The sequence below is a fragment of the Actinomyces sp. HMT897 genome, from assembly GCF_016626125.1.
GTDB lineage: Bacteria > Actinomycetota > Actinomycetes > Actinomycetales > Actinomycetaceae > Actinomyces.
Genome location: NZ_CP067336.1, coordinates 2,474,249 through 2,589,591 on the forward strand (window position 1 = coordinate 2,474,249; position 115,343 = coordinate 2,589,591).

Consider the following 115,343-nt stretch of genomic DNA (forward strand, 5'->3'; position numbering starts at 1 on the left):
CAACGTGGGCGCCGTTGCACATTCATCCTGGTTCCCGGTCCCAGGCCGATGGGTGGATCCGCATGATCCCGCCGTTTACTGATCGCCGATTGTAAAAAAAATGTGCAACTCCGCCAGCCGGGCCAGCTGACAGCCTGCCCGTAACCGCCAGCAGGTCCGGCTGGCGCTAGCGCCCGTGACCGCCAGCCGGCCCGACGGAGGCTGCTGGCCACCGCATCCTAGACATGCGGCGCAGACGGAATAAGCACGCAACTAGATCCTGTCTTGCTCGTGCTATGGAGGTAGCCGGGCTAATTCCAAGTCCTGTCGCCGTTCAGGCGTCCTTACGGTATTGCCTGCACCTCTTACGGGGATAGGTCTTGAGGGTCACGACCACCGTCTGGGCAGCACTAGTTCTTGCATGTTGCGTTATTTCTTGCAGAGGAGGACCGGAAGGCTTCGGAACCATGCGGGTATCTCGGTGTTCGGAAGAATGGCGGTACAAGGATTAATGAGGTATGTAAGAACCAGTGCAGCTTGGAGTCCTGTGATGCGTGACTGGCCCTATGCAATGCCCTGGGAACGGGAATCATCCCCACTCGCGCGGGGTTTACTTTACCGGGGCGTGGTAGAACTCCGACCCCGTCGGATCATCCCCGCGCGTGCGGGGTTTACACCGCCGGTCAGGGTAAGCTCACGACCGAGAACGGATCATCCCCGCACACGCAGGGTTTACCCTGCTCAAGGGTGACGAGCATGGCGTTTTTCCGGATCATCCCCGCACACGCGGGGTTTACATCCGTGGCCTGCTCGACGGCATCAAGTCCATGGGATCATCCCCGCACACGCGGGGTTTACGCCGTCCACGACGGGCGCGGCCACTGGCTGGTCGGATCATCCCCGCATGCGCGGGGTTTACGGTGACGCTCTTGGCCATCAGCCCCGCACCTCCGGATCATCCCCGCGTGCGCGGGGTTTACCTCGCCAAAATGTCCGTGCTGCCGGGGTGCTTCGGATCATCCCCGCATGCGCGGGGTTTACGCCTGGCCCGACGAGCCCGAGGAGACCTGACCCGGATCATCCCCGCATGCGCGGGGTTTACGCCTCCCGCTACGACTCCGACGGGAAGCGGAGGGGATCATCCCCGCATGCGCGGGGTTTACCTGCGCCGCCCCGACGTGGTGGCCCCGGAGGACGGATCATCCCCGCATGCGCGGGGTTTACTGGGCGAAGCAGCGGGTCACCCCCTCGGTGACGGGATCATCCCCGCATGCGCGGGGTTTACGTTGACGTGATGACGATATCGGCGCACCGGGCCGGATCATCCCCGCATGCGCGGGGTTTACTCCGTAGGCGCAGAGACTCTCCTTCCTGGGGCGGGATCATCCCCGCATGCGCGGGGTTTACTGCTAGGGTGATCGCGACGGCGGGATTCCGGGGGGATCATCCCCGCATGCGCGGGGTTTACGGAGCGCGGGCACGCGGGAATCGCCGCCACGAAGGATCATCCCCGCATGCGCGGGGTTTACCTGATGGCGGGCATGGGGTCGGGCAGGCTGACCGGATCATCCCCGCATGCGCGGGGTTTACTCCCGGACGTAGTCGGTGTTGTAGCCGTTGGGGGGATCATCCCCGCATGCGCGGGGTTTACGGTTTACCTAAGTTTGGTGGGGGTGTGTTGGGGGGATCATCCCCGCATGCGCGGGGTTTACCTGCGCCCGGCCTGGGGGGCCCAGGACTCCGCGGGATCATCCCCGCATGCGCGGGGTTTACTCGGCGACAAGGGTCTTGTCCGCCCAGGTGGCCGGATCATCCCCGCATGCGCGGGGTTTACGTTCCCCGCTACGGGGATCATCCCCGCACGCGCGGGGTTTACCATTTCTTCTCGCCCTTCTGGCGCATGACGGCGGGATCATCCCCGCACGCGCGGGGTTTACGCAGAATCCTTATTAACAGTTACGTTAAAAGACGGATCATCCCCGCACGCGCGGGGTTTACGGTGATGATGACGTCCGGCGGGGGCATGAGTCCGGATCATCCCCGCACGCGCGGGGTTTACTAGGCGAGCTTTGGTGTCGAAGCCCAAGCGCAGGGATCATCCCCGCACGCGCGGGGTTTACACCACTTGACAAACCTCGTCGAGGCTAGTAACGGGATCATCCCCGCACGCGCGGGGTTTACCTGAAGCCCGGGAAGGGCCGTCACCACCGGCGCGGATCATCCCCGCACGCGCGGGGTTTACCGGCGTTTGGCGTGGGCTGCGAGGCGCAGCCACGGATCATCCCCGCACACGCGGGGTTTACGCCCTGTGAATATGTATGACAATCCCACGGCTTGGATCATCCCCGCACGCGCGGGGTTTACACGTTCAGGCCCTTGCGCACGTTGCCGCGCCGGTGGATCATCCCCGCACACGCGGGGTTTACGGCGTCCGTGTCGTCGTCCCCTGCCTTGTCGGGGGATCATCCCCGCACACGCGGGGTTTACGGCCAGTAGCGTCCCGCCGGGAGGCTCGTGGCCGGATCATCCCCGCACACGCGGGGTTTACGCGAACAGGTCCGGGTCGGTCCAGGTCGCGGGCGGATCATCCCCGCACACGCGGGGTTTACACCTCGCCGCGTCCGGCGAGCATGCGGCAGAACGGATCATCCCCGCACACGCGGGGTTTACGGCCCGAGCCGCTGACGGTCATCCCGCAGATGGGGATCATCCCCGCACACGCGGGGTTTACTTGAGCTCCTCGGCGGTGATGAGGGTGCCGTCCGGATCATCCCCGCACACGCGGGGTTTACTCCCGCGGGTACGCCGTGGAGGTCATGGATGTCGGATCATCCCCGCACACGCGGGGTTTACCGGGCACGCGCACCACCCACCAATCATGTATGAGGATCATCCCCGCACACGCGGGGTTTACCACCTCTGGCCCCGCGGGGGCTTTGTCAGCGGCGGATCATCCCCGCACACGCGGGGTTTACTTGACGCCGTCCCGGACGGTGTCCTTCAGGGCGGGATCATCCCCGCACACGCGGGGTTTACGGACGGGGGTCGGGGCGTCGGCTGTCCGCGGCCGGATCATCCCCGCACACGCGGGGTTTACTCACGCTCGATCCGCTCCTGGGCGTCCAGGAGAGGATCATCCCCGCACACGCGGGGTTTACGACGGCCAGGCCCCGGGCGCCGGCCCAGGAGTAGGGATCATCCCCGCACACGCGGGGTTTACACGTCGTCCTCCTCCACCTGGGCCGCCGCCCTCGGATCATCCCCGCACACGCGGGGTTTACATGAAGAATGCCCTGGTAACCCTGACGCCACAGGGATCATCCCCGCACACGCGGGGTTTACTGACGCTGTTGTGAACTGGCTCACTAACCCTAAGGATCATCCCCGCACACGCGGGGTTTACCTGAGGTCCGCCGTTGGCTGTACAGTATCGGCGGGATCATCCCCGCACACGCGGGGTTTACAGTTGACTACGTTCGTAACGAGATCTATACGCCGGATCATCCCCGCACACGCGGGGTTTACTCTGACACCCTGCACGAGGCGGTGAACTCCGCGGGATCATCCCCGCACACGCGGGGTTTACCCGGCACTCTCGCTTCTTACAGTTGACCCCGCGGGATCATCCCCGCACACGCGGGGTTTACCGCCGCTGCCCGCCAGGGTCTGTGGCGGACCCGGGATCATCCCCGCACACGCGGGGTTTACACTACCGGGCGTTTCCTATGCTCTCAGTACTTCGGATCATCCCCGCACACGCGGGGTTTACGAGACCCCGCTGGGGGAGTACATCCACACCAGCGGATCATCCCCGCACACGCGGGGTTTACAGGCGCTGGTACGCCGCATTAGTGCGGCGCAGGGGATCATCCCCGCACACGCGGGGTTTACGCGGTCGCGTCCACGCCGGCGCGGCGGAGGGCGGGATCATCCCCGCACACGCGGGGTTTACTCCGGGGCCGAGCAGCCCACGCGCCAGCTCGTGGGATCATCCCCGCACACGCGGGGTTTACCCGATGGTCGCCTCGCGCAGGCCGTCGGTCGTGGGATCATCCCCGCACACGCGGGGTTTACTAGTCGTGCACTACGTCACGCAGCACGTCTGAGGGATCATCCCCGCACACGCGGGGTTTACCCCCTGCCAGCCCCCGTCCATGTCGCGCCACCCGGATCATCCCCGCACACGCGGGGTTTACCTGACTACGGCAGTCAGCAGATCCAGCACCTTGGGATCATCCCCGCACACGCGGGGTTTACCAGACGCACCTCATGTGAGTAGGCTCACCCTTCTGGATCATCCCCGCACACGCGGGGTTTACGTGACCGCGTGACTGGCGTCACGTGGCCACTGGGGATCATCCCCGCACACGCGGGGTTTACGTGACCGCGTGACTGGCGTCACGTGGCCACTGAGGATCATCCCCGCACACGCGGGGTTTGCACGCGCACGGACTCAGCCCGCATGCGCCGCATGGGATCATCCCCGCACACGCGGGGTTTACGGGTGATGTGAATGACTCTCTCTCATGCGGTGGGGATCATCCCCGCACACGCGGGGTTTACGGGTGATGTGAATGACTCTCTCTCATGCGGTGGGGATCATCCCCGCACACGCGGGGTTTACCGCAGGTATACTGTACGTCAGGGATCGGCGCAAGGATCATCCCCGCACACGCGGGGTTTACCCGTCCGGCTCGGTCGGGGCCGGCCAGGCGGCCGGATCATCCCCGCACACGCGGGGTTTACACGCGCACGGACTCAGCCCGCATGCGCCGCATGGGATCATCCCCGCACACGCGGGGTTTACGGTTTACCTAAGTTTGGTGGGGGTGTGTTGGGGGGATCATCCCCGCACACGCGGGGTTTACGCCGTCGTGTGTGGCCCTGTGGGGGTTAGGTGGGGATCATCCCCGCACACGCGGGGTTTACCGCGAGGCCTCATCAGAGGTCATAAAAAACGGGGGATCATCCCCGCACACGCGGGGTTTACTCGTCGCCGGTCTCCCGGACGATCTTGAGGACGGGATCATCCCCGCACACGCGGGGTTTACAGGAGGTGGTCCAGGCGGAGGCGCTCGGTCGCCGGATCATCCCCGCACACGCGGGGTTTACCGCTCAGGGGCGCTGTGAGCGTCTCTGAGCGGCGGATCATCCCCGCACACGCGGGGTTTACTTACCCGCAGCGTTCACCCCAGTTGACAGGGTAGGATCATCCCCGCACACGCGGGGTTTACCCACCGACGGACCTCAGGATTTCCGATCATACAGGATCATCCCCGCACACGCGGGGTTTACTCACTACTAGACGCCTCACTGCTACCGCCCACAGGATCATCCCCGCACACGCGGGGTTTACACTCGCACGCTCGGTAATGGGCACTTTCGCTTAGGATCATCCCCGCACACGCGGGGTTTACCACGAATCTTAAGGTTGTCGAATTGTGCTACCCGGATCATCCCCGCACACGCGGGGTTTACGTTAACAGCCAAAACTACTCCTTGTCGGGCACGGGATCATCCCCGCGCGTGCGGGGTTTACGGCGTCATCACCGACGCCGACGGCAAGGTTGTCGGATCATCCCCGCGCGTGCGGGGTTTACGTGAGCGGGGATGCCCTTTCGGGCTGGGGGCCGGGATCATCCCCGCGCGTGCGGGGTTTACGCGTGGCGCGGTCGTATGGTCGTCGTGGGCGGGGATCATCCCCGCGCGTGCGGGGTTTACGTCCGTCCATCCGTAGAAGCGCGTGGTTATCCAGGATCATCCCCGCGCGTGCGGGGTTTACGGTGATGATGACGTCCGGCGGCGGGAGAAGTCCGGATCATCCCCGCGCGTGCGGGGTTTACAAGGGTTATGGGTGGGTTAGGTTTACCTAAGTTGGATCATCCCCGCGCGTGCGGGGTTTACCCGTGGCGACGAAGGGGAACATTAGCCAGACTCGGATCATCCCCGCGCGTGCGGGGTTTACCCGTACGCACCTCGTCGATCCTGCCCTGCCAGAGGATCATCCCCGCGCGTGCGGGGTTTACCGCGTTTTTCGGGGTGTGCTGTGGTGGGGGGTGGGATCATCCCCGCGCGTGCGGGGTTTACATGCGTCCTCGTCTCATGAAAGAAAGTCCTCGAGGATCATCCCCGCGCGTGCGGGGTTTACACCCTGAGGAGAAACATGTACACGAAGGCAACGGGATCATCCCCGCGCGTGCGGGGTTTACCCTTCGGCCAGGTCCTCCTCGACCTGGAGGGCCGGATCATCCCCGCGCGTGCGGGGTTTACGGTGGGGCGGCCCCACGGTTTCCCGTGGGGCCGCCTTGGCCTCACGGATCATCCCCGCGCGTGCGGGGTTTACGGGGCTTCTTGTTGGGGGTGGTCATCGTGTTCCGGATCATCCCCGCGCGTGCGGGGTTTACTGTGGTGAGGTGCTCCTGTAGGGCGGTGATGACGGATCATCCCCGCGCGTGCGGGGTTTACGTTCGGCTGGCAGGTGACGGCGAAACTGAAGGTGGATCATCCCCGCGCGTGCGGGGTTTACGTGCTGGAAACTGTGTCTTCCGCCTTAGGGGAAGGATCATCCCCGCGCGTGCGGGGTTTACTCAGTAACCGGACGAATACGCTGTCAACTGGCGGGATCATCCCCGCGCGTGCGGGGTTTACTGCCTCATGAGTGGCCTGAGCCCCTTACGTTCGGGATCATCCCCGCGCGTGCGGGGTTTACCCATTCTTAACGCTATTCGCAATTCTGCGTCGCGGATCATCCCCGCGCGTGCGGGGTTTACGTTGCTGATCGCCGTCTGACCATGTGCCGCAGCGGGATCATCCCCGCGCGTGCGGGGTTTACAGTACAAGAGGGTGACCTCCTAGTAGGCCGTTAGGATCATCCCCGCGCGTGCGGGGTTTACGGGGCCTGGCTGGGGGCGGATCCGGACGCTGACGGATCATCCCCGCGCGTGCGGGGTTTACGGGGCCTGGCTGGGGGCGGATCCGGACGCTGACGGATCATCCCCGCGCGTGCGGGGTTTACGGCCCGGCCTGGTTGGTGTACACCGTGGCCTCAGGATCATCCCCGCGCGTGCGGGGTTTACCCAGCAATATCGTCAAGAGTTTTAACGTGACCGGGATCATCCCCGCGCGTGCGGGGTTTACTCAGTCTCCAGGAACCGGATATTGAAGGGGAAGGGATCATCCCCGCGCGTGCGGGGTTTACGCTGCGGACACGTATGCGTGAGATCATGCCGTAGGATCATCCCCGCGCGTGCGGGGTTTACTGGGAGGGCGTCATCAAGCCGATCTGGGATGCCGGATCATCCCCGCGCGTGCGGGGTTTACCCGCGTGAGTGCCAGTGGGGCCGCTGGCGGCCCGGATCATCCCCGCGCGTGCGGGGTTTACGCCGGCGCCCCGGATTGTGTTCTACCCCCTCAAGGATCATCCCCGCGCGTGCGGGGTTTACCTGAGCGGCTTTCCGTTGTCGTGTTGCTCCCTCGGATCATCCCCGCGCGTGCGGGGTTTACTCGTGGGTCGCGAAGCACACTGGCCTGCCCAGCGGATCATCCCCGCGCGTGCGGGGTTTACGCGTGGGACGCGAAGGTGCCCGGGGACATCCTGGGATCATCCCCGCGCGTGCGGGGTTTACCCCTGAGACGTTCCGGCAGACGATTCGCGGTATCGGATCATCCCCGCGCGTGCGGGGTTTACATGGTTTCTTTTTCCATGCGGATGATGATGGTAGGATCATCCCCGCGCGTGCGGGGTTTACCGGCAGCGGCAAATGCCAGTAATGCACTTTCAAGGATCATCCCCGCGCGTGCGGGGTTTACCTGCTACGATCATGTCCGGAAGGCCCATCGCCGGGATCATCCCCGCGCGTGCGGGGTTTACCTCGCCGTTACCGGCCCTGACGGTGAGGACGCAGGGATCATCCCCGCGCGTGCGGGGTTTACTCGGTGACGGTGGCAGGACCCATGTAAGCGTCCGGATCATCCCCGCGCGTGCGGGGTTTACACATCATTTTGGACTGGAAGGATTGTGATGAGGGGATCATCCCCGCGCGTGCGGGGTTTACCAACTCACAGGTCGCCGGGACACGATTCGGGGGGGATCATCCCCGCGCGTGCGGGGTTTACGCGTAGAAGAATTCCCGGCGGGAGTTGACCCGGGGATCATCCCCGCGCGTGCGGGGTTTACGTGCGACCAGCTCGTGGCCCGGTTCACAGCCCGGGATCATCCCCGCGCGTGCGGGGTTTACGGCGACCAATCGTGCGGCCGGGGCCGGGACCCCGGATCATCCCCGCGCGTGCGGGGTTTACTTTACGAATCTGAAGGACGGCGTCCAGAGTATCGGATCATCCCCGCGCGTGCGGGGTTTACCCTGGAGGCCCCGCCAGGCGAGCCTGTCGTCTGAGGATCATCCCCGCGCGTGCGGGGTTTACGGATAGTCACCGGCGCGAAGCTCGCCTTCGCGGGGATCATCCCCGCGCGTGCGGGGTTTACGAGGCAGGCAACACCAAGGGCGCGACCTTCAGCGGATCATCCCCGCGCGTGCGGGGTTTACTTATGAGCTTCCATAAGGTGCAAGAGTTTAGCAGGATCATCCCCGCGCGTGCGGGGTTTACTGACAGCTTCAATTTTCAGGAGTATGTTTTCAGGGATCATCCCCGCGCGTGCGGGGTTTACAAACCCACGTGACGGATCACCTGAGTCATGACAGGATCATCCCCGCGCGTGCGGGGTTTACTCTGAGTTCAACTCGCAGGTTGCCGGTACGCGCGGATCATCCCCGCGCGTGCGGGGTTTACTCTGAGTTCAACTCGCAGGTTGCCGGTACGCGCGGATCATCCCCGCGCGTGCGGGGTTTACCGGCCCCGTGGTTTCCCGCGGGGCCGTGCCGGGGGATCATCCCCGCGCGTGCGGGGTTTACCGCCTGGCCCTATGCCCAGGGGTACGCCCGGCAGGATCATCCCCGCGCGTGCGGGGTTTACTTGTCGTTCTCCTCGCGGATATCGTTAAGCGCCGGATCATCCCCGCGCGTGCGGGGTTTACTCAGTCTCGAGGAAATTGATATCGAAGGGAAAAGGATCATCCCCGCGCGTGCGGGGTTTACCTCTGGCAGGAGCTGACCCAGGCGCTCAATGACGGATCATCCCCGCGCGTGCGGGGTTTACCCGCGACGGCGGGATTCCGGGGCTTGCCATGTGGGATCATCCCCGCGCGTGCGGGGTTTACGCTCGCGGTTTCGTGGAGCGGTCGAAGATGCTGGGATCATCCCCGCGCGTGCGGGGTTTACGGGTGTGCCGGTGTGGGCCGGGGTGGATGGGGTGGATCATCCCCGCGCGTGCGGGGTTTACCCGTCCAGTTGACCCCGCGTGAGCGGGGGTGCCGGATCATCCCCGCGCGTGCGGGGTTTACTTGGTGGTCTTAAGGGGGGTGGCCCCGCGGTTTGGATCATCCCCGCGCGTGCGGGGTTTACCTGCGTTGGCGGGATTCCGGGGTTTGCTATGTGGGATCATCCCCGCGCGTGCGGGGTTTACCCCTGAGAGCTCCTGTAAGGGGTCTAGGAGCGAGGGATCATCCCCGCGCGTGCGGGGTTTACAGGATTGGCTCCTGCGTGTTCTTTGTAGCAGTGGGATCATCCCCGCGCGTGCGGGGTTTACAAGAAGCCCCGGGAGTACCTGAGCCTGGCTGGCGGATCATCCCCGCGCGTGCGGGGTTTACTCACGCGGGGTCAACGAGAGCGAGAACCGCGCTGGATCATCCCCGCGCGTGCGGGGTTTACTCTGCCGCGTGACTGGCGTCACGCGGCCGGGACGGATCATCCCCGCGCGTGCGGGGTTTACCATGGCATGATATGTGCGTGCTGCGACCGTCTGGGATCATCCCCGCGCGTGCGGGGTTTACGTCCCCGATCTGATCCGCCATGTCGCCGATCTGGGATCATCCCCGCGCGTGCGGGGTTTACACCCCGGCGCCCCGGGCGCGTGGTACCGCCAGGGGATCATCCCCGCGCGTGCGGGGTTTACGTCAGGGTCACGTCCCTCAGCGCGCGCCCCTGAGGATCATCCCCGCGCGTGCGGGGTTTACTTGGGCTGGAAGGCCGTTCAGAGAAGCTGTGAGCGGATCATCCCCGCGCGTGCGGGGTTTACCGATCGGAGAACTGATCGGCCTAGCAAGCGCGGGGATCATCCCCGCGCGTGCGGGGTTTACTGGCTTAAGACCTACATATCCCAGGGCAACATGGGATCATCCCCGCGCGTGCGGGGTTTACAAGATGTCGACGTTGCGGCCGATCCCGCTGCTCGGATCATCCCCGCGCGTGCGGGGTTTACCTCGTCTCGCGGCCGCCGACGGTAGGGGCCCGAGGATCATCCCCGCGCGTGCGGGGTTTACAGATGGATATCTTCTTCATGGTCCTCGGAACGGGGATCATCCCCGCGCGTGCGGGGTTTACGCTGCCCTCCCGATGACTCCAGTGTACATCTGCGGATCATCCCCGCGCGTGCGGGGTTTACGCTTGCTGCGGCCGAGTTCCAGACAGTGGACGTGGATCATCCCCGCGCGTGCGGGGTTTACATCGTGCGAGTCCCGGTGATCTTGCGATGGACGGGATCATCCCCGCGCGTGCGGGGTTTACTTCGAGGGCGTGGTTGAGCATGGTGGCTCTGGCGGATCATCCCCGCGCGTGCGGGGTTTACCATGCTGGGTGTGTGGCGGCGCGGATGGCGTCCGGATCATCCCCGCGCGTGCGGGGTTTACGCCATAGCGGTCTTCGTGACCGCGCCCCACGCGGGATCATCCCCGCGCGTGCGGGGTTTACGTTCATGAGTGCTTTGGCATCCGCTCGGCCGACGGATCATCCCCGCGCGTGCGGGGTTTACTCTGAGCGGCTTTCCGTCGTCATGTGTCCCCCTGGATCATCCCCGCGCGTGCGGGGTTTACAAGGGCTGGCGTTTCTCGCTTTCTAGGGCGTAGGGATCATCCCCGCGCGTGCGGGGTTTACGCCAGGGTCGCGGCCTGCTGGGCCTGGGCGTCCGGATCATCCCCGCGCGTGCGGGGTTTACGACAGAAGCCCTCTTCCAGAAGCGCCTACAGCGGGATCATCCCCGCGCGTGCGGGGTTTACCCGATACCGATTCTCTGGAGCCTCACAGCTGCCGGATCATCCCCGCGCGTGCGGGGTTTACGACTACGGTCAGCCCGCGCTCAGCGACGACGCCGGATCATCCCCGCGCGTGCGGGGTTTACGGCGACGCCCCCCAGGACCCGACGGTGGAGGCGGGATCATCCCCGCGCGTGCGGGGTTTACTAGGAGAATCCCGAAAAATCAACCTAAAACCGCGGATCATCCCCGCGCGTGCGGGGTTTACTGCTCAGGGGTACGCCCAGCATTACGCCGGAGAAGGATCATCCCCGCGCGTGCGGGGTTTACTGGGTTAGGTGTTTTTGGGGTGTCTGAGGTCGGGGATCATCCCCGCGCGTGCGGGGTTTACTCTGAAGAGCTTTTTTGCGTCTTGTGGATTGGAGGATCATCCCCGCGCGTGCGGGGTTTACATAGGTGGTGGATCTCCATGGCAGGCAGGGGCGGGATCATCCCCGCGCGTGCGGGGTTTACCCACGGGAAACCGTGGGGCCGCCTTGGCCTCACGGATCATCCCCGCGCGTGCGGGGTTTACGCCCAAGCGCAGTTCCCGCCACTGCTCGTCCGGGGATCATCCCCGCGCGTGCGGGGTTTACGCGGGGTCAACCCGTCGTCGTCTCTGAGGAGACGGATCATCCCCGCGCGTGCGGGGTTTACGGTGGCGTTTCCGACGGCCTTGGGTCAGTGCGAGGATCATCCCCGCGCGTGCGGGGTTTACGGATGACCCCCGGCCTGACCACCGGCACTCTCGCGGATCATCCCCGCGCGTGCGGGGTTTACAAGATGTCGACGTTGCGGCCGATCCCGCTGCTCGGATCATCCCCGCGCGTGCGGGGTTTACTCCACGATCACCAGGGAGCGCTTGACGAGGGGGGGATCATCCCCGCGCGTGCGGGGTTTACTCGGTCCGCTTATTTTTGCTCGTGTGGATTGGAGGATCATCCCCGCGCGTGCGGGGTTTACGACGATGTGCTGCGGGCCACAGTGGTCAACAACGGATCATCCCCGCGCGTGCGGGGTTTACTGGGTGGATACGGGGCGTGGTAGGGAGGACCGGGGATCATCCCCGCGCGTGCGGGGTTTACTGGGTGGATACGGGGCGTGGTAGGGAGGACCGGGGATCATCCCCGCGCGTGCGGGGTTTACCCTGTCATCTTGGTGATCTCGGGGATCATACGGGGATCATCCCCGCGCGTGCGGGGTTTACCGGGCACCGTGACCAGCGTCACGGCGACCCGACGGATCATCCCCGCGCGTGCGGGGTTTACCTGCGTGCGTGATCGGCGTCACACGTCCACAACGGATCATCCCCGCGCGTGCGGGGTTTACCGCTGGCGGGGCCGCTGGTGGCCTTTCCCGGGCGGATCATCCCCGCGCGTGCGGGGTTTACCCCGGTCGAAGGGGAAGGCGCTGAGCGGCCCCCGGATCATCCCCGCGCGTGCGGGGTTTACTTCCTGCCGGATCTTGATGATGGTTAGAATGGCGGATCATCCCCGCGCGTGCGGGGTTTACGCACGGTACGCGCGCGGCGTGCACCGTGAGGGGGGGGGATCATCCCCGCGCGTGCGGGGTTTACAAGCCGTGTGGTTCCCCATGGTGACGGCGGGGGGGATCATCCCCGCGCGTGCGGGGTTTACACTGAGACCGAGATCACTGAGGCCAGCGAGGCGGGATCATCCCCGCGCGTGCGGGGTTTACCTGCGTGTGTGATCGGCGTCACGGCGACCCGACGGATCATCCCCGCGCGTGCGGGGTTTACTCGTCCCGCAGGATCCGCCACGCGCGCCCAACCGGATCATCCCCGCGCGTGCGGGGTTTACCGGCTGGGACACCGTCACCGGCGCGTTCAGCAGGGATCATCCCCGCGCGTGCGGGGTTTACGCCATGCAGAAGGGTGAGATCACCGCCGCCGAAGGATCATCCCCGCGCGTGCGGGGTTTACCATGTCCCATAGGGATGAGTCGAGACCCAATCGGGATCATCCCCGCGCGTGCGGGGTTTACTCCTCGCCACTGAGGATGAAACTCACGCCCAAGGGATCATCCCCGCGCGTGCGGGGTTTACTCCTCGCCACTGAGGATGAAACTCACGCCCAAGGGATCATCCCCGCGCGTGCGGGGTTTACGCGATGTCAGTGGCAGTTGTTAGGGTGGCTACGGGATCATCCCCGCGCGTGCGGGGTTTACTCGCGGGCCGCCCGGTCCGCGACGACGGCCCGCGGATCATCCCCGCGCGTGCGGGGTTTACGTGAGCGCGTTATTCGCATTAGCGGATGCTGCGGGATCATCCCCGCGCGTGCGGGGTTTACTCATTAACGAGAAATTCGGGCTTGACGTCTCAGGGATCATCCCCGCGCGTGCGGGGTTTACTCTGGCCGACACTCTATGCCGATACCGGCCGGAGGATCATCCCCGCGCGTGCGGGGTTTACTAAGCCGCCGTCTGACCTTATGTGTATGACTAAGGATCATCCCCGCGCGTGCGGGGTTTACCTGTTAATCGCCGCGAGTTCTATCCCGTGACGGGGATCATCCCCGCGCGTGCGGGGTTTACCTGTTAATCGCCGCGAGTTCTATCCCGTGACGGGGATCATCCCCGCGCGTGCGGGGTTTACGTCAGTGCCGACGTCGCCTCACGCGACGCTGACGGATCATCCCCGCGCGTGCGGGGTTTACGTGGAAGTGATAACGATATCGGCGCACCTGGACGGATCATCCCCGCGCGTGCGGGGTTTACCTTTTGACATTTTTGTCGACAAGGTCAACGCTAGGATCATCCCCGCGCGTGCGGGGTTTACTCAGTAATCGCACAAATGTCTTGTCCACAGGTGGGATCATCCCCGCGCGTGCGGGGTTTACAAGAAAGTCCAAGAATGGGCTTCAACGCCACGGGGATCATCCCCGCGCGTGCGGGGTTTACGGTCTTGGCGGTGCTGCTGAGGGATTCTACCTGGGATCATCCCCGCGCGTGCGGGGTTTACAAGGCCCTATTGTTTAGACACTTCTGAAGCTCCGGATCATCCCCGCGCGTGCGGGGTTTACTTGACCAGGAGATCTCCAAGGGGATCCCCGGCCGGATCATCCCCGCGCGTGCGGGGTTTACGGTTTACCTAAGTTTGGTGGGGGTGTGTTGGGGGGATCATCCCCGCGCGTGCGGGGTTTACTTGACCAGGAGATCTCCAAGGGGATCCCCGGCCGGATCATCCCCGCGCGTGCGGGGTTTACGGTTTACCTAAGTTTGGTGGGGGTGTGTTGGGGGGATCATCCCCGCGCGTGCGGGGTTTACCGGGAGAGCGCCTTCCACTTCTCCGCCTCCGCCGGATCATCCCCGCGCGTGCGGGGTTTACGCGATGGTGGGATCAAAGTTTTTTCAGAAATACGGATCATCCCCGCGCGTGCGGGGTTTACGTGGTGACATCCTGTGGGTGTCAGGTCGAGGACGGATCATCCCCGCGCGTGCGGGGTTTACCTCCCGCCCATTCTTCTGCTCCTTCGTAGCGTTGGATCATCCCCGCGCGTGCGGGGTTTACCAGGTCACCAAAAACCTGAAGTATCGGATATGGGGATCATCCCCGCGCGTGCGGGGTTTACCAGGTCACCAAAAACCTGAAGTATCGGATATGGGGATCATCCCCGCGCGTGCGGGGTTTACTCTAGGGTGTGTTTTGGGGGCCCTTATTTTGGCGGATCATCCCCGCGCGTGCGGGGTTTACATCACTATCCGATTCTGTGAGAACTACGTCACGGGATCATCCCCGCGCGTGCGGGGTTTACTGAGGAATACGCCGACTACGCTATCGCGAATACGGATCATCCCCGCGCGTGCGGGGTTTACTAATCCAAGTTGACGAACACGTTTCGTTTGTGGGGATCATCCCCGCGCGTGCGGGGTTTACTCTAGGGTGTGTTTTGGGGGCCCTTATTTTGGCGGATCATCCCCGCGCGTGCGGGGTTTACATCACTATCCGATTCTGTGAGAACTACATCACGGGATCATCCCCGCGCGTGCGGGGTTTACCTGAGACAGACGCCTGTATGGAGCTGATAGTCGGGATCATCCCCGCGCGTGCGGGGTTTACGATATGGCCTTTACTGACTACGCATTCCGGGCGGGATCATCCCCGCGCGTGCGGGGTTTACTCTCCCCGTTATCAACAGTGAAAAAGTAAACAGGGATCATCCCCGCGCGTGCGGGGTTTACGCTGGGAAAAGTGGGCATAAAAGTGCCTCCCCGGGATCATCCCCGCGCGTGCGGGGTTTACGCAGTAGGGCGGTGTACTTGGCGCGGGCTTTCAGGATCATCCCCGCGCGTGCGGGGTTTACACTTGGCGATCCTTGGAATCCCAACGGTCCTGGAGTCTACCACCCCCCGGTTTCCTTCACTGCTGACCTAGTGCCCGCTCGGCAGAGTTGCGGTAGCGCCGCCGTCGAGCCGCGATGGACCACGACTCCCTGGGCGGCTTGACCGAGCCCGGGACCGCCCGTGCCCCCTCGATCTGCTGGTAGGGCGTCCTCATCACCAGGCACCCCTCAATGTCAACCGGCTCACGATCGTAGCCTAGCGACGAGACTGCGAAGTGCTGTTCGGAACGCACCGTCCAGATCAGTAGCGCGCGCCCCTCGCCAATGTAGGCGTGAACCAGCTCCCACAACTGCTCACGCACACGAGCCGAAAGACGGCCAACAAACACTCCGGATGACACTTCTAGGAGCCACCGGGTAACAGTCCCGCGTAGTGACGCTGGTGCTGCCGAGAGAATGAGAACTACCATCCTCCTGCATCCTCCTCGGCGTAGTTCGCGCCGCCGGCAACAGACTGCCGCTGGTAGTCCCACAGTGAGACCACGTTGACGCCCAGGTCCTCAGTCTCCTCGACCTCAAGAAGCCGGTAGATGTCCCGGACCGTCCGCTCAATAACCTTGAGCTCGAAGATCCTGTCCCTCACGCGCCGCCGAGTCGTCCCGGTGAGATCCTCCATCCCCTCGGCGACGACGTCGAAGGCGATCGGGATCGTCGTCTCGGCCTTGTACAGGTCCGCGACGTCGTACACGAAGGACCGTTCGTGCCCCGTGTGGACGAAGCCGAGCCCCGGCGAGCACCCCAAGGAGACAATGACTCCGTGGACGACGCCGTACAGGGCCGCGTGCGCGGCCGACAGGGCCTGGTTGATCGGGTCCGAGGCCTCGAAGTCGTCAGGACGGTAGTCGCGTCGTGTCCACGCCACCCCCGTCCTGCGCGAGTTCCTCCGGTACACCTCCCGGACCCGGGCGCCCTCCCGGCCCCTGAGCTGCTGCATGGTCAGCCCGTCCACGTCCTCCCCGGCGAAGCGCATGCAGTACATCTCACGTGCCACACGCAGCCGCTTCTGAGGTGAGGAGACCCGGGACGCCTGCGCCACGAGCAGACGTGTGGAGGTGGCCAGGGACCGGCCGTGCGCGTAGTAGCGCACACCGCGCTCACCCACCCAGACCGCCGTCGTCCCGCACTCGCCGAGCAGGCTCATGGCCTGGTGGCTCACAGACGTCCCCGGTCCGAGGAGGACGGCGACCAGAGATGCTGCCGGGACGTGGACGGTGCCCTGCTCGTTGCGGGCGGTCAGGGCACCATCCTCCCGGTGGACGACGCAGTGCTCCAGGTAGAGGAAGGACATTCGGTCCTGTACCCGGGGCAGCGCCGTCACGGGGACCGGCAGCATCCTGGCCATCCTCAGCCCCGCCTCACCCGGGCGAGCGTCATGAGTCCGCAGCCGTAGGCTTTGGACCGGCCGATCCCGGTCACGAGGACGCGGCGCAGCACCTCCGCGTCAGTGACGTGCAGCACTCCCTCGTAGACGGTCCTGTTAATGGTGACCCGGTCGTGCCCTCCCTCATTGGGGCGGTTCCGGTTGAAGACCGGACGCTCCCGGCGTACCACCACCACCACGGAGTCGGCGCGGTCCGGGTCCGTATCAGCAACGGGCACGAGCTCGAACCCGTAACCCGCGGTGCGGGAGACGAGCCACTGCCGCTGCTGCTCGACGGTGACGTGCCCGTACCTCTTGCCGCGGACCCCCGGTCCCCGTGGGGACGAGTAGGAGGGGTTCGCCGTCAGGCGGAAGGCCCAGAGCTGTCCGGGTGCCAGCCGGTCCAGGAGCGGTGAGTAGTCCAGGGTCCGTGCCTGCGTGCCGGCCGCGCCCGCCTCGGTCACGAGCTGGGTGCAGTCGGGCTCCGAGGGGGAGAGCAGGTACAGCGACGTCGTCACGCCCTGGTCAACCCGCCACAGGACACGGCCGGGCCCCTCGCCCTGGCCGCCCTTGGTGGCCTTCATGACGACGGCGTGCATGACCTGTGGTGAGCCCAGGTACCTGCGGGTCGCCCGGCGGGTCGGGTCCAGGTCGATCTTTGTCAGAAACACCAGCCCATCCCCTCCAGTCCGGTTGGCCCGGCCAGCTCAGCCATGGGGTCGTGGGCGTCGACGGACGTGGACCTGTACGCCTCCGCCCCTGAGTCCCCTACCTGTACCATGATCCGCTCGACCTCCCGGAATCCGTAGTCGCGGCGCCGAGGATCAAAGGACACCGGGACGTCCTGACTGCCCCGGACCCCGCCGGAACGCTGCTCAGCTGGTACGACCTCCTGGTCAATGAGGATCTCCGTGCTGAGACCATCGTCATGACGGCGGCGGAACCAGTCCGAGGCCTGCCACGGCTCAGCCCGCAGCGCCTTCAGCAGCGCCGCCTCCCGCAGCCCCAGGGACACCGGGAGGGCGGGCGGGCAGGAGCGGCGACCCAGGTACAGCGGGAAGGCCGGGTGCCGCAGGGCCTCGTCAATGCCCTCCAGGAGCGCCTTGTCGCCCTCAATTCCGGCGAGGAAGACGGCGTCGGCCAGGTAGTAGCGGTTCGACAGGGGCATGGAGCTCCTGCCGTCCAGGGTGTGTGCGGTGTGGAAGTCCCGGATGACGGTGCCGGGCTGGTCCTTGCGCACCCCGAAACGCAGCTTGATAAGGTCCTCGATCGGGTCCGTTCTGCGTCGTCCGACGGCGGCCGCCAGCATGCCGATCACCCCGCTCTTGGTCGGTGCGAGCTCGGTGGAGCGCACCGTGAACCGGGACCTCACCCCCCACGCCTGCATGGGGCCCGCGAGTCGTAGGAGGAGGACGGCCATTAGGCCTGCTCCTGACCGGGCAGGCGCGGGGACACGGCCTCGCGGACCTGCGCCGGCAGGTCGGTGAAGGACACGCGCTCCCCGAGCGAGGTCACGGCGTCACTGTCCGTGAGCGCGACCACGAAGCTGCGCAGCGGCTCCAGGCCGTAGTTGTCCTCGATCGTCGCCGCGTGCCGGGCCAGCGCCTCCACGGAGCGGGCCACGTAGCCGTGGGCGCCCTGTGCCGGAACCGCCTCCTCGAAGGCCCCCACCAGGGAGACGGGCTGGTCCTCGCGCACGGTCACGACGACGGTCTCAGGCACGGTCCGGTTGGCGAAGGTGTTCTGCTTACCGGTGGGCATGGACAGGCAGAAGCCCCGGACAAAGACCTCCAGCGCCCGCAGCGTGGCCTCACTGTCCCCGAGGTTGTGCCGCAGCAGGTCCACGTTGACGGTGGCGTAGCGGTACATGGTGGCCGAGGAGAACTCGACCGTGCCCATCATGCCGGCGCCGGCGTCCTCCTCCTCGGAGCGGTTCTTCTCGTCGTCCACGGCGGTGAAGAAGTCGTACTCGTTCTCCGCGGCGTGCGTGGAGATGGCGTGGGCCACCTGGCAGGCGGCGTCGACATTGAGGTCGGTGTCGTCGGCGACCATACGGCCGAACAGGGCGATATCGACGGCGTGCGCCTCCTTGAAGACCTTCTTGACCGCCTTGGCGTCCAGCGCCTCGCCGCTGTGGGCCGAGGCGATCGCGAGCTCGGCCAGTCGCTCTACCTGGCTGGTGGACAGGAACAGCAGGTAGCCGGACTCCGGAGGGGCGTCCTTCTTGTTGCGTGGGGGCGAGAGCTTGATCCTGGCCGTCTTGAACACCTCCTCGGCCAGCTTGGTGGCGTTCCCCGCGAGGTCAGGGGCGTCCTCGGTGATCCGGGCGGCCAGCAGCTCGGCGACCCGCTTGGTGCGCACGCCGACGTCCTTGGCGTCCAGGAGGTCGTTGAAGTACAGGCGGGTGGCCCGCTTCCAGGACTGGCTGGAGACCCGTAGACGGCGTACGCCCCCGTAGACGGCGGACTTGGGGGAGCCTGAGTCGTCACGGTTGACGCAGGAGGGAGGCAGGTTCTGGATGACGTGGATATCGACGTAGGTGCTCATAGTCAGTTCTCCGATTCTGGTGTGGTAGTGCGGTCGGTGCGGGACGCTGAGTCAGCGCCGTCTGCCGTGGACATAAAGTGGTACTGGCGGGCCCAGACCAGGCGGACCTCCTTGGCCCCGCCCGGACGCTGGAAGCGGACGATGTCGTCGGCGAGCATGGCGTGGTCCAGGGTGATTCCCCGGGCCCGCAGCAGGGAGACGAGGTCTCGTAGGTGGTGGCGCAGCTCGGTAATGGTGGTGGAGGTGACCAGGGCGTTAAAACGCTTACGGGCCGAGGGGTTCTCCTGGTCGGGAGGACCGATCAGCTCTCGGGAGGCGTGCCCCAGCCCCTTACCGGGGTGGAACATGGGGTCGGTGCGGGACTGCTGGTGCACGGCGTAGAGGGTCATGGCGGTGTGGACGGCGACCTCCTCCGGGGTGGGAGCGTCACCCGCGTCGTCGGGGACCCTTACCTGGGTGAGTGCCCAGGTGGCGGGGACCTCCCCGGGCTCCCGGGTCACGGCGCCGCGCAGTGCCGCCATCTGCTCACGGGCCTGAGCCTCGTTATGCAGGTAACGACTCTGCAACCCGTTCTTACCGCTCACACGCTGGTTCACGAGCCTGCCAGTAGCCCCCAGGGAGGGACGTCGTCGGGATCGGGTGGTGCCTCCCGAATCAGGAGGTGTCCTGGTATCCGCTGCGGTCATGCTGATGTCCTTTCTCCGTCCTCGACGGGTGCGTCCTGCGACTTGGCTGGTGGTATCGCCTTCTTGAGCGCGATACGGAAGTAGGTCAGGGCGCGGCCCACGTCCATGCGCCCCTTGCCCTCACCGCGCCCGGCAAAGGCGGTGTCGGGCACGGCCGAGGTGAGTGCCTTCTGCTGCCTCCAGGCCTCGGAGCGCAGCAGGGCACGCCACTCATCGCGGGCCTCGGCGGGGTCGGCCTCGTCCAGGGAGGCCAACCAGCGGGGGAAGTGCTCGTCAATCACCTGGTAGAAGGCGGCCCCGGCACAGCCCCGTGCGGCCGTGGCCGTGTCCGGGCTCCCTCCGCACGCCCTGTCCAGGTTCGCGGCCAGGTTCCGCAGCGCGGAGGCAGCTCCTTCCGTCTCCTCCATGGCGTCGTGGACGACCCCCACCAGGCGCGTGCTGCTCGGATCCAGCAGACCGGCTGGCAGGGACAAGGCGTCGTCGACCAGCTCGGAGACAACCGCCTCCTGGGCCCCGTACTCCATGCCGACGGCGTGCACGGGAATAAGACCGCTCAGTGGCACAATGCCCTGGAGCATGAGCTCCTGGTAGAAGGAGATGACACCGGGGGAGCGGTACCGGGGTACCTCACCGGCACCCTTGACCGTGACCCGGGGGCTCAGCTGGGCGACGAGCGTGGACAGCCCTCGCCAGAAGGCCCGGTCCGTGGGCAGCTTACGGGGCATGTAGACGGTGGCCTTGAGCTTCTTGGTCTGCGGCTCGGAGTAGCGCCATGCGGTCATGGGCTCGACCAGGTAGCGGTTCTGGGGGGTCGCCTTGTCCCCGTTGCCCAGGAACAGGCTGGTGACGCGGGTATCGCCGTGGAGGAGGACGCGGCGTGTCTGCCACGTGTAGCAGGACACCGGGCCGGTGGGCTCCAGGGTGAGCGAGCCCGCGGGGGTGTCCGGCTCGCACTCCCACGGGGGCAAGTCCGTGGCCGGGTCCACGTCGAGGCCGTCGGCCACCTCGCAGACGACGGTATTGAGCAGCAGGGTGCGCTCCAGGTCCTGCCCGGTCACGGACACGACACCGATCTGCCCCGTCCAGCCGGGACCAATGGGGTACCCCTTGCCTCCCTTGACCTTAGGGTCGCCGGCAGCGCCTGTGCGTATGCCGGAGGGGTCGAAGGCGTGGACGTGCACCAGCCACCGGGCCGCCTCCGACCAGCTGACGGACTCCAGGCCCTGGGCGATCCGGGTGGTGAAGAAGGGATCCCCGTTGGGGACGTCCGCAATGAGGGACTCCAGGCTTGAGGTCTTCCCGGAGGCGGCGTGGATCCCTGCCACCTGGAAGAAGGGGTGCTCCGGGTGGCGCAGGTCAAAGCGGTCCCGGTAGTCCTCCAGGTAGGCGACGGCGGCCCGTCCCAGGGTCCCGGGGGCGTCCCAGTACTCCTCCCAGGTCTCCAGGTCCTCCGGTCCGTCCATGACGCGGTGGCAGACTGCCAGCAGCAGGCGCAGTATGGCCACGTCCTGGCTGGCGATCTCGCCGTGGATGCCGGCAATGTCCGCCGCCTCGCGGAAGACGGTCAGCAGTGAGACCTCGTCAGGGGTGCCGTTGAGCCGGGTCACCCGTATCCAGGGCTCGTCAAGAAGGTTAAAGCTGGGTGTTTCCATTGTCATTGAGGGCTGATCTCCTTCAGTCCGGTGGTGGGGGAGTACTCGAGTGTCTTGCCGCCCAGGTGGGCCCGGCCGTCCTCCAGGACCAGGAAGAGCTGGCCGCGCAGCTGCGGCTCGTCCTGCCAGGCAGGAACGACCCACCGCTCCAGCTCGTCAATGACCTGGTCGATGACGCGCGCGTTGGACAGGCTCGCGGGCAGCCTCACCGCGGACAGGGCCATGGCGCGCACGACCTTCGGGTCAGGGACGCGGTCGGTCGGGATAATGTGCACCGTGCCGCCAGGCCGGCACGGCAGGGTACGTGGCTCCTCCTGGCCACCGTCCCGGTGCAGATCCAGGAGGATGACCTCCAGGGAGTCCTCGCCGTCGCGCACCTGGGCCCGACCCTTCTCCTCGTTGTCCGAGGCGGTCGTGTGCAGCCAGCCCACCAGTGAGGTGCTCCTCCCCGACTTCTTCGGCTCATCGAGAAGGAATCCCTGCGCCGATTTGAACTTGTCGGATCGCTCCTTCTCATACGCCTCCCTGGCCTGGGACACAGTCTCCCGCCACTTGGGTGGTACCGGGGCGTCGGCTCCGTAGACGGCCTCAATGAGGTCGTGGACGTCGTCGGGCACGGTGACCACCCCGAGGCCGTCGAGCACCCGGTCCAGGGCGGCCGCGCTCATGAGCATGTCCTGCTCCCCGTAGATCGCCTTGGCGCCAGGCTCCACGGCCGGGTCGTCAGAGGTGGTGGAGGGCAGGTAGTCGATGTAGCAGGTAGGGGTGGCAAGCCGGGGCGGGCGAGGCCGGTTGTGGCGGTGGAGCCGGCCCATGCGCTGAAGGACCAGGTCAATGGGGGCCAGGTCGCTCACCAGCAGGTCGAAGTCCACGTCCAGGGACTGCTCCACCACCTGCGTGGCCACGACGACCGCCCGGTGCGGCCGATCGGGGCGGCTGCGCGGCGGCCCGAAGCGGCGCAGCAGGTCGGCGTCCTTGGCCAGGCGGTCCCCAATGGTGAAGCGGGCGTGGTTGAGGCCCACGTCCTCACCGAAGGTCTCACGCAGCAGCTCGTAGGTCTCCTGGGCGCGCCGCACCGTGTTGCGCACCACCAGGGCGCAGCCGCCGTCGGCCAGCGCCTCTGTCAGGAGCGGGACCAGGGCGTCCTTGGTCAGGCGCCTGAGGTGCACCGTGCTGCGCCGCCCCGAGGCCGACGTCGCGGTGACCTCGGTGCGCTCGCGCCCCGCGGTGACCAGGCAGGGGAAGGGCGTGCGCAGGGCCTGGGGGGTGGGGGTCCTGGGGACCTGCTCTCCCGCGGCCAGGCGCAGGCCGCGCCGGTAGGCGTCGACCAGGGCGGTGCAGCGCGCCTCGGACAGGGTGGCTGACAGGAGCACCACCGGCACGCCGTAGGAGGCGAGCCAGGTCAGGGCACGGTCCAGGTAGACGTTCATGTAGGTGGAGTAGGAGTGCACCTCGTCCACGACGACCACCTTGCGGCTCAGCCCCAGGTGCCGCATGGCCAGGTGAGGGGCGCGCATGGCCTCAAAGAGCAGGTGGTCCACGGTGGTGACCACGAAGTCGGCGAGCATGGTCTTCTTGCGCCCGTTGAACCAGGCCAGGATGGCCAGGTCGGCCCGACGGCGCCTCTTAGTGCTGGCGGTCCGGCTGGTACGGGCCTCCTCCTCGTCCCAGCCGATCCCGGCGGGGCGCGGGACGGAGTCGGCCTGTCCGCCGAGCGCCCCCAGGAGCCGGTCGCGGATCTCGTAGCCGCGCCTGCGCAGCACCCGGGCCTCCTCATTGAGCCGGGCGCGACCGTGCACGAGCTGGACGGCAAAGTCCGACGGCGCGCCCCCGGCGGCGTAGGCCTCCTCGATCCGCTCCAGCCAGGACAGCTCACGGGAGAACATGGCGTCCGTGGTCGCCTGGGTGGGCAGGGCGAAGAGCACCCCGGCCCGGCCGGTCCGGGCGGCGAGCACCTCGGCGGCCATGAGGGCGGCCTCGGTCTTGCCGCCTCCTGTGGACTCCTCGACAATGAGCATCCCCGGCAGCTCCATGGTGCGGGCCGCCTCCAGGGTGCGTGCCTGCACGTCGGTGGCCCGGGCTCCCCCGGGTAGCTCAAAGCGCTGGGTGAGCAGCACGTCGGGGTCGGCGCCCTCGTCACGGGGGTGCCACGGAGCGGGAATCTCCAGGCGGGACCGGCCGGTGGCTACCCGTTCGGCGTGGGCGTCGGGGGAGAGGTGGTCCAGTCCGTCGTCGTCCAGGGGAAGAAGAGGGAAGTACGCCTCCGTGGAGGCGAGCCAGTCCGCCACAATGACCAGGCCCGAGAGCTCCACCAGGAAGGGCTGGGACCAGCGGTGCCGCCCCCAGCCGGGCAGCAGGGGCCCCGCACCGGTGCGGGCTGTCACGAGCTCAAGGAGCTCACGCTGGGTGGTGGCCCACGCCTCGTCACCCAGGAGGTGCTCGTGCCCGCTGAGATCGTTGGTCAGGGCCGCCCTCGTGGGCGGGATGCCGTGGTGGGCGCCGACCACGGAGGCCAGGGCCTGGGCCGCCCCAGGCGCCCAGCCGTGCTCGCCCGTGAGCCAGGACCTCAGGATCAGGTGGCCTGCCAGGGCGTGGGGGAGCTTACGACGCTCCTTGATATCGACGTGCTCGTGCCTCAGGCCCACCTCCGCCATGCGGTCGTCCAGGCTCGTGACCTGGCAGGAGAAGGCCGGGGTGCACTTGCCGACGTCGTGGACGCCGGTGGTCCAGGAGGCCAGGAGGCAGAACTCGTCCACCGGGGCCAGCCCTGAGGCTGAGTCGGCGAACTCGCGCTCAATGAGGTCCTGGACGGTGGGCGCCAGCCAGTGCTCGGCGAGGTGCCCGGCGAGAGTGGCGGAGTCGAGCAGGTGCAGCCAGAGCGGGAGCCAGCGCCTGCTCTCGGGGTCGTAGCCGGACTTGGCCCACACGCGCTGGGCGCGAGCTGACAGTTCCATAGGGACGGGGGTTCCTTCCGTGGGGGCTGGCCCAGGCTATCGCGCCAGTCACAGCAACACGCCCTGAGGTGCCCGTTGAGATCAAACTGTTATCAACAGTGTTCCGTGCTGACGAGATAGCCATGGTTCGTGGTGGAGGCTCATGGTGCGGCTTCGGCTCCTGGACGCGGCGTCATGACTTGGGGGTGGGCCGGAAAGCGGCTAGCCTGGGTGTTGGTGCAGTGGCAGCTGCACCAACACCCAGACAGCGACGGTCTTCTCGAACTAGAAGAAAGCGGAGATAATGATAGCTACGCTCTTCAAGCAGCTTGCAAGAAGACGAAGCACTTCGAGGAGCTGTGAATCATGGTTCTTGTTCTTCTTGGTGGGTGCCACCTTTGATGTCACCCGGGTCACCTCCTTCTTCTGATCGAGTCGGGTACTGTCGGGGCTGAATGTGTGTGGGTTAGCCGTGGCATGAGCTATGCTAGCACGCATGGAGCCGTGGCGGTACGGACTCTGCGTGAGCAGAGATGACCCCGTGTGGTGGTTAGCCGTCGCGTTGGCCCCGCGTGAGCGGGGAGCTAGTGGGTGCCCGGGCGTACCAGCCGGGGGTGTCCACGCAGGTCAGGGGGCCTCCGTCGCCGGGTGGTGACGGAGGCCCCCTGGACGAGGAGGACATGAGCCCCCTCTGTACGGACGTCAAAGACTATGGTCTTCATCTCAGTAAGTTGAGGATCCCTGGTCCGGCCTCACCGCCTGGCTGAGTACCCCCGGCGGGCGGTGTCCAGGGCCGCGGGCAGGACGTCGAGCAGCCGCTCGACGTCGTCGGCGGTGGTGGACCAGCCCATGGAGCAGCGCAGCGTCGAGCGTGCCGGGCCCTCGCCCAGGCCCATGGCCTCCAGCACGTGGCTGGGCCGGATGACGCCCGCGTGGCAGGCGGAACCGGCTGAGACGTCCACGCCGCCCATGTCCAGGGCCATGAGCAGGGCCTCGGTGTCCACCTCCTCGAACCACAGGTGCGCCGTGGTGGGCAGGTGGGGGGCGTCGGCCGGGAGCGTGGCGTGTACCCCCTCCAGGGCGCAGGCCCCCTGCAGGAGCCTGCTGCGCAGCACCTCCAGCCTGCGTGACTCCTCAACCTGCTCGGCCACCGCCAGCTCCACGGCCAGCGCCAGGGCCCGTGCCCCGACGACGTCCTGCGTGCCCGAGCGGATCCCCCGCTCCTGGCGGCCCCCGCCCGTGGCCGTCACCAGTGTCAGGTTACGCCGGGCCACCAGCGCCCCGGTTCCCACGGGCGCCCCGATCTTGTGGCCGGTGACGCTCATGGCGTCCAGACCCCAGGCGCCAAAGCGCACCGGCACCTTGCCCAGGGCGGCGACGGCGTCACAGTGCACGGGGACGTAGCCGGGGTCCGTGGGGCGACGCGCCCCGGTGGCCTCCCGGACGACCCGGACGAGTCCGCCGACGTCCTGCAGGACGCCGGTCTCGTTATTGGCCGCCATGACCGACACCAGGGCCGCAGACGGACGGTTCCCACCAGGGGACACCGCCTCGGCCAGGGAGCCGGGCAGCACCCGGCCAGCGGCGTCGACCGCCAGCAGGTCCAGCTCCGCCCCCAGGTGGGCGACGGCGGTGCGGGCGGAGTCCAGGACGGCCGGGTGCTCGGTAGGGGAGACGACGAGCCGGGGGGTGCAGTCCCCGGCACCGCTGCCCGTGGGCACCCGCCTCTTCCCCGTACCCGGCGCGTGGTGGTCCTCGTGACGGGTTCCAGGCGCTCGGCTGCCGGCTGCCGTGTGCGTGACGGTCCTGCGCGTCCCCTGGGCCCGCGCCGCCAGGACCCGCCCGGAGACGACCAGCGCGTCGGCCTCGGTGCCGCCGCTGGTCAGCAGCACCTCGTGGGGGTCCACCTCCAGGGCGGTGGCCAGGCGCGCCCGGGCCCGGGCCAGCGCCGCCCCTACGCGCCGCCCCGAGGCGTGCGTGGCCGCCGGGTTGGCCCAGCCGCCCAGGTTGTCGGCGAGGTCGGCCGCCACCTGCTGGGCGACCTCCGGCCGGAGCGGGGACGTGGCTGCGTGGTCCAGGTAGGTGCGCACAGGGCGGATCGTAGCCGCGGTGGCAGGATGGGTGTATGCCCTACCTCGCGCTCTCCCGCTCCGCCACCGACCGCGACGCCGGTCGGCGCGGTGAGCCGTACCTCCTGGACCACCTGGCCGCGGACCCGGCCACCCGGGTGGTCCTCGTCGATGCGCGCGGGCGCGTGGCCGTCCAGGCGGGACCGGTGCCCCTGGGTGCCGACCTGCCCCAGGACGGGCTCACGCCCCCGGACGCCCTGCTCCCGGCCCCCGCGACGTCGGAGCGTGTACGCCTGGCGCCCCTGGTCGCCGCCGACCTGGGCGACCTCCTGAAGGCGGAGGACCTGACCGCGCTCTACCTGGGGCGTGAGCCCGACGACGGCGCCCCACCGGCGCCCCAGGTCCCCGGGCCCGCCCCGCGGGGTGCCAGCCAGCCGAGGCAGGACTCGGGGGCCGCCCTGAGGCAGCGCGTCTCGGACCAGCCGGTCCCGGACCCACAGGGTGCCAGCCAGCTGGCCCCGGAGCAACCCGCACCCGGGCCGGGGAGGACGTCCTGGGTGGGCGTCGTCCTGCCCGGGGGCGCGGACCGGCAGGACCGGCAGGACGAGGGGGGACGCGCCGACCTGGACGGGCTCCTGTCCCGCTACCCCCTGGCGGCCCTGCGCGCGGTGGGCGCGGACATGGACGCCCACGACGCGGGCCTGGCCACCACGGCGGTGGCCCTGGCCGCCTGGCACCACCGCTCCCGCTACTGCCCGGCCTGCGGGACCCCCACCCGGGTCGTCCAGGCCGGGTGGGCGCGGCGCTGCCCGGGCTGCGCCGCCACGCACTTCCCCCGCACCGACCCGGCCGTCATTATGGCCGTCACCGACGACGCCGACCGCCTCCTGCTGGTTCACGGGGCCACCTGGGAGGCGCGCAGGTACTCCGTGGTCGCCGGGTTTGTCGAGGCGGGGGAGGACGCCGAGGCGGCCGTGGCCCGGGAGGTCTGGGAGGAGACGGGGCTGCGGGTAGGGCGTGTGGAGCAGGTGGCCACCCAGCCCTGGCCCTTCCCCCGCTCCCTCATGCTGGGCTACCGGGCCCGCCTGGTCCCCGGTCAGGGCCTGCCCCGGCCCGACGGCGTCGAGGTCACCGGCGCCCGCCTGCTCACCCGGGCCCAGCTCGCCGAGGCGGTGGCCCGCAGGGAGGTGGTCCTGCCGGGACGCACCTCGATCGCCCGCGTCCTCATTGACGACTGGTACGACCAGCCCGAACGCCCCTGACGCCAGAGGTGCCGGGTCAGGCCGCCCCGCCGACCTCGGGCCTGCGCGCGCGTCCCTGACGCCAGAGGCGCCGGAGTACCAGGGGGCGGGGTGCCGGGGACCGGCCGAGAAGGGCGTCAGGGTCCTGCAGGGGGCGGGAGGGCGGGCAGGCGTGGCACCCTTGGACCTAATGAGCCAGCCTCCGACATCCTCACCGCCGCCACCCGCCCCAGCACCGCGGTCCGCCCCGCCGTCACCCGCGCCGTCCGCCCCGCCGTCACCCGCGCCGCCGTCTTTTGCCACGCCGGCTGCCAGATGGGACGCCCAGGCGCTCCTGGAGGCCCTCGACTCCGACCAGCGGCAGGTCGCCGAGCACCTGGAGGGCCCCCTGTGCGTCCTGGCCGGTGCCGGGACCGGTAAGACCCGGGCCATCACCTACCGGATCGCCTACGGGGTGGCCGTGGGCGCCTACCAGCCCACCCAGGTCCTGGCCGTGACCTTCACCGCCCGGGCCGCCGGTGAGATGCGCTCGCGCCTGGCCGACCTGGGCGTCCCCGGGGTGCAGGCCCGCACCTTCCACTCCGCCGCCCTGCGCCAGCTCACCTACTTCTGGCCCACCGCCATCGGGGGTCGCCGTCCCGAGATCCAGTCCCACAAGGCCCCCCTCGTGGGCGCGGCCGCCCGCCGCCTGGGCGTGTCCACCGACCGGGCCCTCATTCGCGACCTGGCCGCCGAGGTCGAGTGGGCCAAGGTCACCATGACCCTGCCCGAGGACTACGTCCAGGTGTCCGCAGCCGCGGGCCGCACCGGGGTGGCCGGGATGGAGCCCGCCGCCGTGGCCCAGGTCCTGGTCGCCTACGAGGAGGCCAAGAGCGAGCGCGGCGTCATTGACTTCGAGGACGTCCTGCTCCTGACGGTCGGTATCCTGTTGGACCGCGAGGACGTCGCCGCCCAGGTGCGTGGCCAGTACAAGCACTTCGTGGTCGACGAGTACCAGGACGTCTCCCCCCTCCAGCAGCGGCTGCTGGACCTGTGGCTGGGACGGCGGCGCCAGCTGTGCGTGGTGGGGGACGTCTCCCAGACCATCTACTCCTTCACCGGGGCCACCCCCGACTTCCTCACCGGCTTCGCCTCCCGCTACGCCGGCGCCCGCACGGTACGCCTGAGCCGCGACTACCGCTCCACCCCCCAGGTGGTCTCCCTGGCCAACCAGGTCCTGGCGCGCTCACGCCGGGGCGGGGTGCTGCGTCTGCCCGCCGGCGCCGTCGAGCTCGTGGCCCAGCGTCCCGCCGGGCCCGCCGTGCGCTACCAGGCCTATGACGACGACGTCGCCGAGGCCCAGGGCGTGGTGGCCCAGGTGCGGCGACTGCGCTCCAGCGGCGTGCCACTGAGCGAGATCGCCGTCCTGTACCGCACCAACTCCCAGTCCGAGGCCATTGAGCAGGCCCTGTCCCGTGCCGGGATCGGCTACCTGGTACGCGGGGGCGAGCGCTTCTTTGAGCGCGAGGAGGTCAAGCGCGCCATGGTGGTGCTCCGGGCCGCGGCCCGCACCGAGCGGGCCACCCTGACCGGGGACCTGGGGGACGACGTGCGCACCTTCCTGGCCCGGGAGGGCTGGCACGCCGAGCCGCCCGCCGCCCAGGGGGCCGTGCGTGAGCGCTGGGAGTCCCTGGCCGCCATTGTCGAGCTCGCTGACCAGATGGCCGAGCGCCGGGGCTCCGACCTGGACGCCCTGGTGACTGAGCTCACTGAGCGGGCCTCCGCTCAGAACGCCCCCACGGTGGCGGGTGTCACCCTGGCCTCCCTGCACGCCTCCAAGGGCCTGGAGTGGGACGCCGTCCTGCTGGTAGGGGCCTGCGAGGGGCTGCTGCCCATATCCCTGGCCGAGGGGGCCGACGCCGTCGAGGAGGAGCGCCGCCTGCTCTACGTGGGCGTCACCCGCGCCCGCCAGCACCTGGTCATCTCCTACGCCCGGGCCCGCACCCCGGGGGGGCGGGCCTCCCGCCAGCCCTCCCGCTTCCTGGACGGCATCTGGCCCGCGCCCGCCAGCAGGGCCCGTGGTCGTGGCACCGCCGGGGCGGGCTCCAGGGGCCGTGCCAGGCAGGCCGCCGTGGACTTCGAGGCCGAGAACGACCCGGCCACCGTGGCCTTGTTCGAGGAGCTGCGGGCCTGGCGGGCGGGCGTGGCCAAGGAGCGGTCCAGGCCCGCCTTCACCGTCTTCTCCGACTCCACCCTGCGCCTGATCGCGATTATGCGGCCCACGACGCTGCCCCACCTGGCCGCGGTCAAGGGCGTCGGCGCGGTCAAGCTCCAGGAGTACGGCCCGGCTGTGCTGAAGGTGCTCCGGGAGCATCCGGCCCAGGACTGAGAGCTGGCCCCGTCGGGGGCACCGCGTCGGGGGCATCGGATACCGTGCCGGGTGTGCCGGGGGTGCCGGGGGCGTCGGGCGGTGCGCTGGCGGTGCCGGGCGCCGTGCCTGGGGCCTCGGCCTGGCCCCCCGGCCGCGCGGGCGCCGGGTCGGGGGCCTCGGAGGGCGGGGCCTCGGTGACCTGGCTGCACACGCACTCGGGGTGCGGGTCCCACAGGCGCTCCAGCCCCACCGGGTCCAGGGCGCTGAGCTCCACGCTGCGCCCCAGCCAGATAGGTCCCCGGCCGGTCAGGACGTCAGTGGCCGCCCGCACCGCCAGCGCCGCCGCCTGCTGGCTCAGGAGGGACTCCATGACGGGGGCGGGCAGCGTCCGCAGCTGGGTGGCCAGGTTAGGCCAGTCGGGATCGGCCTCGCGCTCCCACAGACCCAGGCAGGTCACGCACAGGCTGGCCTGCGGCCCCAGGAGCGGCCCCACCCGCACGGCGGTCTCGCCGCAGGTCACGGGCAGGTGCGCCAGCTGGCTGAGCCGACGGGCCCGCAACGGGTCAATGACCTGCCCCTCCACGGTCAGGACCAGGTCGGGCAGGCGCCGCGGCGTCGTCGTCCTGACCCCCAGGTCCTCCAGCTCCTTGACCAGGTCCTGGGCGGTAGGGTCCCTCAGGAGGACGGTGCCCACCGCGCAGCGGGCCAGGAGGCGGGCAATGGGCCCGGTCAGGCCGCCGTTGCCCACCAGGGCCACGACGCCGCGGCGCAGCGCCCGGGTCCGCTCCTGGGGCAGGTCCGCGACGCGCTCCCAGTAGACCTCGTCCTGGGCGGTGGGCAGGTGGCCGGGGACCAGCGCCCCGACCTGTCGCAGGCGCCCCAGGACGCTGCGGGCCTGGGCGGTGGTCAGCCCCGCGGCCCGGGCGTCGGCGCGCACGCTCTCGGGGCTGATGAACTCCGGCAGGGAGCTGAGGAAACGCTGCTCCCGGGCACTCAGGCCGCAGACCACGGTGCCTCGTGAGGAGCCGACCTGGATGGTGTCCGGACTACGCCACAACACGGGCGCACCACCACGATAGTGCATTGTCTACACCCTCTCGATCATGCTTGACAATTTTACCTTGTATCAAGGGTGTCACACATGAGGAGATTCTGCTGGGTTTTCAGCCGTGTCGGCAGGATGTCTGAAGGTCGGCTCGCAGACGTGTCATGCCCTGCTCTACTGGCCTGTGCCGTGTCCAGCCTACTGGGACTCGCAGGTAGGCAGGTCGCTCGTGCTACCGCTGGCAATACCCTTCAGAGCGGTGACCGCCTCGTGGAGGGTGGACACCGAGACCACCTCCAGGCCCGCGGGGACGTGCCCGACCACCTCCGGGCAGTTGGCGGCCGGGGCCAGGAAGTAGCGCGAGCCCGCCCGCCGGGCGCCAGCCATTTTCTGGGCGATCCCGCCGATCGGCCCCACCGTGCCGTCGATCGCGATGGTGCCGGTGCCCGCCACGTCCTGCCCCCCGGTCAGGGAGCCGGGGGTGACCTCGTCCACGATCCCCAGGGCGAACATCATGCCGGCGCTCGGGCCGCCCACGTCTGCCAGCCCGAAGCTGACCTCCACCCCGGAGTCCGCCCTGGCGGACAGGTAGACGCCCAGGAGCGAGCCCTGGCGGTCCGAGCCCTGCGGCGGCGCCAGGGTGGTCACGGTGGCGGTGGTCTCGGCCCCGTCCCGGCGCAGCCCCAGGGTGACCTCCGTGCCCGGGGCCAGGGAGGACATGAGCGTACGCAGGTCGGTGTAGGTGGTGATGGTGGTGGTCGCCGCGCCCGACGGCGTGACCGAGACCAGCACGTCACCGGCCTTGAGCCCGCTGTCGGCCTGCTCCTGGGCCACCCCCGAGATCGTCAGCGTCATGGTCGTGGCCAGGCCCGTCTCCATGAGGGCGGCGACCACCGCGGCGTCCTGGGAGCCGGTCATCTGGGCCTGGTTGGCCTGGTCCACCTGCTCCTGGCTGAGGTTGGAGGGGCAGACCGACTCCCGGTCCAGGATCTCCTCCTCGTCGTCGAGCCACGCGCCCACCAGGTCCACGAGGTGGACGGGGTAGCCGGGGCAGCCGCTGACCGAGACCGTGGTCATGCGCAGGGCGCCGTCGGCCTGGTAGGTCGGTGCGCCGGAGACGGTCAGGACGTCGGCGGAGCCCTCACCGCCGGCGGCCAGGACGTTCCAGGTCGGGCCGGGGGCCTCAATGACCACGTTGACCGGGATGGTGACGCTGGCTACCACCAGGAGGGTCACCGCAATGAGTGCGACCGCAATGACCGGCCCCCGACGCCGTCGGCTCCGGGGGGCGGTCCCGTCTTGACCCGTCTCCTGCGCCGGCAGGGGCGAGGGGGGCTGCGGGCCGGGGGGAGGGCAGGTGTCGGCTGGGTGCTCCGTGGTGCTCACCGTCCCATCATGCGGCACCCACCTGGGAGGACACGAGGAGGGGGAGCACCGAGGCACCGGCCCGCCCGGTGTTCGCCGTCGGCATCCTGACAGCGTACCCCCAGCAAACCGTGTCACGATGAGGTCTTACCGCGCAGCAGGCAGGTCCCGGCCCTGCGCCACACCTGAGAGGAAGCCCATGAGCGAGGACCCCTTCGACCAGCTGGAGGAGCTGCTGGCCTCCCTGTTCGGCCCGCAGACCGCAGGTGACGCCGTCGACGCCCTGCGCGCCTCCGGCGTAGACCCCCAGACCCTCGCCCAGGTCAGCGGCATCAGCGACCTGACCAGCCTCAGCCCGGGCCAGATCATGGCGGTGCGTTCCCAGCTCACCCAGATGTTCGCCTCCTCCGCCGGGGAGCCGGTCAACTGGTCCATGGGAGGGGACCTGGCCCTGACCGAGGCCCGCTCCAAGGGCGACCCCACCGTCACCGCGGCCCAGGCCGAGGCCACCACCCGCGCCCTGCAGGTGGCTGACCTCTGGCTCGACACGGCCACCGACCTCATGCCGGCCCCCGGCAGGCGCGAGGCCTGGAGCCGCGGGGACTGGGTGGAGCGCACCCTGCCGGTGTGGAAGGACGTGTGCGCCCCCGTGGCCGCCGCCGCCACCGCCGCCCTGGCCGGGGCCCTGGAGCACCAGATGCGTGACCTGCCCGCCGACATGGGCGCCGAGGCCAAGCAGCTCGGGGCGCTGGGCTCCATTATGCGCTCCATGGCGGGCACGGCCTTCGGCCTCCAGCTCGGCCACGCCATTGGCGAGCTGGCCGGGGAGGCCCTGGCCTCCACGGACGTGGGGCTGCCGCTGACCCGTGAGCCCGGGACCGCCCTGGTGCCCGCCAACGTCAGCGCCTTCGCCCAGGGGCTGGAGGCCGACGAGGAGGAGGTGCGCGTCTTCCTGGCGGTGCGCGAGGCGGCGGCGGCCCGCCTCTACTCCCAGGTCCCCTGGCTGCGTGGCCAGCTCCTGGGCGCGGTGGAGGCCTACGCCCGCGAGATCACCATTGACAACGCCGCCGTGGAGTCCGCCGTCGCCCAGGTCGACCCCTCCGACCCCGAGGCCCTGCGGGAGGCGCTGGCCGGGGGCATGTTCGCCCCCCAGGAGACCGACGCCCAGAAGGAGGCCCTGGAGCGTCTGGAGACCCTGCTGGCCCTGGTGGAGGGGTGGGTCGAGGTGGTCACGGCACGGGCCACCGCCCCGCACCTGCCCCACGCGGTGGCCCTGGCGGAGATGGTCCGACGCCGTCGGGCCCAGGGAGGCCCGGCCGAGCAGGTCTTCTCCCGGCTCATTGGCCTGACCTTCCGGCCGCGCCTGGCACGTGAGGCTGCGGTCCTGTGGCACCACCTGGGGCAGGAGGTGGGTGACGCCGAGCGTGACGCCTTCTGGCAGCACCCTGACGTCATGCCCACGGCCGCGGAGCTGGCCGACCCCACGAGCTTTATCACCATGCGCCGGGCCGCCCAGGACCTGGACTCCGAGGTGGACGCGGACCTGGCCTCCCTCCTGGACGGGACGCTGGGCTACGCCGAGGGCGCCAAGGACGCCGACGAGAACCGGCCCGAGGGCCTGGGGGACTAAGGGACACGGGCCCCGGGGAGGCTCGCCACTGCCGCCCGCAGGCACCCCTGGCGGGCTCCACCAGCCGCTGGCCAGCCGCCTCAGACCAGGGTCGCGGCCAGGGCCGTGGACAGCCCCGGTACCAGCCGGGGCCCCTGGGCGACGGCGTCGGGGGAGTCGTGGGAGCGGGTCCGCAGTGCGCACCACGTCTCCCCGCCCCGCAGCACGCCGACGACAATGCGGACGTCGTCCTTGTCGGCGCGGTCCGCCAGGTAGGCCGCGCGCTCGGCCTCGTCGGTGATCGCGGCGGCGTCCTGGGAGGCCCGGGGCGGGAGCATGACCCGCTCCACCGCCACGGCCACCCCGTCCACGCCCTCGGGCCAGGCGAGCTGGGACAGCAGGTCCTCCAGGCCCGCCGCCGCGGGCAGGCCCTCCTGCTCGATCGCGGTCAGCGCCTCGGGGTCGGTGCGGGCCTGCTCCAGGGCCTCGGGGTCCAGGAGGGTGGCGAGCTCAGGGTCGACCTCCAGGGCGTCGGCCGTGCGGACCAGGGCGAAGACCGCCACCGGCGCGTCCCACCCCCGGTGGGACTGGTGCTCCTCCAGCTCCTGGACGGTACGGGCCAGCGCGACGGTACGGGTGGAGCGTACGTGGGGGATACCGGAGGGGCAGGTCTCAGACATGCACGACATTGTGCCTGAGACCTGCCTGCGGGCAGTCCCGGCACGCCTGGGGGGTGTCGTGCGACGCGGGCGTGCGGCACGGACGGGAGCCAGGGTCTGGCCCCCGTCCGCGACGGCGTGGGAAGCGCGCCAAGCCCTGGACGGATCAGACCTTGACGGTGGCGAGGGCCGCGCTCAGCTCCTTGATCTCGTCAGGGGTGATCTCCACGACGAGCCGGCCACCTCCCTCAAGCGGGACCCGCATAATAATGGAGCGTCCTTCCTTGACGACCTCAAGAGGCCCGTCACCTGTCCTGGGCTTCATGGCGGCCATGTGCTCCCCTTTCCTAGCATGGGCGCGGATCCTCACCGCGTGACCGCAGATATTCTACGCCATACGGTGTGTTTTCACAGGGAGACAGTGGTACATTCCACGCTCTTAAGGGGTGGTTCGCGGCCGTGCCGCTCCCGGCCCCGGTTCTCCCCGCGCTCACCCCCTTCCGGTCATGGAGGCGTGTACGTGCTGGGCCCCGGTCACCACGGCCCGGACGGCCTCCTGCGCGTCGTCCACGACCTGCAGCAGGTCGACGTCCTGGGCGCTAATGGTGCCCGCCTCCACCAGGTGGGTACGCAGCCAGTCCACCAGCCCCGACCAGAACCGGCGGTCCACGAGGACCACCGGGAAGGAGGAGACCTTGCGGGTCTGGACCAGGGTGACCGCCTCGAAGAGCTCGTCCAGGGTGCCGAACCCGCCGGGCATGACCACGAACCCGTCGGAGTACTTGATGAACATGGTCTTACGGGCGAAGAAGTAGCGGAAGCTCACGCCCAGGTCCACGTAGTCGTTCATGCCCTGCTCCTGGGGGAGCTCGATCCCCAGGCCCACGGCCACGCCCCCGGCTTGGTGGGCGCCCTTGTTGGCGGCCTCCATCATCCCCGGGCCGCCCCCGGTCATGACCGCGTACCCCGCGCGGGCCAGGCCGGCCCCGATCTGCTCGGCCAGGGCGTAGGCGGGCTCCTGGGGCTGGGTGCGGGCCGATCCGAAGACGCTGATGGTGGGCCCCAGCTCGGCCAGGGCGTCAAAGCCCGCGACGAACTCGGCCTGGATACGCATGACGCGCCACGGGTCCGCGTGGAGCCAGTCGGTGCCGTCGTGAGGGGACAGGAGGCCCTCGTCGGTGGTCTGGGAGGGGATCTGGGTGCCGCGCAGCAGCACGGGGCCCTTGCGGTAGGACTTCCGTCGGTTCATGGTCTCAATCATGGCCGCGGCCGGGTACGGGCGCTCGCGCAGCGGGCATGAGGCCACAGGGTGAGGGCGTGCCACATAAGGTGGCACGCCCTCACGGCGGGGTCCTTCCTAGCCCATGCGGCTCTGGGCGTCAACGGCCCGGTTAATGGCGTCGGTGAGACGCTTCTGGGCGTTGCCGTAGGCCGCCCAGTCACCGGCCTTCATGGCCGTGTCGGCGTCGGTCATGGCGGACTTGGCGTCAGCCAGGGCGGTGTTCAGATCCGTCTGGGGGTCGCCGGTGCCCGACGTCGGGCTGGTCGAGGCGCTGGGCTGGGACGTCGGGGCGGCGGTGGCCCCCGGCGTCGGGCTGGCCGGGGTGGCCCCGGGGTCCTGGGGGGTGGTGGAGGTGCCGTTGGCGGCGCCCGCGTCGCCGTCGACCACCTGCTCGCCGGTGGTGGCCCCCGAGTCGCCCCCGAAGACCTGGTCCAGGGCCTCGCGCAGGGTGTCGGCGAAGCCCACCTTGTCACCGAAGGAGACCAGGACCTTGCGCAGCAGCGGGTACTGCGTGCCCGTGGAGGACTGGACGTACACCGGCTGGACGTAGAGCAGCCCCCCGCCCACCGGCAGGGTCAGCAGGTTGCCCTTGATCACCTGTGAGCCCTGCTGGCTCAGCAGGTTGAGGGTCTGGGAGGCCGTGGGGTCGGAGTTGAAGGTGTTCTGCACCTGTCCCGGGCCCGCGATGGACAGGGAGCGTGGCAGCTCCAGGAGGCGCAGCCGGCCGTAGTCGGGGTTGCGCTGCCCGGGTACGCCGGTGCCCGGGGAGGTCTCGGAGTCCACCGCCAGGAAGCCGGTGAGGACGTTGCGGTCGGTGTTGCCGCCGATAATGTAGACGCTGGACAGGGAGAAGGCGGCTACCTGCTGGTCGGGCATCTTCAGGGTCAGGTAGTAGGGGGCCTGCGGGCTGTTGCCGTCCTTGGCGGGGTCGTCGGGGACCTTCCAGAAGTCGCTCTCGGAGTAGAACTCCGCCGGGTCGGTGACGTGGTACTTGGCCAGGACGGTGCGCTGGACCTTGAACAGGTCCTCGGGGTAGCGCATGTGCGCCATGAGGTCGGCGCTCATCTGGCTCATGGGGGTGACCGCCCCCGGGAAGACCGACTCCCAGGCCTTGAGGACCGGGTCCTGGTCGTCCCACTGGTAGAGGGTCACCGAGCCGTCGTAGGCGTCCACCACCGCCTTGACCGAGTTGCGCACGTAGTTGGACTTCTTGGGGGCGCCCAGGAGGCCCGCGGCGTGGGTGGCGTCGGAGGCGGAGTCCTCCAGGGACTGGTGCTGGGAGTAGGGGTAGCTGTTGGAGGTGGTGTAGCCGTCCAGGATCCACTTCACCCGCTTGGGGGTGGCGGGGTCGTCGTCGTCGTCCACGACGGCGGGGTAGGGGTTGCCGTCCAGGGTCAGCCAGGGGGCCACCTTGGCCACACGGTGGGCGGGGTCGCGGTCGTAGAGGATCTGGGAGCCGTCACGGACCTCCTGGGAGAACAGGATGTTCATCTCCCGGAACTTCACGGCGTACAGGAGGCGGTTGAAGGGGTTGCCCACGTCGGGGCCGCCGTTGCCGGTGAAGGTGGTGTTGACCTGGTCGGAGTCCGCCGAGTCGTCGGGGTAGTCCAGCTCGCGGGGGGTGCCGCCGTCGTCCCCGCCCACGATGGAGTAGCTGGGGGAGGACTTACCGAAGTAGATGCGGGGCTCGTAGGAGCCCAGGTCGCCGGTGGAGGGGATGCCGCCCTCCCAGAAGGAGGGGTAGCCCCCGGAGGCCACCGTGTTGCCGTAGGCGGTCACGACGCCGTAGCCGTGGGTGTACACGGTGTGCTCGTTGACCCAGCTCCGGTTGTCGCCGATGCCGTCCAGGTTGAGCTCGCGCACCGCGATAACGGTGTCACGGCCCTTGCCGTCCACCTGGTAGCGGTCCACGTTCAGGGTGGGGGCGAAGGAGTAGTACTGCTTGTTCTGCTGGAGCTGCCGGAAGGTGGGGGAGACCAGGTTGGGGTCCAGCAGGCGGATGGAGGTGGTGGACTCGGCGTCCGCCTTGAGCTGGCCCGCCTGGGCGGTGGTGGTGGCCGAGTAGCTGGTCTCCTGGATGTCGTCGAGCCCGTAGGCGGTGCGGGTGGCCCTGATATTGCGGTCGATGTAGGCGGCCTCCTCGCGCTGGGCGTTGGGCTCCACCACGAACTTCTGGACGACGACCGGGTAGGCGGCCCCCACCAGGAGGGTGGAGACCACCATGACCACCACGCCGGTCACCGGCAGGCGCCAGGAGCTGGTGCGCAGGGCCGCCAGGAACATGACGGCAATGGCCACGGAGATGGCCGCCAGGATCGCGTAGGCGGGGATGGAGGCGTTGACGTCGGTGTAGGAGGCGCCGTCGAACTTGCTGCTGTCCGAGGCGTACAGCGACTCGTAGCGCTGCAGCCAGTAGCGCAGGGCCGTGAGCAGGCAGAACAGGGCCAGGACAATGGTGAGGTGACGGCGCGCGGCCCGGGTGAAGTGCGGGTTGCGGGTCACCGAGATGCCGCCGTAGAGATAGTGCACCACCACCGAGGCCACCCCGGCGAAGATCACCACGCGCATGAGGAAGCCGTTCAGCAGGCTCAGGGCCGGCAGGATGAAGACGTAGAAGGAGACGTCCAGCCCGAACTGGGGGTCCGCGGTCCCGAAGCTCTGGGCGTTGAGCGCCAGGAGGACCTCCCGCCAGTGCGGGGTCAGGTCCCCGGCGCCCCCGATCAGGCCCAGGGCAATGGGGATGCCCCAGGTCAGGAGCCTGCGTGCGGGCTCGATGGTGGCGCGGTAGGACTCCAGGTTGCGTGAGGCCTCGTCGGTGGGGGCGAAGACCTCCCGGGTGGTGTAGGCGCGCACCATGCCGACCATGACCGACGCCGACATAATCAGGAACCCGCCCAGGAACAGCGCGATACAGGTACCCCACCGGGTCCACACGGTGCGGGCGAAGCCCAGCTGGCTGAACCACAGGACCTCGGTCCAGGTCTGGGAGAGCACCCCGATGAGGAGGGCCACCCCCAGCAGGATGGACAGGGTCATGACCAGGGGACCGGGACGGCGGGAGCGGTCCCGGGCCGTTCCCGCCCCCTGCCCGCCGCCGCGCCCCTGGCCCGGTGCGGGCCTGCCCGGGGTGCTGGTGCGCCCACGCACGGGGCGGGCGCGGCCCGCCCCGCCCGGGCCGGGGCGTCGGTGCGGGTCCTGCCCGCCGTCCCGCCCCGACGGGCTCCCCGGGGCGTCCCCGGAGGCGTCCCGGTCACCAGGGGTGCGGGAGGAGCCGCCCTGGCCCACGTAGCCGGAGCGGACGCGGTTCTCCCGGCTGTCGGACTGGGAGGGGGTGGAGGAACCGCGGTCGGGGGCGCCGTCGGTGGGGGCGACGTCGTCGGGCTCGTCGGGGGTGCTGTCGTCGTTCGTGCTCACGATTGCTGCTCCGTCCTCAGGTGTGCGCGGGCGCGCAGGGCTCCGACGCCGAGGCGTCGGTCACCCCATCGTGTCACAGCCTCAGGCGGCCCCCAAACCCGCTCGCGTCAGGTCCCTCACCGGGGCGTGTCCCCCGGGGCGTGTCCCGCCGCCTTCCGGGGCTCAGGACAGCCAGCTGCGCAGGATCTCGGCCACGTCCTGGATCTGGTGCACCGGGCAGTGCTCGTCGTCGGTGTGGCAGAGCATGGGGTCGCCCGGGCCCAGGTTGAGGGCGGGGACGCCGATGGCGGAGAAGCGGGCCACGTCGGTCCACCCGTACTTGGGGCCGACGGTGCCGCCGCGGTCGCGCACCAGGCCCACCAGCTCCCTGGCCGACGGGCAGGACAGGCCCGGCCGGGCGCCCTCGCACAGGTCGTCCAGGGCCACCTCCACCGGGGCGGCGCCTACCACCAGGGGCGGGGCGGCGTCCAGGACGGCGCGGGCCGCGGGGCTGGAGACCTCCACCGTGCCCGGCATCGTGCCCGTCCGCCCCGGGAGCGCCTGGGCCGCGGGCGCCGTCGGGCGTCCGCCCGGCAGGCGGCCGGGCCGGGGCCCGGGGTCGTGCCCGGCCAGGACCAGTAGCGCCCGCTCCAGCGCCTCCAGGGCCGTCAGGTCCGGGGCGAAGCGGTAGTTCACCGTCAGGCGGCAGGCGTCGGGCACGGAGTTCGCGGCGGTACCGCCCTGGATGCCGACCACGGAGAAGGACTCCCGGAAGACCAGCCCCTCCACCTCCACCTCGTGGACCGGGGCGGTGGCGACGCGCTGGATGAGGGGGGCCGCCGCGTGGACGGCGTTGACCCCCCGCCAGGCCCGGGCCGAGTGCGCCGTCACCCCGCGCACGTCCAGGACCAGGCGCAGGGTCCCGTTGCAGCCGCCCTCGATCCGGGACGCCGTGGGCTCCCCCAGCACCGCCAGGTCCCCCGCCAGCCAGTCGGGGTGGGTCGCCAGGACCCGTCCCAGGCCGTTGAGGTGGGCGGCGACCTCCTCGTTGTCGTACAGGACCCAGGTGACGTCCTTGCCCGGGTGGGTCAGAGTGGCCGCCAGGTGGAGGGCCACGGCCACCCCGCCCTTCATGTCCACGCTGCCGCGCCCCCAGACAACCTCCTGGCCGTCACGCTCCTCGCGCCGCCCGGGCACGTTGCGGCTCCGCAGCGAGACGGGCACGGTGTCCAGGTGCCCGGCCACCACCACGCGCTGAGGGCGTCCCAGGTGGGTGCGGGCCACCACCGTGTTGCCGTGACGCAGCACCTCCAGGTGGTCCAGGTCCCTCAGGGCGGCCTCGACGGCGTCCGCCAGCGGCCCCTCCGAGCCCGAGACGCTGGGGACGTCCACCAGCGCCTGGGCGATGTCGGCCGGGGGGCTGGCCAGGTCCGGCAGGCGGACGGGTGCGGCGGTGTCGGTGGCGCTCATGCGGTCAGGGTAACGGTCCGAGGGCGGGGACGGGTCCTGCCCCTAACCGGTGAGGGCCCGCCCGGGAGCGGGGACGGACCAGCACCTGCGCACCATGACAAAGGGTCTAAGGTCCTAGGTGCCTGAGAGGGCTGTTTCAGGCACCTGCGCGAACCCGGGACACCCCGGTACACCTGTGTCCTGAACCACCCATGATGGCCGTCACGACACCTGAATACCGGGTTTGGGGCCGGGTACCGTGCCCGTATGACCCCAGCCCTCGTCCTGACGGCTCAGGCCGCCGAGCTCTCCCGTGCCGCGCGCGCATGGATGGTCCAGGATCCCGACCAGGTCACCTGTGCCGAGCTCGCCGGTCTCCTGACCCGCCACGAGGCCGGGGAGCCCCAGGCCACGGCCGCCCTGGAGGAGGCCTTCAGCGGCTCCCTGCGCTTTGGCACCGCCGGGCTGCGCGGGCGCCTCGGAGCCGGGCCGCACCGCATGAACCGGGTCACCGTCATCCGGGCGGCCGCCGGGTTGTGCGCCTACCTCCGCCAGACCCTGGGGGAGGGCTTCACGGTGGTCGTCGGCTACGACGCGCGGCACAACTCGGCCCAGTTCGCCCGTGACACCGCCGCGGTGGTCACCGGCGCGGGCGGGCGGGCCCTCCTCTTCGACGGGCACTGTCCCACCCCGGTGCTCGCCTTCGCGGTACGCCGTCTCAAGGCCGACGCCGGGGTCATGGTCACCGCCTCCCACAACCCGCCCCAGGACAACGGCTACAAGGTCTACCTGGGCGGGCGCGTGGTCAGCGGCCCCGGCCAGGGCGCCCAGGTCGTGCCGCCCTACGACGAGTGGATCTCCCAGCGGATCAACGCCGTCGGGGACGTGAGCACCGTCCCCATGCCGCGAGGGGGCTGGCAGAGCGTGCCCGGGCGGATCCGCCAGGAGTACGTGGAGCGCGCCTCGCGCGCCGGGCGCATGGGGGCGTGCGCCCCCCTCACCATCGTCCTGACCTCTATGCACGGCGTGGGCGGCCAGGTGTGCCGCCAGGCCCTGGCCCGGGCCGGGTTCACCGACGTCGTCCCGGTGGCCGAGCAGGAGCTGCCCGACCCCGACTTCCCGACCCTGGCCTTCCCCAACCCCGAGGAGCCCGGGGCCATGGACCTGGCCCTGGACCTGGCCCGCACGGTGGGGGCGGACCTGGTCATTGCCAACGACCCCGACGCCGACCGCTGTGCGGCCGCCGTGCCGGACAGGCACGTCACCGGGGGGTGGCGCCAGCTCACCGGTGACGAGGTCGGGGCCCTGCTGGGGGAGCAGGCCGCGGAGCTGGCCGCCTTCACCGGGTCGGGGGTGCTGGCGTCCTCGGTGGTCTCCTCCCGCCTCCTGCGGCGTATCGCCCAGGCCCACGGCCTGGACTACCGTCAGACCCTCACCGGCTTCAAGTGGATCTCGCGGGTTCCGGGCCTCGTCTTCGGCTACGAGGAGGCCCTGGGCTACTGCGTGGACCCCCACGCTGTGCGGGACAAGGACGGGATCTCCGCGGCCGTGCGGCTGGCGGTGCTGGCCAGCGTCCTCAAGCAGCAGGGCCGCAGCGTGACCGACCTGCTGGACAAGCTGGCCCGTATGCACGGGCTGCACGCCACCGCCCCCCTGGCCGTACGGGTCGAGGACCCTGACCAGATCCGGGCCATGATGGACCGGCTGCGCGGCGGCGGGTCCCCGGCCGCCCTGGCAGGCTCCCCGGTGGTGTCCTGCCTGGACCTGCTCGACGGGGCCTGTGACTCCAACGGCGGCACCCTGCCCCCTACTGACGCCCTGGAGTGGCTCACCGCGGCCGACGACCGCGTCATCGTCCGTCCCTCGGGCACCGAGCCCAAGCTCAAGTGCTACTGCGAGGTCATTGTCCCGGTGGCGGTGGACGAGCCGGTGGAGGTCGCCCGGCGCACGGCCTGTGAGCGCCTGGCCGCCATCCGCTCCGACCTGCGCGGGGTGCTGGGGATCTGAGCCCCGGAGGGCCGGCAGGCCACGGGGCCAGGCCACAGGGGCAAGGCGTGCCGCGGCGCGGTGGCGCCACAGCACGCCTGCCTAGTGACGTGCGGATCGGCGGACGCACCAGCGCGCGCCCGCGGACAGCAGGTAGACCACCCCGGCGGCGGTGGCGATGACCCCGCCCACGGACAGGCTCAGGTGGACCCCCAGCCACAGCCCGGCCAGCGCCGTCGCCGCCCCCAGGAGCGGGGCACCGAGCATCAGGTGGCGGATCGAGCGCGTGCTGGGAGCCAGTGAGGCCGCGGGGGCCGCTATGAGCGCGATCGGCAGGATCGTGCCCACTGCCGGGATGAGGACCACGATCGTGGCGCACACCAGTCCCAGGATGAGCGTCTCGGCCCAGGTGGCGGACAGGCCGCTGGCCCGGTAGCCCAGGGCGTCGAAGCTGTAGAAGGTCAGGCGCCGGCCTCCCACCACCAGGACCGCCACCGCCACGACCAGCACCACCGCCACCGCGGCCACGTCCACCAGCCCGACGTTGAGGACCGACCCGGTCAGGAAGGAGTCCACCTTCAGTGGCAGCGGCTTGAACCAGGAGTTCAGGAAGTACCCCAGGGCGAACCCCAGGGTCAGCACGATCCCGGCCGCGGACTGCGAGGACAGGCCCGGGACCTGGCTGAGCCAGCGCATGAGCCAGGTCATGGGCAGGCACATGAGCGCCGCCCCGACCAGGACCATGACGCTGAGCAGCTCGAAGTCCGCCCGCTGCCCCAGGACCGCCCGGGAGAACCAGGAGGCGACCACCACGCCCAGGATCGCCCCCGGGAAGGTGGCGTGGGTGAGGGACTCGGTGAAGAAGATACGCCGGTGGACCAGTGCCACCGCCCCCACGAGCCCGGCCAGCAGACCCATGAGCACGACCTCGACCAGCGGCAGCATGAGCAGGGACAGGCTCGGGCTGGACCTCATGACGCTACTCCCGCGCTCACGGGGTCAGTCCCCAGGCGCTCGCCCCGGCTCTCCGCCGCGGCCCGGCTGGCGGCCTGGGTGGCGGTTTGGGTGGTGTCCTGGGTGGCGGCCCCGTGCCTCCCGGCTGCTGCCACCTGGGTCCGGCGCCTGCCCACCCAGCGGGTCCGTAGCCGACTGGATGCGACCGCCACCAGGAGGACGGCGCACATGCACAGGGTCACACTGGCCTGGGGGGAGACGGGGCGCGGGGAGGGGGCCAGCATGAGGGCCATCCCCAGGTAGCCGCCGCCCACGCCCACGACCACCGCCGTCAGCACCATGGTGCGCACCCGTCGGGCCAGGACCCGCCCGGTGGCCCCCGGGACCACGAGGTAGCCGATCACCATGAGGGTCCCCACCGCCGTCGAGGCCGAGACCACCACCGCGGCCACCGCCATATTGAGCACCAGGTCCAGGCCCAGCAGGTGCAGCCCGCTGGCCCGCGCCCCGGTCCGGTCAAAGGCGTAGGCCACCTGCCCCCTCCAGGTCAGGGCCACCAGCGCCAGGGCCACCAGGCACACCAGGAGGGCCTGTGCCAGGCGCTCGTCGGTGACCTCCAGCAGCCGTCCGAACATGAGCGCCTCCAGCTGCCCGGACATGTCGCCCTTGGCCAGGGACAGGATAATGCCCAGGGAGAAGAAGCTGGTCAGGACCACGGCGGTGCCCGCCTCGGAGGCGGAGCGGCGGGCGGCGCGCCGGGAGACCAGGGTCAGTACCAGGGCGGCGACGACGGCTACCGCGCTGGCGGTGGGGATAATGTACCTGATGCCGCCGTACACCGCCCCCGCCACGATCCCGGGGAAGACGGCGTGGACCAGCGCCTCGGCGCTGAACTCGGCGCAGCGCAGGTTGACCAGGACCCCCACGACGCCGGCCACGACCCCCAGCAGGACCACCATGAGCAGGGGCCGGAACAGGTAGGGGGCGGCCGCGAAGGCGCTCAGCCCCGGGACGTGCAGGCAGGCCAGGCGCAGCTGCTCCACCAGGGCGCTGACGCTCCCGACCAGGCTCATGCGCCCTCGCCCCCGCCCAGGCTCAGCCTCACGAGGCTGTCGTCGCCCCAGCCCCCGTAGGCCTGGGAGACGAGCTCGGGGACGAGGACCTCCTCGCGCGGCCCGAAGGCGATCTGCCGTCCGGCCAGGAGCGCCACCTGCTCGCAGGCCACCTTGGCCAGGACCAGGTCGTGGGTGGAGACCACAATGGCGGTCCCCTGGGACTTGAGGGTGGCGACAATGTCCAGCAGGGCGTCGCGGTTGGGCTGGTCCAGGCCGTTGAAGGGCTCGTCGAGCAGGATGAGGCGGGGGCGGGCGGCCACGCAGCGGGCCACCAGGACGCGCTGCTGCTGGCCCCCGGAGAGGTCGCCGAAGCGGTCCAGGGCCCGGTCCGCCAGGCCCACGGCCTCCAGGGCGCTCTGGGCACGTGCGCGCACCGAGCCCGCCCGCTGCCAGAGGCGCATCTGGGAGTACATGCCCATCTGGACCACCTCGCGCACGGTCACCGGGAAGGTGGGGTCCAGGTCGGCCACCTGGGGGACGTAGCCCAGGGAGCCCCGGGGGGCGCGGCCGGGGGCGGCGCCGACTACCCGCACCTGCCCGGACGGGATCCGCACCATGCCCAGCAGGGCGCGCAGGAGGGTGGTCTTGCCTGAGCCGTTGGGGCCGACCAGGGCCAGGGCCTGGCCCGCCCCCACCTGCCCGGTCACGCCGGTCAGGACGGTGGTGGTGCCGTAGGCGAAGGAGGCGTCACGCAGGTCCACGACCGGTCCGGCCGGTGCCTTGGAGGGGCCGGCCGGACCGGTGGTCGTGGTGGGGACCGGGGTCACTTCACGTCCGAGCTGGTCGGAGCCCACTTGCTCAGGGACTCGGGGACCGCGGGGACGGTGCCGTCCCAGGCCTTGGTCAGGTTGGTGACATTGTGCAGGATGGAGCCGATGTAGGTCTCGCCGTCGGAGCCGGGCTCGCCCAGGGAGTCCCCGTAGAGGGCCTCGTCACCGATGACCGCCTTGACGCCGGCGACCTCGGCGACCTTCTCCACGGACTTGGGGTTGTTGGAGTTCTCGGCGAAGATGGCCACGGCGCCGGAGGCCTTGACCTTGTCGGCGGTCTCCTGGATCTTCTCGGCGGTGGCGTCGGCCTGGGCGTTGAAGTCGGACAGGGCCGCGCCCTCGAACTTGACGTCGAACTCCTTGGAGAAGTAGCCGAAGGCGTCGTGGCTGGTGAACAGGACGCGCTTGTCCTTGGGTACGGAGCTCATGGCCGTCGCGGCCCACTCGTCGAGCTCGGTGAGCTGCTTGATGTAGGCGTCGGTGTGGGCGCGGAAGGTCTCGGCGCTGGCGGGCGCCGCCTTCTCCAGGGCCGCGCCGATATTGGTGACCTGGACGATGGCGTTCTTGGGCGAGGTCCACACGTGCGGGTCGAAGCGGAACTCCGGCTCGCTCTGGCCCTCCTCGGGCGGGAAGGGCCAGGCGGCCACGTCGACCTTGCTGGTCCCCCGGTCGACCTTGTAGGGCAGGGACTCCTCCTTCTTGAGCTGGGCCTGCAGGTCGTCGACATCGACGGCGCCGTAGACGCCGGAGGTGACCACCATGGTGCCCTTGAACCCGGTGGAGCTCACCGCGTCGTCCAGGAAGTGCTCCAGGTCCACCCCGGACACCAGGAAGAGGTCGGCCTCTGACAGGGCCTTGGACTGGGCCGCGGTCATCTCGTGCTCGTGGGCCGAGGCGTTGGGGGCCAGCAGGCAGGTCAGCTCCAGGTGGGTGGAGGCCGTGGCGGTGTCGGCGCCGAAGTGGGCGCTCTGGCCGTCGGCGCCGGTGCGGTCGAAGGACAGGTTGTCGGTGCTGTCCCCGGAGGCCAGCTGGGTGACGTAGTCGCAGATCTGGGTGGTGGAGGCGACGACCTTGACGGTGGTGCCCGTACCGCTGGCGGTGGGGCTGGAGGTGGTCGCCGAGCCGCAGGCGGTCAGGGAGGCGGCCAGGGCCAGGGAGGCGGCCAGGGCCAGGCCCCGGCGCGAGACGGGAATGGTGCGCATGGTCGGCATCATAAGTTCGTGTACCCTAAGTTTGGCAAACCGAAAACCTGGACAGTCTTTGTTTGTGGTTGGTATCACATACGGGTTGGTGGCTATCTCGCGTGCCGAGCCGGTTCGCGGGCGCGGCCCCGGACCCGCCGCCTGCGCGTGTGTCCCCGGACGCCAGCCGGGTACCGGCGTCATTCCAACGGTTTCGCAAGGCGTGCGGGTCTCAGGCGGGTCTCAGGTGGGGCTCAGGCTGGCGTACGGTTCCGCCCCGACTGGGGCTCCACGGTTTCTCAGGGCGTGGGTCTCAGGCGGGGTCTCAGAGCGTGGTGGGCTCAGGGCACAGGGGCTTAGTGCGCGAGGGGGCTTAGTGCGCGAGGGGTCAGTGCGCAGGGGCGCCGGAGGCCTCGCTGGGCGAGTCCGTCCTCGTGAAGCGGGATCAGGGGCCAATAGACACGGGGGCGCGCCTACGACCTGCAGTCCATCCCCGTGAAGCGGGGTCAGGGTGTGGGGGCGCCCGGGCGGGTGCGCGACGACAGCTGCGCCAGCCCGTCCAGGACCGCGGCCGAGGCGGACAGCCCCAGGCGGGAGGCGCCGGCGTCGAGCATGGCCAGGGCCGCCTGGGCGGTGCGGATGCCGCCGGAGGCCTTGACCCCCAGGCGCTCGCCCACGACGCGGCGCATGAGGCGGACCGCGTGGGTGGAGGCGCCGCCCGCGGGGTGGAAGCCCGTCGAGGTCTTGACGAAGTCGGCCCCGGCCGCCTGGGCGGCCCGGCAGCAGGCCACGATCTCCTCGTCGCTCAGGACGGCGGACTCAATAATGACCTTGAGCCCGGCGGGCCCGCACGCCTCCCGCACGGCCCGGACGTCCACCTCGACGTCCCCCCACCTCCCCTCCCTGACCAGGCCGAGGTTGACCACCATGTCCACCTCCTGGGCGCCCTTGGCCACGGCGTCGGCGGCCTCGGCGGCCTTGACGACGGCGGGGTGGGCGCCCGAGGGGAAGCCGCAGACCGTGACCACGCGCAGCCCCGCAGGGACCGTCAGCGGGAGCTGGCTGGGGCTGACGCACACCGAGTAGGTGCCCAGTGCGGCGGCCTCGGCCACCAGGTCACGCACCTGCGCACCCGTGGCCTCGGGGGTGAGCAGGGTGTGGTCAATGAGGGCGGCGAGGTGGGCGCGGTCGGGGACCATGGGCCTCCTTTTTCCTTACGCGGGCGCCCGGGGCGGGCGTGGTAGCGGCAGCCCCGGGCCCCTCACCTGGTGAGGTTGGCCGGGCGCCCCGGGGCGGGCGTCCAGGACGGCAGGTGCTGTACGTCCCCCCGGGGCGGGCGGTGGGTCAGGAGGTGCCCAGGACCGCCCAGGCGTGGGCGGGCAGGACGACGCCGTCGCCCTCGGGGCGGGGCGCGGCCGAGCCGGGGGAGGCGGCGAGCACCGCGTGGTGGCCGGCCGTGGGCACCCAGGCCTCGTGCTCCTCCAGGCTCAGGACCACCACCACGCTGCCCGGGCCCCCGTCCGAGGCGCCCGCGTCAGCCCATCCGGCCCGGCCGGTGAGCTCAAGGGAGTAGAGGCGGTTGTCCAGGTGAAGGGTGGCCAGGTCGGCGTCGTGCAGCCAGGGCAGGCGGCGGCGCAGGCCCACCAGGTCCTGGTAGAGGCGCAGCGTGGGCGCCCCCAGGTCGGACATGTCGGCGGGGGTCGCCGGGAAGGGCGGGCGGATCTCGTCGTCCCCGCCCAGGCGGTCCTCCTTGACCCCCCGGTAGCCCTGCTCGTCGCCGTAGTAGATGGCGGGCAGGCCCGGCAGGGTGGCCAGCAGCGCGACCGCGTGGGGCAGGTGGGCGGGCTCGGAGATCTGGGAGGCGATGCGGGTGGTGTCGTGGTTGCCCAGGAAGGTCCAGGGCACCAGGCTGCGCAGGAACTCGGCGTGACGCCGGAGCGCCCAGTCCAGCTCGTAGAAGTTCCGGGACTCAATCGAGGACCAGACGGCCTTCCACAGCTCGTACTGCGTCACCGAGTCCATGCCCGAGGCCGCGGTAATACCCACGTAGTCCCCGTGGATAACCTCCCCCACAAAGTAGGCCTCCGGGTAGTGCTCGCGCACCCGTGGCAGCACCCGGGTCCAGAAGGCGGGGTCGACGGCGTAGGCCGCGTCCAGCCGCCAGGCGTCGGCCCCGCGCTCCAGCCAGAACTTCATGACGTCGACGACCATGTCGGCCACGGCCGGCTCGGCGTGGTTGAGCGCCGGCAGCCACTCCTGGCCCTCAAAGCGCTCGTAGTCCGGGGCGGTGCCCGGCTGCCAGTCCTCGGGCCAGGTCAGGCGGAACAGGCGCGAGGCCTCCGACCCCGGCCCCGCCTGGGGCAGGGCGGCGAAGGCGGGGAAGTCCTTGCCCACGTGGTTGAAGACGCCGTCCAGGACCAGGCGCACCCCGCGGGCATGGGCCTGGCGCGCCAGGGTCTCAAAGTCCTCATTGGTACCCAGGCGGGGGTCGATGCGGAAGTAGTCCACCGTGTCGTAGCCGTGGGACATGGAGGCGAAGACCGGCCCCAGGGCCAGGACGTTGCACCCCAGGCTCACCAGGTAGTCCAGCCAGTCCACCAGGCGCAGCAGGCGGTGCTCGGCGGCCAGGGCCCCGGCCGGGGTGGACGGGTCGTCGGGGTCCCCCTGCGGGGCCAGGGTGGGGGCGCCCACGAACCCCAGGGGGAAGACCTGCCAGACAATGGCGTGCCGACTCCAGGCCGGGGCGGGGGGAAGGTGCTGGGGCGCGCTGATCCCAGCGGTGGGGGAGAACTCGGCGGGGACAGGGGTACCTGTGGAGTCGGTCATGGGGGGCAGTGTGTCACTGCTCGGGCTGCTGGTGGCGCAGCACCAGGAGGGTGCCGTCGTCCTGCGCCACGCGCGAAGAAGCGCTGGTCAGGCCGTCCTCCCGCATGGCCTCGACACGTCGTCCTGCCGCCGTGCGCCAAGAGGTGGGGCAGACTCCTCCTATGGCCACTACGACCACCGTGCCCGCCCCTACCGCTGCGGGTGTGCCCGCTGTGCCCGCCTCCCCTGGGGGCGCGCCTGACGGGTCTGCCACTGTGTCTGACGCTCCCGCTGCCGCGGTGGTGCCCGGCGGGTCTGCCGCCGTGCCCGCCTCCCCTGCGGGCGCGCCCCGCCGCGCCGTCGTCACCGGGGCCTCCACCGGCATTGGCGCCGCCACCGTCCGCCTCCTGCGCGCCCACGGCTGGGACGTGGTCGCCACCGCCCGCCGCGCCGCCCGCCTGGCAGCCCTGGCTAAGGAGACCGGCTGCACCTGGGTCGCCGCCGACCTCCAGGATGCCGCCGACGTCGCCCGCCTTGCCACCGAGGTGCTCGCGGGAGGCCCGGTGGACGCCGTCGTCAACAACGCGGGCGGCGCCATCGGCCTCGACCCGGTGGCGCAGGGCAGGCCGGAGGACTGGCTCACCATGTACGAGCGCAACGCCCTGGCCGCCCTGCGCGTGAGCCAGGCCTTCCTGCCCACCCTGCGCGAGCGTGGCGGTGACCTGCTGTTCCTCACCTCCACCGCCGCCCACGACACCTATCCGGGGGGTGCCGGGTACGTGGCTGCCAAGCACGCCGAGAGGGTGGTGGCGGCCACCCTGCGCCTGGAGCTCGTGGGCGAGCCCGTGCGCGTCATCGAGATCGCCCCGGGCATGGTGCGCACCGAGGAGTTCAGCCTCAACCGGTTCCACGGGGACCAGGCCGAGGCCGACGCCGTCTACGCGGGCGTGGCAGGCCCCCTCGTGGCCCAGGACGTCGCCGAGTGCATTGTGTGGGCCCTGGAGCGGCCCGCCCACGTCAATATCGACTCCATGGTGGTGCGCCCCCGCGCCCAGGCCTCCAACACCCTGGTGGCCCGGGAGGGCTGAGCGGCCTGCCTTACGGAACGCCCCGGGTACGGAGCAGGTGCCGGTCTGCTCGGCTACCTCCTGCACAGAGCAGGCGCTTGCGTCCGTGAACCCCGTGAGCCGGGAAGGGGGACGCCAGCGGGGCGAGAGGCCGTGGCACCAAGGTGTCTTCGCAGGTCAAGGCAGGCTTGCGAGGGCGCCCTGAACGGCCTATCCGTTCTCACGAGCAATAAGTACCGTTCTCACGACAAACAAGTACCGTTCTCGCGGGGAATAAGTACCGTTCTCGCGGGTGGGGGCGGGTCCTAGCGCAGGAAGGTGAAGAGCTTGACGCCCCGGCGCAGGGGCGGCGTGGCCCCCTCCCACCGGTGGACCCCCATGCGCATGGACGTGCCCTCCATACCCTCCTCGTAGGAGAGCTCCGTGAACCCGGCCCGGGAGAACCAGTGGCGGATCTCCGCCCCGGGGTCGGGCTCCTGGGACCCGCGGGTCCACACGAGCGTGGCGCCCGGGGCGCAGAACTGCGGGGCGACGGCCACGAGCCGCCGGGTGTCCTCTACCGAGACATTGCCCAGGATCCCCACGAGCAGCACCAGGTCGGCCGGGACCGCGCCCACGTAGGCGTCCGAGACCGAGGCGTCGTCCTCCACCACGCGCAGGTCCACGCCCAGGGAGGTGATGCGCTCGCGGGCGATGGCGGCGTTGACCGGGTTGATCTCCAGGAGGGTGCCCCGGACGCGGTTGTACAGCTCGGGGCGGGCCGCCAGGACGCCGAGGACGTCGTGCCCCTGCCCGGCGCAGGAGCTCATGACCCTGACCGTGCCGGGCCGGGCGTCGAACTCCGCGGAGATCACCTGCTGGACGTGGCGCAGCCGTACCGACAGCTCCGAGGCGGGGTCCCGGTAGGCGTCGTGCCACGCCACGTAGTCGCGTAGCCGGGGGGACGGGGGGACAGGGGGTGTCTGGGGCATGGGCTCCTCCCAGGCTGTGGTGACGGATGGTCCTGTGGGGTATCCCACCAGTGGGAGGGCCCGTCGTCAAGGGCGGTGAGGGCGCCGGGACCACGGCGCCGCCGTCGTGCCGACGTGTGCCGGCACCGTCGGGGCCTGCGCGCCCGGGAACGGGCCCACCACCCGCGGGTAGCTGTCGGGCGGGGCCCGGGCGTCGTGCAGGCCCGGGACTAGGTCTCAGCTCGCCTGCCACTGGTCGGGGTAGCCGAGCTGACGGATCTCCCGGCGGCTGAGGACCAGGGCCAGGGAGGCCAGGCCCACCAGGGCGAAGGCGATAATCGTCGTCGGGGCACCGAGTACGTCCAGGCCCCTGCCCGCGCTGTAGGGGGCCAGGGCGGGCAGGCCCATGTTAATGAGCAGGACGGCGCTGACGAGCCGCCCCATGACCTCGCTGGGGATGAGGCTCATGACGAGACCGGAGGCCACGGAGTTCACCACCGGCAGGGCGGTGCAGGCACATGCCAGCAGGATCGTCCGCGCCGTCGTGTTCGCTACCAGGGCGGCGGCGACCATGAACCCGGACACCAGGACGTTGCCGACCACAAGGGCCGTGCCCCCGCGCACCCGCCGGGTGGTGGACGGCACGGCCATCGCCCCCAGGAGCATGGCCACGCTGGGGACCGCCATAAGGGCGCCGATGGTGGTGCCGGACATGCCCCGGGACCGCCAGTCGAGCGTGACCGCGGTGAGGACCCCGGACAGGGACAGGCTCCCGACGGCCCCGTAGACGGCCAGCACCAGGACGACCCGGTGCCCCAGCAGCCAGGACCACCCCTGCGCGTACGCCCTCCAGGCCGACGGCGGCCTCTGCCCCGAGGTGGCGTCCGCGTCCTGAGGAGCGTGCGCGTTCCGGGTCGGGCTCATGTCGGCGTGTACCGCCCGGATACAGCAGGCCCCCAGGAGGTGACCGGTGGTCTCCGCCAGGAAGGGGGCGGCCGGGGACAGGCCCAGGAGCAGGCCGCCCAGGGGCTTGGAGAGCAGGTCGACCACCGAGGTGCGGGCCTGGTTGGCTCCCGCCGCCGCGGCCATCTGGTCGGGTGGGACCACGTGCTTGATCGCGGCGTCCGAGGCCAGGGAGAACAGCCCCGAGCAGGCCCCCGAGGCCAGGGCCACGGCCAGCAGCACGGGCAGGGACAGCAGGCCCGTCCACCAGGCCAGGGCGGCCAGGGTGTAGACGGTGGCCCGTAGGAGCTGGCCGACCAGGATGAGGAGCTTGCGGTCCACGCGGTCCACCAGCACGCCGCCGGGCACCGTGGCCGCGAGGAAGGCGACGGAGGTGAGCGTGCCCACCAGGCCGGCCTGGGTGGCGGAGCCGGTCACGGCGTAGGCGATGAGCGGCATGGCGAAGGCGCGCAGGGAGGAGCCGAGGTCGCCGACCACGTCGCTGGAGAACCACAGGAGGTAGTCGCGGCTGCGCCACAGGGGCCGGTCGGGGTCGTCCCCGGGCGGGGAGGCGGGGTTACCCGGCACGTCGGCGTGGCCGGGCCCGACGCCGTGAGCGGTAGGGTCGGAGGGGCTGGCCGGGGAGACCGTGGGGTCGTGGAGGTCGGTCGAGGTGTGGCTCATATGAGCAAGAATAGATGCGCAACACCCATTGCGCAACATGTAGTGCTCAAGAGGTGGTGCGTGTTCCTGGGCCCTATCCTGAAGGTATGACGAACGTCAACGACGCCACGGCCCTGAGGGCCCTGTCCCATCCGCTGCGCCTGCGGATCCTGGCCGAGATGTGGGACGAGGGCCGGCCCCTGCGCGCCGCCGACCTCGCCGAGCGCCTTGACGTCCCCGCGAACTCCGTGAGCTACCACGTGCGTCGTCTGCGGAAGGCGGGTTTTGTCCTCGACGCCGAGCCGCCGCAGGGGGCCACGGCCCGCGACCGCTGGTACCTCGCCCCGGAGAGGGGGATCGTCTTCAAGGGTGACGACCCGGAGGCGGTCCAGGCCTTCGCGGAGGTCATGCGCCCCCGGTACATGACGGTCCTTGACGGGCTCATGAAGGCCCAACAGGTACAGGCGGGTCCCGTCCTCCACGCCGACGGCACGGTCTGGCTGCCGGAGAGCACGGCCCGGCACCTGGCCCACAAGCTCGAGGAGCTGTTGGACCAGGTGCGCCGTGAGGCGGCGCAGGCCCACGAGCAGGCGGCCCCGGACACCCCCTTCAACCGGTACGTCTTCCTCCTGGACCTCTACCCCGAGCTGCGTCACGGTGAGCGCCTGACGCGCCCCGCCCGGGACGCTCCCCCGGTACCGTCCAGCTGGACGTGACAGGCACGGGACAGGTGGCCGGGCAGGGGGCCGGGCGCCTGCCGCCCCGGGCTCAGGCCCAGCCCAGCTCGTGCAGCCGGGCGTCCGGGATGCCGAAGTGGTGGGCGACCTCGTGGAGCACCGTCACCGCGATCTCCTCACGCAGCTCCTCCTCGCTGGTGCACCAGCGCTCCAGCGGCCCCTGGAAGACGAGGACCCGGTCGGGCAGGACCAGGGACCAGGAGTCGTCGCGCTCGGTCAGGGGCACGCCGTCGTAGAGGCCCAGGAGGGTGGGCATGCCCTCCTCGTCGTAGTCCTCGGGACCCAGCACCTCGGCGTCGGGCTCGTCCTGGACCATGACGGCGACATTGTCCATCTGCTCGGCCAGCTCGGGCGGCAGGAGATCCAGGGCCGCTCCGACGGCGTCCTCGAAGTCGGCGGGGGTGAGGTGAACCGGGCTCATGACGCCAGCCTGCCACGCCCGCCCGCTGGGACCCGGGTGCCGCCCGCCCGGTGGGGGCGCGTGGGACGGGCAGGGCCGTCTCCACAGGGTTGGTGCACCGGTCGGCCCAGGCCGCCTCGAGGGCGGGACGGGCAGGGCGCGGACCCGTGTCACCTGCCACAACGGCGTCCGCGGTGCAGGTGGTGCCCGCGTAGGTCCCGCTCATGCGTGCCAGACTGGGCCCATGAGCATCTCCGCCAGCGCCTCCCCGCCCGCCCTGGCCCCCTGTCGGCAGGTGGAGGACCCGGTCATTACCGCCCGGGCGCTGACCAAGGTCTACGGGCGGGGCGCCGGGGCGGTCACCGCCCTGGACGCTGTGGACGTGGATATCGCCCGGGGCCGCTTCACCGCCGTCATGGGCCCCTCCGGCTCGGGCAAGTCCACCCTCATGCACTGCCTGGCAGGGCTGGACTCGGTCACCTCCGGGACCATCGTCCTTGACGGCGACGAGGTCTCCTCCATGAGCCAGCGTCGTCTGACCCGCCTGCGCCGTGAGCGTATCGGCTTCATCTTCCAGGCCTTCAACCTGGTTCCCACCCTCACCGCCGCCGAGAACATCACCCTGCCCCTGGACATCGCCCGCGTCAAGGTCGACCGTGAGCGCTTTGACCAGGTGGTCCAGGCCGTCGGGATCGCCGACCGCCTGACCCACCGTCCCGCGGAGCTCTCCGGGGGCCAGGTCCAGCGCGTGGCCTGCGCCCGGGCGCTGGTGGGCAGGCCCGCCGTCGTCTTCGCCGACGAGCCCACCGGTAACCTGGACTCCCGCTCCACCGTCCAGGTCCTCGAGATCCTGCGCCGCAGCGTGGACGACCTGGGCCAGTCGGTGGTCATGGTGACTCACGAGCCGGAGGCCGCCGCCTGGGCGGACACGGTCCTGTTCCTGCGTGACGGGCACGTGGTGGCCGAGCTGGGTGAGCCGGACCGCGACAGCGTCCTGGACGCCCTGCGGGTCCTGGGCGAGGGAGCCGGGCCCCTGGTCGCGCAGGAGGTGGCCTCCGTGCCCCGGGGGCGGGACGGGGCCGACGCCGGACAGGGCGAGGGCCGGGGCTCCTACCAGCGCCCGGAGGCCTGAGCCGTGGGCCGCGTCGCCTGGCGCTCTGTGCGCGCCCACGCCAAGCAGTTCGTCCTGACCACCCTGGCGGTGGTGCTGGGGGTGGCCTTCCTCTCGGGCACCCTGGCCCTGCGTGCCGTCCTGTCGGACACCTTCTCCGCCCTGACGTCCTCCACCATCACCTCTGACCTGTACGTGAGCGGCGAGAAGGTCGCCGGCAACGCCAGTGCCACCGGTACCGTCCTGACCAAGCCCGTGGACGGCTCCCTGGCCGAGAGGATCAAGCAGATCGACGGGGTGGAGGTGGTTCACCGCGGGGCGTCCCTGACCGGCGTCCTGCTGGGGGCCGACCAGGCCCCCGTGACCTCCTCGGGAGCCCCCACGCTCCTGATCCCCGTCTACCCCCAGGAGCCGGGGATGACCTGGGTCCAGGGGTCCCACCCCCACGGCGGGAGCGAGATCGCCCTGGAGTCCGGGGCCCTGGGACGCTCGGGCCTGGGCATCGGGGACACCACCCACGTGGTGGTCCAGGGCCAGCCCGTCGAGGTCACGGTGGTCGGCGAGTTCAACTTCGGCACCACCATGGCCGGGGCCACCATCGTGGGCATGGACGCCGACTGGTTCATGCCGCTGGCCGCCCCCGACGACCAGGTCAGCGACATCTCCATTGACGTGTCCCCAGGGGCCTCGGTGGATGAGGTCAGGTCACAGGTGGCCCGGATCCTGCCCGACGGGGCGCGCCTTCTGACCCGGGCCAAGAAGATCGAGGAGCAGAACGCCTCCATTGAGAGGATCCTGGGGTTCGTCCAGACCTTTATCCTGGTCTTCGTCATCCTGGCCATGTTCGTGGGCTCCTTCATTATTATGAACTCCTTTGCCATGAGCGTGCGCCAGCGGGTCAAGGAGTTCGCCCTCCTGCGGGCGGTGGGGGCCTCCCCGGGCTCCGTGTTCGGCGTCGTGCTGGTGCAGGCGCTGGTCATCGGGGCGGTCGGCTCGGCCCTGGGGGTGGCCGCGGGCGCCGGGCTGCTGTCGGGGCTGGTGGCCCTCCTGCGTGCCATGGACATGCCCCTGCTCGACGGCGTGGCTATGACCGGGCCGATTATCGCGGTGTCGCTGGTGGTGGGGATCCTGGTGACCGTTGTCGGCGCCCTGCTGCCCGCGCGCGAGGCGGCCCTGACCCACCCGGTGGAGGCCATGCGGGGCGTGTCGGGGGCCCGCGAGAAGTCCCTGGTGGTGCGCACCGTCCTGGGCGGGCTCCTCCTGGCCGCCGGGGTGGCGGTCGTGGCCGCGGCCTGGCTCAGTGAGGGCATCCCCCAGCGCAAGCTCGTCCTGGGGGTGGGGGCCGGCGGGGTCGTGCTCGGCCTGCTCGCCGTCTCCCCGGTGCTGGCCCGGCCGGTGGTGGGGGTCCTGGGCCTGCCCCTGCGTCTGCTGCGCCCCTCCGGGCGCCTGGCGGTGCGCAATATCGTGCACAACCCGCGCCGCACCGCCAACACCTCCGGCGCCCTCATGGTGGGCATGGCCCTGGTGTGCGCGGGCGCCACCCTGGCGACGTCGGTCAACGACTCCGTCTCCGACGTGGTCAACCGGTCCATGAAGGCCGACCTCCTGCTCCAGCCCGCCGGGGGCGTGGGCGGCCAGCTCCCCGCGCAGATGCTGGCCCAGGTCAATGAGCTCGACGGTGTGGCCTCCACCACCTCCTACACCGTCTACCTGATCTCGGCCACGGGCGCGGACGGCACTGACACGGTGGCCCTCAACGTCAGTGAGCCGCAGGCCTTCCTGCGGGCCTATGACCTGGCGGTGACCGAGGGCGACGTCGCGGACATGGACGCCACGCACGTGGCCGCCTACAAGAGCGCCGGCCTGCACGTGGGGGACACGGTCACCCTCACCGGCCCGGCGGGCTCGGTAGAGGCGGGTGTGGTCGCGGTCATTGACCCAAAGGGGATCGCGGGGTCCTTCTCCGCCTCGCCTGAGCTCGCCGCGGCCCTGGGCTCGTGGGGCGGGTACACCCCTGCCGACCCCGCCCAGGTCCTGGCCAGCCCGGTGGGCGTGTTCGTCACCCTGGCCCAGGGCGCCGACCTGGAGACCGTACGCGCCCAGATCAAGCAGGTCGTGGCCCCTACCTACCTGTACACGGTGCTCGACGCCTCCGAGATCTCCGACATGGTGGGCCAGCAGGTCAACCAGGTCCTGGCCGTCCTGTACGGGCTGCTGGGGCTGTCCATCGCCATTGCCGTCCTGGGGATCGTCAACACCCTGGTGCTCTCGGTCAGTGAGCGCACCCGGGAGATCGGGCTCATGCGGGCGGTGGGCCTGGGACGGGCCCAGCTCGGCGGGGAGATTATGGCGGAGTCGGTCCTCACCGCCCTGTACGGCACCGTGGTGGGGGGTGGTGCCGGGGTGGTGCTCGCCGTCGCCCTGTGCGAGGTGCTCAAGGACGAGGGGATCTCCACGGTGACGATCCCCTGGGGGCAGCTGGTGGCCATGCTCCTGGTCGCCGTCGGGGTGGGTGTGGTGGCGGCCCTGTGGCCGGCCCTGCGCGCCTCACGCCTGCCGGTCCTAGAGGCGATCGCCACCGAGTAGCGGGTAGGGTGTGGGAGGATTCACCTATGAGCTACTCCCCCCAGTACCCGGCTGCCCCTTCTGGGGAGCAGGCGGTCTACCCCACGCTCGCGCTGCAGGATCCGGGAGCCTCCTACGACGCCATGCTCAGGGCGGGGGCACAGGCCCCCCGACGTAGCGGCGTGGAGGTCGCGGCGATCGTACTGGCAGCCGTCGCCCTCCTGCTCGAGGGCGTGCAGCTGTTCCTGAGGACACAGGGGGTGATGAGGAACGCAGGACCTTCTCTGGTGGCATACATCCTGGTGGGGTTCCTGGTCGACCCGCTCATTATCCTGCTCGTGGTGGGCCTGGTCCAGGGCGCTGTGCGCCGGGTCAACGGGGCGCTGGCCGGCGTCGTCGTGCTGGCGGTGCTCAGGGCCGTCCTCATTGTGCTGCGCCTGGCCACGCTCCCCGGCAACTACGCCTACCCCTACGTCAGCAGTGACGTCCTCGCGGTGCTGGCCTGCGTCGTCGCCACCGTCGCCGGGATCCTGGCAGTGGTGGCCGCCCCCCGGCTCCGGACCCCTGTCGGCGCGGCGCTGGGGGCGGGGGTCGCCTACTGGCTCCTTGCCGCGAGCGCCAGCGCGCTCATCTCCCTGCCCCTGAACCTGACGGCCATTTCCTCCAGGAACTTCGGCGAGCAGACGCTGGAGGTGAGGATGAGGGAGTTCCTGAGCTGGATGCCCTCGTTCCCGGGCTCGCCCGGCCTGTCCGTGGTCGTCGGCACCCTGCTCGCCGTCCTGCTCCTGGCGCTCAGTGTCCCTGCCGTCGTCGCCTTCTCCGTACGCAACTGGGGGCTGCTGCTGGGGACCGGTCTGGCCGGGGCCTGCGTCTTCCTCGTGACCCACGTCCTGGTCGCTGTCGCGATGTCCTACACGGCCAGTATCACGGCGGTCGTCATTGTCGTGGGGGCGGTTCCTCTCGCGGTGTCCCCGGTGTTGCTCACGCCCTCGTCACGGGCGTGGTTCGCCGCGGGCAGGGCCGAGAGGAGGCGGGCGCGCGGGGGCGTCCCCGGCGTCGTACCTGCGTACCCGGGGGCTCCAGGGGCTCCTGGGGTGCCCGGGGCTTCGGGGGCGCCCGCCTGGCCGGGTGCCCAGAGTGCTCCGGGGGCGCCCGGGGTGCCCGCACAGGTACCGCCGACACCCGTCTACGGTCTTCCCACGGGGGCGCCTGGGGCTCCAGGGGTGCCCGCCCAGGTGCCGCCGACACCCGTCTACGGCCTTCCTACGGGCGTACCGGGTGCGCCGGGCTACCCGGCTCCCTCGGGGACCCAGTCGGTCCCGGGCGGTGGGGGCTACCCGGGCGGGGTCCAGGGCGTCCCGGGCAGTGGGGGGTACTCGGGTGGTGGGGGCTACCCGGGCGCGCCGGGCCCCGTGGCCCCGGGACGCAGCCCCTACGAGCCGCCCGAGTGGTCCTAGCCGGCACTATATAGCCAGCGCTATATAGTCCTAGTGCATTCTGGCTGTACGAGTGCGCTCTTTACATCCACTGCTTGCGTCGTACGTATGGGAGTGCGTCTTATACCCTCTTATATTGGACCCCTAAGAGCTGACCTTCATCGCACGCGCGGGGGCGCCCTGTTTGCTCGGTACGGTGGCTCCTGGTGGTCTCCACCCGCAGGGGCGCCCTTTCCTGCGCACTTTTAATCCGATCCTAGGACCCGCGTCGCATGCGCGGCGCGCGGGGAGCGCGATCAGGCCTAGTGCCCCGGGTCCAGCGGGAGCGCGCCGGGTCCACCCGCTCGGGGCTGCAGGTCCACGGCGGTGCCCCGGGTCCGGCGGGGGTGCGCGCCTTAGGCCCGGTTGGCGAATCGCTCCAGGAGGGTGGCGTCCCCCCCGACCACCAGGACGTCGTCGGAGGAGACGAGGGTCTCGGCGCTGGCGTACTCAAAGGGCTCGCCCGGACTCATGAGACCGAAGACGGTGACCCCGTAGCGGGAGCGGATCCTGGCCTCACCGATGGTGAACCCGTGGAGCTCGCGCGGCGGTCGCATCTTGACAATGGTGAAGCCGCCCTTCTCCATCTCAATGTAGTCCAGCATGCGTCCGGACACGAGGTGGGCGGCGCGCTGCCCGGCGTCGAACTCGGGGTAGACCACGTGGTGGGCGCCGATACGCCGCAGAATGCGCCCGTGGGCCCGGGAGATGGCCTTGGCCCAGATCTGCGGGGTCTCCAGGTCCACCAGGTTGCCGGCGATGAGCACGGAGGCCTCCAGGGAGGAGCCCACGCCCACCACCGCCGTGCCGAACTCGGTGGCCCCCAGCTGCTCCAGGGCCTCCATGTCGGTGGCGTCGGCCTCTATCAGGGGGATGCGTCCGCTCCACTGGCGCACCAGCGTGGGGTTGGACTCGACGGCCAGGACCTCACGTCCCAGACGGTCCAGGGTGGCGGCCACGGCGGAGCCGAAGCGTCCCAGCCCAATGACGAGCGTGGAGTCGGTACGGGAGTCTGCGGCGGGCATAAGCCTACGGTATCGCGGACCCCCTCCCGGTGCCCCGGGGTGGTTCCGTCGTGGTCCGGGGGTAGGTGGGCGGTGGGCCCTCGGGGCGCGGGCAGGGCCGGTGCCGTGGCCGGGGGAGGCCGGCGCGGGGGCCGGGGAGGCCGCTGGCTCCCGGCCGCCTTCCGCTGGCTCCCGGGCTACCGGCCGCCTGCTACCGGCTGCGCACCCGCCTGACGGTGAGCGCTCCCAGCACCAGGAGCGCCGTTACCGCGGCCAGCAGGCAGGCCATGAGCAGGAAGCCCCCGGCGTAGGCGTCGATCTGGGCGCGGTCGGACAGGTCGGCGGTGAACCTGGCGATAATCTCCTTGCCGGCCGGGGAGTCAGGCAGCGCCTGCGCCTGGACCAGGGCCTGGGTGGCCTGGGCGCGGACGGCCTCGGTGTGCGTGGTGACGTAGTCCTGCACGTGCCGGGTGGCGTAGGTGGCCAGTAGGGCGACGCCGAAGGAGCCCCCGATCTGCTGGGTGATGGTCAGGACGGCCGAGGCCAGGCCGGAGTGGCGCTGCGGGATGCCCCGGGTGCCGGCGCTGAAGGCGACCGGCATAATCAGGCCCGCCCCGATCCCCATGAGGACCAGGCCCGGGACCGCCACCTGGGCGTAGCCGGAGTCGGGCCCCACCTGCGCCAGGACCACGAAGGCCAGGGCCTCCACGCCCACCCCCAGCGGCAGCGTGCCGCGCACGCCCAGGTAGGGGACGAGCAGGCGGCCGGCCAGCGGCGCGCTCGGGACCAGGGCCGCGATCATGGGCAGGAAGGCGACGCCGGTGCGCAGGGGCGAGTAGCCGAAGTGGTTCTGCAGGTAGTAGGTCAGGTACACGGCTCCGCCCATCTGGGCCGCCCCGAATGTTGCCACCGCCGCGTAGGAGGCGGCCCGACCGGGTGCCGAGGTGATCCACAGGGGCAGAGCCGGGGCCTCGGCCAGGTGCTCGCGCACCACGAAGAGGATGGCGAGCACTACCGCGGCCCCCAGCCACAGGAGGGTCGACGTCGAGGTCCAGGAGGTCTGCTCGGCCCGGTCCAGGCCGAACACGACGGCGAAGCAGGCCGTGCACCCCAGGGCCAGGCCGGGCAGGTCCCAGGCGGACTGCTCGTGACGGCGTCCCGGGGCGGGCAGGCTGCGCAGGCCGATGACGAAGCCCGCCGCGGCAATGGGCACGTTGACGTAGAGCGACCAGCGCCAGCTCAGCCAGTCCGTCAGGGCCCCGCCGATGAGGAGCCCGGCGGCGGCGCCCAGCCCGCCGGTGGCGCCGAAGAGGGCGAAGACCTGACGACGTCGGGGCCCGGAGGGGAAGGTGGTGCTGAGCAGGACCAGGGAGGCGGGGGACAGGAGCGCGGCGAACGCCCCCTGGACGGCCCGGGCGGTCACCAGCAGGGGGAAGGCGGGGGCCAGCCCGGCCACCAGGCTCGCCGTCGCGAAGCCGATCTGACCGATCCGGTAGGCGCGCCTGAGGCCAAGGGCCGTCACCAGGCGGCCGCCCAGTAGCACCAGCCCACCGTAGGCCAGAGTGTAAGCAGTCACCACCCACGGGCGCTGGGAGGTGGACAGCCCCAGGTCCTCCTGCATCCTGGGCAGGGCGACGGCAATGATCGTCATGTCCAGGACGATCATGAGCTGGGTAATGAGCGAGCTGGCCACCAGGGCCAGCTCGCGGCGACGGAACGCCAGCTGTACCGGGGCTGCGGTGGGTGGGTCGGCCGGGGCCGAGGGGTCTGGGGCCGACGCGGACGAGCCAGCTGGGGCGGACGAGCTGGCCGGGGCCGACGCGGACGAGCTGGCCAGGGCTGAGGGGGCCGGGGCGGCGGGTGCCGGGAGCCCCGCGGTACCGGAGGGTGACGGGGAGGGGGCCACGGCGTCGGGCGTGGAGTCCTGGACCTCCAGGGGGTGCGGCTGCGGGGGCCGGGCAGGTGACCTCATACTGGGTACCTCAAATCGAAAGAGATCTTTTCGCTTGCGGTCGTCAGCGTAGGGTGAGGTCCCTGCCCTGTCAACAACGACCGTTTCGTTTTAGATATGAACTGGGACACCGCAGACGAGGGAGGCGCGGACCCCCTACCATGAGGGCATGCCACGGGTCACGCAGTCGCACAGGGACCAGCAGGCCGCCAGGATCCTGGCGGCCGCCGAGACGTGCTTTGCCCGTCACGGCTTCCACGCCGCGTCCATGGACGAGATCATTGCCGAGGCGGGCATGTCCTCCTCCACCGTCTACCGCTACTTCCCCCAGGGCAAGCGCTCCCTCATCCAGACCGTCCTGGAGCAGGCCACCGACCCGGTGGTGGAGTGGATCGCCGACCTGGCGGCCCGCGAGCAGGTACCCGACTTAGAGGAGGCCTTCCTGGAGGGGGTCGGGTACGTCTGGGCCCTGGAGGGGGAGCCCGGGCGGATGGCCCTCCTGGTCAGCATCTGGGCCGAGCTGGCCCGTGAGCCCCGGCTCTACGACGTCGGCAGCCGCGAGCGCTACCAGCAGGTGCGCGGCAGGATCGTCTCCCTGGTGCGGCGCTGGCAGGACGCGGGGGCCGTGACCACCGCGATAGCCCCTGAGCAGGCCGCCGCCGTCATCCACACCACCGTCATGGGCCTGATCGTGCAGCGGGCGCTGGTGGGGGAGGGCACCCAGGACGACGTCGCCGCGGCGGCCGGTGGGATCGCCCGCCTGCTGGCGCCCTGAGGCTCGCGGCAGGGCCCTGGTCGCCTTCCGTGCGGGTGGGCTGCCAGCCGAGGCCGACATACGTCCCTCAACACGCCGCCCGCGTACGTCCCTCAACACGACGCCCATGTACGTCTCTCAACACGACGTCCGCGACACGCAGGATCCGGCTACCCGCCCCGGCACGAATAAGTACCGTTCTCACGAGCAATAAGTACCGTTCTCACGACGAACAAGTACCGTTCTCGCGACGAATAAGTACCGTTCTCGCGGAAGGGCGAGGCGGGCGGGGCGGGAGGGTGGGGCGGGGTCAGCCAATGAGCGGGCGCTCCTCGGGCATGCGGATGACCCGGCGTCGTTCCCGCAGGGCCAGGGCGCTCGCCGCGGTCATGGTCCCCACCCTCCCCAGGAACATGAGCGCAATGAGGACGTACTTGGCGTTGTCGGGCAGCAGCGGGGTGATCCCCGTGGACAGTCCCACGGTGGCCAGGGCGCTAATGACCTCGAAGAGGATCCGGTCCAGGGACAGGTCCGTCATCTCCAGCAGCGCCAGGGAGGCCAGGCCCACGATGGAGGCCCCGATAAAGGCCACCGCCACGCTCAGGCGCACGGTCGAGGGCGTGATCCGCCGTCCGAAGGCCTCAATGTCCTGGTCCCCGCGGGCCTCGGCGAGAATGGCCAGCAGGAGCACCGCGAAGGTGGAGACCTTAATGCCCCCGGCGGTCGAGGCCGAGCCCCCGCCCACGAACATGAGCACGTCCTGGAGGAACCAGGTGGACTCGTGCATGTGCTCCGGGGCGATGGTCGACAGCCCTGAGGAGCGGGCGTTGACCCCGTTGACCAGGGCGGTCAGGATCCTGCCGCCGGTGGGCAGGGAGCCGTAGGTGGCCCTGTTGGTCCACTCGAAGGCGGCGATCGTGACCGCCGAGACCGCCGACAGGCCGGTGTAGGTGGCCAGGGTGAGCTTGGAGTGCAGCGTCCAGCGCCGCGGGCGGGTCAGGTTGCGGGTGACGTCCAGGATGACGGGGAAGCCGACCGCGCCCACAAAGGTGCCCACCACGATCGGCAGGCCCATCCACCAGTCGGTGGCGTAGGGGGTCAGGCCCTCGGGCATGACCACGAAACCGGCGTTGTTGAAGATGGACAGCGCCATAAAGAACGCGTACCACAGGGCGTGGAAGGGGTCCATGCCCAGGGTCATGAAGCGCGGCAGCAGGACGATGGTCAGGACGGACTCCACAATGGTGGCGGTCAGGACGACGGCGCGCAGCAGGGAGGCGACGTCCCCCAGGCGGGACTGGTTCTCCGTGGCGGCCATCATGCGCTGGGTCAGGCCCACGTGCCGTGACACCGCCAGGGAGAGCAGGGACGCCAGGGTCATGACGCCCAGGCCGCCTATGGCCGCGCCCACGATAATGACGAGCTGGCCGAAGGTGGACCAGTAGGTCGCCGTGTCCACGACGGTCAGCCCGGTGACGCACACCGCGGAGGTGGCGGTGAACAGGGCGTCCACGAAGGAGGGCGAGGCGTCCTCGGCGCTGGCGAAGGGCAGGGACAGCAGGGTGGCGACCACCACGATAATGAGGGCGAACACCACGACGGCCAGGCGCGCGGTGGAGAAGCGGGCGGCCCGCTCCAGGGTGGTTCGCAGGTGCAGGCGCTCGACCAGTCCGCCCAGGCCGGTGGCGGGCTCGGCGGTGACCAGCCGCTTGACTCCCAGCCTCGAGGCCGGCAGGTGCGCTACCGGGTGCGGCCGGCAGCCGGCCTGGTGCGGGGGCTCAGGGGGCTCAGAGGGTGCTGTCTGGGAGGCCACGGTCTCATTCTCACCCATGGAGGGGACCGACGCCGGGGCAGCTGCCCCAGGACAACCGGGCCAGTGGGGCCAGCCGGGCCAACCGGGCCAACCGGGCCGACGCCGGCACTGGCGCTGGTCGGAGGCCGGTGGGCGCCGGGGAGCGCCGAGGGGCGGGCACGGTGGGGAGCTGCCGCCCGTGCGCTCGGGTGCCACGGCGCGGGGACCGGCGCCGCCTCGCGCTGACCGGGCAGGGGGCGGACGCGGAAGCGGTGCGTGGCAGTGCGTGGCGGGTAGGGGCGTCCCGGTGACGCCGCCGTCGGAATGACAACAGTGTGAGATGTGACTATTGGGGCCACAGTGGCAGGTTATTCCTGTGTGTCGGATGTGGTGCACGATATAGTAGGCGGGCTCCACCTGAGCAGGCGGCCTCCTCCCGGTGGCCGTGCACCACCCACCCCTCTCGAGACGGGACTGACAATGGCACCGGGTCTCCCCACCCCCGCTTCCAAGGCACCCTCCTTCCTCACCGTGGCCGAGGTCGCGGAGATGCTGCGTGTCTCCAAGATGACGGTCTACCGCATGGTGCACTCCGGCGACCTCCCTGCCATGCAGGTAGGCCGTTCCTTCCGGGTGCCCCAGCGCGCCGTCGAGCAGTACCTGGCCGCCGGGCTTGGTGACTGGGGCCACGAGGAGGCGGAGTCAATGGGCACCTGAGACCCGTTAGAATCGCACGGTCACCTGTGTGGCAGGGCCTGTCCCTGCCACCACTCGCGTAGTCGTCCTCGGATCGTCCCGGTCCGCCGGGACGCGCGGGCGATCGGCACGCACACTGTGAGGTAGTTCCATGGGATCTGTCATTAAGAAGCGCCGCAAGCGTATGGCCAAGAAGAAGCACCGCAAGCTGCTTCGCAAGACGCGCCACCAGCGTCGTAACAAGAAGTGACGCCAGCCGTGTGAGCCCTGCGGGCCCCGCACACTCGTGCGGGGCCCGGCGTGCCTGTACCCTCGGTGCCGGTCCCGGCTGCGGGTCGGCGCCGTCCCGGAGGGGCCGCCGGCCACGGGGGCGGCGACGCCCGGCCGGTACCCGGACCCAGGAGCCTGAAGGAGCGGCCATGAGCGACAGCGTCAATATGTTCGTGGGCATGGAGAGCCAGGAGGCCTGCACGGTCCCGCTCTCCGCTGAGGTCGGGGAGCAGGACCGGCCTGAGCCGGTGACGGCCCTGGCCCGGCCCCTGGGGGCCGACCCGGGGCCGCACCCCACCCTGGGCGAGCTCACCACCCTGCGCGTGGGCGGGCCCGTGCGCTCCTACCTGGAGGCCACCACCCAGGAGGAGGTCACCCAGGCGGTGCGGCAGGCCGACGCCGAGGGCACGCCGGTCCTGGTCATTGGCGGGGGAAGCAACGTCCTGGCCTCCGACGCGGGCTTCGACGGCCTGGTTGTCCGTGACGCCCGTCAGCAGGTCAGGCTGGACTCGGACTCCGCCTGCGGGGGCGTGGAGGTCACCGCTACGGCCGGAACCACCTGGGACGACCTGGTCTGCGAGGCCATCGCCCGGCAGTGGGCGGGGTTCGCCCCCCTGTCGGGGATCCCCGGGACGGTGGGTGCCGCCCCGGTACAGAACATCGGGGCCTACGGGGCGGAGGTCGCCGAGCTCATCGCCTCGGTGCGCGCCTGGGACCGGGCGGCCAACCGGGTGGTCTGGCTGTCCCTGAGCGAGCTGCGCCTGGCCTACCGCGACTCCCGCCTCAAGCGGTCCCTTAGCGACGCCGAGGTCGGCGGCGGGCGGACCTGGGGCCCCACCGGACGCTGGGTGGTCCTGGACGCCACCTTCGCCGTGCGCCAGGGCTCCCTGTCCGCACCGGTGGCCTACTCCCAGCTGGCGCGGACGCTGGGCGTGGAGCTGGGGGAGCGGGTCCCCGACCGCGAGCTGCGCGACGCCGTGCTCTCCCTGCGCCGCTCCAAGGGCATGGTCCTGGACGCCTCCGACCACGACACCTGGTCGGCGGGATCCTTCTTCACCAACCCGGTCCTCACCAGCGCCCAGGCCGCCACCCTGCCCGAGGACGCCCCCCGCTTCCCCGTCACCGACCACTCCCAGGTGGTCCTGGGCACCAGGGCCGCCCCCGTCGTCGAGGGCCTGACCAAGACCAGCGCGGCCTGGCTCATAGAGCACGCGGGCCTGGGCCGCGGCTTCAGCCTGCCGGGGGCGGCCGCCTCCCTGTCCACCAAGCACGTCCTGGCCCTGACCAACCGGGGCCAGGCCACCAGCGCCGACATGGTGGCCCTGCGCGACACCGTCGTCGAGCGCGTGGCCCAGCGCTTCGGGGTCACGCTGGTGCCCGAGCCGGTCGCCGTCGGATTCTGAAGGGATCCTGACCGGCGACGTACTGTAGCCGGCCTTAGCCGGCGGCGACGTACCTTAGCTGGCGGCGACGTACCTCTAAGGTACGTCCTCGGTGACCAAGGTACGTCGCCCACCACTAAGGTACGACGCCGGTCAGGTGCGGGGGACGGGGCAGCGGGAGGGGGACAATACGGGACATGACTCGCGCCTTCCACCGTCCCGCCCGCCTCGACCCCGACGTCGCCGAGCAGATCGAGGGCAACGCGGACACCGCCGCCACCTCCGAGCTCGCCCACCACACCGCCCAGCTCCTGACCGGCGGGTTCGCCAGCGGCACGCCCGTGCCCGGCCCCGACCGCCGGGGTGAGGCCGCCCCCGTCGTCACCGGCGCGGGCACCGGACCCGCCCCGGCCACGGACGTGCTCACCCGCGACGCCGTGGTCGACGCCGTCGCCTGCCATGGGGTGGACCAGGTCGCCGAGCTGTGGGCGGACTCCCCGGCCACCACCCTGCCCGGGGCCCTGTGGCGCCTCTACCTGGTGCGGGAGTGGATCCGGCGCGACCCGGACCTGGTGGAGCGCCGCTACGCCACCGAGGTGGACCTGCGCGGGGCCGACGCCCAGGTCCTGGAGCGCTTCTCGGCGGCCAGCTCCCAGGGGCGGCGCGTGCCCACCCCCGGGCAGGTGCGCGAGCGCCTGGACGAGGTGCTTACCGGGCAGGCCGGGGGCCTTGCGGGCCTGTCCCCGGTGCTGGTGGGCGCGGCGGACTTCCTGGCCGCCCTGGCGGCCGGCTCGGGGGCGACCTGGATCGAGTCGGAGTCCGACGAGCTCGCCTACCAGGTCACCCGGCGCGACTCCGCCCTCCTGGCCACGGCCGACGAGCTGAGGCAGGCGGCGGGCCGGGCCCGGGCGGGCACGCTGGACTGAGGCGCCCAGATCCCGCCACCTGCCCGGTGCTGGTGGGACAATGCCCCCATGACGCCTGCCGGTACCGACGCCCCGAGCAACCAGCCCCCCGCTCCCCTGGGCGGTGGGGACGACCCCCACCCGGCTCCCAGCCCCGCCGCGGGACAGCCGGCCTCCGCCCTGTCCTCCTTCGTAGGCGGTTGGGCCCGTACCAGCCCCGCCGCCGGGCGCCCCGCACCACCGGAGCACGCGGCCACCGACCCGTGGGAGGACGAGGACGCGCCCTCCGCCGGCAGCGCCGAGGAGACCGAGCCGCCCGAGGAGCACGTCCTGGAGCCCGCCGACCCCCGCGACTTCGCCGACGACGCCGAGCCGGACTACTCCGACGAGGACTTCGAGGAGAAGCCGCAGCCGGCCGCCGAGGACCAGGGCGGTGCAGACCGGGGGGCCTCTCCCGCCGCGGCGCCCCCGCCCGCCGGGCACGTCGGCACCCGGGACGGCGCACCCCAGCCCGCCGGGCACACCGGCGCGCCCACACCGCCTCGCCCCGACGGCACCGGGCCGCAGGACGAGGCCGAGGACCTCCTGGCCGAGGACCCCACCCTGCCGCCCCTGGAGTCCTTTACCAACCGCTTCACCGACCGTGAGCTGACCTGGCTGGACTTCAACGAGCGGGTCCTGGAGCAGGCCGAGGACCCCACCCTGCTGCTGCTGGAGCGCGCCTGGTTCCTGGCCATCTTCTCCTCCAACCTCGACGAGTTCTACATGGTGCGCGTGGCCGGCCTCAAGCGCCGCATCAAGGCCGGCATCACCCCGGTGCGCGCCTCGGGCCTGGACGCCCACGAGGTCGTGGACATAATCACCGCCCGGGCCAAGGCGCTCACCAGCCGGCAGGCCGCCCTGTTCCAGGAGGACATCCGCCCCCTCCTGGCCCGCCAGAACATCGACCTGCTGGCCTGGGACGACCTCAGCGCCGAGCAGTGCGAGAAGCTCACCCGCTACTTCCGCTACCAGATCTACCCCGTCCTGACCCCCCTGGCGGTGGACCCCTCCCACCCCTTCCCCTACATCTCGGGACTGTCGCTCAACCTCGCCGTCATCCTGCGCAACCCCCGGTCCGGCAAGGAGCACTTCGCCCGCGTCAAGGTGCCTGACTCCCTGCCCCGCCTGGTCACCGTGCCCGGACGCGAGCTGTCCTCCTCGGACAAGCGGGCCGGTACCGCCGTCATCCCCATCGAGGTCGTCATCGGCCAGCACCTGGACCACCTCTTCCCGGGCATGGACATCCTGGAGCACCACCTCTTCCGGGTCACCCGCAACGAGAACCTGGAGGTGGAGGAGGACGACGCCGAGAACCTCCTGACCGCCATGGAGAAGGAGCTGGAGCGGCGCCGCTTCGGGGCCTCCGTGCGCCTGGAGGTGGAGGACACCATCAGCCCCTTCACCCGCCGCTACCTGGTCAAGGCCCTGGGCCTGCGCGACGACGACGTCTTCGAGCTCCCCGCCCCCCTGGACCTGACCTGCCTCAACCAGCTCCACGACCTGGACGTCCCCGACCTGAAGTACCCGCGCTTCGTGCCGGTCACGGCCGCTGGCCTGGCCGCCCACGAGTCCTCCCGCCCCAGCGACATCTTCGCCGCCATGCGCGACCACGACATCCTCCTGCACCACCCCTACGACTCCTTCTCCACCTCCGTGCAGGAGTTCGTGGCCCAGGCGGCGGCCGACCCCAAGGTCCTGGCCATTAAGCAGACCCTCTACCGCACGAGTGGCGACTCGCCCATCGTGGACGCCCTCATTGACGCCGCCGAGGAGGGCAAGCAGGTCGTGGCCATTGTGGAGATCAAGGCCCGCTTCGACGAGGAGAACAACATCTCCTGGGCCCGCAAGCTCGAACGGGCCGGGGTCCACGTGGTCTACGGCATGGTGGGCCTCAAGACCCACTGCAAGCTCCTGCTGGTGGTGCGCCAGGAGTCCGACGGCCTGCGCCGCTACTGCCACGTGGGCACCGGCAACTACCACCCCAAGACCGCCCGCGGCTACGAGGACCTGGGGCTGCTGACCTGCGACCGCGACGTCGCCCAGGACATGACCACCCTGTTCAACCAGCTCTCCGGCTACGCGCCCCGGGCCCGCTTCCGCCGCCTGCTGGTGGCCCCGCGCACCGTGCGCGACGGCCTGGTGGAGCGTATCGAGCGCGAGATCGTCCACCACCGTCAGGGCCTTCCCGCCTGGATCCGCATTAAGGTCAACTCCATTATCGACGAGGCCGTCATTGACGCCCTCTACCGGGCCAGCCGGGCCGGGGTGGAGGTGGACATCGTGGTGCGCGGCATCTGCGGCCTGCGCGCCGGGGTGGAGGGCCTGAGCGAGAACATCCGGGTGCGCTCCATCCTGGGACGCTACCTGGAGCACTCGCGCATCTACGCCTTCGCCAACGGGGGGGCCACCGAGCTCTACATCGGCTCGGCCGACCTCATGCACCGCAACCTCGACCGTCGGGTGGAGGCCCTGGTACGTATTACCGACCCGGCGATGCTCGCCGAGCTGGAGTGGGTCGTCACCCACGAGGCCTCCGACGCCGTCTCCTCCTGGCACATGCTCCCCGACGGCTCCTGGAGGCGGCACCACACCGACGCCGAGGGCAGGCCCCTGGAGGACATCCAGACCACCTTCATGGCCCAGGCCCGCGGCCGTGTCAAGGGCCGGGGCTGAGGCCGTGGCCACCGTCAGCACCGCCCGCACCGGGCTGCCCACCGCCCGCACCCCGGAGGAGGCCCCCCGCGCCCGCTCACGCTCCCGGCGCCTGGTCCACGCCGCCGGGGCCCTGGTGTGGCGTGAGCGGGGCAGGCACCTGGAGGTGCTGCTCGTCCACCGCCCCCGCTACGACGACTGGTCCTTCCCCAAGGGCAAGCTGGAGAGGGGGGAGTCCCTGCGCACCTGCGCCGTGCGCGAGGTCACCGAGGAGACCGGTGTGCCCGTGGCCCTGGGCCAGCCCCTGGGGCGGGTGTCCTACCGGCTGGGCGCGGGCACGCGCAAGGAGGTGGTCTACTGGGCGGCCCGGCCCCTGGACCCGGCCTCCCCGGCCCGCCGCGCCCAGCAGGCGGTCACCCCCGCCCCGGCCAGTGAGATCGACGGCGTCGAGTGGGTCCGGGTCAAGGAGGCCCGCAAGCGCCTGGAGCGGGACGCCGACCGGGATCTCCTGGGGGCCCTGGTGGACCTGTGGGAGGACGGCAAGCTGGACACCTGGACCCTGGTCCTGGTGCGCCACGCCCGCGCCGTCAAGCGCTCGGTGTGGAACCGCAAGGAGCGCTCGACGGAGGACAACGAGGCCACCCGGCCCCTGACCCAGGACCAGGGGGAGGTCCGGGCCCGGGCGGTCGTGCCCATCCTGGCGGCCTACGGGGTGGAGAGGGTCCTGACCAGCCCGTGGCGCCGGTGCGCCGACACCGTGGCACCCTACGCGGCCGCCGCCGGCCTGGAGCTCGAGGAGCGCCCGGAGCTGACCGAGCACGCCCACGCGGCGCGCGCCAAGCCCGTACGCACCCTGGTCTCCCGGCTCCTGGGGCGGGCCCAGGCCCCGGTGGCCCTGTGCACCCACCGCCCGGTGCTGCCCAGCGTCATGGACGCGGTGGCCCGGGTCGCCCCCGGCAAGCTCCTGCGCTCCGTGCCCCACCAGGATCCCTGGCTCAAGACCGGGGAGATCCTGGTGGTGCACCTGGCCCGCCGCCCTCGGGGCAAGGTGCGTGCCGTGGCCATTGAGAAGCAGCGCCCGGTCCTGCCCCGGGCACGGTAGGCCGGGCCCAAAGGACCTGCCGGGGCGGGGTCGCCCCGTGCGGACCGAGCCCGTCGAACCGGTCGTGAGCTATAGCATAAGAACCAGGAACGAGGAGAGGGCGATGGAGTTTCAACAAGACGTACGGAGGACGCACTACCTGCCTGTCGGCACGAGGGGCGTCCTTGAGCGCGGTCAGGCCTGGCGGGGTGTCCAGACCGGCTGGGTGAGCTACTGGGGCTGAACCATGGCATCTCGCGACCCCGCCGTCCTCGGCCTCACCCGGGTGACCCGCTCCTTCGGCTCACGGCAGGTGCTGTGCCCGCTCTCCCTGACCATCGCACCGGGCACGGTCCTGGGCCTGCTGGGGCCCAACGGGGCGGGGAAGACCACGCTCATGTCCGTCATGAGCGGCCTCCTGGCGCCCAGCAGCGGGAGCGTGGCCCTGGCCGGGACCGAGGTGCGGAGCACGCGAGACGCCCGAGCGGCCCAGCGGGTGCTGGGGTACCTGCCCCAGCACCCGCAGTGGCTCCCCTCCTTCACCGCCCTGGAGACCGTGGAGTACGCGGCCTGGACCAAGGGCGTCCCCAGGGCCCGCAGGAGGGCCACCTGCCTGGAGGCCCTGGAGCGGGTGCACCTGGCGGACGTGGCCTCACGGAGGATGAAGACCCTCTCAGGGGGCATGGTCCAGCGCACCATGCTCGCCTCCGTCATCGTCTCCCGGCCCCGGCTCCTCCTCCTCGACGAGCCCACCGTCGGCCTCGACCCCGCCCAGCGCATCGAGTTCCGCCAGCTCGTCTCGGAGCTGGCCGAGGCCGCCGTCGTCCTGTCCACCCACCTGGTGGAGGACGTCGCGGTCCTGGCCGACCAGGTCCTCGTCCTGGACCACGGCCGGGAGCGCTTCCGGGGCACTGTGGCCGAGCTGAAGGAGCGGGCGGCTCCCGACGCCCCCGGGGACTCGGTCCTGGAGCGCGCCTACATGAGCGTCCTGGCCGACGACCCGGACCAGGGAGGGCACAGCCATGGGTGACGTCCTGCGCATTGAGGCCCGGCGCAGCCTCCTGCTCCGGCTGAGCCCGCTGATTGCCCTGGCCCACGTCGCCATTATGCTCAGCCAGGTCAGCAGCTGGCGCGGTGTCTGGCCCCAGGCGAGCGCGGCCGTCCTCAGCCCCCTCATCTTCACCGCCCCCGCGCTGGCGGGGCTCACCGCCCTGGAGGTGAGCCGCCGCAGCACCCGGTGGGCGGCGCCCCGCCCGCCCTGGGCCGCGCCCCTCCTGGGCGTCCAGGTGGTCGCGGCCGGCGTCGTCGTGGCCTGCGGCTGCGTGACCGCCGTGGTGGTCAACCTGGCCGCCGGGGCGCCGCAGGGCCTCCTGTGGCCCGGCTACGTCGTCCTCGCGCTGTGCGTGGCGGCCGAGGCCGTGGCCTGCGGGCACCTCCTGGGGCGCGTGCCGGGACCCCTGTGGTTCGCCCCGGTGACCTCCGTCATGCTGGTCTTCCTGCGGATCGTACTCACCCTGCCCGGCTCGGACCTGCCGCCGGCGGGCCGTCTCACCCGCGTCATCCTCTCCGGGCCCCCGGAGATCAGTATCGCGGTCAGCGGGGTGCTCGGGGCCCTGGGCGAGACCGTGCTGGTCCTCGGCGCGGCCCTGGCGGTCCCCTGGCTCGTCGGCCGGCTGGCCGCCCGCCGTTCCGGCAGCACCTACCCGCTCAGTCCCGCCGGGAGGCGCGGGGCGGTGCTGACGGCGGCGGCCGCCCTCGTCCTGGCCCTGCCCACCGTCCTGCCCGGCACCGTCATGACCACCGACAGGGTGCCCACCACCACCGTGTGCACGCAGACCCGGATCGACGTCTGCGTCTGGCCGGAGCAGGCCGTCTACCTCCCCGAGCTCACGGCCCTGGCGCAGCGGGCCGACGCCGTGGGGCAGGTCTACGGGCTCACCGGCACCTCCCGTCTCACCGCCTCGGGGATCCCCGGCGGCGTCCGCACCGTCATCGCCGGGGAGGGGTCCTGGTTCGTGGCCTCCAGCCTGGCCGGCGAGCTCGCCTCCTCGCTCATTACCGACCCCGCCTGCGTGCCCTCCGACGAGGCCGACCCGGTGGCCGCGGAGAGGTTCTGGGGGGCCTACTTCCAGCTCCGGGCGCTCCTCCTCCTTGAGCTCCAGCAGCAGGAGGCCCCGCGCAGCATGGCCGACACCACCGGGGTGGACGGCGCGGAGGTGGCCCAGGTGTGGCGCGCGGACCAGGCGGTGCGCCTGGCCTGGGCCGGACAGCGCGTGGACACCATGACCGGCCTCATGGCAGCCCGGTGCGGGTGAGCGCGGTGCGGCTCTACCTGCGCTCCCGGAGGCTGCACGTCCTCGCGGTCGTGCTGGTCCTCCTCGCCGTCCTCAGCACGCTCGTGGGCGGCCGGGTCCTCTCCCTGGGGTCGGCGGAGCACCCGGCGAGCATGCCCTACCGGTTCGTCCTGGCGGCCCTCGCCTCCTCCTGCGTCGTGAGCTCACTGGCCTCGCCCCTGCCGCTCCTGGACGGCGCCTCCGGGGTGGTGGCGAGGGCCCGCTGGCTCCACCTCGCGGCCGCCGCCCTGGTCTGCACGGCCCTGCTGGGTGGGGCGGACCTGCTGGGGAGCGCCGACGGGGGCCACACGGCCCTTACCTCCCTGCGCTCCACCCTCACCTGGCTGGGCCTGGCCCTGCTCTCCTCCGCGCTCCTGCGGGAGTCCCTCAGCTGGGTGCTGCCCCTGGCGGGCGTCTTCCTCCTGGTCTGGTTCGGCTCCCCCTACGGGTCCGCCGAGGCCTGGAACTGGGTGGCGGCCCCGGTTGACGCCTCCCCGTCCTGGTACGTCATGTGCGGTGTGGTCGGGGGCGGTGCGGTGGCCCAGTGGCTGGTCTGGTCACGTTCCCGCAGGTCCGGCCGGTAGCGCGGGCCCGTGCCACCTACTGGCCGGCCTGGCCGGCAGGCGCGCGACGCTCCGGGTCCGGCAGGCCCGGGACGCTAGGGCCCTGGGCAGTGCGAGAGGTAGCTCTCCTTGTTCCGGGACCCGCAGCGGGGCTACAGGGCGCGGACGTCGGGTATGGTGTACCCCGACGTCGGGTCGCTATGGGCCCCGGGCTCCACACACAGCCGCCACGAGCGGCCTTTAAGCGCCGACTGGCGTTCTTGCGGCCCGACGTCCCCAGCTAGACGCCGGGCCCGACTACCTCCGGTCGGGCCCGGCGTTCTCGCTGCGTTCTCGCTTCAGGACACGTAGGGGCACGACGTGCGGTGCGGCGCCGGTGCGCGGCCGTCTCGGTACGTGGGCTCCCGGTATGTGGTCTCCCGGCGGGCTCCTGCGCCGACGCCCGGTGCGCCTAGTCCTCCTCCTCGGGGGAGTTCAGGCGGTAGCCCACGTTGCGCACCGTCCCGATGAGGTGGTCGTGCTCGGTGCCCAGCTTGGCGCGCAGACGACGGATGTGGACGTCCACCGTGCGTGAGCCCCCGATGTAGTCCTCCCCCCAGACCTCCTGGAGGAGCGTCTGGCGGGTCAGGACCCGCCCCTGGTTGAGGGCCAGGTGCTTGAGGAGCTCGAACTCCTTGTAGGTCAGGTCGATAATCGAGCCGCGGATGCGGGCCGTGTAGGCGGTGGTGTCAATGACCAGGTCACCGACCTCGATACGGTCCTCGTCCACCGGGAGGGGCGCCTGGGCCACCCGCCGGACCAGGCGCAGGCGGGCGGAGAGCTCGGCCGGCGTCGCCCCGGCCAGGACGAAGTCCGCCGCCCCCCAGTCCGCCTGGACCACGGCGGCGCCACCCTCCTCCAGGACCAGCATGACCGGCCCGCAGCTCATGGGGCCGGTCAGGAGCTGGCACAGGGCGCGGGCCCGCACGAGGTCGCCGCGGGCGTCCAGGAGGACCACGTCGGCGTCGGCGGCGGTGGCGTAGGAGGAGGGGACGGCGGGGAGGCACTCGATGTGGGCGTCGAGGAAGGACGTGGCGGGGAGGACCTTGGCAGCGTCGGACAGAGGCGTGAACATGATGATCCTCATGACGCTCCTTCCGAGGAGGGTGTGCTGTCAGGGCGGGACGGTCTCCTCGCAGGCGTGAGCCGAGGACCCCGTGCGCCCCGGACAGATCGTATCGCGGCTGTGTGTGTGGGACGATACGACGCGTGAGCAGTACACCTCAGGAAGGCACCTACGCCACCGGCCACGACGCCCCCGACCCCGTGGTACCGGGGCTGGTGGACCCCTCGTGGACACGTCTGGCCGCGGCCAGCCTCGCCCCCGTCCTCCTGGCGGCCAGCGCCTCCCTGCCGTCGCGTGCCCGGCTGGTGCTGGTGCTGGTCCTCGTGCCGCTGATGGCCCAGGGGTGGTCGGCGCTGGTGCGCGCCCGCCACGACTGGGGCACCGCCGTGGTGGTGGGGCTGACGGGGGTGGCCGCCGCCGTCGCCGTGACCCTCCGGGAGGACTACGGGGCCGCGGCCGTGGTCATGGCCTTCAGCGTGCTGCTGGCCTTTGTGGGCCAGATGCTGCGCAAGGACGGCCGCCCCGACCTGGTGGAGGACCTCTCCGCCACGGTGACCGGCAACCTGGTGGTGGTCTCGGGGGCCGCCTGGTGCGCCCTGGGGACCAGCGGCGCCCACCCGGCGGTGACCGTGCCCTGCGCCCTGGCCCTGGTCACCGGGGCGCTGCTGACCGTCCTGGAGGTGCGTGCCGGGGTCCTGGAGACCCTGACCATGACGCTCCCGGCGCTGGTGGCGGGCCTGGTCGGCGGCCTGCTGGCGGCGGTGGGCTTCTTCGGCCCGGGGCACACGGGGCTCACCGAGGCGCTCCAGTCGGCGGCGGCCTGTCTCCTGGTCGGGTTCATGGCGGGGGTCATGATGGCCGTGGCCAACCGGGTGCTGTGGGCCTACCGCTGGGTGCCCGGGGGGCGTGCGGCGGTGGCCAGCGCCCTGGTCCCGGTCCTGGCGGCCGGGGCCCCGGTCTACACCGTCGCGCGGCTCATGGGGCGGTTCGTGGCCGGCTGAGGGCCCAGGCTGCCGGGCCAGAGCCGGGCTCGGGCTCCGGGTCCAGAGGACCCGGCGGGCTGGCCGGGCCGGGGGAGAGAGGGGCTCAGCCCAGGCTGCCGGGCTGGGGGTGCGCGGACGCACCAGCTCCATTGGCGCACCCAGGACCCGGTGGGCAGGGCGTGGCTGGCCCGGTGCGTGCAGCTGCCACGGTGCACCCAGGGGCTCGGGTCGGGGCCGGAGCCGGACCGGGGAGGAGGGGCCGCGCCACCTGCCAGTGTGACGCGGCCCCTCGCACCCCGCTACCGGGCCGGACCTACCGGCTGGCCCTGCGCCCGAGCACCTCCTTGAGGGGCACCCGGCTGCCGGTACGGGTCACGGCCCGGGTGTAGACGGTCGCCGACAGGCGCATGAGCAGCGGCAGGGTGACCACCGCCAGGCCCAGGGCCGCGAGCTGCTCGACCACCGAGGAGACCCCGATGGTCATGCGCGCGGGCATGAGGAAGGGGGCGAAGGGCGGCAGGTAGGCCAGCACCCGGAAGAGCGTGTTCTGGGGGTCGCTCACCATGGAGAAGGACAGGACGTAGGGCACCACGATGGTCAGGATCAGGGGCATTGTGACCGTGGTCAGGTCCTCCTGGCGGCTGACCAGGGAGGCTACCGCCGCGAACAGGACCGCGTACAGAAGGAACCCGACCACCATCCACGCCAGCATCCAGCCCACCGTGGCGTCCAGGTTGACGTCCAGGTCGGGCAGCACGTCCATGACCTTGGCGGTGGCCGCCGCGATAACGGCGATGGCGCCGGTGGTCAGGGTCGCGGCGCAGCCGATCCCCAGGATCTTGCCGGCCAGGAGGGAGGTGGGGCGCACGCAGGCCAGGAGGATCTCCACGATCCGCGAGCCCTTCTCGGTGACCACACCGCCGGCGATGGCCTGGCCCCCGATGAGGATGACCATGTACATGAGGATGTTGACCACCTGGAGGACGGCGTAGCGCTGCCCGAAGCCCGCCTGGTCGGTGGTGGGCGGCTCCAGGACGGTCACCTTGGGCACGGCCGAGGCCAGGGCGGTGCTCACGGTGCCCGGGTCCCCGCCCAGCTCGGTGACGCTGCGGGTCAGCACCGCCTGCTGGAGGACGGAGGTGACCCCGGCCACCACCTGCTCGTCGGCCGTCTCCTGCACCAGGAGGGCGGGGGCCTGCCCGGTCACCAGGACCATGTCAGGGCGGCTGTCCTCGGGGGTGCTCTCGCCCAGGGCGGTCCGGGCGTCGGCCCCGGCCAGGTCCCTGACCTCCAGGGGCTGGCCGTTGGAGGCCGTCACCTTCTCCAGGGCGGGCGCCAGGGCGGTGATGGTGGCGGCGTCGGCCTGGACCCCCAGGCGGTAGGGCTCCTTGTCCCCGCCGGTGAGCAGCCCCACCACCACGATCCCGCCCACGGTCAGGAGCAGCAGGACCAGGTTGGTAATGACCGCGGCCTTCTTGAACAGGTAGGTGCGCAGCTCCCGCCCGGCGACGAGCCGGATCTCCTGGCTGCGGGTCATGGCCTGGGCGCTCATGCGCGGTCCTCCTTCGTGGCAGGGGCGGTGGGGGCGGGGTCCGCCGGAGTACCCGCGGCGGGGGCGGCCAGGACCTCCCGGAAGATCTCGGTCAGGGAGTGGCGGACGGGGCCGAGCTGGTGGAGGGTGCCCAGGGGGCGGACCGCCTCCAGGAGCGGCTGCTCCGAGGCGCCCCCGGCGCTGACGGTGACCCTGCCGTCCGCGTGGGACTGCGTGCGCGCGTCCTCTAGGCCCTCCAGGGCCCGGGCGGGCACCCCGGCGGACGGCGTGATGGTGGCCTGCCAGCGCAGCCCGGCGCTGGCCTGGAGCTCGGCCACGGTGCCGTCGGCCACGAGCTTCCCGGAGCGGATAATGACCACCCGGTCGCACAGCCGCTCGACGACGTCGAGCTGGTGGGAGGAGAACAGGGTCCCGACCCCGGCCTGCGCCCGCTCGCGCAGGACCTCGCTCATGACGTCCACGGCCACCGGGTCCAGGCCGGAGAAGGGCTCGTCCAGGACCAGGAGCTCGGGGTCGGACACCAGGGCCGCAGCGAGCTGGACCCGCTGCTGGTTGCCCAGGGAGAGCTTCTGGACCTCGTCCCCTGCCCGCTGCTCCACCGCCAGGCGCTCCATCCAGCCGTTGGCGGCGCTGGTGGCCTCGTGGCGGCTCAGGCCGTGGAGGCGGGCGAGGTAGGTCAGCTGGTCCGCGACCTTCATCTTGGGGTACAGGCCCCTTTCCTCAGGCATGTATCCCACCAGGCGACGGTGATAGGCGTCCATGGGGACCTGCTGACCGTCCTTAATCCACAGGACCTCGCCCTCGTCGCTAATCAGGGAGCCCATAATAATACGCATGGTAGTGGACTTGCCCGCACCATTGGCTCCCACAAAACCTACGATCTCACCGTCGTCAACATGGAGGTCAAGGTGGTCGAGGGCTCTGAGGGTGCCATAGTCCTTGGTAAGACTGGTAACACGGATCATATGATCTCTCCGGGATTAGGTTCGTGGGACGGTCGTTATGGTAACGACGTCACCACGTCAGGACATCCTCCTGCAGGAGGAGCTTGTCCTGGCCCGCCTCGGCCGCGCTGAGGAGGGCCGCACCCGGGGGCCAGGTCTGGTAGCCGCCCTCCGGTCCGGGGTCGTCCTCGCCCGTGCGGGGTGGCCCTGGGACGGCTACCGCGAGATCCACCTCCTGTCGGTCAGCCCTGGGACGGCTGACCCGGTTGGAAGTGGTCGGGGATCGTGCTCGCCCTCCCGGGGTCAGCCGCCCGCCCCCGGAGCGGGGACGGGCATGGGCCAGCCCTCGCCCGCGTGGCGCCACCTCGTGCGCTCCGGCTGTGCCCGCCGCGCGGGGCCGCTGGCTACGCGGCCGCCGGCTGCGCCCCTGCCCCGGACGTGCCCCTGCCCCGGACGTCACGTAACCGCGCCGGGCCGCGGCAGCCGTCTGGGCGCGCCCGGCCCCGGTAAGGTGAGGGCGTGTACCTCAAGACGTTGACGATCAGGGGATTCAAGTCCTTTGCCTCGTCAACCACCCTGCGCCTGGAGCCCGGTATCACCGCCGTGGTGGGACCCAACGGGAGCGGCAAGTCCAACGTGGTGGACGCCCTGACCTGGGTCATGGGGGAGCAGGGGGCCAAGAACCTGCGCGGCGGCTCCATGGCCGACGTCATCTTCGCCGGGGCCGGCTCCCGCCCGGCGCTGGGGCGCGCCGAGGTCGCCCTGACCATTGACAACACCGACGGCGCCCTGCCCATTGACTACACCGAGGTCACCATCGCCCGCACCCTCTTCAGGGGCGGGGGCAGCGAGTACCAGATCAACGGCACCGCCGTGCGCCTCCTGGACGTCGCCGAGCTGCTGAGCGACACGGGCCTGGGCCGCCAGATGCACTCCGTGGTGGGCCAGGGCAGGCTCGACGCCGTCCTGAGCGCCACCCCCGAGGACCGTCGCGGCTTTATCGAGGAGGCCGCGGGCGTCCTCAAGCACCGGCGACGCAAGGAGCGCGCCCTGCGCAAGCTCGACTCCATGGCCGCCGACCTCACGCGCCTGACCGACCTGGCCGCTGAGCTCAACCGCCAGCTCGGCCCCCTGGCCCGGCAGGCCGCCATCGCCCGGCGGGCCCGCACCATCCAGGCCGAGGTCCGTGACGCCACCGCCCGCCTCCTGGCCGACGACGTCGTCCAGGCCCAGGCCCTCCTGGCTGCCGGGGAGGCGGACACCGCCGCCCTGGAACGACGTCGTACCGCCCTGGAGGAGGCCGAGCAGGCCGCCCGCGCCCGCCTGAAGGAGCTCACCGCGGCCGAGGCCGGTGCCGGGCAGCGCCTGCGGGAGGCCAGCCGCACCTGGGAGGAGCTCACCGCGGCCGAGCAGTCCCTGCGCGCCCTGGAGCAGGTGGCCGCTGAGCGCCTGCGGGGCCTGGCGGCCGCACCCCGCCCCGCCCAGGGCACCGACCCCCAGGAGCTGGAGCGCCGGGCCCAGGAGGCGGCCGCCGCCGAGGACGAGGCCCGGGCCGCTATCGACCAGGCGCGCCAGCTGCTGACCGCGGCCACCGGTGCCCGCCTGGAGGCTGAGGCCGCTGAGTCCCGCGCGGAGTCGGCCCTGTCCGAGCTGACACGTCGTGAGGCTGAGCGCCGTGAGACCCTGGCCCGGGCCGGGGGACGGGTGGCCTCCGCCCGCAGCCGCCACGAGGCCGCCAGGTCATCCCTGGACCAGGCCCGGGCGGCCCTGGGGGAGGCCCAGGAGCGTCAGGCCGCCGCCGAGACCGCCCTCAGGGACGCCCGGGACCCCCAGGCTGCTTCCCGCCAGACGGCGGCCCCGGACCCGTCCGCCCCCGGTCCCTGCGGACTGCCCGCCTCCTCCGACCCGGACCAGCGGCCCCCGAGCCCCCAGGAGCGGGCCGCCGCCGAGCACGAGCGGGCCTCCGCCGCCCTGGCCGCCGCCCGCCAGGCCGTCGGCGCCGCCACCGAGGCGCGTCGTGAGGCCGCCGCCGAGCGCGCCACCTGGGCTGCGCGCCGCGACACCCTGGCCCTGTCCCTGCGCTCCCAGGACGGCACCCGGGGCCTAGCCCAGGCGGGTGCTGACGGCCTCCTGGGCCCCCTGTCGTCCCACCTGGGCGTGGAACGGGGGTGGGAGAACGCCGTCGCCGCCCTCCTGGGGCAGTTGGCGGAGGCCGCTGTCGTGGCCGGTGAGCAGGCTGCGCTCGCGGCCCTGGACCAGGCCCGTCGGGCCGAGCTGGGGGCGGTGAGGCTCGTGGTCGCCCAGGTGGCTGCCGCGGCCGGTGCCGGTGGTCTCGCCCCCGGTAGCGAGGTGGTCGCCTCGGCGGCAGCTCCTGGCGGCGTGGTCGACCCCCCTCCTGCCTCCCCGGAGGCGGCCCCCACTGACCCTGCTGGTGACCCTGCTGGGCCGGGTGGCGACGTCAAGGTCACCCGGCCCGGACGGGTCCCGGACACCGACCCCGCCGGACCGGGCGGCCGTCTTGTGCCCGGCTCCGCTCCCGCTACCGTCTCTGGCCCCGCGGAGCCGTCCGCCGTGCCCGGAGCCCGGCCTGCGGCCAGCCTGGTGTCGGTCAGCCGCCCCGGCCTGGCCGGGCCGGTGTCCACGCTCCTGCACCGCTGCTGGGTGGTCAGGGACGTGGCGGCGGCACAGGCCCTGCGCGAGGCGGACCCCCAGGCCGTGGTGGCCACCCGGGACGGTGACGTCCTGGGCCCCGGCTGGCTGGTGGGCGCCGGAGGAGGAGCGGCCTCGGTCCTGGAGCTCGCCGCCGCCCACGAGGACGCCGTCGGACGGGCCAGGGACGCCGCTGACGCCGAGGCTGCCGCCAAGGCCGCCGCCGAGGCCGCGCGAGACCAGGAGGAGGCGGCGCGCTCGGGGCTCGCCCGCGCCCTGACGGCCCTGCGCCGGGCTGACGCCGAGGCCGCCGCCGAGGCCGAGACCCTGGCCCGCCTGGCCTCCGCCGCCCACGCCGCACGTCAGGAGGCCGGGCGCGCCCGGGCCGCCGTCGCCCGGGCCGAGGAGGAGGCGGCCCGGCGTACCGCTGAGCTCGCCACGGCCACGACAGCCCTGGCCCAGATCGAGGAGGCTGCTGATCAGGGGCCGCACCCGGCTGCCGCGTTGGAGGAGGCCCGGTCAGGCCGTCAGCGCGCCGCCGACGCCGCCCGACAGGCACGGGCTGGTGAGACCGAGGCCCGCCTGGCGCTGCGCACCGCTGAGGAGCGTGAGCGCAGCGGTCGGGGGCGGGCGGAGTCCCTGCGCGCCGCGGCCCGTCGGGAGCGTCAGGCCCGTGCCGAGGCCGCCCGTGCCGAGCGACGACGCCTGGCCCGGCTGGGCACCGCCACCCAAGTTCGTGATCTGGCTCATTATGCTGCCGCCGTGGCCCGTGCCAGCGTGGAGGAGGCCGCCGCCGGGCGAACCGCCGCTGAGACCGAGCGTGACCAGGCCCTGGAGGCCAGCCACCGCCTGCGTCGGGAGGTTGACCAGGCCAGGGGTGAGATCGCCTCCCTGACCGACGCCGCCCACCGTGAGGAGGTGGCGCGGGCTGAGCAACGTGCGCGCCTGGAGGCCCTGGAGCAGCGGGCCCTGAGCGAGCTGGGTCTGGAGACCGGGGTGCTCGTGGAGGAGTTCGGTCCCCACCTGCCCGTACCCGAGGTCAGCCAGCTGGTGGACTCTGATGAACCGGAGCCTCGGGGGCCCGACCAGTCCGGGGCTGATCCCGGGGCCGAGGGGGCGGGTCCTGGGACCAGGGGGCCGGGTGCCGGGGCCAGGGAGTCCGACCTCGGGGCTGCGGGGCCGGGCGCTGGGGCCGAGGGGCCGGGTGCTGACGGGCTGGCTACCGGCGGGCCAGTGGGTGGTGGGCTGGCTACCGGCGGGCCGGGAGGCGCCGGGGCCGCCCCGGGCAACAGGAGCTGGCCGACGCCGTCGGGCCGTCCCTACGTGCGCTCGGAGCAGGTCAAACGCCTGGCCCGGGCCAAGCGTGACCTGGCGCGCCTGGGCAAGGTCAACCCCCTGGCCCTGGAGGAGCACGCGGCACTGGCCGAGCGGCACCGGTTCCTGGCCACCCAGCTGGCTGACCTCAGGCGCTCACGTGCGGAGCTCATGACCGTCGTGGAGGAGATCGACGCCCGTGTGCAGGAGGTCTTCTCCTCGGCCTACGCTGACACCGCCGAGCAGTTCGAGCAGGTCTTTGACAGGCTCTTCCCCGGAGGCCAGGGGCGCCTGGTCCTCACCGACCCCGACGACATGCTGACCACGGGCATTGAGATTGAGGCCCGTCCGGCGGGAAAGAAGGTCAAGCGCCTGTCCCTGCTGTCAGGCGGGGAGAGGTCCCTGGTAGCCGTGGCACTACTGGTCGCGATATTCAAGGCCCGGCCCTCTCCCTTCTACGTCCTGGACGAGGTCGAGGCCGCCCTGGACGACACCAACCTGGGCCGGCTCCTGGACATCCTCACCGAGCTGCGCGCCTCCAGCCAGATTATTGTCATTACCCACCAGCGGCGCACCATGGAGGTAGCTGACGCCCTGTATGGCGTCACCATGCGCGACGGCATCACCACGGTAGTCAGCCAGCGTCTGGGCCGGGGTAAGAGGGCGAGCAGATCCTGAGAGCGGTTGAGACTGGGGTGAGAGGGCGGGCGGATCCCGTGGGTGTGGCTGAGACCGGACGCATGGCCCCGGTCCCGGCCTAGAAGACAGGCGACAGCTCTCTAGCCCTTCCGCGAGAACGGTACTTATTCGTCGCGAGAACGGTACTTGTTGCTCGCGAGAACGGTACTTGTTTGTCGTGAGAACGGGTGTGGGTTGTTGTGCGGGCTGGTGGTGTCCGGGTGGTGCTGCGGGCGGGGTCCGGGGTGTGGCTGGTGGCGGGCTGCTGGGTTGTTGGTGTGTTTGCCTGGGCGTGTCCTGAGGGGGGCGGCTGGGTTGCTGCCTGGGGTCTGGTGGGGTGCCGGGTCTCTAGGGTTGGTGTCGGGGTGGGTGCCGGGTTGCCGGGTCGGGTGGGGTGTGGGACGTGGGTCCTGGTTTGGGGGGTGTGGGTGTGGGGGTGTCTGGGGTTCTGGTGTGTGGTGGTTGTGGTGTGTGTGCGTGGGTTGGGTGGTGGTGTTATGGTGGTGTGTGTCGTCTGGTTGGCGGTGGGGTTGGTCGTGGTGGCGCTGGTGCCGCCGGGCCCGCTCCTCGTGTTCCTCGTGTTCCTGGGTGTGTGAGGGGGTCGTGATGGTGCGGGTCCGGTCGTGGGTGCCTGTCCTGGTGGTGGTCCTGGTGGGCTCCGGTGGCCTGGTGGGGTGCTCTGGCGGGGCTGGTGCGGGGGCGTCGCCGAGTGTGGATCCCTATGAGGTGGGGGCCAGTGCGATGGCGGCGGCGGCCTCTGCGTCGGCCAGTGCGCGGGCCAGTCGTGACGCGGCCCTGGGGCCGGACCTGGCGGCCAGGCGTGAGGCGGCCCTGGCCACACCGCCTCCGGACAAGCCTGAGAACCTGGGTGAGGACAGTCTGGAGGCGGCCGTGGCTGCGGCCGTGTACTTCCTCCGGCTCTACCAGTACGCCTTCGTCACCGGTGACACCAAGGACTTCGAGGCCATGAGCGAGCAGCGGTGCGTCTTCTGCAACAACGTCGTCAGCAACGTCAAGAAGATCCACGACAGCGGCGGGTGGGCCGACCCCTGGGAGCAGACCTTCGAGAAGGTCGAGGCCTACCCCCTCAACCCCGGATACGAATACCACCAGGTAGACGTCACGATAAGCTCCGGGGAGTCGCTGACGTACTCAGGAGATCCAGTAACCTCTTCTGTTAACGAGGCCATCTCGCAAGAGAGACTTCGTATCGCCATAAGGTACGCAGACGGAAGATGGACGGTAGGCGAGGTGGAGGTTCTTAAGTCGTGAACGCAATATACAGGAGGTCCGGAGCTATCGCAGTCGCCGTCGCGACCACCATGGTTGGGATCACCCCCGTCGCCAACTCGGATGAGAGCAGCGGTAACCGTAACTTCAGTAGTCAGGGAGGTGGGAGTACCATTACGGTTATTGGTGATCAGTATGAGCGTCTGGATCCGGCTGCGGGTGCGGGTCCGGGCTCGTCTGGTGGTTCTGGGTCGGGTTCGTCTGGTGGGTCGTCGGGTGACGTGGTGGTGTCGTTCTCGGTGTCGAAGCCGGGCAAGACCCCGCTGGTGTGCGTGGCCTACGCGCCGGACCCCAACCACCTGTTCTGCAGGCCCTACGAGCCCGAGGAGCCCGAGGAGCCCGCCCCGGCGGTGGTGCCGGTGGTGGTCTCGGCCAGGGACGTGGCCTCCCTGATGGTGGACGGGTCGGGCATCACCCGCCAGCCCCCTGGTACCACGGCCCGGGTGGACATGGACCTCATCGCCTACACCGACCCCTCCACCCGCTCCCTGTCCACCACCGTGGCCGGGGTGGCCGTGGAGGTCGAGGCCACCCCCACCTCCTACCACTGGGACTGGGGCGACACCACCACCACGACCACCACCAGCCCCGGCGCCCCCTGGCCCCACCAGACCCTGACCCACCGCTACCACCACCCCCAGACCGGCGTCCACCTCACCCTGACCACCACCTGGACCGCCCGCTACCGCCCCCAGGACGGAACCTGGCACGACGTCCAAGGCACCGTCACAACCACCCAGGTATCCGACACCTTCAACCTAGTAGACACCACAACACACCTCACCGACCACGCAGAACACAAACAAGGACACTAAAACCCAACACACACCACCACGCGCATCAAACACCATCTGGGATAAGCGCCGAGCTGGGCCCCCAGCATGACGCACCACCCCCACACACAATAAGTACCGTTCTCACGGCCAACAAGTACCGTTCTCACGAGAGGGTGCGAGGCGCAGAAGGGGCATGCGGCCGGGCCGGGTTGGGGCTATTGGCGCACTCTTCCTGCCCGGGGTGTTCTGCTGGGGGCAGCATCGATACGGTCCGGGTAACCTCAATACGTTCCGAACGACATCGGGCTGCTAGTCGCAGGTGGTCTACGCCACGGTGGGGCACTGGTTGCCGTATGGGCGGCTGTCGTCGGAGTCCTCGTCGGCAGACGGTGCGCCTGTGACTCGTGTTTCCCGAGTGGTTCTTGTGATTTGCGTGACATAACTCGTGCGGACTGAGCCTGAGCGCGCTTCCGCAAGGCCGCACCGGACGGCGTTTACGCAGGTCAAAGCGGATTGTGTCAAACGTGTGCCATAGATCGCCGAGCACGTGCTGGACACTCGGCCACAACCTCTTGAAACCAGGGGAGGGGCGGGGTCCACAATGGGGGCGTGACAATGATCGTGCCTCTCCTGGTCGTCCTGTTCTCCGCCTTGTTCATTCTGGCCCTGATCGTCTCCGAGCGCTTCCCCCCGCACACCTGGCGCGGGTACCTGCACGAGCTGGTGGCCGAGGTCACGGAAAGGCCCGAACCTGTCACCATCGTCCCCCAGGACGCCCGGCTGGAGGACATCCTGGCCGGACGCTGACCGGGAGCCGGGACCGCGACCGGTCCTGACGACGTCGGCCCGGTCAGGCCGCAGCCCTCTCATACCAGAGCCCGTGCGGGGCGGGACGACCTTCTGGGCTACCAGGGGTCGCAGCCTGCCACCAGATCCCACATGGGTCAGGGTGATCCTGGGAACCAGCTGTGAGCACCCCCGTTCTCACGAGCAATAAGTACCGTTCTCACGACGAACAAGTACCGTTCTCGCGAGCAATAAGTACCGTTCTCGCGGAGGAGGGGGTGGGTGGTCGATCGGGACGGATGACCCCGGACACACCCCGCCGGTATCGGGCATGATGAGGCCATGGACCCCATCCTCATCGTTCTCGCCGTCCTGGCTGTCCTCGCCGTCGTCGGTGGCCTGTGGTACTACGCGGGGCACCGTTCGGGCGGACAGCTCCCGCCCGAGGTCACCGCCCACACCCCTACCAGCGCCCAGGACGTCCTGCCCGCCGACCGGGAGCCTGACGCCGGTGAGCCGTCCGAGCCCGCCGCGCCGACCCAGGAACCCGTCGGGACCCTGGAGCGCCCCGAGTCCATCCCCGGGCGCATGCAGCGCCTGCGCGCGCGCCTGGCCGGATCCGGCGGGTTCGGGCGGGCCGTCCTGGCGGTCCTGTCGCGCGGCGACCTCACCGAGGCCGACTGGGAGGAGATCGAGGACACCCTCCTGACCTCCGACCTGGGGATCGAGGTGACCACCGGCCTCATGGACGACCTGCGCACCCAGGCCAAGGTCCTGGCCACCTCCGACCCAGCCGCCATCCGCGCCGTCCTGCGCGACGAGCTCGTGCGCCTGGTGGACCCCACCATGGACCGCTCCCTCAACCTGGTCCGCCCCGAGCCCGCCGACGGCGCCGACCCCGCCGCGGGCCGTCCCGCCGCCGCTGTGCTCATGGTGGGGGTCAACGGCACCGGCAAGACCACCACCTGCGGCAAGCTCGCCCGGGTCCTGGTGGCCCAGGACAAGACCGTGATCATGGGCGCCGCCGACACCTTCCGGGCCGCCGCCGCCGACCAGCTGACCACCTGGGGCCAGCGCGTGGGCGTCACCGTGGTGCGCTCCGAGCGTGAGGGCGCTGACCCCGCCTCCGTGGCCTACGACGCCGTGCGCGCCGCCGCAGCCGAGGACGTGGACGTGGTGCTCGTGGACACCGCCGGGCGCCTGCAGAACAAGGCCGGCCTCATGGACGAGCTGGGCAAGATCAAGCGGGTCATGGGCAAGGTCGCGCCCGTGGGCGAGGTCCTCCTGGTCCTGGACGCCACCACCGGCCAGAACGGCATGCGCCAGGCGCAGGTGTTCTCCCAGGCCGTGGGCATTACCGGCATTGTGCTGACCAAGATGGACGGTACCGCCAAGGGCGGCATTGTGGTCACCGTCCAGAAGGAGCTGGGCGTGCCGGTCAAGCTCGTCGGGCTCGGCGAGGGGGCCGACGACCTGGCCCCCTTCGACCCCGAGGGGTTCGTGGACGCCCTCCTGGCCTGAGCGACCGCGAGCGCCAGGTCCTCCCTGCTCGCAGGGCTGCGGCGACACTTTCTGGGCGGCGCCAGGTCCTCCCTGCTCGCAGGGGCGCTTGGCAGGCCGTCGCAGGGGCTCTCCCTGCCCGTGGCCTCCTACGGCGCTCACTAATCCGCAGTGGGCACTAATCCGCGGCGGGCACCGATTCACGGCGCGCACTAATCCGCGGCGGGCACTGAGAAGTACGCCGTCTTCGTTAGACTTGGCCTGACCGCCGAGGAGCACAGCGACCGCCGCCTGCTGGCCCTGGCCTACGCTGCCGGCGGGAGGAGGTACCCATGACCACGACCCCCACAGGCCCCGCCGACCCCACGGCGCCCGCGCAGGTACCTGTGCGCAGGTACTCCCCGCTGACGAGCGTCCCGGTCGTCGTCGGGGTACTCGTCCTCCTGACCGCCCTGGTCACGGCGGGACTGGCCGCCCACCTCACCTCCCGGGCGCGCGACTACGACCCGGTGAGCGTCAGCGCGGAGGGGACCACGGCCCTGGATCTCGACGGCGCCTCGGGGGACGTGAGCGTCTCCTGCGGCGGCCCCACGGACTTCGTCATGACGCAGCACAGGGTCAGGAGGCCGTGGCACATGGAGCGCCAGGGGAGCGTGCTGAGGGTCTGGCGCGAGTCCGGTGGCCTGTTCAGCGTCGGGTGGCTGGGCGGCGGTGCGGAGAAGGTCACCCTGACCGTCCCGGAGTCGTTGTGCCACCAGTCCCTCGACGCGACCCTGCGCATTGGCTCCGGGAACCTGCGTGTCAGCGCCGGCTTTAAGGACGTAACCGCCGACGTGGGCTCCGGGAACCTTAACCTGAGCGGTCTGGCGGACTCCGTGGCCGCCGACGTGGGCTCCGGGAGCGTCGGCATGGACATTGACGGCGCCGACCGGGCCAGCGTGAGGGTGGGCTCCGGGGAGCTGTACGCCTGGTTCACGCAGGTTCCCGGGACGCTGAGCGTCGACGTCGGCTCGGGCGAGGCCAGGCTCAGCCTGCCCACCGGCCGCTACGCGCTCACCCAGGACGTGGGCTCCGGGGAGCTGGACAACCGTCTGGCCGACGACGCCCAGGGGGCTGCGGGGCGGCTGGACGTCTCCGTCGGATCGGGCAGCGTCACCCTGGTTAACGCGGCCAGCGACGGCTGAACCGCGCCGGTGGGGCCAGCCGGTGAGCCAGCGGCGCCGGGCGGCAGCCGACACGAGATCCCCCGGCGTCCCGGCGGCCCGGGCCTAGGTGAGGATCCAGCCCCGTTCGGCGGCAATGTGGACCGCGGCCGCGCGGGTCGGGGCCCCGGTCTTGGCCATGGCCTGTGAGAGGTGGTTGCGGGTGGTGCCCTCGGTCAGGTGGACCCGGCGCGCCACCTCGGCGACCGTGGCGCCGTCGGCGGCCGCCTGCAGCACCTCGGTCTCCCGGGCCGTCAGGGGGGAGTCGCCCAGGACCAGGGAGTCCGCGGCCAGGGCGGGGTCGATGACGCGCAGCCCGGCGTGCACCCGCCGCACCGACTCGGCCAGCTCGGAGGCCGGGGCGTCCTTGACCACGAAGCCGTGGGCGCCGGACTGGATGGCGCGGCGCAGGAAGCCGGGGCGGCCGAAGGTGGTGACAACGAGGACCCGGGTCCCGGGCAGCCGTCTGAGCAGCTGAGCGGTGGCGCTCAGCCCGTCGGTCCCGGGCATGTCGACGTCCATGAGGACCACGTCGGGCCGGTGCTCCAGGGCGGCGGGCAGGACGTCGTCGCCGGAGCCCACCTGCACCACGACCTCGATGTCCCGCTCCAGGGCCAGGAGCGCGGCGAGGGCCCCTCGGACCATGGCCTGGTCGTCGGCCAGCATGACACGGATCATGGGGCCTCCCCCGCGGCGTCGCCCGGTGGGGTGGCGGGCAGGGCGGGCCGGCGGTGGGCGGTGACCCGCAGGAGCGTCCCCGTGCCGCCCGGCCCGGGGCCCACGGCCAGCTCGGCGTCATTGGTCTCGCAGCGGTGGCGCAGGCCCTCCAGGCCGTGGCCGTCCGTGGGCCCGCCCGGCCCCACGCCGTCGTCGACCACCTCAATGGCGTCGGCGGCCAGGCGCACCCGGCAGCGGGTGGCGTGGGCGTGGCGCACCACGTTGGTGACCCCCTCGCGCACCACCCAGGCGAAGAGCTCCTGCAGCTCGGGGCTGACGACGTCAGTGGTGACCGGGAGGTGGGCGCGCACCCCGGCGGCGTCGAGGGTGGTGGCGGCGCGGGCCAGCTCACCGGCCAGGCTCAGCTCCCGGTAGTTGTTGACGGTGGCGCGCACGTCGGCCAGCGCGGTGCGCGCCAGGGACTGGACGTCGTCGATCTCCTGCCTGGCCTGGGCGGGGGCGGCCTCCACCAGCCTGCCGGCGAGCTCGCTCTTGAGGGCGATGACGGTCAGGGAGTGCCCCAGGACGTCGTGCAGGTCACGGGCCATGCGGTTGCGCTCCTCATTGATCCCCAGCTCGTGGTTGCGCCGCTCCAGCAGGCGGGTCTGCCGCCTCTGCTCCATATTGCGTCGGGCGAGTACGCAGGCGGTGCCCCCGCCGAGCGTGGGCAGGGCCGCCTCACCCGCCTCCCTCCAGGACGGGCAGGTGCGTGCGGCCAGGAGGAGGAGCGCGCACAGGGCCACGGTCACCGGCGTGGACGCCTGCCAGGGCAGGGCGAAGGCGGCGGTCACCACCAGGAGGACCACCATCTGGGTCTCGGAGGCGCCGAGCAGTGCCACGGTCCCGGCGGTGGCGGACGTGCCTGCGGCCAGCGCCCAGGCGCCGAGGCGGTCAGGCAGGTGCCTGCCGCGGGCGACCAGGTCGAAGCTGCGGAACCAGGCGGTGGTCAGGCCCGCGCAGGCCGCCACGGCGCACCCGGCCCCCACCACGCCGAGCCTGCCCTGGGCGAGCCCGGTGCGCACCACGGGCACGGTGACGGCCGCCCACACCACCGCCCAGGCCCACCTCAGGACCAGGTGGAGGCGTATCGGGGCGCCGTCGTGCCTGGGTAGGGTGGTCATGAGCGGATCGTAGGTCATACCCGGCCGGTGTCACGGCTCATACGCCACGCGGCCCCGCCCAGGAAGACGGCCAGCCAGGCGACGGCGTTGACCACCCACCACCAGGAGAAGCCCTCCGTCCCCAGGGGCCACAGGGCCAGCCTGTGCAGCCTGTACACGGGGGTGAGGCTGCCGACGCGGTCCAGGAGCGAGCCCGGGGTCAGGGGGACGAACATGCCGCCGAGGAAGGCGAGCAGGGCCATGAGCCCGCCCACGAGCTGCGTGGCGTTGTCCGAGGACAGGACGTAGCCCACGAACAGGCCGAAGGCCACGAAGACCAGTGACCCGACCCACACAATGAGCGCCGAGGCGGCCCAGGCCCCGGCCGGCATCCGGGCGTGGCGCAGGACCCCGACGGCGTAGACGCCCGCGATCACGACCATGCTGACGAGCATGCCCACCGCGGCCTTGGTCAGGACGTAGCACACGGGGCGCAGGGGCGTCAGGCGCAGCTGGCGGCTCCACCCGCTGGCCCGCTCGGTGCTCACCGCCGCCCCGGCGCCTGTGGTGGTCATGAGGGCCCCGAACAGGGCCATGCCGATCGTCAGGTAGGACGCCACGTTGCCGCTCCCGTAGGCCTGGGTGCCGTCCTGGGAGGTGGTGAACATGAGGAGGAAGACGACCGGCATGGCCAAGGAGAAGATCATGGCCCGTCGGTTGCGCAGGTGCCTGCGGATCTCCAGGCCCAGGAGGGTCAGGTTCAGGGCGCCGAGGCGTGGCGTCCTGCGGGAGGCGGCCCCCATCTGGCGGGTCACCCGGTCGGGGGAGCCCGTGTCGGCGGGCAGGACGACGGTGCGGGGGGTGCGGGGGATGTTGCTCGTGCTGCTCATGGTGGTGCTCCTCAGGCGGGCCGGGTGGGCTGTGGGCGGGCTGACGGGGACGGTGAGGCGTCGTCGCCGGTCAGGGCGATAAAGGCGTCCTCCAGGCCCCGGCTGGTGATCTCCAGGTCCCTGGCGAGGCGTCCGCTCAGCAGGACCGCGGCGACGGCGTCGGTGTCCTGGGAGGCGAGGGTGAGGCTGTCACCCAGGATCTCCACGTCGTGGGCGTCCGTGCCCGCCAGCGCGCGACGCACCCGGTCGGTACCGGCGGTCAGGGTGGCCCGCAGGGTCCTGCCGCTCACCGAGGCGCGGACCTGCGCGGTGGTGCCGTCGGCCACGACCCGCCCGTGGCTGACCAGGACAATGCGGTCGGCGAAGGCGTCGGCCTCCTCCAAATAGTGTGTGGCGAAGATCACTGTTCGCCCGTTCTCGGCGTCGGCGTGGACGGCCTCCCAGAAGCTGCGGCGGCCCTCGACGTCCATCCCGGTGGTGGGCTCGTCCAGGACCAGCAGCGCCGGGTCGCCCGCCAGCGCCATGGCGAAGCGCAGCCGCTGCTGCTGCCCGCCCGAGCACCTGCTGACTGTCCGTGAGGCAATGTCCTGCACGCCGGCGCGACGCATGACCTCCTCGACGTCGGCGTGCCGGGGGAAGAAGGTCGTGACCAGGGTCACCGTCTCGCGCACGGTGATGTCGGGCAGGAGCCCGCCGGTCTGCATGACGGCGGAGACCAGGCCGCGGTCCACGGCCTGGCGCGGCGTCATCCCGAAGACGCGCACCTGGCCGCTGGTGGGACGTCCCAGTCCCAGGATCATGTCAACGGTGGTGGTCTTGCCTGCTCCGTTGGGTCCCAGGAGGGCCAGCACCTCGCCGGGACGGATTCGCAGGTCGATGCCGGCCACGGCCTCAAGGGCGCCGAAGGACCGGTGGACGCCGCTCAGGTGGACGGCGTCCGGGAGTCTGGCCTGGTCCGGGTCCGTCGGGGCGGACCATGGTGTCGTCGTGCTCATGGTCGGAGCCTGGCGCGGGTCGGGCCGCCGTCCCTAGCCCATCGGTCACTACCTGACCATGACAAACGTCAGGGGGCGGGCGGGTGGGAGCGGGTCCGGGGCTGGCGGGGCCGGCGCGGGCCAGCCGGGCAGGTATCCGGCAGACCGGGCAGTCCCGCTATCCTGGGGCCAGAACCTGCGGCCCTCCGCCGCGCCCGCGCGCCCCCGCGGTGTGTGGGACCACCTACCAGCACCACGAGGACCTCACGTGTTCGGCAACCTCTCCGATCGACTTACCGCCTCCTTCAACTCCCTGCGTGGCAAGGGCAGGCTCACGGAGGCGGACATTGACGCCACCGTCACCGAGATCCGCCGCGCCCTGCTGGAGGCCGATGTCGCCCTGCCGGTGGTGCGCTCCTTTACCGCGGCCGTGCGCGAGAAGGCCAAGGACGTGGCCCGCTCCCAGGCCCTCAACCCGGCCCAGCAGGTCGTGAAGATCGTCAACGACGAGCTCGTCGAGGTCCTGGGCGGGGACTCCCGCGAGATCAACTGGGCCCCCCACGGCCCCACCGTCATTATGCTCGCCGGCCTCCAGGGCGCCGGCAAGACCACCCTGGCCGGCAAGCTGGGACGCTGGCTGCGCGACCAGGGCAAGCGCGTCCTGCTGGTGGCCTCCGACCTCCAGCGCCCCAACGCCGTCACCCAGCTGAGCGTGGTGGCCGGGCGCGCCGGGGTGCAGGTGTGGGCGCCCGAGCCCGGCAACGGCGTGGGCGACCCGGTCGCCGTGGCCCGCTCCGGCGTCGAGCACGCCCGGGCCAGCGGCTACGACGTGGTCGTGGTGGACACCGCCGGGCGCCTGGGCGTGGACGCCGAGATGATGGACCAGGCCGTCCGCATCCGCGACGCCGTGTCCCCCCACGAGATCCTCTTCGTCCTGGACGCCATGGTCGGCCAGGACGCCGTCAACACCTCGGTGGCCTTCCGCGACGGCGTGGGCTTCACCGGCGTGGTCCTCTCCAAGCTCGACGGCGACGCCCGGGGTGGTGCGGCCCTGTCGGTGCGCGGGGTCACCGGCGCCCCGGTCCTGTTCTCCTCCACCGGCGAGGGCCTGGGTGACTTCGAGCGCTTCCACCCCGACCGCATGGCCAGCCGCATCCTGGACATGGGGGACCTGCTGACCCTCATTGAGCAGGCCGAGCGGACCATGAACCAGAAGGAGGCCGAGGACGCCGCCGCCAAGCTCGCCCAGGGCACCTTCACCCTGGACGACTTCCTGAGCCAGCTGCGCCAGATCCGCAAGCTGGGCTCCATGAAGAAGCTCCTGGGCATGATGCCCGGCATGGGTCAGATGCGTGAGGCGCTGGAGGCCTTTGACGAGCGCGAGGTGGATCGTATTGAGGCGATCGTGTGCTCAATGACCCCCGCCGAGCGGGCCGACCTGTCCATTCTCAACGGCTCGCGCCGCAGCCGTATCGCCAAGGGCTCGGGGACCACCGTGCAGGCCGTCAACAACCTGGTGGAGCGGTTCGTGGCCGCCAAGAAGATGATGGAGGCCATGGCCGCGGGCGGCGGGGGCCTGGGGGCGGGCATGCCCGGGATGGGCTCCCTGCCCGGCGCTGGCAGGCGCGCCGGGGCCCGCCAGGCCCCCAAGGCCAAGCGGGGCAAGGGCGGTAAGAAGGGACGCAGCGGCAACCCCGCCAAGGCCGCCCGCCAGGCCCAGGAGGCGGCACGCAGGCGATCGGCCGGGGGCGACGACGCACCGGCCCCTGCCCAGGGGGCCTCCTTCGGGCTGGGGGGCGGCGCCTCCGCCGGAGGCTACGGGATTATGCCCAGCACCGAGCGCACCCCGGCCCAGGAGGCCGACCCCAGGGCCGCCCTCCCTGAGGACCTGCGCCGTCGCCTCGGGCTGTAGGCGCGCGACCTGCTGCGGGCTGCTCTCACTGGGCCCCGCTCCCGTAAGGGGCCAGGCCGCTCTCGGCGAGGCTAGCCCTTACCCCACCGGGGTCTGTCCTGGTCCGGGCGGGCCATGAGGACAGGCCGGTGCGGGCCCGAGGCGGGTGCGGGGATCGTGCAGACCGTGCAAGGCCCCGCGGGCTGTCGGCACGGCCTCTGGACAGTGCTGGTCGGGACCGTCCTGGTAGCACCGCGGGTGCCGTCCGTTCTCACGACGAACAAGTACCGTTCTCACGACGAACAAGTACCGTTCTCGCGAGCAATAAGTACCGTTCTCGCGGAAAGGGGGTGCCCCCGCCGCGGTGGCGGGGGCACCCCCTTGGCTGCCGGGACGGCCCTCAGGCCCTCGACCACAGCCCGGGTGCCGGGATATTAGCCCAGGTACCAGGTCTCACAGCCCGGGTGCCGGGATACTAGCCCGGCGTGGGCCCGCTGCTGAGGCTCCTCAGTCGCGGGTCGGGCGCAGGAAGACCGCGCCCATGGGGGGGACCCGCAGGCGCACCGAGGCCGGGCGGCCGTTCCACGGCAGCTCCTCGGCCTCCACGTGCCCGAGGTTGCCCACCCCGGAGCCGCCGTACTCCTCGGAGTCGGTGTTGAGGATCTCGTCCCAGCCACCGGCGAAGGGCAGGCCCACCCGGTAGCCCTCGTGCGGGGTCCCGGCGAAGTTCACCACGCAGACCAGCAGGTCGTTGTGGCCGTCGGCACCGGTGCCCTTACGCAGGTAGGAGATGACGTTGTGGTCGCCGTCGCCGGCCTCGATCCACTCGAACCCCCGGTGGGAGAAGTCGTCCGCCCACAGCGCGGGGGAGTCCTTGTACAGGGCGTTGAGGTCGCTCACCAGGTGCAGCAGGCCCTGGTGGCCCGGGTCGTCCAGGATCCACCAGTCCAGGGAGTTGTCGGCGTTCCACTCCGAGCCCTGGCCGAACTCCTGGCCCATGAACAGCAGCTGCTTACCGGGGTGGGACCACTGGTAGGCGTACAGGGCGCGCAGGCCCGCCAGCTCCTGCCAGGCGTCGCCGGGCATCTTGGACAGCAGGGAGCCCTTGCCGTGGACCACCTCATCGTGGCTCAGCGGCAGCACGAACTGCTCGGAGAAGGCGTAGACCAGGGAGAACGTCAGCTCCCCGTGATGGTAGCGCCGGTTGATCGGCTCCTCGGCCAGGTAGCGCAGGGTGTCGTTCATCCAGCCCATGTTCCACTTCAGGCCGAAGCCCAGCCCGCCGTACTCGGTGGGGGCGGTGACGCCGGGCCAGGCCGTGGACTCCTCGGCGGCCATGACGATACCGGGGTTCTTGCGGTAGGCGGTGGCGGTGGCCTCCTGGAGGAAGCTAATGGCCTCCAGGTGCTCACGGCCCCCGTACTGGTTGGGGTGCCACTGGCCCTCCTGGCGCGAGTAGTCCAGGTAGAGCATGGAGGCCACGGCGTCCACGCGCAGGCCGTCGGCGTGGAACTCCTCCAGCCAGTACAGGGCGTTGGCCACCAGGAAGTTACGCACCTCGTTGCGCCCGAAGTTGAACACGTAGGTGCCCCAGTCGGGGTGCTCCCCGCGCTGGGGGTCGGGGTCCTCGTACAGGGCCGTGCCGTCGAAGCGGGCCAGGGCCCACTCGTCCTTGGGGAAGTGGGCCGGCACCCAGTCCAGGATGACGCCGATGCCGGCCTGGTGGAGCTGGTCCACCAGGTACCTGAAGTCGTCCGGCGTGCCGAACCGGGCGGTGGGGGCGTAGTAGCCGCTGACCTGGTAGCCCCAGGAGCCCCCGAAGGGGTGCTCGGCCACCGGCAGGAACTCCACGTGGGTGAAGCCCGTCTCCTTAATGTAGGGCACCAGCTCCTCGGCCAGGCCCCGGTAGCCCAGGCCCTGGCGCCAGGAGCCCACGTGCACCTCGTAGATGCTCATGGGGCCCGAGTGCGGGTCACGGTGCTTGCGGGCCTCCATCCAGGCCTCGTCACCCCACTCGTGGGTGGCCTCGGTGACCACCGAGGCGGTGGCCGGGGGGACCTCCGTGGCGCGCGCCATGGGGTCGGCCTTCTGGTGCCAGCTGCCGTCCTGGAAGCAGATCTCGAACTTGTAGCGGGCCCCCACCCCCACGCCGGGGACGAACAGCTCCCACACCCCGGAGGAGCCCAGGGAGCGCATGGCGGTGGCCGTGCCGTCCCAGTAATTGAAGTCCCCGACCACGCGCACGGCCCGGGCGTTGGGCGCCCAGACGGCGAAGGCGGTGCCCTCCACCTCGCCCATGGGGCCCGGGTAGCGCTTGAGGTGCGCCCCCAGGACGTTCCACAGGTCCTCGTGGCGGCCCTCGGAGATGAGGTAGATGTCCATCTCGCCCAGGGTCGGCAGGTAGCGGTAGGGGTCGTCGACCGTGGTGGTGTCCTCGCCGTAGGTCACGGCCAGGCGGTAGTCCGGGATCTCGGTGCCCGGCAGGACCGCGACCCAGATGCCGTCCTGCTCGTGGGTGGCCGGGTAGCTGCCCTCGGTAGTGAGGACAGTCACGTTGTCGGCCAGGTGGTGCACAGTGCGGATGGTGATGCCGTCGGTGCCGACGTGGGCGCCGAGGACCTCGTGCGGGTTGTAGTAGCGCGCGTAGGCGACGTCCGCGAGAACCCAGGGGTCCACGTGGATGGGGGCCGGCGCGGTGCGGGCGGGGTCGGGGCTGGTGACGTCTGTCATGTTCTCACTCTCCCATGAGTGGGCTCTGGTTGGGGGGACTTTGTACTGGAAATCATCTTAAGGTGGTTATCCTCGCAGGCCAGCTCCCGTCAGGGCCTTCAGGCCCCGCCGGGGGATCGCGGACCAGTCCGGACGGTTGCGGGCCTCGTAGACCGCCTCGTACAGGGCCTTGTCCAGCTCCAGGGCGGCCAGGACGGTCTCGCCCTCCTCGCCCCCGGGCCCTTCGGAGGAGGACCGGTAGCCCGCCAGGAAGGCGGCGCGCACGGCGGGCAGCCAGGTGGGGTCGGGCGCCTTGCCGACGGCCGCGGCGTAGTCAAAGGAGCGCAGCATCCCGGCCACGTCCCGCAGGGGCTGGTCGGGCTCACGGCGCTGGGCCAGGGGGCGCAGGGGCTCGCCCTCGAAGTCCAGGACGTACCAGCGCCCCCGGGGCTCGCAGTAGAGCACCTGCCCCAGGTGGTCGTCGCCGTGCACCCGCGTGGAGGCCGGCAGGTGGTCCAGGGAGCCCAGGCGGGCGTAGAGGGCGTCCACAGCGGCCTGGAGGCCAGGTACCTCGGCGCCCAGGGAGGGGACCTCGGCCAGGGCCCACCGGGCCCGACGGCGCAGCTCCGCCTCCAGGGCGCGCGGGCTGACCGGCTCGTAGGTCCCCAGGGCCGACGCCAGGTGGGCGTGCATCTGGGCGGTGGTGGCACCCAGGTCCCGGGCCAGCGCCACGGCCCGCTCCCGCACCGGGGAGCCTGGGCCGTCGTCGCGCCCCGCCAGGGAGCAGAACAGGCTGAAGCCGTCAGTGGCCTGGTCCACCAGGACGCTGGCGACGGCGCCGTCCGCCGCCTCGGACGCCGCGTCCCTGGGCGCAGCGTCCTCGGACGCCGCGCCCCCGGGCCCAAGGGCCCCGGGGAGCTGGACGGTGGACCAGGCCACGGGCGCCGGGACACGGTCCCAGCCGTCGCGGGCCAGGGCGACGGAGACCTCGACGTCGGGGTTGCGACCGGGCGCCAGGACGCGGAAGAGCTTGATGATCAGGCCCTCCGTGGCCGCGTCCTGGCTACCGGCCCCCTGGTCGGGGCGGGACCGGGCGGGGGCGTCCCCGCCGTCCGGGGCCGGCAGGACCACGCTGGTGTTGGACTGCTCGCCCGTCAGCACCCGGACCCGCTCGGCGCGCCGGGCGATGGCCCGCACCCCGGCGGCGTCCAGCACGGTCCCGGCCCGTTCCACGTCCCGGGCCCAGGCCCGCCAGAAGGACGGGTGGTGCGGGCCGTCCACGAGGGCCGTCCCGTCCGGCAGGGCGAAGCCGGCCGCGCCGGGCGCCTCGCCCGCGCCGGTGAGGCGCTCCAGGGCCCCGGGGGAGTCCAGGACGAGGGGCACGTGCATGAGGACCGGGGAGTGGTCGGTGCGGGGCACGGCCACGACCAGGTCGCGCACCCCGGGGGCGAGGCGCGAGTCCGCCACCACGCGCAGCGCGGCGCCGTCGGGCGGCTGCTCGTCCTTGAGCGGGAACCAGCGGCGTTCGCTCATCCACGCCGCCAGGTGGGTCAGCAGGACCTGCTGCTCGGGCCAGGGCCCGGTCGGATCGGTGGGGGGCATTATTGCTCCTTGTCGTATCGGACGGATCGTATTGGAGAGGGCGGTCGGAATGAAAGCGCGGTCGGAGCGGGAGGGCGGGCGCCGGACCCCGCCCCGCTCACCGGGACTCGACCAGGGGCTCGACCCGGAAGACGTGGGCCACCCGCCCCGCGTAGGGGTCCAGGCGGACGTAGTTCTGTCCGGACCACTCAAAGACCTCGCCGGTCAGCTCGTCGGTCACGCGCAGCACCGGGCGGGAGCCGTCCACCCAGCCCGGCAGCCCCAGCTGCTCCAGGTTGAGGTAGACCTCGCCCTCCTGGGCCTGGTGCGGGTCCAGGTTCACCACCGTCAGGACCACGTCCTGCTTGCCGGTGGGGGAGAAGGCCGCGTCCACCCGCTTGGAGTAGGCGATGAGCTGGTCGTTGCTCGTGCCGTGGAACCACACGTCACGCAGCTGGCGCAGGGCCGGGTGGGCGGCGCGGGCGGCGTTGAGGCGGGTGAGCAGGATCTCAATGCCGTTGGTGCGGGCGGCGGCGAAGTCGCGCGGCTTGTACTCGTACTTCTCGTTGTCGATCTGCTCCTCGTAGCCCGGGCGCGGCGTGGACTCGGCCAGCTCGTAGCCGGAGTAGATGCCCCAGGTGGGGCTCATGGTCGCGGCCAGGACGGCCCGCAGCTTGAAGGCCGGCACCTTCCCGTTGGTCATGAAGGGAGTGAGGATGTCGTGGGTGGTGGGCCAGAACGCGGGGCGCAGCACGTGGGCGGTGTCCTGGGAGAGCTCGACCAGGTAGTCGGTGAGCTCCTGCTTGGTGTTGCGCCAGGCGAAGTAGGTGTAGGACTGGTGGAAGCCGATCTTGCCCAGGGTGCGCATCATGGCCGGGCGGGTGAAGGCCTCCGCCAGGAACAGGATCTCCGGGTTGGTGGAGCGCACCTCGCGGATGAGGCGCTGCCAGAAGGGCAGGGGCTTGGTGTGGGGGTTGTCCACCCGGAAGATCGTCACGCCGTGGGCGATCCAGGTGCGCACCACTCCCAGGATGGCCTGGTAGATCCCCTCGGGGTCGTTGTCGAAGTTCAGGGGGTAGATGTCCTGGTACTTCTTGGGCGGGTTCTCCGCGTAGGCGATGGAGCCGTCGGCCAGGACCGTGAACCACTCGGGGTGCTCGCTCACCCACGGGTGGTCCGGGGAGCACTGGAGGGCCAGGTCCAGGGCCACCTCCATGCCCAGCTCGCCGGCCCGGGCCACCAGGGCGTCAAAGTCCTCGAAGGTCCCCAGGTCCGGGTTAATGGCGTCGTGCCCGCCGTCCGCCGACCCGATGCCGTAGGGGGAGCCCGGGTCCCCGGGCAGGGCGTTCAGGGTGTTGTTGCGGCCCTTGCGGTTGGTGGTGCCGATCGGGGAGAGAGGGGTGAGGTAGAGCACGTCGAAGCCCATGGCGGCAATGCGGTCCAGGCGGGACGCCGCGGTGCGCAGCGTGCCCGAGTGCCACTGCCCGTCCTGGTGGGTGGCCCCCAGGGAGCGCGGGAAGATCTCGTACCAGGAGCCGGTCAGGGCCCGGGGGCGGTCCACCTGCAGCGGGTAGGCCGCCGAGGGGGAGACGTGGTCGCGCAGGGGCAGGCGGTCCAGGACGGCGGCGACGTCGTCGCTCAGGCCCGCCGCCAGGCGCTCGCGGGGGTCGCGGTCGTGGTCGCGCAGGATGGTGGCGGCCGACACCAGGGTCTCGACGTCCTCGGGGGCGCGGCCGGGCACGGCGGCGGCCCGCTCCATGACCAGGGCGCCCTCCTCCAGCATGAGCTCGACGTCCACGCCCGCGGGGACCTTGATCCCCGCGTCGTGGGACCACGTGGCGTAGGGGTCGGACCAGCCCTCCACCCGGAAGGACCAGGAGCCCGGCTCGTCGGCGGCCAGGCGGGCCTCGTAGCGGTCCAGGCCCAGGGCGATATCGTACATGCGGGCGCTGGGGCCGTCGGTGCCGTCAGGGCGCACCAGGACCGCGGTGGCGCCGAAGCGGTCGTGCCCCTCGCGGAAGACGGTGGCGCGGATGGGGATGACCTCCCCGGCCACCGCCTTGGCGGGCCAGCGGCCGTCCTCCACCACCGGGAAGACCTCGGTGACCGGGATCCGGCCGACGAAGGAGAACGGGGCGGGCTGCGGTGGCGCCTGGGGGTCGGCGGGTGGTGTCTGGGGGTCGGCGGGCTCGGAGGAACTGCTGTCGGGGGTCTGCGTGTGTCGGGTCACAGGACCAGGGTAAGGCATGAGGGTATCGTCAGCCACTTCGTGTGCGGCTGGCGGTGAAACTGGTCGCCCACCGGCGTGCCCCGGGCCTCGGGGCGGTCGTTACCCGCGCGTGTCGGCGCACCGACCTACCATGACGCCCGTGGACAGCAGCGAGACGGGTGGGATACGACCGGGCCCGACGGCGTCGATCCTGGTAGCACGCCACCCCCGACGCTGGCCGCGCATGCTGTCGGTCCCCCTCGGGCCGCCCCCGGAGCTGCCCACCGCCCCAGGTCGGCTCCTGGGCGCCGTCGTGCGGATGTCAGCGCGCAGCGTGGTGGCCACGGCACTGGCCACCGGCCTGGGCTACCTGTGCGGGGCCCTCATCCCCCTGGCCCTGGGCCACCTCCTGGACGCCGGGCTGGAGCGGGGGCTGGGGGCCCACCTGGCGGCCCCGCTGGCGGCCCTGGTAGGGCTGGCCCTGCTCAACACCCTGGCCGCCGCCGCGGTCCAGACCGCCGAGATCGCCTCCTGGGGGGCCGGGTACATGGCCTCGGCGCGCGCGGCCGCGCACCGGGTCAGCGAGCGCGGGCGGGCCGTCACCGCCGAGATCCCGGCCGGGGACGTGGTCACTACCGTCAACGACGACACTGACTACGTCGGCGCCCTGGTCAACCGCCTGGTCACCCTGGCCGCGGCGCTGGGCACCGTGACCGTGGTGGCGGTCATTATGCTGCGTACCGACCTGCGACTGGGTCTGCTGGTCCTCCTGGGCCTGCCGGCCTGCCTGGCGCTCCTGGCCTGGGTCGGCAGGCCCATCCACGCCCGCAGGTCCCTTCAGCGTGAGGAGCAGGGCAGGCTGTCCACCATTACCACCGACGCCGTCGCCGGCCTGCGCGTCCTGCGGGGCATTGGCGGGGAGGACGTCTACGCGCGCCGCTACACCGCCCAGTCCGCGGCCGTGCGCGACGCCGGGATCCGGGTGGCCGGCCCCCAGGCCCTCCTGGAGGGGCTGGGGGCCGGGGTCCCCGCCCTCTTCACCACCGTCGTGGTGGGGGCGTGCGCCCTCCAGGTCGTCTCCGGGCGCCTGAGCGTGGGCCAGCTCGTCACCTTCTACGGGTTCACCACCTACCTGGTGGACCCCCTCAACGTGGCCGTGGACCTCATTGTCATCGCCACCCGCTCCTGGGTGGGGGCCCGCAAGGTGGGACGCCTGCTGGCGGTCAGGCCCCTGGTGACCGACGCGCGCCTCACCGACCCGGTGCCCGTGCTCGACCCGCTGGGGGACCTGTGCGACCAGGTCACCGGGGTGACCCTGGCCGGTGGGTGCCTGACTGCCCTGGTGGGCCCCGACCCCGCCCTGGCGGCCGACCTCGCCGAGCGCCTGGGGCGCGGCGACGACGCTGCGGGCGCCGTGACCCTGGGCGGGGTGGACCTGCGGCGCGTCCCGGTGGACACAGTGCGGCGCACCGTCGTGGTCAGCGCCTCCCACGCCGAGCTCTTCGCCGGGAGCCTGGGTGAGGCGGTCCTGGGCGCCAGCGCGCAGCTGGCCGAGCCGGCCGGTGTCCCCGCCCTCCTGGCCGAGCAGGCGGGCCGGGACCAGCACGGCCAGGACTCCGTCGCCAGCGCCCCCCTGAGCCCCGCTCAGCGCTCGGCGGTCGGTGCCGCGCTGGAGGCCGCCGTGTGCGACGACGTCGTGGACTCCCTGGGATCGGTGGACGGCGCCCTGGCTGAGAGGGGGCGCAACCTCTCCGGCGGGCAGCGCCAGCGCGTGGCCCTGGCCCGGGCCCTGGCCACCCAGGCGCCCGTCCTGGTGCTGGTGGAGCCCACCAGCGCCCTGGATCCCCACACCGAGGACCTGGTGGCCCGCTCCCTGGCCGCCTGGCGCTCAGGGCGCACCACCGTGGTGGCCACCACCTCCCCGCTGGTGCTGGGGTACTGCGACGAGGTGGTGCTCCTGGAGGCGGTGCCCGACGGGGACGGGGAGCTGGGCGGGTGCCCCCGCCGGGTGCGCCTGGCCGCCCGCGGGACCCACCGCGCTCTGGTGGCCGGTCGGGCCGACTACCGTCGCGTCGTCCACCGCTCCCAGGGGACCGGCGAGGAGGGGACCGGCGAGGAGGGCCGGGGCGTCCCCGGCCCGCAGGCGCTCGCCGGCGGCGAGGAGGAGGCGTGAGCAGGCGCCTGCCCGTCGCTGGCTCCGCGGCGGTACGCCGCCGCTTCGGTGAGCTCGCCCGGGAGCACCGCAGGGTCCTGACCTGGGTGACCGTGGTGCAGGTGGTCTCCGCCCTGGCGGCCGTGGCGGTGCCGCGGGTCCTGGGCGCCCTGGTGGACATGGTCCGCTCCGGGGCGGGGCGTGCCGACGTCGCCCGGGTGGTCGTGGTGCTCGCCGTCCTGGCACTGGCCCACGCCCTGCTCGCCGGGGTGGGGGAGTACGGCGCGCGGGTGCTGGGGGAGCGGGTCTTCGCCTCCCTGCGTGAGCACCTGGTGTCCACCGTCATCCACCTGCCCCTGTCCGCCGTGGAGGACGCGGGCACCGGCGACCTGCTGGGGCGCACCACCCACGACCTGGGCCGCCTCCAGTACCTGGTGCAACGCGGCGTGTCCCAGATCCTCGTCATCGTGCTGACGGTCCTGAGCGTCTTCCTGGCGGCGGTGCTCACCTCCCCGCTGCTCAGCCCGGCCCTTCTCCTGCCCGCCCTCCTCCTGGTCCCCGTCCTGCGCTGGTACCTGCCCCGGGCGGTCCCCGCCTACCGGGCCGAGGGCGCCCTGTGGGCGGTCGTGGAGGCCACCGTGGCCGAGACCGCCGAGCAGGCCGTCACCGTGGACGCCCTGGGCCTGGGCAGGCTGCGCGCCAGGGTGTTCGACCACCGCCTGACCCAGGTGTGGTCCGTGGAGCGGTACACCATGTGGCTGCGGATCTGGATGATGGGCGCCGTCACCGCGGTCCTGCTCAGCCCGGTGGTGGCCGTGGTGGCCTGGGGCGCCTGGCTCATGGGACGGGGGCAGGCCACCCTGGGGGCCGTCACCACCCTGGCCCTCTACGCCTTCTCGTTGCGCGAGCCCCTGAGCCAGGCGACCTTCTGGCTCGACCTGGTGCAGTCCGCCGGCGCCGCCATGGCCCGCGTGGTGGGGGTGGACCTGGTGGAGCCGGACCGGCCCCCGGCGGTAGGGACCGGGGGGCAGGCGGTGGGGCAGGCCGTGCGCCTGCGTCATGTGCGCTACTCCTACGTGGCGGGCCACGAGGTGCTCCACGACGTCAGCCTGGACCTGGTCCCCGGTGAGCGCCTGGCGGTCGTGGGCCCCTCCGGGGCGGGCAAGTCCACGCTGGGGCGCATGCTCGCGGGCATCCACCCACCCACCTCGGGCTCGGTGAGCGTGGGGGGTACCGAGCTGACCGCCCTGAGCGAGGCCGACCTCCACCGACAGGTGGTCCTGGTCACCCAGGAGCACCACGTCTTTGCCGCCTCCCTGGCCGACAACCTCCGGCTCGCGCGGCCCGGGGCCACCGATGCCGAGCTGCGCCGGGCGCTGGACGCCGTCGGGGCCCTGGAGTGGGTGACGGGGCTGGGAGACGGGCTGGACACCGGCGTGGGCTCCGGGGGCCTGACCCTTACCCCCGGCCAGGCCCAGCAGGTGGCCCTGGCCCGGGTCGTGCTCATGGACCCCGCCATGGTGGTCCTGGACGAGGCCACCAGCCTCATGGACCCCGCCAGCGCCCAGGAGGCCGAGCACGTCCTGGACGCCGTCCTGCGGGGCCGGACCGTGGTGGCGATCGCCCACCGGCTGCGCACCGCCGCCGACGCCGACCGGGTGGCGGTGGTCATGGACGGACGGGTCGTGGAGCTGGGCAGCCACGACCAGCTGGTGGCCCTAGGCGGGCACTACGCCTCCCTGTGGCGCTCCTGGCAGTCAGGCTGAGCGCGAGCCCGACGATTGGGTTCTCCAGTGGCAGCGGGGCGGGTATTTTCTTCATGTTTCAGTATTATCTGCTGACACCTGTTCTGGTAGCCTGCATTGGGCACAAGGGAAGGGAACGGTATTGTGACCGATGACAAGCGGCAGCAGGCCGCATTGTCCCGTCTGGTGTGGCAGTCCCGGATGAGCATGCTTCTTGGCTGGGTCCTGTCTGCGGTAGGGAGTTCCCTAACAAAAGGATCCTCTCCGGCGCTGGTCGTGCTCTCCTCCCTGCCAGCGGCCTGGGTCGCCTTCTACTCCACCCTGGAGAACGTCGAGGACATGCTCTCCCCGCTCGCCGTGCGCCTCCTGGGAGGGCTCAGGCCGGGACGTGTCCTGGTGGCCTGCGAGGTGTACGACGTCGTCCTCCTGCTGGGGTCCCTGACCGCCTTCTCCTTAGGGGTCCCCATCGGTGGCGTGCTGGCCGCCTACCTCGTGGCCGCGTCCCCGCTCCCGCTCGTGCTCGATATCGTCGAGGAGATATACGGCGCCGAGATGGCGGAGTTCGACCCCGAGATGTCGTTCAGGTTCACCACGCACTTCTACTCCGTCTCCGCGCTCGTCAACAACGTGGTCTCGGTGCCCGTAGGGGTCGCCCTGACGTTCGTCTCGCCCGTACTGGTCCTGGTTGCCAACCTCGTCCTGTCCCTGATCGCCATTGCGCTGAGGTGCCTCGGGGCCCGTGCCGAGGAGAGGGCCGTCCTCCTGGGCGGTGAGGTGGAGCAGGACGCGCAGGACGAGGAGCTCTTCGCCTCGTCAACGGCTGCGCTGGCCTTTCTCCTGAGGCGGCCGGCGGTCTCTCCGCTGAGCGTCCTGGGGCGTTCATTCTGCGCCGCGCTGTCAGGCTCCTACGTCCTGATCTACGTCGGCACCGCGCACGGCCACGACTTCTACCTGTGGCTCATGGTCTGTACCGGCCTGGGCTCGGCCCTGGGGCCGCAGCTGGGCCGCAGGCTGAGGGCCGCCGTGGGGACCGCGACGACGCTCCGGGTACTGGCTGCCGCCAGTGCCGCGGCGTCCCTGGGGGCGGCACTCCTGCTTCCCGCCCGGAGCGGCCTCTACGCCGGCTGCCTCATGCTCGTGCTCGTCCAGACCGCGAGCTGGGCGCTGGTGACCTCCTTCGTGGGCGAGAGGCAGGTAATGCTCAAGGGGAAGCAGTTCCTGGACGCCACCACCTGGGCGCAGGCGGCCGGGGCCCTCGGGGGGATCCTGGGGAGCTGGTGCGCCCTCCTCCTCGCCGCGGACGAGGACCCGCGGCTGTCGCTCCTCGTCTGCACCGGCACCTTCCTCGCGCTGTACCTGTACCTCGGCCGCGCGAGCGGTTCGCCCGGGACGGACCAGTCCGACCAGTCCGCGGGGGCGCGGTAGGGAGCGCGGTAGGCGGGCGATGGCGCCCTGCCCACTGCCGCGCCCTGCCCGCGGTGCCGGGTGCCACGGGTTCCCCGGGTGCTGGCAGCGGGGCGCGGTCGTGCCTGGGCGGCGGGCCGGCTACCACGCGCGGCGGGCGACGGCGTCGGGCGGCCGCGGCGTCCCGAGCGGGGCCGTCGGGGCCCTGCCACCCCGTGGCCGCCCGTTCTCACGACGAACAAGTACCGTTCTCGCGACGAACAAGTACCGTTCTCACGGGCAATAAGTACCGTTCTCGCGAAAGAGGTGGCGCGCCGTCCGGCCCCCTGGCTCGGAGAAGGGGCGGGGCGGCACGCCTGAGTACAGCATAGGAACGTGTCACGGTCTTGTCACGGCGAGCGGGCCGTGATCTGTCCGTCGATCGGCGGATTGACATGCGGGTGGCTCCGACCTATAATATCGCCTCCCCGCTCCCGCCCTACCTGGGGGGTCGGACCGTGTCCCGGGCCCGGGCGGGGCCACCTTTCGGCCTGTCCCCGCTGCTGCACACCGACCGCCGTGTCTCGGGCGCGTGCGGGGCCGCCCCCGTCCACGCCCGGCCCGCCGACGGCCTCAGTAGCTCATGCCCATGGCGGTGCGCACGGCCTCCAGCGTCCGGTCGGCCACCTCGTTGGCGCGGGCGTTGCCGGCCCGGAGCACCTCGAGCAGGTGGCCCTCGTCGGCCGCCAGCTCGGCGCGCCGGGCGCGGATGGGGGCGAAGAACTCGTTGACCGCCTCGATGGTGAGCTTCTTGAGGGCGCCCGCCCCGCCGTCGCCGATCCTCTCGGCGACCTCCTGCGGCGTCCCGGCCCCGCACAGGGAGGCCAGCACGAGCAGGTTGGCCACCTCCGGGCGGGCGAGAGGGTCGTAGGTGATGTGCCGCTCGGAGTCCGTCTTGGCCTTCCTCAGGGCCCTGGCGGTCTCGTCGGCGCTCATGCGCAGCTCGATGGTGTTGCGGCGCGACTTGCTCATCTTCTCCCCGTCCAGGCCCAGCAGCAGGGGGGCCTCGCTCAGCAGCGCCTCGGGACGGCGGAAGACCGGGTGCTCCTTGACGGCCCGCCCGTAGCGCCTGTCAAAGCGCTGGGCGATCAGGCGCGCCTGCTCCAGGTGGGGCAGCTGGTCCTTGCCCACCGGCACCAGGTTGGCCTGGCAGAAGAGGATGTCGGCCGCCTGGTGGACCGGGTAGGTCAGCAGCAGCCCGCTCATGGCCCGCCCGTCGGTGGCCTCCAGCTCGGCCTTGACCGTGGGGTTGCGGTGCAGCTCGGCCTCGGTGACCAGGGACAGGAAGGGCAGCATGAGCTGGTTGGCCGCAGGCACCGCCGAGTGGGCGAAGACCGTGGAGCGGTCAGGGTCCACCCCCACGGCCAGGGTGTCGGCCACCAGGGACAGCACGCGCTCGCGGACGGGGCCCACGGCGTCACGGTCGGTAATGACCTGGTAGTCGGCCACCAGGATCCAGGTGTCCACCCCCGCGTCCTGGATCGTGGCCCAGGAGTGCATGGTGCCGAAGTAGTGGCCCAGGTGCATATTGCCGGTGGGGCGCACGCCGGTGAGCATCCGGTAGCGGCCGGGGTTGACGGCGATGTCCGCCTCGATCTGGGCGGACCGGGCGATCGAGCGGGCCAGGGAGGCGTCGTTGGTGGCGTTGGCCAGGGCCTCCTCGGCCGCGGAGGGGGTGTGTGTCATGGGCTCATCCTAGGGGTGCCGGTCCCGGCAGGCTGGGGCCGGTGGCGGCCGGGCGGGACCCGGCGGGGACCCGGCCGAAGGGGCCGCGCCTACCCGTCAGAGGGGCCGCGCCCCTACCCGTCGGCCGGCTCGGTGGCCGCCAGGGCGGCGTCGACCGCCTCCTGGTCGTGCGCGATGCGCTCGGCGGTGAAGGCGGGGTCGGCACCCACCAGGGCCAGGCCGGTGAGTACCTCCGTGCCGTAGTTGTGCCCGTGGCCGTGGGGGACGTCAGCGGCGCGCGCCAGGTCCATGCTCACCTGGAAGAAGGTGATGTAGGGCATCCACACCATGGAGGGGGAGCGGTCGGCGCCCGCGGGCTCCTGGAGCCAGTCCGGCTGGGTACGCACCAGGTCGGGCGACCACCACACCACCGGGTCGCTGGCGTGCTGTATGAACAGGATCCGTCTGCCCGTCCACGTGGGGTCCCCCACAAAGGAGCTGAGCTGGGCGCGGTCCTGGGCGAAGCGCACCGTCATCCCGGCGGAGTAGACCGGGTCCGCCTGGGTGGTGCCCGGGTCGCGCCGGGCCACCAGCTGGTCCCAGATCCGCGAGCTGCGGGGCGGGCCCACCCACAGCACGCCGTCCACGGACCCCACCAGGTCGGCGAGCCCGCCAAAGGCCGCCTCGCCGGCCACCACCCCCAGGGACTCGCCGTACAGCAGCAGCCTGGGGCGGTGGTCCTCCGGCAGGGTGCGCCACCAGGCCACGACGGCCTCCACCAGGGCCCGCCCGCTGGAGCGCGCGGTGTCCGGGTCGGCGATGAACTGCACCCAGCTGGGCAGGTAGGAGTACTGCGCCGCGGCGATGGCCGTGTCGCCGTCGTACAGGACCTCCAGGGACAGGGCGGCGGTGGGGTCCACCCAGCCCGTCCCCGTGGTGGGGGCGATCATGACCACCCGGCGGTCGGCGGCACCGGTACGCTCCAGCTCCTGCACCACCAGGGCCGCCCGGGCCTCGTCGGTGGGGGCGCTGGCCAGGCCCGCGTAGACGCGCACCGGCTCCCGGGCCGCCCGGCCGGTGACCGCCTCCAGCCCCGAGGCGTCCAGGCCCCGGCCCAGGAAGGCCCGCCCCTGGAACCCGACCGTCTCCCAGGCCACGGGCGATGCCGGGGAGCCGGAGCGCTCGGGGACCGTGGGCCGGGTGGCCAGGTCCGGCACGGAGGTGGCGTCAGGGCCGGAGAACAGCAGGTCGGCCCCCTGGGTGAGCACGCCGGGGACGGCCTGCAGGACCAGGGCGAGAATCAGGACCAGGGTGACCAGCCAGGCGGTCAGGGAGCGGACGACCACGGGCAGGCGCTGGGGCAGGCGGGCGCGCAGCCAGCCCTCCAGGTGCAGGAACCCCCGGCCGACCCACACCAGGGCCATCCACACCCCGAACCCCACCGGGAAGACCAGCAGGTAGGTCAGGGGCGAGTAGGCCCGTGAGCCGGTCAGGGCGGCGACCTGCCCCTGCCACCGCACCGCGAACAGCAGGACGACGTTGAGGGTCAGGACCACGATGCCGCTCAGCACCGCCTCCGCCCCCCGGCGCCACCGGCTCCACCTCGGGGTGGGGTACCAGCCGAAGGCGTGGGCCACGGCCAGGGCCAGCGTGCGGGCCCAGGCCCGCCAGCACCAGGCCAGGAAGGTGCCCAGCATGTAGCCCGTCCCCGCGCACAGGCCGCAGGCCAGGCCCTGGGTGGCCAGGTCGCGGGGGAGCAGCGAGGGCGTCAGGGCCAGGACGAAGAAGACGGCGCCCAGCACCAGGCCGACGGTGTCCGGGCGGAGCCGGTCCCACGTGCGTGTCAGGATGTCGCGCATGTCGTAAGCCAGGATGCAGGGCCGGCCTAGGCGTCAGCCAGCAGCCCCTCGGTCAGCAGCCCCTCAGCCAGCTCGTCCGACCCGCCCTGCCCCGCGGGCGCGGGGCGCATGACCAGGGTCTCCCCGGACAGGTAGATCCTCACCGACAGGGCGTCCAGGGTGGTGGTGTCCCCCGGCCGGTCCTGGCGGCAGATCATGGTGCCCTGGTGGGTGCGCTGGGCGCGCCCGGGGATACGCACCTCGGCCTGGGCGGCCGGGCCCCGCTCCACCCGGTGGGCCAGGGCGAAGGCGGAGGTGTGCGGGCGCGGCACCGCCCAGGTGGAGTCCCAGGTCAGGTGCCAGTCGGTGTTGTGCCCGTCAGGCAGGACGACGTCCACCTGGTCCAGGGAGCCGTTAATGACCACCAGGAGGTCGTTGTCGCCCCACCGGGTGCCCGAGCGCAGCATCTGGACCACGCGCGTGTAGGGGTCGTGCCAGGCGTTGGTGTCCATGAGGGTGGCGTTCGCCTTGAACCAGGACAGGTCCGGCAGGGTGTCCCCCGGCGGGACCGCCCCGGTGGCGAAGACGTCAGGGCGCAGGACCGGGTGCCTGTCGCGCAGGCGCAGCAGGAACCGGGTGGTGGCGGCCAGGCCCTTCTGCCAGGGCTCCAGGTTCCAGTTGTACCAGGAGATGGGGGAGTCCTGGCAGTAGGAGTTGTTGTTGCCGTCCTGGGTGCGGCCCATCTCGTCCCCGCCCAGGATCATGGGCGTCCCGGCGCTCACCAGGAGGGTGCCCAGCAGGTTGCGGGTGTTGCGACGTCGCAGCACCTCGATCGGGCCGCCGCCCAGGCCCTCGGGCAGGGGCCCCTCGAAGCCGTGGTTCCAGGAGCGGTTGTCGTCGGTGCCGTCCCGGTTGTCCTCCAGGTTGGCCAGGTTGTACTTGTGGTCGTAACAGGTCAGGTCCCGCAGCGTGAAGCCGTCGTGGGCGGTGACGAAGTTGACGCTCGCCAGCGGCCCGCGCCCACCGGGGTACTCCCCGTGGATGAACATGTCCGCACTCCCCGACAGCCGGGTGGCCAGGTCCCGCAGATCCGCCCCGGGGCGGCCCTTGGAGATCTCCGAGGCGTCAGAGAGCCAGAAGGAGCGCACCGTGCCGCGGTAGCGGTCGTTCCAGTCCTGGAAGGGCTCGGGGAACTCCCCGGTGCGCCAGCCGCCCGGGCCCACGTCCCAGGGCTCGGCAATGAGCTTGACCCCCGAGAGCACCGGGTCGGTGGCCATGGCGGTCAGCAGGGGGTGGCGGGAGGAGAACTCCGCGGCATTGCGCCCCAGGGTGGCCGCCAGGTCGAAGCGGAACCCGTCCACGCGCACGTCGCTGGCCCAGTAGCGCAGGGAGTCCAGGATGAGCTGGATCGCCCGCGTGGAGCGCACGTCCACGCTGTTGCCGGTGCCGGTGACGTCGAAGTAGGTGGCGGGCCGGTGGGGGGCGTGGAGGTAGTACTCCAGGTTGTCCAGGCCGCGCAGCGACAGGGACGGGCCGTCCACCCCGCCCTCGCAGGTGTGGTTGTAGACCACGTCCATGACCACCTCCAGGCCGGCCTCGTGGAGGATCGAGACCATGCCCCGCACCTCGTCCAGGACGGCCTGGGGGCCCGCCTCACGGGAGGCCACCGTGGCGTAGGAGGCCTCCGGGGCGAAGTAGCTCAGCGTGGAGTAGCCCCAGTAGTTGCGCATCCCCTTGGCCTGCAGGAAGGTCTCGGAGAAGGCCGCGTGGATGGGCAGGAGCTCAATGGTGGTGATGCCCAGGTCCTTGAGGTAGGCCACCGTGGCCGGGTGGGCCAGGCCCGCGTAGGTGCCTCGCAGGCTCTCAGGGACGTCGGGCAGGCCCAGGGTGAGCCCCTTGACGTGGGTCTCGTAGATGACGGTGCGCTCGCGGGGCACGCGCGGGCCGGGGACCACGGCGAAGGACGGCCCGGTGACCACGCCCAGGGCCATGTCCGGGGCCGAGTCCAGGGACGAGGGGGTCGGGGGGGAGCTGGTGGGACACAGGTTGGCGTCCACCTGGTGGGCGTAGAGGGAGGGGCCCAGCACGGGCTCACCGTCCAGGGCCCTGGCGTAGGGGTCCAGCAGGAGCTTACAGGGGTTGTACAGGAGCCCCTCGGAGGGGTTCCACTCCCCGTGGGCGCGGTAGCCGTAGCGCTGACCGGCCCCGATATCGGGCAGGTGGACGCCCCACAGCCCGCGTGCCGGGCCGTGCATGCCCACCCGGGTCTCGGCCACGATCGTGCCGTCCGTGTCCAGTGAGAACAGGCAGAGGTCTACCGCGGAGGCGTGGGGGGCCGCCACGACGAAGTCCGTGCCGTCCGCGGTCACGGTGGCGCCCAGGCGCGTGCGGTCAGTAGCGTCGCGCGGCGCACGCAACGCCGGTGTAACAAAGGACGAGTAGGACATGAGGCCTATTCTCGCTACGGCTTCAGGACGTCGCAACGCGAGGTGACGTGTACAGCTGTGACATCCTGCGCCTGTCCGCTCACCAAAGTGGCAGGCCAGACCCGGCCGCGGCGTGACTGATGGCTCACCCGGGCTCCCGGCTGCGCCCGTTCCCGCCCGGGAGGGGATATGGCAACCTTAGGGGCATGAAAATCGTGGTCTGCATCAAGCACGTTCCTGACGTGCAGTCCGAGCGGCGCATGGAGGACGGTCGCCTGGTCCGCGGTGAGGACGACGTCCTCAACGAGCTCGACGAGAACGCCGTCGAGGCCGCCGTGGCCCTGGTCGAGGAGCTCGGCGGGGAGGTGGTCGCCCTGACCATGGGGCCCGAGGACAGCGAGGACGCGGTGCGCCGCGCCCTGCAGATGGGTGCCGACTCCGGCGTCGTGGTCAGTGACGAGGCCCTGGCCGGCTCCGACGTGGTCACCACCGCCCGGGTCCTGGCAGCCGCCGTGGCGCGTATCGGCGGGGTCGAGGCCGCCTCCGTCCCCACCGGCGTCGGCGACGTGGACCTCATTGTCACCGGCATGGCCTCCCTGGACGCCATGACCTCCATGCTGCCCGGGGCGCTGGCCGCCGCCGCCGGCATCCCCGCCCTGACCCTGGCCACGTCCCTGGAGGTCACCGCGCAGTCGGTGACGGTCAGCCGCGCGGCCGGTACCGTCCACGAGGTCCTCTCCGCCCCGCTGCCCGCCCTCGTCTCGGTCACCGACCAGGCCAACGAGCCGCGCTACCCCAACTTCGCCGCCATGCGCGCCGCCCGCAGGAAGCCCGTGGACACCTGGGACCTGGGCGACCTGGGCCTGGAGGAGCCGGGGCAGGGCGACGTCGCGGTGGTCGCCACCCGGCAGCGTCCCGCCCGCCAGGCCGGGACCATCCGTACCGACGCCGGCGAGGCGGGCCGTGAGCTCGCCGCCTGGCTCGTGGAGAACAAGCTCGTCTAGGAGAGGCGCCCGGGCCCCGGGTGCAGAAAGAAGCTGAACCATGTCTGACCTGCTTGACTCCCCGGTCCTGGTACTCACGGACCTGGACGACGCCGGGGCCCCCGCCCCCGGCGCCCTGGAGCTGCTCACCACCGCCTCCCACCTGACCGGCTCCGGCGTCCTCGCCCTGGCGCTGGCCGACGTGGGGCCGCAGGCCCGGGCGGCGCTGGCCGGGGCGGGGGCCACCCGCCTGCTCGTGGCCGACGTCGGCCAGCGCGCCGCCCTGGCGGGCGTGACCGGTGACGCCCTGGTCGCCGCCGCCCGTGCCGCGGACGTCGGCCTGGTCCTGGTGCCCGGCGACTACCGGGGCCGGGAGGCCGCCGCCCACGCCGCCGTGCTGCTGGGCTCCGCGGTCGTGGCCGACGCCGCCGACCTGGAGGTGGCCGACGGCGTCCTGCGCGCCAGCCGGCTGGTCCTGTCCGGCTCGTGGACCACCACCCTGGCTATCCGGCCCCACCCCGGCCAGCCGCCCGTGGTCGCCGTGCGCCCCGGTGGCGCCCAGGCGGCCTCCGGGCCCCTGGAGCCGGTCGTGGGCGCCCGGTCCCTGGACGCCGAGCCCCTGGAGCCGGCCGTGGGCGCCGCGGGCACGGTGTCCCTGGTGTCCCGGGAGCGGGCCGCCGTGGCCGCCGGGCCCGACCTGGGCGAGGCCCGCACCGTGGTGGTCGGTGGCCGCGGGGTGGACGGCGACTTCGCCCTGGTCCGCTCGCTGGCCGAGGTGCTGGACGCCGCCGTGGGGGCCACCCGGGTGGCCTGCGACGAGGGCTGGATCGAGCGGTCCGCCCAGATCGGCCAGACCGGCGTGTCCGTGGCCCCGCACCTGTACGTCGGCCTGGGGGTCTCCGGGGCCGTGCACCACACCAGCGGCATCCAGGGGGCCGAGACGATCGTGGCCGTGGTGGACGACTCCGAGGCCCCGATCCTGGAGATGGCGGAC

Annotated in this window: 75 protein-coding genes, 1 pseudogene and 2 CRISPR repeat arrays (1 of these 78 cut by a window edge); of the genes and pseudogenes, 32 read left to right on the forward strand and 44 right to left on the reverse strand. The window is 71.5% G+C overall.

The genetic code is table 11. From position 1 onward, the window contains the following. The first annotated feature begins 565 nt into the window (after nucleotides 1–565). A CRISPR array of direct repeats spans nucleotides 566–1,813; the repeat unit is 28 nt; unit sequence GGATCATCCCCGCATGCGCGGGGTTTAC. A 14-nt stretch (nucleotides 1,814–1,827) separates the two neighbouring features. Continuing rightward, nucleotides 1,828–15,422: a CRISPR direct-repeat array (repeat unit 28 nt; unit sequence GGATCATCCCCGCGCGTGCGGGGTTTAC). A gap of 56 nt (nucleotides 15,423–15,478) precedes the next feature. The 10 genes and pseudogenes from JJJ15_RS13215 to JJJ15_RS09720 form a co-directional block, all read right to left on the reverse strand. Next, a complete protein-coding gene (locus JJJ15_RS13215) occupies nucleotides 15,479–15,616 on the reverse strand; it encodes a hypothetical protein (protein ID WP_246742298.1) in 138 nt (45 codons plus the stop codon). 66 nt (nucleotides 15,617–15,682) lie between these two features. Further along, a pseudogene (cas2e, locus tag JJJ15_RS13220) lies at nucleotides 15,683–15,871 on the reverse strand (type I-E CRISPR-associated endoribonuclease Cas2e); the annotation flags it as partial. Beyond that, nucleotides 15,865–16,803, reverse strand: coding sequence for a type I-E CRISPR-associated endonuclease Cas1e (gene cas1e / locus JJJ15_RS09685; protein WP_106110460.1), 939 nt, complete (start codon nucleotides 16,801–16,803; stop codon nucleotides 15,865–15,867). The pseudogene cas2e and the gene cas1e, both read right to left, overlap by 7 nt. A gap of 2 nt (nucleotides 16,804–16,805) precedes the next feature. Further along, nucleotides 16,806–17,492: a type I-E CRISPR-associated protein Cas6/Cse3/CasE gene (gene cas6e, locus JJJ15_RS09690; RefSeq protein ID WP_106110461.1), complete on the reverse strand. Its 687-nt coding sequence runs from the start codon at nucleotides 17,490–17,492 to the stop codon at nucleotides 16,806–16,808. Further along, complete coding sequence (cas5e, locus tag JJJ15_RS09695) at nucleotides 17,483–18,241, reverse strand: type I-E CRISPR-associated protein Cas5/CasD (RefSeq protein WP_106110462.1); 759 nt, start codon at nucleotides 18,239–18,241, stop codon at nucleotides 17,483–17,485. The genes cas6e and cas5e overlap by 10 nt, the downstream gene beginning before the upstream one ends. Continuing rightward, the gene (gene cas7e / locus JJJ15_RS09700; protein ID WP_106110463.1) at nucleotides 18,241–19,368 is read right to left on the reverse strand and encodes a type I-E CRISPR-associated protein Cas7/Cse4/CasC; all 1,128 of its coding nucleotides are present in this window, start codon (nucleotides 19,366–19,368) and stop codon (nucleotides 18,241–18,243) included. Before cas7e ends, cas5e begins: the two co-directional genes overlap by 1 nt. A gap of 2 nt (nucleotides 19,369–19,370) precedes the next feature. After that, on the reverse strand, nucleotides 19,371–19,952 hold the full coding sequence (gene casB / locus JJJ15_RS09705) for a type I-E CRISPR-associated protein Cse2/CasB (RefSeq protein WP_246742010.1): 582 nt from the start codon (nucleotides 19,950–19,952) through the stop codon (nucleotides 19,371–19,373). A gap of 98 nt (nucleotides 19,953–20,050) precedes the next feature. After that, nucleotides 20,051–21,712, reverse strand: a complete 1,662-nt coding sequence (gene casA, locus JJJ15_RS09710) for a type I-E CRISPR-associated protein Cse1/CasA (RefSeq protein ID WP_200510598.1) — start codon at nucleotides 21,710–21,712, stop codon at nucleotides 20,051–20,053. After that, nucleotides 21,709–24,660 carry a CRISPR-associated helicase/endonuclease Cas3 gene (locus JJJ15_RS09715; protein ID WP_106110466.1) on the reverse strand — a complete coding sequence of 984 codons (2,952 nt, stop codon included), beginning with the start codon at nucleotides 24,658–24,660 and terminating at the stop codon, nucleotides 21,709–21,711. Before JJJ15_RS09715 ends, casA begins: the two co-directional genes overlap by 4 nt. A 731-nt stretch (nucleotides 24,661–25,391) precedes the next feature. Next, on the reverse strand, nucleotides 25,392–26,729 hold the full coding sequence (locus JJJ15_RS09720) for a cysteine desulfurase family protein (RefSeq protein ID WP_106110467.1): 1,338 nt from the start codon (nucleotides 26,727–26,729) through the stop codon (nucleotides 25,392–25,394). Between the two features lie 35 nt (nucleotides 26,730–26,764). On the opposite strand from JJJ15_RS09720, the gene nudC reads away from it, so the two are divergent. Together nudC and JJJ15_RS09730 are read left to right on the forward strand one after the other, a co-directional pair. Beyond that, on the forward strand, nucleotides 26,765–27,970 hold the full coding sequence (gene nudC, locus JJJ15_RS09725) for an NAD(+) diphosphatase (protein WP_106110468.1): 1,206 nt from the start codon (nucleotides 26,765–26,767) through the stop codon (nucleotides 27,968–27,970). Nucleotides 27,971–28,139: 169 nt separating this feature from the next. Then, entirely contained in the window at nucleotides 28,140–30,317 is a 2,178-nt protein-coding gene (locus tag JJJ15_RS09730) for an ATP-dependent DNA helicase UvrD2 (RefSeq protein ID WP_200510599.1), read from the forward strand. On the opposite strand, the gene JJJ15_RS09735 is transcribed toward JJJ15_RS09730, so the two are convergent. After that, on the reverse strand, nucleotides 30,253–31,359 hold the full coding sequence (locus JJJ15_RS09735; protein ID WP_200510600.1) for a thiamine biosynthesis protein ThiF: 1,107 nt from the start codon (nucleotides 31,357–31,359) through the stop codon (nucleotides 30,253–30,255). The genes JJJ15_RS09730 and JJJ15_RS09735 overlap by 65 nt on opposite strands. Nucleotides 31,360–31,542: 183 nt before the next feature. After that, nucleotides 31,543–32,730: a S16 family serine protease gene (locus JJJ15_RS09740; RefSeq protein WP_246742011.1), complete on the reverse strand. Its 1,188-nt coding sequence runs from the start codon at nucleotides 32,728–32,730 to the stop codon at nucleotides 31,543–31,545. Between the two features lie 178 nt (nucleotides 32,731–32,908). Here JJJ15_RS09740 and JJJ15_RS09745 point away from each other — a divergent pair, with 178 nt between their 5' ends. Then, nucleotides 32,909–34,339, forward strand: a complete 1,431-nt coding sequence (locus JJJ15_RS09745; RefSeq protein WP_200510601.1) for a zinc-dependent metalloprotease — start codon at nucleotides 32,909–32,911, stop codon at nucleotides 34,337–34,339. 80 nt (nucleotides 34,340–34,419) lie between these two features. Here JJJ15_RS09745 and JJJ15_RS09750 read toward each other — a convergent pair whose 3' ends face one another. The 5 genes from JJJ15_RS09750 to dapE form a co-directional block, all read right to left on the reverse strand. After that, nucleotides 34,420–34,998, reverse strand: a complete 579-nt coding sequence (locus JJJ15_RS09750; RefSeq protein ID WP_106110472.1) for a PPA1309 family protein — start codon at nucleotides 34,996–34,998, stop codon at nucleotides 34,420–34,422. A 145-nt stretch (nucleotides 34,999–35,143) separates the two neighbouring features. Continuing rightward, nucleotides 35,144–35,311 (reverse strand): DUF3117 domain-containing protein, encoded by a 168-nt coding sequence (locus tag JJJ15_RS09755; protein ID WP_106110473.1) that lies wholly within the window; start codon nucleotides 35,309–35,311, stop codon nucleotides 35,144–35,146. Nucleotides 35,312–35,467: 156 nt separating this feature from the next. Then, nucleotides 35,468–36,226: a TIGR00730 family Rossman fold protein gene (locus JJJ15_RS09760; protein WP_200510602.1), complete on the reverse strand. Its 759-nt coding sequence runs from the start codon at nucleotides 36,224–36,226 to the stop codon at nucleotides 35,468–35,470. Between the two features lie 108 nt (nucleotides 36,227–36,334). Beyond that, entirely contained in the window at nucleotides 36,335–39,295 is a 2,961-nt protein-coding gene (locus tag JJJ15_RS09765) for a UPF0182 family protein (protein ID WP_200512032.1), read from the reverse strand. A gap of 540 nt (nucleotides 39,296–39,835) precedes the next feature. Beyond that, nucleotides 39,836–41,122 (reverse strand): succinyl-diaminopimelate desuccinylase, encoded by a 1,287-nt coding sequence (dapE, locus tag JJJ15_RS09770; RefSeq protein WP_106110853.1) that lies wholly within the window; start codon nucleotides 41,120–41,122, stop codon nucleotides 39,836–39,838. A 246-nt stretch (nucleotides 41,123–41,368) separates the two neighbouring features. Here dapE and JJJ15_RS09775 point away from each other — a divergent pair, with 246 nt between their 5' ends. Further along, on the forward strand, nucleotides 41,369–43,108 hold the full coding sequence (locus JJJ15_RS09775; protein WP_200510603.1) for a phospho-sugar mutase: 1,740 nt from the start codon (nucleotides 41,369–41,371) through the stop codon (nucleotides 43,106–43,108). Nucleotides 43,109–43,189: 81 nt separating this feature from the next. On the opposite strand, the gene JJJ15_RS09780 is transcribed toward JJJ15_RS09775, so the two are convergent. The 7 genes from JJJ15_RS09780 to JJJ15_RS12780 all read right to left on the reverse strand — a co-directional run bounded on the left by JJJ15_RS09780 (nucleotide 43,190) and on the right by JJJ15_RS12780 (nucleotide 50,186). After that, complete coding sequence (locus JJJ15_RS09780; protein ID WP_106110476.1) at nucleotides 43,190–44,062, reverse strand: metal ABC transporter permease; 873 nt, start codon at nucleotides 44,060–44,062, stop codon at nucleotides 43,190–43,192. Continuing rightward, nucleotides 44,059–45,114, reverse strand: coding sequence for a metal ABC transporter permease (locus tag JJJ15_RS09785; RefSeq protein ID WP_200510604.1), 1,056 nt, complete (start codon nucleotides 45,112–45,114; stop codon nucleotides 44,059–44,061). The genes JJJ15_RS09780 and JJJ15_RS09785 overlap by 4 nt, the downstream gene beginning before the upstream one ends. Then, nucleotides 45,111–45,923 carry a metal ABC transporter ATP-binding protein gene (locus JJJ15_RS09790; RefSeq protein WP_200510605.1) on the reverse strand — a complete coding sequence of 271 codons (813 nt, stop codon included), beginning with the start codon at nucleotides 45,921–45,923 and terminating at the stop codon, nucleotides 45,111–45,113. The genes JJJ15_RS09785 and JJJ15_RS09790 overlap by 4 nt, the downstream gene beginning before the upstream one ends. Beyond that, entirely contained in the window at nucleotides 45,920–47,128 is a 1,209-nt protein-coding gene (locus JJJ15_RS09795; protein WP_200510606.1) for a metal ABC transporter substrate-binding protein, read from the reverse strand. Before JJJ15_RS09795 ends, JJJ15_RS09790 begins: the two co-directional genes overlap by 4 nt. A 485-nt stretch (nucleotides 47,129–47,613) precedes the next feature. Then, the gene (gene deoC / locus JJJ15_RS09800; RefSeq protein ID WP_200510607.1) at nucleotides 47,614–48,306 is read right to left on the reverse strand and encodes a deoxyribose-phosphate aldolase; all 693 of its coding nucleotides are present in this window, start codon (nucleotides 48,304–48,306) and stop codon (nucleotides 47,614–47,616) included. Nucleotides 48,307–48,451: 145 nt separating this feature from the next. Further along, nucleotides 48,452–49,933: an alpha-amylase family protein gene (locus JJJ15_RS09805; RefSeq protein ID WP_200510608.1), complete on the reverse strand. Its 1,482-nt coding sequence runs from the start codon at nucleotides 49,931–49,933 to the stop codon at nucleotides 48,452–48,454. A gap of 13 nt (nucleotides 49,934–49,946) precedes the next feature. Next, nucleotides 49,947–50,186 (reverse strand): hypothetical protein, encoded by a 240-nt coding sequence (locus JJJ15_RS12780; RefSeq protein WP_210338799.1) that lies wholly within the window; start codon nucleotides 50,184–50,186, stop codon nucleotides 49,947–49,949. A 25-nt stretch (nucleotides 50,187–50,211) separates the two neighbouring features. On the opposite strand from JJJ15_RS12780, the gene JJJ15_RS09810 reads away from it, so the two are divergent. Further along, nucleotides 50,212–51,000, forward strand: coding sequence for an SDR family NAD(P)-dependent oxidoreductase (locus JJJ15_RS09810; RefSeq protein ID WP_246742275.1), 789 nt, complete (start codon nucleotides 50,212–50,214; stop codon nucleotides 50,998–51,000). A 284-nt stretch (nucleotides 51,001–51,284) separates the two neighbouring features. Here JJJ15_RS09810 and JJJ15_RS09815 read toward each other — a convergent pair whose 3' ends face one another. Together JJJ15_RS09815 and JJJ15_RS09820 are read right to left on the reverse strand one after the other, a co-directional pair. After that, a complete protein-coding gene (locus tag JJJ15_RS09815; RefSeq protein WP_200510610.1) occupies nucleotides 51,285–51,950 on the reverse strand; it encodes a hypothetical protein in 666 nt (221 codons plus the stop codon). Nucleotides 51,951–52,166: 216 nt separating this feature from the next. After that, nucleotides 52,167–53,555 (reverse strand): MFS transporter, encoded by a 1,389-nt coding sequence (locus tag JJJ15_RS09820; protein ID WP_200510611.1) that lies wholly within the window; start codon nucleotides 53,553–53,555, stop codon nucleotides 52,167–52,169. Between the two features lie 86 nt (nucleotides 53,556–53,641). Between JJJ15_RS09820 and JJJ15_RS09825 the strand changes: the two genes are divergently transcribed. Beyond that, on the forward strand, nucleotides 53,642–54,250 hold the full coding sequence (locus tag JJJ15_RS09825; RefSeq protein ID WP_200510612.1) for a helix-turn-helix domain-containing protein: 609 nt from the start codon (nucleotides 53,642–53,644) through the stop codon (nucleotides 54,248–54,250). 52 nt (nucleotides 54,251–54,302) lie between these two features. Here the strand turns inward: JJJ15_RS09825 and JJJ15_RS09830 are convergent, their stop codons facing one another. Next, nucleotides 54,303–54,692, reverse strand: a complete 390-nt coding sequence (locus JJJ15_RS09830) for a metallopeptidase family protein (RefSeq protein ID WP_106110483.1) — start codon at nucleotides 54,690–54,692, stop codon at nucleotides 54,303–54,305. 223 nt (nucleotides 54,693–54,915) lie between these two features. Here JJJ15_RS09830 and JJJ15_RS09835 point away from each other — a divergent pair, with 223 nt between their 5' ends. The 3 genes from JJJ15_RS09835 to JJJ15_RS09845 are packed head-to-tail and all read left to right on the forward strand — an operon-like array spanning nucleotide 54,916 to nucleotide 59,804. Beyond that, nucleotides 54,916–55,803, forward strand: coding sequence for an ABC transporter ATP-binding protein (locus tag JJJ15_RS09835; protein ID WP_200510613.1), 888 nt, complete (start codon nucleotides 54,916–54,918; stop codon nucleotides 55,801–55,803). Between the two features lie 3 nt (nucleotides 55,804–55,806). After that, nucleotides 55,807–58,368: an ABC transporter permease gene (locus JJJ15_RS09840; RefSeq protein WP_200510614.1), complete on the forward strand. Its 2,562-nt coding sequence runs from the start codon at nucleotides 55,807–55,809 to the stop codon at nucleotides 58,366–58,368. A 26-nt stretch (nucleotides 58,369–58,394) separates the two neighbouring features. Beyond that, nucleotides 58,395–59,804 carry a hypothetical protein gene (locus tag JJJ15_RS09845; RefSeq protein WP_200510615.1) on the forward strand — a complete coding sequence of 470 codons (1,410 nt, stop codon included), beginning with the start codon at nucleotides 58,395–58,397 and terminating at the stop codon, nucleotides 59,802–59,804. 374 nt (nucleotides 59,805–60,178) lie between these two features. Here the strand turns inward: JJJ15_RS09845 and JJJ15_RS09850 are convergent, their stop codons facing one another. Next, a complete protein-coding gene (locus JJJ15_RS09850; protein ID WP_106110486.1) occupies nucleotides 60,179–60,847 on the reverse strand; it encodes a TrkA family potassium uptake protein in 669 nt (222 codons plus the stop codon). A gap of 190 nt (nucleotides 60,848–61,037) precedes the next feature. Continuing rightward, nucleotides 61,038–62,798 carry an MFS transporter gene (locus JJJ15_RS09855; RefSeq protein WP_200510616.1) on the reverse strand — a complete coding sequence of 587 codons (1,761 nt, stop codon included), beginning with the start codon at nucleotides 62,796–62,798 and terminating at the stop codon, nucleotides 61,038–61,040. Between the two features lie 148 nt (nucleotides 62,799–62,946). On the opposite strand from JJJ15_RS09855, the gene JJJ15_RS09860 reads away from it, so the two are divergent. Next, nucleotides 62,947–63,552 (forward strand): TetR/AcrR family transcriptional regulator, encoded by a 606-nt coding sequence (locus JJJ15_RS09860; protein WP_200510617.1) that lies wholly within the window; start codon nucleotides 62,947–62,949, stop codon nucleotides 63,550–63,552. Nucleotides 63,553–63,841: 289 nt separating this feature from the next. On the opposite strand, the gene JJJ15_RS09865 is transcribed toward JJJ15_RS09860, so the two are convergent. Then, a complete protein-coding gene (locus JJJ15_RS09865) occupies nucleotides 63,842–65,362 on the reverse strand; it encodes a potassium transporter TrkG (RefSeq protein ID WP_200510618.1) in 1,521 nt (506 codons plus the stop codon). 441 nt (nucleotides 65,363–65,803) lie between these two features. Here JJJ15_RS09865 and JJJ15_RS09870 point away from each other — a divergent pair, with 441 nt between their 5' ends. From JJJ15_RS09870 to JJJ15_RS09910, 9 genes are all read left to right on the forward strand, one after another. Continuing rightward, on the forward strand, nucleotides 65,804–66,040 hold the full coding sequence (locus JJJ15_RS09870; protein WP_106110490.1) for a helix-turn-helix domain-containing protein: 237 nt from the start codon (nucleotides 65,804–65,806) through the stop codon (nucleotides 66,038–66,040). Nucleotides 66,041–66,170: 130 nt separating this feature from the next. Further along, entirely contained in the window at nucleotides 66,171–66,269 is a 99-nt protein-coding gene (locus tag JJJ15_RS09875; RefSeq protein ID WP_003792170.1) for an AURKAIP1/COX24 domain-containing protein, read from the forward strand. 169 nt (nucleotides 66,270–66,438) lie between these two features. After that, nucleotides 66,439–67,692 (forward strand): UDP-N-acetylmuramate dehydrogenase, encoded by a 1,254-nt coding sequence (locus JJJ15_RS09880; protein WP_246742012.1) that lies wholly within the window; start codon nucleotides 66,439–66,441, stop codon nucleotides 67,690–67,692. 176 nt (nucleotides 67,693–67,868) lie between these two features. Further along, nucleotides 67,869–68,597, forward strand: a complete 729-nt coding sequence (locus JJJ15_RS09885; protein WP_200510619.1) for a hypothetical protein — start codon at nucleotides 67,869–67,871, stop codon at nucleotides 68,595–68,597. Nucleotides 68,598–68,645: 48 nt separating this feature from the next. Then, the gene (locus JJJ15_RS09890; protein WP_200510620.1) at nucleotides 68,646–71,291 is read left to right on the forward strand and encodes an RNA degradosome polyphosphate kinase; all 2,646 of its coding nucleotides are present in this window, start codon (nucleotides 68,646–68,648) and stop codon (nucleotides 71,289–71,291) included. Nucleotides 71,292–71,382: 91 nt separating this feature from the next. Beyond that, complete coding sequence (locus JJJ15_RS09895; RefSeq protein WP_246742276.1) at nucleotides 71,383–72,372, forward strand: NUDIX hydrolase; 990 nt, start codon at nucleotides 71,383–71,385, stop codon at nucleotides 72,370–72,372. A gap of 226 nt (nucleotides 72,373–72,598) precedes the next feature. After that, nucleotides 72,599–73,381: an ATP-binding cassette domain-containing protein gene (locus JJJ15_RS09900; protein ID WP_200510621.1), complete on the forward strand. Its 783-nt coding sequence runs from the start codon at nucleotides 72,599–72,601 to the stop codon at nucleotides 73,379–73,381. After that, the gene (locus tag JJJ15_RS09905; RefSeq protein WP_106110495.1) at nucleotides 73,374–74,666 is read left to right on the forward strand and encodes a hypothetical protein; all 1,293 of its coding nucleotides are present in this window, start codon (nucleotides 73,374–73,376) and stop codon (nucleotides 74,664–74,666) included. The genes JJJ15_RS09900 and JJJ15_RS09905 overlap by 8 nt, the downstream gene beginning before the upstream one ends. After that, on the forward strand, nucleotides 74,663–75,268 hold the full coding sequence (locus tag JJJ15_RS09910) for a hypothetical protein (RefSeq protein ID WP_200510622.1): 606 nt from the start codon (nucleotides 74,663–74,665) through the stop codon (nucleotides 75,266–75,268). Before JJJ15_RS09905 ends, JJJ15_RS09910 begins: the two co-directional genes overlap by 4 nt. A gap of 430 nt (nucleotides 75,269–75,698) precedes the next feature. On the opposite strand, the gene JJJ15_RS09915 is transcribed toward JJJ15_RS09910, so the two are convergent. Next, on the reverse strand, nucleotides 75,699–76,373 hold the full coding sequence (locus tag JJJ15_RS09915) for a response regulator transcription factor (RefSeq protein ID WP_200510623.1): 675 nt from the start codon (nucleotides 76,371–76,373) through the stop codon (nucleotides 75,699–75,701). A 122-nt stretch (nucleotides 76,374–76,495) separates the two neighbouring features. Here JJJ15_RS09915 and JJJ15_RS09920 point away from each other — a divergent pair, with 122 nt between their 5' ends. Next, the gene (locus JJJ15_RS09920; RefSeq protein WP_246742013.1) at nucleotides 76,496–77,353 is read left to right on the forward strand and encodes a tellurium resistance protein TerC; all 858 of its coding nucleotides are present in this window, start codon (nucleotides 76,496–76,498) and stop codon (nucleotides 77,351–77,353) included. Between the two features lie 295 nt (nucleotides 77,354–77,648). Here JJJ15_RS09920 and JJJ15_RS09925 read toward each other — a convergent pair whose 3' ends face one another. Genes JJJ15_RS09925 through JJJ15_RS09935 form a run of 3 tightly spaced genes read right to left on the reverse strand, consistent with a single transcriptional unit; the run spans nucleotide 77,649 to nucleotide 80,063 of the window. Beyond that, nucleotides 77,649–78,887 carry an ABC transporter permease gene (locus tag JJJ15_RS09925; protein ID WP_200510624.1) on the reverse strand — a complete coding sequence of 413 codons (1,239 nt, stop codon included), beginning with the start codon at nucleotides 78,885–78,887 and terminating at the stop codon, nucleotides 77,649–77,651. Beyond that, the gene (locus JJJ15_RS09930; RefSeq protein WP_200510625.1) at nucleotides 78,884–79,852 is read right to left on the reverse strand and encodes an ATP-binding cassette domain-containing protein; all 969 of its coding nucleotides are present in this window, start codon (nucleotides 79,850–79,852) and stop codon (nucleotides 78,884–78,886) included. Before JJJ15_RS09930 ends, JJJ15_RS09925 begins: the two co-directional genes overlap by 4 nt. 49 nt (nucleotides 79,853–79,901) lie before the next feature. Then, nucleotides 79,902–80,063, reverse strand: coding sequence for a hypothetical protein (locus tag JJJ15_RS09935; protein ID WP_200510626.1), 162 nt, complete (start codon nucleotides 80,061–80,063; stop codon nucleotides 79,902–79,904). Between the two features lie 287 nt (nucleotides 80,064–80,350). Between JJJ15_RS09935 and JJJ15_RS09940 the strand changes: the two genes are divergently transcribed. The 6 genes from JJJ15_RS09940 (at nucleotide 80,351) to JJJ15_RS09965 (ending at nucleotide 90,008) form a co-directional block, all read left to right on the forward strand. Then, a complete protein-coding gene (locus JJJ15_RS09940) occupies nucleotides 80,351–84,472 on the forward strand; it encodes an AAA family ATPase (RefSeq protein ID WP_200510627.1) in 4,122 nt (1,373 codons plus the stop codon). Between the two features lie 711 nt (nucleotides 84,473–85,183). After that, nucleotides 85,184–85,744 (forward strand): DUF6318 family protein, encoded by a 561-nt coding sequence (locus JJJ15_RS09945; protein ID WP_200510628.1) that lies wholly within the window; start codon nucleotides 85,184–85,186, stop codon nucleotides 85,742–85,744. A gap of 239 nt (nucleotides 85,745–85,983) precedes the next feature. Next, complete coding sequence (locus JJJ15_RS13525; protein WP_200510629.1) at nucleotides 85,984–86,577, forward strand: zinc transporter; 594 nt, start codon at nucleotides 85,984–85,986, stop codon at nucleotides 86,575–86,577. Nucleotides 86,578–87,147: 570 nt separating this feature from the next. Continuing rightward, complete coding sequence (locus JJJ15_RS09955; RefSeq protein WP_129591618.1) at nucleotides 87,148–87,345, forward strand: hypothetical protein; 198 nt, start codon at nucleotides 87,148–87,150, stop codon at nucleotides 87,343–87,345. 321 nt (nucleotides 87,346–87,666) lie between these two features. Beyond that, nucleotides 87,667–88,845, forward strand: coding sequence for a signal recognition particle-docking protein FtsY (gene ftsY, locus JJJ15_RS09960; protein WP_200510630.1), 1,179 nt, complete (start codon nucleotides 87,667–87,669; stop codon nucleotides 88,843–88,845). Nucleotides 88,846–89,156: 311 nt separating this feature from the next. Beyond that, on the forward strand, nucleotides 89,157–90,008 hold the full coding sequence (locus tag JJJ15_RS09965; RefSeq protein ID WP_200510631.1) for a DUF4097 family beta strand repeat-containing protein: 852 nt from the start codon (nucleotides 89,157–89,159) through the stop codon (nucleotides 90,006–90,008). An 84-nt stretch (nucleotides 90,009–90,092) separates the two neighbouring features. Here JJJ15_RS09965 and JJJ15_RS09970 read toward each other — a convergent pair whose 3' ends face one another. Genes JJJ15_RS09970 through JJJ15_RS09985 form a run of 4 tightly spaced genes read right to left on the reverse strand, consistent with a single transcriptional unit; the run spans nucleotide 90,093 to nucleotide 93,728 of the window. Beyond that, a complete protein-coding gene (locus JJJ15_RS09970; RefSeq protein ID WP_200510632.1) occupies nucleotides 90,093–90,704 on the reverse strand; it encodes a response regulator transcription factor in 612 nt (203 codons plus the stop codon). Continuing rightward, nucleotides 90,701–91,864, reverse strand: a complete 1,164-nt coding sequence (locus JJJ15_RS09975) for a sensor histidine kinase (protein ID WP_200510633.1) — start codon at nucleotides 91,862–91,864, stop codon at nucleotides 90,701–90,703. Before JJJ15_RS09975 ends, JJJ15_RS09970 begins: the two co-directional genes overlap by 4 nt. Before the next feature lie 14 nt (nucleotides 91,865–91,878). Further along, on the reverse strand, nucleotides 91,879–92,733 hold the full coding sequence (locus tag JJJ15_RS09980; protein ID WP_246742014.1) for an ABC transporter permease: 855 nt from the start codon (nucleotides 92,731–92,733) through the stop codon (nucleotides 91,879–91,881). 11 nt (nucleotides 92,734–92,744) lie between these two features. Beyond that, nucleotides 92,745–93,728, reverse strand: a complete 984-nt coding sequence (locus tag JJJ15_RS09985) for an ABC transporter ATP-binding protein (RefSeq protein ID WP_200510634.1) — start codon at nucleotides 93,726–93,728, stop codon at nucleotides 92,745–92,747. Between the two features lie 247 nt (nucleotides 93,729–93,975). On the opposite strand from JJJ15_RS09985, the gene ffh reads away from it, so the two are divergent. Continuing rightward, entirely contained in the window at nucleotides 93,976–95,619 is a 1,644-nt protein-coding gene (ffh, locus tag JJJ15_RS09990; RefSeq protein ID WP_106110508.1) for a signal recognition particle protein, read from the forward strand. Nucleotides 95,620–96,105: 486 nt separating this feature from the next. On the opposite strand, the gene glgB is transcribed toward ffh, so the two are convergent. From glgB to JJJ15_RS10005, 3 genes are all read right to left on the reverse strand, one after another. Next, nucleotides 96,106–98,328 carry a 1,4-alpha-glucan branching protein GlgB gene (glgB, locus tag JJJ15_RS09995; protein WP_200510635.1) on the reverse strand — a complete coding sequence of 741 codons (2,223 nt, stop codon included), beginning with the start codon at nucleotides 98,326–98,328 and terminating at the stop codon, nucleotides 96,106–96,108. A gap of 66 nt (nucleotides 98,329–98,394) precedes the next feature. Then, nucleotides 98,395–99,909: a 1,4-alpha-glucan branching protein gene (locus JJJ15_RS10000; protein WP_200510636.1), complete on the reverse strand. Its 1,515-nt coding sequence runs from the start codon at nucleotides 99,907–99,909 to the stop codon at nucleotides 98,395–98,397. A gap of 97 nt (nucleotides 99,910–100,006) precedes the next feature. Next, nucleotides 100,007–102,118 carry an alpha-1,4-glucan--maltose-1-phosphate maltosyltransferase gene (locus tag JJJ15_RS10005; RefSeq protein WP_281433023.1) on the reverse strand — a complete coding sequence of 704 codons (2,112 nt, stop codon included), beginning with the start codon at nucleotides 102,116–102,118 and terminating at the stop codon, nucleotides 100,007–100,009. Nucleotides 102,119–102,257: 139 nt separating this feature from the next. Here JJJ15_RS10005 and JJJ15_RS10010 point away from each other — a divergent pair, with 139 nt between their 5' ends. The 3 genes from JJJ15_RS10010 to JJJ15_RS10020 all read left to right on the forward strand — a co-directional run bounded on the left by JJJ15_RS10010 (nucleotide 102,258) and on the right by JJJ15_RS10020 (nucleotide 107,419). Then, the gene (locus tag JJJ15_RS10010; protein WP_200510638.1) at nucleotides 102,258–104,270 is read left to right on the forward strand and encodes an ABC transporter ATP-binding protein; all 2,013 of its coding nucleotides are present in this window, start codon (nucleotides 102,258–102,260) and stop codon (nucleotides 104,268–104,270) included. After that, the gene (locus tag JJJ15_RS10015; protein ID WP_200510639.1) at nucleotides 104,267–106,015 is read left to right on the forward strand and encodes an ABC transporter ATP-binding protein; all 1,749 of its coding nucleotides are present in this window, start codon (nucleotides 104,267–104,269) and stop codon (nucleotides 106,013–106,015) included. The genes JJJ15_RS10010 and JJJ15_RS10015 overlap by 4 nt, the downstream gene beginning before the upstream one ends. Before the next feature lie 123 nt (nucleotides 106,016–106,138). Beyond that, the gene (locus tag JJJ15_RS10020) at nucleotides 106,139–107,419 is read left to right on the forward strand and encodes an MFS transporter (protein ID WP_200510640.1); all 1,281 of its coding nucleotides are present in this window, start codon (nucleotides 106,139–106,141) and stop codon (nucleotides 107,417–107,419) included. A gap of 591 nt (nucleotides 107,420–108,010) precedes the next feature. On the opposite strand, the gene trpS is transcribed toward JJJ15_RS10020, so the two are convergent. The 3 genes from trpS to glgX all read right to left on the reverse strand — a co-directional run bounded on the left by trpS (nucleotide 108,011) and on the right by glgX (nucleotide 113,387). Then, a complete protein-coding gene (gene trpS, locus JJJ15_RS10025; RefSeq protein WP_200510641.1) occupies nucleotides 108,011–109,123 on the reverse strand; it encodes a tryptophan--tRNA ligase in 1,113 nt (370 codons plus the stop codon). Between the two features lie 113 nt (nucleotides 109,124–109,236). After that, the gene (locus JJJ15_RS10030; RefSeq protein ID WP_106110516.1) at nucleotides 109,237–110,961 is read right to left on the reverse strand and encodes an alpha/beta hydrolase; all 1,725 of its coding nucleotides are present in this window, start codon (nucleotides 110,959–110,961) and stop codon (nucleotides 109,237–109,239) included. Between the two features lie 26 nt (nucleotides 110,962–110,987). Then, a complete protein-coding gene (gene glgX, locus JJJ15_RS10035; RefSeq protein WP_106110517.1) occupies nucleotides 110,988–113,387 on the reverse strand; it encodes a glycogen debranching protein GlgX in 2,400 nt (799 codons plus the stop codon). Between the two features lie 185 nt (nucleotides 113,388–113,572). Between glgX and JJJ15_RS10040 the strand changes: the two genes are divergently transcribed. Together JJJ15_RS10040 and JJJ15_RS10045 are read left to right on the forward strand one after the other, a co-directional pair. Continuing rightward, nucleotides 113,573–114,370 (forward strand): electron transfer flavoprotein subunit beta, encoded by a 798-nt coding sequence (locus JJJ15_RS10040; protein WP_106110518.1) that lies wholly within the window; start codon nucleotides 113,573–113,575, stop codon nucleotides 114,368–114,370. Nucleotides 114,371–114,410: 40 nt separating this feature from the next. Further along, nucleotides 114,411–115,343, forward strand: the 5' portion of a protein-coding gene (locus JJJ15_RS10045) for an electron transfer flavoprotein subunit alpha/FixB family protein (RefSeq protein ID WP_200510642.1). It continues 72 nt past the right edge of the window; only the first 933 of its 1,005 coding nucleotides appear in the window; its start codon is at nucleotides 114,411–114,413; the stop codon falls past the right edge of the window.

What these genes read in the sequence shown, in the direction of transcription:
- JJJ15_RS13215 (WP_246742298.1), bottom strand. Translation starts at nt 15,616, where the DNA reads ATGAGGACGCCCTACCAGCAGATCGAGGGGGCACGGGCGGTCCCGGGC.
- cas1e (WP_106110460.1), bottom strand. Translation starts at nt 16,803, where the DNA reads ATGGCCAGGATGCTGCCGGTCCCCGTGACGGCGCTGCCCCGGGTACAG.
- cas5e (WP_106110462.1), bottom strand. Translation starts at nt 18,241, where the DNA reads ATGGCCGTCCTCCTCCTACGACTCGCGGGCCCCATGCAGGCGTGGGGG.
- cas7e (WP_106110463.1), bottom strand. Translation starts at nt 19,368, where the DNA reads ATGAGCACCTACGTCGATATCCACGTCATCCAGAACCTGCCTCCCTCC.
- casA (WP_200510598.1), bottom strand. Translation starts at nt 21,712, where the DNA reads ATGACAATGGAAACACCCAGCTTTAACCTTCTTGACGAGCCCTGGATA.
- JJJ15_RS09715 (WP_106110466.1), bottom strand. Translation starts at nt 24,660, where the DNA reads ATGGAACTGTCAGCTCGCGCCCAGCGCGTGTGGGCCAAGTCCGGCTAC.
- nudC (WP_106110468.1), top strand. Translation starts at nt 26,765, where the DNA reads ATGCCCTACCTCGCGCTCTCCCGCTCCGCCACCGACCGCGACGCCGGT.
- JJJ15_RS09730 (WP_200510599.1), top strand. Translation starts at nt 28,140, where the DNA reads ATGAGCCAGCCTCCGACATCCTCACCGCCGCCACCCGCCCCAGCACCG.
- JJJ15_RS09745 (WP_200510601.1), top strand. Translation starts at nt 32,909, where the DNA reads ATGAGCGAGGACCCCTTCGACCAGCTGGAGGAGCTGCTGGCCTCCCTG.
- JJJ15_RS09750 (WP_106110472.1), bottom strand. Translation starts at nt 34,998, where the DNA reads ATGTCTGAGACCTGCCCCTCCGGTATCCCCCACGTACGCTCCACCCGT.
- JJJ15_RS09755 (WP_106110473.1), bottom strand. Translation starts at nt 35,311, where the DNA reads ATGGCCGCCATGAAGCCCAGGACAGGTGACGGGCCTCTTGAGGTCGTC.
- JJJ15_RS09760 (WP_200510602.1), bottom strand. Translation starts at nt 36,226, where the DNA reads ATGAACCGACGGAAGTCCTACCGCAAGGGCCCCGTGCTGCTGCGCGGC.
- JJJ15_RS09765 (WP_200512032.1), bottom strand. Translation starts at nt 39,295, where the DNA reads ATGACCCTGTCCATCCTGCTGGGGGTGGCCCTCCTCATCGGGGTGCTC.
- dapE (WP_106110853.1), bottom strand. Translation starts at nt 41,122, where the DNA reads ATGAGCGCCACCGACACCGCCGCACCCGTCCGCCTGCCGGACCTGGCC.
- JJJ15_RS09775 (WP_200510603.1), top strand. Translation starts at nt 41,369, where the DNA reads ATGACCCCAGCCCTCGTCCTGACGGCTCAGGCCGCCGAGCTCTCCCGT.
- JJJ15_RS09780 (WP_106110476.1), bottom strand. Translation starts at nt 44,062, where the DNA reads ATGAGGTCCAGCCCGAGCCTGTCCCTGCTCATGCTGCCGCTGGTCGAG.
- JJJ15_RS09785 (WP_200510604.1), bottom strand. Translation starts at nt 45,114, where the DNA reads ATGAGCCTGGTCGGGAGCGTCAGCGCCCTGGTGGAGCAGCTGCGCCTG.
- JJJ15_RS09795 (WP_200510606.1), bottom strand. Translation starts at nt 47,128, where the DNA reads ATGCGCACCATTCCCGTCTCGCGCCGGGGCCTGGCCCTGGCCGCCTCC.
- deoC (WP_200510607.1), bottom strand. Translation starts at nt 48,306, where the DNA reads ATGGTCCCCGACCGCGCCCACCTCGCCGCCCTCATTGACCACACCCTG.
- JJJ15_RS09805 (WP_200510608.1), bottom strand. Translation starts at nt 49,933, where the DNA reads ATGACCGACTCCACAGGTACCCCTGTCCCCGCCGAGTTCTCCCCCACC.
- JJJ15_RS09815 (WP_200510610.1), bottom strand. Translation starts at nt 51,950, where the DNA reads ATGCCCCAGACACCCCCTGTCCCCCCGTCCCCCCGGCTACGCGACTAC.
- JJJ15_RS09820 (WP_200510611.1), bottom strand. Translation starts at nt 53,555, where the DNA reads ATGAGCCACACCTCGACCGACCTCCACGACCCCACGGTCTCCCCGGCC.
- JJJ15_RS09825 (WP_200510612.1), top strand. Translation starts at nt 53,642, where the DNA reads ATGACGAACGTCAACGACGCCACGGCCCTGAGGGCCCTGTCCCATCCG.
- JJJ15_RS09830 (WP_106110483.1), bottom strand. Translation starts at nt 54,692, where the DNA reads ATGAGCCCGGTTCACCTCACCCCCGCCGACTTCGAGGACGCCGTCGGA.
- JJJ15_RS09835 (WP_200510613.1), top strand. Translation starts at nt 54,916, where the DNA reads ATGAGCATCTCCGCCAGCGCCTCCCCGCCCGCCCTGGCCCCCTGTCGG.
- JJJ15_RS09845 (WP_200510615.1), top strand. Translation starts at nt 58,395, where the DNA reads ATGAGCTACTCCCCCCAGTACCCGGCTGCCCCTTCTGGGGAGCAGGCG.
- JJJ15_RS09850 (WP_106110486.1), bottom strand. Translation starts at nt 60,847, where the DNA reads ATGCCCGCCGCAGACTCCCGTACCGACTCCACGCTCGTCATTGGGCTG.
- JJJ15_RS09855 (WP_200510616.1), bottom strand. Translation starts at nt 62,798, where the DNA reads ATGAGGTCACCTGCCCGGCCCCCGCAGCCGCACCCCCTGGAGGTCCAG.
- JJJ15_RS09860 (WP_200510617.1), top strand. Translation starts at nt 62,947, where the DNA reads ATGCCACGGGTCACGCAGTCGCACAGGGACCAGCAGGCCGCCAGGATC.
- JJJ15_RS09865 (WP_200510618.1), bottom strand. Translation starts at nt 65,362, where the DNA reads ATGGGTGAGAATGAGACCGTGGCCTCCCAGACAGCACCCTCTGAGCCC.
- JJJ15_RS09870 (WP_106110490.1), top strand. Translation starts at nt 65,804, where the DNA reads ATGGCACCGGGTCTCCCCACCCCCGCTTCCAAGGCACCCTCCTTCCTC.
- JJJ15_RS09875 (WP_003792170.1), top strand. Translation starts at nt 66,171, where the DNA reads ATGGGATCTGTCATTAAGAAGCGCCGCAAGCGTATGGCCAAGAAGAAG.
- JJJ15_RS09880 (WP_246742012.1), top strand. Translation starts at nt 66,439, where the DNA reads ATGAGCGACAGCGTCAATATGTTCGTGGGCATGGAGAGCCAGGAGGCC.
- JJJ15_RS09885 (WP_200510619.1), top strand. Translation starts at nt 67,869, where the DNA reads ATGACTCGCGCCTTCCACCGTCCCGCCCGCCTCGACCCCGACGTCGCC.
- JJJ15_RS09890 (WP_200510620.1), top strand. Translation starts at nt 68,646, where the DNA reads ATGACGCCTGCCGGTACCGACGCCCCGAGCAACCAGCCCCCCGCTCCC.
- JJJ15_RS09900 (WP_200510621.1), top strand. Translation starts at nt 72,599, where the DNA reads ATGGCATCTCGCGACCCCGCCGTCCTCGGCCTCACCCGGGTGACCCGC.
- JJJ15_RS09905 (WP_106110495.1), top strand. Translation starts at nt 73,374, where the DNA reads ATGGGTGACGTCCTGCGCATTGAGGCCCGGCGCAGCCTCCTGCTCCGG.
- JJJ15_RS09915 (WP_200510623.1), bottom strand. Translation starts at nt 76,373, where the DNA reads ATGAGGATCATCATGTTCACGCCTCTGTCCGACGCTGCCAAGGTCCTC.
- JJJ15_RS09925 (WP_200510624.1), bottom strand. Translation starts at nt 78,887, where the DNA reads ATGAGCGCCCAGGCCATGACCCGCAGCCAGGAGATCCGGCTCGTCGCC.
- JJJ15_RS09930 (WP_200510625.1), bottom strand. Translation starts at nt 79,852, where the DNA reads ATGATCCGTGTTACCAGTCTTACCAAGGACTATGGCACCCTCAGAGCC.
- ftsY (WP_200510630.1), top strand. Translation starts at nt 87,667, where the DNA reads ATGGACCCCATCCTCATCGTTCTCGCCGTCCTGGCTGTCCTCGCCGTC.
- JJJ15_RS09965 (WP_200510631.1), top strand. Translation starts at nt 89,157, where the DNA reads ATGACCACGACCCCCACAGGCCCCGCCGACCCCACGGCGCCCGCGCAG.
- JJJ15_RS09970 (WP_200510632.1), bottom strand. Translation starts at nt 90,704, where the DNA reads ATGATCCGTGTCATGCTGGCCGACGACCAGGCCATGGTCCGAGGGGCC.
- JJJ15_RS09975 (WP_200510633.1), bottom strand. Translation starts at nt 91,864, where the DNA reads ATGACCACCCTACCCAGGCACGACGGCGCCCCGATACGCCTCCACCTG.
- JJJ15_RS09980 (WP_246742014.1), bottom strand. Translation starts at nt 92,733, where the DNA reads ATGAGCAGCACGAGCAACATCCCCCGCACCCCCCGCACCGTCGTCCTG.
- JJJ15_RS09985 (WP_200510634.1), bottom strand. Translation starts at nt 93,728, where the DNA reads ATGAGCACGACGACACCATGGTCCGCCCCGACGGACCCGGACCAGGCC.
- glgB (WP_200510635.1), bottom strand. Translation starts at nt 98,328, where the DNA reads ATGACAGACGTCACCAGCCCCGACCCCGCCCGCACCGCGCCGGCCCCC.
- JJJ15_RS10000 (WP_200510636.1), bottom strand. Translation starts at nt 99,909, where the DNA reads ATGCCCCCCACCGATCCGACCGGGCCCTGGCCCGAGCAGCAGGTCCTG.
- trpS (WP_200510641.1), bottom strand. Translation starts at nt 109,123, where the DNA reads ATGACACACACCCCCTCCGCGGCCGAGGAGGCCCTGGCCAACGCCACC.
- JJJ15_RS10030 (WP_106110516.1), bottom strand. Translation starts at nt 110,961, where the DNA reads ATGCGCGACATCCTGACACGCACGTGGGACCGGCTCCGCCCGGACACC.
- glgX (WP_106110517.1), bottom strand. Translation starts at nt 113,387, where the DNA reads ATGTCCTACTCGTCCTTTGTTACACCGGCGTTGCGTGCGCCGCGCGAC.
- JJJ15_RS10040 (WP_106110518.1), top strand. Translation starts at nt 113,573, where the DNA reads ATGAAAATCGTGGTCTGCATCAAGCACGTTCCTGACGTGCAGTCCGAG.